The 108,515-nt window shown below is 66.9% G+C and carries 120 protein-coding genes and 1 tRNA gene (2 of these 121 cut by a window edge); 63 read left to right on the top strand and 58 right to left on the bottom strand.

Features of this window, described 5'->3' with window-relative positions; all coding sequences use genetic code 11:
* The 5 genes from O3305_RS19065 to O3305_RS19045 form a co-directional block, all read right to left on the bottom strand.
* Positions 1-538 carry the 5' portion of a hypothetical protein gene (locus O3305_RS19065; protein ID WP_269573934.1) on the bottom strand. Its footprint begins 35 nt before the window's first position, so 538 of the gene's 573 nt are visible here — the first part of the coding sequence; its start codon is at positions 536-538; its stop codon lies off the left edge, out of view.
* On the bottom strand, positions 526-726 hold the full coding sequence (locus tag O3305_RS19060) for a hypothetical protein (protein ID WP_269573933.1): 201 nt from the start codon (positions 724-726) through the stop codon (positions 526-528). Before O3305_RS19060 ends, O3305_RS19065 begins: the two co-directional genes overlap by 13 nt.
* Positions 726-2,189 (bottom strand): Fe-S cluster assembly protein SufB, encoded by a 1,464-nt coding sequence (sufB, locus tag O3305_RS19055; protein WP_269573932.1) that lies wholly within the window; start codon positions 2,187-2,189, stop codon positions 726-728. Before sufB ends, O3305_RS19060 begins: the two co-directional genes overlap by 1 nt.
* A 2-nt stretch (positions 2,190-2,191) precedes the next feature.
* Positions 2,192-2,668, bottom strand: coding sequence for an SUF system Fe-S cluster assembly regulator (locus O3305_RS19050; RefSeq protein WP_269573931.1), 477 nt, complete (start codon positions 2,666-2,668; stop codon positions 2,192-2,194).
* Between the two features lie 79 nt (positions 2,669-2,747).
* Positions 2,748-3,659 carry a helix-turn-helix domain-containing protein gene (locus O3305_RS19045; RefSeq protein WP_269573930.1) on the bottom strand — a complete coding sequence of 304 codons (912 nt, stop codon included), beginning with the start codon at positions 3,657-3,659 and terminating at the stop codon, positions 2,748-2,750.
* 270 nt (positions 3,660-3,929) lie between these two features.
* Here O3305_RS19045 and O3305_RS19040 point away from each other — a divergent pair, with 270 nt between their 5' ends.
* Positions 3,930-4,904, top strand: a complete 975-nt coding sequence (locus O3305_RS19040) for a quinone-dependent dihydroorotate dehydrogenase (protein ID WP_269573929.1) — start codon at positions 3,930-3,932, stop codon at positions 4,902-4,904.
* On the opposite strand, the gene O3305_RS19035 is transcribed toward O3305_RS19040, so the two are convergent.
* Positions 4,901-5,473 carry an HdeD family acid-resistance protein gene (locus O3305_RS19035; protein WP_269573928.1) on the bottom strand — a complete coding sequence of 191 codons (573 nt, stop codon included), beginning with the start codon at positions 5,471-5,473 and terminating at the stop codon, positions 4,901-4,903. The genes O3305_RS19040 and O3305_RS19035 overlap by 4 nt on opposite strands.
* 129 nt (positions 5,474-5,602) lie before the next feature.
* Between O3305_RS19035 and ggt the strand changes: the two genes are divergently transcribed.
* Together ggt and O3305_RS19025 are read left to right on the top strand one after the other, a co-directional pair.
* Entirely contained in the window at positions 5,603-7,321 is a 1,719-nt protein-coding gene (gene ggt, locus O3305_RS19030; protein WP_269573927.1) for a gamma-glutamyltransferase, read from the top strand.
* Between the two features lie 42 nt (positions 7,322-7,363).
* A complete protein-coding gene (locus O3305_RS19025; RefSeq protein ID WP_269573926.1) occupies positions 7,364-9,181 on the top strand; it encodes an AMP-dependent synthetase/ligase in 1,818 nt (605 codons plus the stop codon).
* A 173-nt stretch (positions 9,182-9,354) separates the two neighbouring features.
* On the opposite strand, the gene O3305_RS19020 is transcribed toward O3305_RS19025, so the two are convergent.
* Positions 9,355-12,249 (bottom strand): M16 family metallopeptidase, encoded by a 2,895-nt coding sequence (locus O3305_RS19020; protein ID WP_269573925.1) that lies wholly within the window; start codon positions 12,247-12,249, stop codon positions 9,355-9,357.
* Between the two features lie 248 nt (positions 12,250-12,497).
* On the opposite strand from O3305_RS19020, the gene O3305_RS19015 reads away from it, so the two are divergent.
* From O3305_RS19015 to miaB, 10 genes are all read left to right on the top strand, one after another.
* Positions 12,498-13,328, top strand: coding sequence for an aspartyl/asparaginyl beta-hydroxylase domain-containing protein (locus O3305_RS19015; RefSeq protein WP_269573924.1), 831 nt, complete (start codon positions 12,498-12,500; stop codon positions 13,326-13,328).
* Positions 13,329-13,377: 49 nt separating this feature from the next.
* Entirely contained in the window at positions 13,378-13,647 is a 270-nt protein-coding gene (locus tag O3305_RS19010; RefSeq protein WP_269573923.1) for a hypothetical protein, read from the top strand.
* A gap of 252 nt (positions 13,648-13,899) precedes the next feature.
* Positions 13,900-14,472 (top strand): NifU family protein, encoded by a 573-nt coding sequence (locus tag O3305_RS19005; RefSeq protein WP_269573922.1) that lies wholly within the window; start codon positions 13,900-13,902, stop codon positions 14,470-14,472.
* 30 nt (positions 14,473-14,502) lie between these two features.
* Complete coding sequence (locus O3305_RS19000) at positions 14,503-15,096, top strand: malonic semialdehyde reductase (protein WP_269573921.1); 594 nt, start codon at positions 14,503-14,505, stop codon at positions 15,094-15,096.
* Entirely contained in the window at positions 15,083-15,727 is a 645-nt protein-coding gene (gene tsaB / locus O3305_RS18995) for a tRNA (adenosine(37)-N6)-threonylcarbamoyltransferase complex dimerization subunit type 1 TsaB (RefSeq protein WP_269576565.1), read from the top strand. The genes O3305_RS19000 and tsaB overlap by 14 nt, the downstream gene beginning before the upstream one ends.
* A complete protein-coding gene (locus tag O3305_RS18990) occupies positions 15,724-16,209 on the top strand; it encodes a GNAT family N-acetyltransferase (RefSeq protein ID WP_184161219.1) in 486 nt (161 codons plus the stop codon). The genes tsaB and O3305_RS18990 overlap by 4 nt, the downstream gene beginning before the upstream one ends.
* A 108-nt stretch (positions 16,210-16,317) precedes the next feature.
* Complete coding sequence (locus tag O3305_RS18985; protein ID WP_269573920.1) at positions 16,318-16,731, top strand: Ros/MucR family transcriptional regulator; 414 nt, start codon at positions 16,318-16,320, stop codon at positions 16,729-16,731.
* Between the two features lie 126 nt (positions 16,732-16,857).
* Positions 16,858-17,280, top strand: a complete 423-nt coding sequence (locus O3305_RS18980; protein ID WP_184161227.1) for a Fur family transcriptional regulator — start codon at positions 16,858-16,860, stop codon at positions 17,278-17,280.
* 58 nt (positions 17,281-17,338) lie between these two features.
* Entirely contained in the window at positions 17,339-18,169 is an 831-nt protein-coding gene (locus tag O3305_RS18975; protein ID WP_269576564.1) for a lysophospholipid acyltransferase family protein, read from the top strand.
* Positions 18,170-18,331: 162 nt separating this feature from the next.
* Positions 18,332-19,666, top strand: coding sequence for a tRNA (N6-isopentenyl adenosine(37)-C2)-methylthiotransferase MiaB (miaB, locus tag O3305_RS18970; protein WP_269573919.1), 1,335 nt, complete (start codon positions 18,332-18,334; stop codon positions 19,664-19,666).
* A gap of 80 nt (positions 19,667-19,746) precedes the next feature.
* On the opposite strand, the gene O3305_RS18965 is transcribed toward miaB, so the two are convergent.
* Entirely contained in the window at positions 19,747-20,490 is a 744-nt protein-coding gene (locus tag O3305_RS18965; protein WP_269573918.1) for an SDR family NAD(P)-dependent oxidoreductase, read from the bottom strand.
* A gap of 277 nt (positions 20,491-20,767) precedes the next feature.
* Between O3305_RS18965 and O3305_RS18960 the strand changes: the two genes are divergently transcribed.
* Entirely contained in the window at positions 20,768-21,631 is an 864-nt protein-coding gene (locus O3305_RS18960; RefSeq protein ID WP_269573917.1) for a GGDEF domain-containing protein, read from the top strand.
* An 8-nt stretch (positions 21,632-21,639) separates the two neighbouring features.
* Here O3305_RS18960 and O3305_RS18955 read toward each other — a convergent pair whose 3' ends face one another.
* A complete protein-coding gene (locus O3305_RS18955) occupies positions 21,640-22,077 on the bottom strand; it encodes a MerR family transcriptional regulator (protein ID WP_269573916.1) in 438 nt (145 codons plus the stop codon).
* A gap of 74 nt (positions 22,078-22,151) precedes the next feature.
* On the opposite strand from O3305_RS18955, the gene O3305_RS18950 reads away from it, so the two are divergent.
* On the top strand, positions 22,152-22,985 hold the full coding sequence (locus O3305_RS18950; RefSeq protein WP_269573915.1) for an oxidoreductase: 834 nt from the start codon (positions 22,152-22,154) through the stop codon (positions 22,983-22,985).
* Here the strand turns inward: O3305_RS18950 and O3305_RS18945 are convergent.
* Positions 22,982-23,416 (bottom strand): hypothetical protein, encoded by a 435-nt coding sequence (locus O3305_RS18945; protein ID WP_269573914.1) that lies wholly within the window; start codon positions 23,414-23,416, stop codon positions 22,982-22,984. The two genes, O3305_RS18950 and O3305_RS18945, sit on opposite strands and share 4 nt — an antisense overlap.
* 225 nt (positions 23,417-23,641) lie before the next feature.
* On the opposite strand from O3305_RS18945, the gene O3305_RS18940 reads away from it, so the two are divergent.
* From O3305_RS18940 to O3305_RS18920, 5 genes are all read left to right on the top strand, one after another.
* Positions 23,642-24,643: a PhoH family protein gene (locus tag O3305_RS18940; protein WP_184161239.1), complete on the top strand. Its 1,002-nt coding sequence runs from the start codon at positions 23,642-23,644 to the stop codon at positions 24,641-24,643.
* 142 nt (positions 24,644-24,785) lie between these two features.
* Positions 24,786-25,295, top strand: coding sequence for an rRNA maturation RNase YbeY (gene ybeY, locus O3305_RS18935; protein ID WP_269573913.1), 510 nt, complete (start codon positions 24,786-24,788; stop codon positions 25,293-25,295).
* Between the two features lie 9 nt (positions 25,296-25,304).
* The gene (locus O3305_RS18930; RefSeq protein WP_269573912.1) at positions 25,305-26,216 is read left to right on the top strand and encodes a hemolysin family protein; all 912 of its coding nucleotides are present in this window, start codon (positions 25,305-25,307) and stop codon (positions 26,214-26,216) included.
* Positions 26,217-26,435: 219 nt separating this feature from the next.
* Complete coding sequence (gene katG, locus O3305_RS18925) at positions 26,436-28,634, top strand: catalase/peroxidase HPI (RefSeq protein ID WP_269573911.1); 2,199 nt, start codon at positions 26,436-26,438, stop codon at positions 28,632-28,634.
* 62 nt (positions 28,635-28,696) lie between these two features.
* The gene (locus O3305_RS18920; RefSeq protein WP_269573910.1) at positions 28,697-30,130 is read left to right on the top strand and encodes a PQQ-dependent sugar dehydrogenase; all 1,434 of its coding nucleotides are present in this window, start codon (positions 28,697-28,699) and stop codon (positions 30,128-30,130) included.
* A 38-nt stretch (positions 30,131-30,168) separates the two neighbouring features.
* On the opposite strand, the gene O3305_RS18915 is transcribed toward O3305_RS18920, so the two are convergent.
* Both O3305_RS18915 and O3305_RS18910 read right to left on the bottom strand, forming a co-directional pair.
* The gene (locus O3305_RS18915; protein WP_269573909.1) at positions 30,169-31,146 is read right to left on the bottom strand and encodes an agmatine deiminase family protein; all 978 of its coding nucleotides are present in this window, start codon (positions 31,144-31,146) and stop codon (positions 30,169-30,171) included.
* 19 nt (positions 31,147-31,165) lie between these two features.
* Complete coding sequence (locus O3305_RS18910; RefSeq protein WP_269573908.1) at positions 31,166-32,785, bottom strand: M28 family metallopeptidase; 1,620 nt, start codon at positions 32,783-32,785, stop codon at positions 31,166-31,168.
* Positions 32,786-32,884: 99 nt separating this feature from the next.
* On the opposite strand from O3305_RS18910, the gene O3305_RS18905 reads away from it, so the two are divergent.
* Positions 32,885-34,204, top strand: coding sequence for an alpha/beta hydrolase family protein (locus tag O3305_RS18905; protein WP_269573907.1), 1,320 nt, complete (start codon positions 32,885-32,887; stop codon positions 34,202-34,204).
* Between the two features lie 153 nt (positions 34,205-34,357).
* Here O3305_RS18905 and O3305_RS18900 read toward each other — a convergent pair whose 3' ends face one another.
* Together O3305_RS18900 and O3305_RS18895 are read right to left on the bottom strand one after the other, a co-directional pair.
* Positions 34,358-35,074, bottom strand: coding sequence for a hypothetical protein (locus tag O3305_RS18900; RefSeq protein ID WP_269573906.1), 717 nt, complete (start codon positions 35,072-35,074; stop codon positions 34,358-34,360).
* A gap of 137 nt (positions 35,075-35,211) precedes the next feature.
* A complete protein-coding gene (locus O3305_RS18895; protein ID WP_269573905.1) occupies positions 35,212-35,337 on the bottom strand; it encodes a hypothetical protein in 126 nt (41 codons plus the stop codon).
* 73 nt (positions 35,338-35,410) lie between these two features.
* Between O3305_RS18895 and O3305_RS18890 the strand changes: the two genes are divergently transcribed.
* Complete coding sequence (locus O3305_RS18890) at positions 35,411-37,396, top strand: alpha/beta hydrolase family protein (protein ID WP_269573904.1); 1,986 nt, start codon at positions 35,411-35,413, stop codon at positions 37,394-37,396.
* 97 nt (positions 37,397-37,493) lie between these two features.
* Here the strand turns inward: O3305_RS18890 and rpsD are convergent, their stop codons facing one another.
* Positions 37,494-38,108, bottom strand: a complete 615-nt coding sequence (gene rpsD, locus O3305_RS18885; protein WP_184161264.1) for a 30S ribosomal protein S4 — start codon at positions 38,106-38,108, stop codon at positions 37,494-37,496.
* Between the two features lie 188 nt (positions 38,109-38,296).
* Between rpsD and O3305_RS18880 the strand changes: the two genes are divergently transcribed.
* Entirely contained in the window at positions 38,297-38,599 is a 303-nt protein-coding gene (locus O3305_RS18880) for a chorismate mutase (protein WP_269573903.1), read from the top strand.
* Positions 38,600-38,605: 6 nt separating this feature from the next.
* Here O3305_RS18880 and O3305_RS18875 read toward each other — a convergent pair whose 3' ends face one another.
* The 6 genes from O3305_RS18875 to rpiB all read right to left on the bottom strand — a co-directional run bounded on the left by O3305_RS18875 (position 38,606) and on the right by rpiB (position 42,297).
* On the bottom strand, positions 38,606-38,860 hold the full coding sequence (locus tag O3305_RS18875; protein ID WP_269573902.1) for a hypothetical protein: 255 nt from the start codon (positions 38,858-38,860) through the stop codon (positions 38,606-38,608).
* Between the two features lie 37 nt (positions 38,861-38,897).
* Positions 38,898-39,158 carry a hypothetical protein gene (locus O3305_RS18870; RefSeq protein ID WP_269573901.1) on the bottom strand — a complete coding sequence of 87 codons (261 nt, stop codon included), beginning with the start codon at positions 39,156-39,158 and terminating at the stop codon, positions 38,898-38,900.
* A gap of 192 nt (positions 39,159-39,350) precedes the next feature.
* Entirely contained in the window at positions 39,351-40,004 is a 654-nt protein-coding gene (locus O3305_RS18865) for an RNA methyltransferase (protein ID WP_269576563.1), read from the bottom strand.
* 68 nt (positions 40,005-40,072) lie between these two features.
* Positions 40,073-40,534 (bottom strand): transcriptional regulator NrdR, encoded by a 462-nt coding sequence (gene nrdR / locus O3305_RS18860; RefSeq protein ID WP_269573900.1) that lies wholly within the window; start codon positions 40,532-40,534, stop codon positions 40,073-40,075.
* A gap of 3 nt (positions 40,535-40,537) precedes the next feature.
* Positions 40,538-41,848: a serine hydroxymethyltransferase gene (gene glyA, locus O3305_RS18855; RefSeq protein WP_184161281.1), complete on the bottom strand. Its 1,311-nt coding sequence runs from the start codon at positions 41,846-41,848 to the stop codon at positions 40,538-40,540.
* Positions 41,845-42,297, bottom strand: coding sequence for a ribose 5-phosphate isomerase B (gene rpiB, locus O3305_RS18850; protein WP_269573899.1), 453 nt, complete (start codon positions 42,295-42,297; stop codon positions 41,845-41,847). Before rpiB ends, glyA begins: the two co-directional genes overlap by 4 nt.
* Positions 42,298-42,355: 58 nt before the next feature.
* On the opposite strand from rpiB, the gene O3305_RS18845 reads away from it, so the two are divergent.
* On the top strand, positions 42,356-42,607 hold the full coding sequence (locus O3305_RS18845; RefSeq protein ID WP_269573898.1) for a hypothetical protein: 252 nt from the start codon (positions 42,356-42,358) through the stop codon (positions 42,605-42,607).
* On the top strand, positions 42,607-43,080 hold the full coding sequence (locus tag O3305_RS18840) for a hypothetical protein (RefSeq protein WP_269573897.1): 474 nt from the start codon (positions 42,607-42,609) through the stop codon (positions 43,078-43,080). Before O3305_RS18845 ends, O3305_RS18840 begins: the two co-directional genes overlap by 1 nt.
* 51 nt (positions 43,081-43,131) lie before the next feature.
* Here O3305_RS18840 and O3305_RS18835 read toward each other — a convergent pair whose 3' ends face one another.
* Entirely contained in the window at positions 43,132-44,124 is a 993-nt protein-coding gene (locus O3305_RS18835) for a zinc-dependent alcohol dehydrogenase family protein (protein WP_269573896.1), read from the bottom strand.
* Between the two features lie 126 nt (positions 44,125-44,250).
* Between O3305_RS18835 and O3305_RS18830 the strand changes: the two genes are divergently transcribed.
* A complete protein-coding gene (locus tag O3305_RS18830) occupies positions 44,251-44,628 on the top strand; it encodes a winged helix-turn-helix transcriptional regulator (RefSeq protein ID WP_269573895.1) in 378 nt (125 codons plus the stop codon).
* Here the strand turns inward: O3305_RS18830 and O3305_RS18825 are convergent, their stop codons facing one another.
* Positions 44,629-45,456 carry a LytTR family DNA-binding domain-containing protein gene (locus O3305_RS18825; protein WP_269573894.1) on the bottom strand — a complete coding sequence of 276 codons (828 nt, stop codon included), beginning with the start codon at positions 45,454-45,456 and terminating at the stop codon, positions 44,629-44,631.
* Positions 45,457-45,677: 221 nt separating this feature from the next.
* Between O3305_RS18825 and O3305_RS18820 the strand changes: the two genes are divergently transcribed.
* From O3305_RS18820 to O3305_RS18800, 5 genes are all read left to right on the top strand, one after another.
* Positions 45,678-46,172: a DUF1579 family protein gene (locus O3305_RS18820; protein ID WP_269573893.1), complete on the top strand. Its 495-nt coding sequence runs from the start codon at positions 45,678-45,680 to the stop codon at positions 46,170-46,172.
* A gap of 159 nt (positions 46,173-46,331) precedes the next feature.
* Complete coding sequence (locus O3305_RS18815; RefSeq protein ID WP_269573892.1) at positions 46,332-47,576, top strand: BtaA family protein; 1,245 nt, start codon at positions 46,332-46,334, stop codon at positions 47,574-47,576.
* Complete coding sequence (locus O3305_RS18810; RefSeq protein ID WP_269573891.1) at positions 47,573-48,235, top strand: class I SAM-dependent methyltransferase; 663 nt, start codon at positions 47,573-47,575, stop codon at positions 48,233-48,235. Before O3305_RS18815 ends, O3305_RS18810 begins: the two co-directional genes overlap by 4 nt.
* A 2-nt stretch (positions 48,236-48,237) precedes the next feature.
* Complete coding sequence (locus tag O3305_RS18805; RefSeq protein WP_269573890.1) at positions 48,238-48,651, top strand: response regulator transcription factor; 414 nt, start codon at positions 48,238-48,240, stop codon at positions 48,649-48,651.
* A 224-nt stretch (positions 48,652-48,875) separates the two neighbouring features.
* Complete coding sequence (locus tag O3305_RS18800; protein ID WP_269573889.1) at positions 48,876-49,421, top strand: DUF4199 domain-containing protein; 546 nt, start codon at positions 48,876-48,878, stop codon at positions 49,419-49,421.
* Between the two features lie 97 nt (positions 49,422-49,518).
* On the opposite strand, the gene hemA is transcribed toward O3305_RS18800, so the two are convergent.
* Complete coding sequence (hemA, locus tag O3305_RS18795) at positions 49,519-50,760, bottom strand: 5-aminolevulinate synthase (RefSeq protein ID WP_269573888.1); 1,242 nt, start codon at positions 50,758-50,760, stop codon at positions 49,519-49,521.
* A 232-nt stretch (positions 50,761-50,992) separates the two neighbouring features.
* On the opposite strand from hemA, the gene O3305_RS18790 reads away from it, so the two are divergent.
* Positions 50,993-51,163 carry a hypothetical protein gene (locus tag O3305_RS18790; protein ID WP_269573887.1) on the top strand — a complete coding sequence of 57 codons (171 nt, stop codon included), beginning with the start codon at positions 50,993-50,995 and terminating at the stop codon, positions 51,161-51,163.
* A gap of 219 nt (positions 51,164-51,382) precedes the next feature.
* On the opposite strand, the gene murI is transcribed toward O3305_RS18790, so the two are convergent.
* The gene (gene murI / locus O3305_RS18785) at positions 51,383-52,180 is read right to left on the bottom strand and encodes a glutamate racemase (protein ID WP_269573886.1); all 798 of its coding nucleotides are present in this window, start codon (positions 52,178-52,180) and stop codon (positions 51,383-51,385) included.
* 183 nt (positions 52,181-52,363) lie between these two features.
* Positions 52,364-53,095: an EF-hand domain-containing protein gene (locus O3305_RS18780; RefSeq protein WP_269573885.1), complete on the bottom strand. Its 732-nt coding sequence runs from the start codon at positions 53,093-53,095 to the stop codon at positions 52,364-52,366.
* Positions 53,096-53,250: 155 nt separating this feature from the next.
* Between O3305_RS18780 and plsY the strand changes: the two genes are divergently transcribed.
* From plsY to yghU, 4 genes are all read left to right on the top strand, one after another.
* The gene (gene plsY / locus O3305_RS18775) at positions 53,251-53,859 is read left to right on the top strand and encodes a glycerol-3-phosphate 1-O-acyltransferase PlsY (RefSeq protein WP_269573884.1); all 609 of its coding nucleotides are present in this window, start codon (positions 53,251-53,253) and stop codon (positions 53,857-53,859) included.
* Positions 53,852-54,937 carry a DNA-processing protein DprA gene (gene dprA, locus O3305_RS18770; protein WP_269573883.1) on the top strand — a complete coding sequence of 362 codons (1,086 nt, stop codon included), beginning with the start codon at positions 53,852-53,854 and terminating at the stop codon, positions 54,935-54,937. The genes plsY and dprA overlap by 8 nt, the downstream gene beginning before the upstream one ends.
* The gene (locus tag O3305_RS18765; protein ID WP_269573882.1) at positions 54,934-55,152 is read left to right on the top strand and encodes a hypothetical protein; all 219 of its coding nucleotides are present in this window, start codon (positions 54,934-54,936) and stop codon (positions 55,150-55,152) included. The genes dprA and O3305_RS18765 overlap by 4 nt, the downstream gene beginning before the upstream one ends.
* A 67-nt stretch (positions 55,153-55,219) precedes the next feature.
* The gene (yghU, locus tag O3305_RS18760) at positions 55,220-56,113 is read left to right on the top strand and encodes a glutathione-dependent disulfide-bond oxidoreductase (RefSeq protein ID WP_269573881.1); all 894 of its coding nucleotides are present in this window, start codon (positions 55,220-55,222) and stop codon (positions 56,111-56,113) included.
* Here the strand turns inward: yghU and O3305_RS18755 are convergent.
* Positions 56,110-57,642, bottom strand: coding sequence for a DUF4403 family protein (locus tag O3305_RS18755; RefSeq protein ID WP_269573880.1), 1,533 nt, complete (start codon positions 57,640-57,642; stop codon positions 56,110-56,112). The two genes, yghU and O3305_RS18755, sit on opposite strands and share 4 nt — an antisense overlap.
* Positions 57,643-57,772: 130 nt before the next feature.
* On the opposite strand from O3305_RS18755, the gene topA reads away from it, so the two are divergent.
* The gene (topA, locus tag O3305_RS18750; protein ID WP_269573879.1) at positions 57,773-60,337 is read left to right on the top strand and encodes a type I DNA topoisomerase; all 2,565 of its coding nucleotides are present in this window, start codon (positions 57,773-57,775) and stop codon (positions 60,335-60,337) included.
* Positions 60,338-60,543: 206 nt separating this feature from the next.
* Here the strand turns inward: topA and O3305_RS18745 are convergent, their stop codons facing one another.
* Entirely contained in the window at positions 60,544-60,840 is a 297-nt protein-coding gene (locus O3305_RS18745) for an SEL1-like repeat protein (RefSeq protein ID WP_137864493.1), read from the bottom strand.
* Positions 60,841-60,943: 103 nt separating this feature from the next.
* Positions 60,944-61,789: a pantoate--beta-alanine ligase gene (gene panC, locus O3305_RS18740; RefSeq protein ID WP_269573878.1), complete on the bottom strand. Its 846-nt coding sequence runs from the start codon at positions 61,787-61,789 to the stop codon at positions 60,944-60,946.
* A gap of 80 nt (positions 61,790-61,869) precedes the next feature.
* On the opposite strand from panC, the gene O3305_RS18735 reads away from it, so the two are divergent.
* From O3305_RS18735 to O3305_RS18720, 4 genes are all read left to right on the top strand, one after another.
* The gene (locus tag O3305_RS18735) at positions 61,870-62,664 is read left to right on the top strand and encodes a division plane positioning ATPase MipZ (RefSeq protein WP_260395857.1); all 795 of its coding nucleotides are present in this window, start codon (positions 61,870-61,872) and stop codon (positions 62,662-62,664) included.
* Complete coding sequence (locus O3305_RS18730; protein ID WP_342251189.1) at positions 62,664-62,924, top strand: J domain-containing protein; 261 nt, start codon at positions 62,664-62,666, stop codon at positions 62,922-62,924. The genes O3305_RS18735 and O3305_RS18730 overlap by 1 nt, the downstream gene beginning before the upstream one ends.
* 105 nt (positions 62,925-63,029) lie before the next feature.
* A complete protein-coding gene (pgmG, locus tag O3305_RS18725; protein WP_269573877.1) occupies positions 63,030-64,418 on the top strand; it encodes a phosphoglucomutase/phosphomannomutase PgmG in 1,389 nt (462 codons plus the stop codon).
* A gap of 81 nt (positions 64,419-64,499) precedes the next feature.
* Positions 64,500-65,264 carry an exonuclease domain-containing protein gene (locus O3305_RS18720; RefSeq protein WP_269573876.1) on the top strand — a complete coding sequence of 255 codons (765 nt, stop codon included), beginning with the start codon at positions 64,500-64,502 and terminating at the stop codon, positions 65,262-65,264.
* Between the two features lie 128 nt (positions 65,265-65,392).
* On the opposite strand, the gene O3305_RS18715 is transcribed toward O3305_RS18720, so the two are convergent.
* From O3305_RS18715 to O3305_RS18670, 10 genes are all read right to left on the bottom strand, one after another.
* Positions 65,393-65,872 carry a DUF1440 domain-containing protein gene (locus O3305_RS18715; RefSeq protein ID WP_269573875.1) on the bottom strand — a complete coding sequence of 160 codons (480 nt, stop codon included), beginning with the start codon at positions 65,870-65,872 and terminating at the stop codon, positions 65,393-65,395.
* A gap of 72 nt (positions 65,873-65,944) precedes the next feature.
* Positions 65,945-66,862, bottom strand: a complete 918-nt coding sequence (locus tag O3305_RS18710; protein WP_342251192.1) for a TraB/GumN family protein — start codon at positions 66,860-66,862, stop codon at positions 65,945-65,947.
* A 26-nt stretch (positions 66,863-66,888) separates the two neighbouring features.
* Positions 66,889-67,296, bottom strand: a complete 408-nt coding sequence (locus O3305_RS18705) for a hypothetical protein (RefSeq protein ID WP_269573874.1) — start codon at positions 67,294-67,296, stop codon at positions 66,889-66,891.
* Positions 67,289-67,495, bottom strand: coding sequence for a helix-turn-helix transcriptional regulator (locus tag O3305_RS18700; protein WP_184161352.1), 207 nt, complete (start codon positions 67,493-67,495; stop codon positions 67,289-67,291). The genes O3305_RS18705 and O3305_RS18700 overlap by 8 nt, the downstream gene beginning before the upstream one ends.
* Before the next feature lie 88 nt (positions 67,496-67,583).
* Entirely contained in the window at positions 67,584-68,810 is a 1,227-nt protein-coding gene (locus O3305_RS18695) for an NAD(P)/FAD-dependent oxidoreductase (protein ID WP_269573873.1), read from the bottom strand.
* The gene (gene fghA, locus O3305_RS18690; protein ID WP_269573872.1) at positions 68,807-69,640 is read right to left on the bottom strand and encodes an S-formylglutathione hydrolase; all 834 of its coding nucleotides are present in this window, start codon (positions 69,638-69,640) and stop codon (positions 68,807-68,809) included. Before fghA ends, O3305_RS18695 begins: the two co-directional genes overlap by 4 nt.
* On the bottom strand, positions 69,640-69,996 hold the full coding sequence (locus O3305_RS18685; RefSeq protein ID WP_269573871.1) for a cupin domain-containing protein: 357 nt from the start codon (positions 69,994-69,996) through the stop codon (positions 69,640-69,642). The genes fghA and O3305_RS18685 overlap by 1 nt, the downstream gene beginning before the upstream one ends.
* The gene (locus tag O3305_RS18680; protein ID WP_269573870.1) at positions 69,993-70,391 is read right to left on the bottom strand and encodes a VOC family protein; all 399 of its coding nucleotides are present in this window, start codon (positions 70,389-70,391) and stop codon (positions 69,993-69,995) included. The genes O3305_RS18685 and O3305_RS18680 overlap by 4 nt, the downstream gene beginning before the upstream one ends.
* 16 nt (positions 70,392-70,407) lie before the next feature.
* Positions 70,408-71,520: an S-(hydroxymethyl)glutathione dehydrogenase/class III alcohol dehydrogenase gene (locus O3305_RS18675; protein WP_269573869.1), complete on the bottom strand. Its 1,113-nt coding sequence runs from the start codon at positions 71,518-71,520 to the stop codon at positions 70,408-70,410.
* A gap of 57 nt (positions 71,521-71,577) precedes the next feature.
* Complete coding sequence (locus O3305_RS18670) at positions 71,578-72,225, bottom strand: hypothetical protein (RefSeq protein WP_269573868.1); 648 nt, start codon at positions 72,223-72,225, stop codon at positions 71,578-71,580.
* Positions 72,226-72,325: 100 nt separating this feature from the next.
* Between O3305_RS18670 and O3305_RS18665 the strand changes: the two genes are divergently transcribed.
* From O3305_RS18665 to arsC, 7 genes are all read left to right on the top strand, one after another.
* A complete protein-coding gene (locus O3305_RS18665; RefSeq protein WP_269573867.1) occupies positions 72,326-73,450 on the top strand; it encodes an 8-amino-7-oxononanoate synthase in 1,125 nt (374 codons plus the stop codon).
* Positions 73,441-74,067, top strand: a complete 627-nt coding sequence (gene bioD / locus O3305_RS18660) for a dethiobiotin synthase (RefSeq protein ID WP_269573866.1) — start codon at positions 73,441-73,443, stop codon at positions 74,065-74,067. The genes O3305_RS18665 and bioD overlap by 10 nt, the downstream gene beginning before the upstream one ends.
* Positions 74,064-75,338 (top strand): adenosylmethionine--8-amino-7-oxononanoate transaminase, encoded by a 1,275-nt coding sequence (locus tag O3305_RS18655; RefSeq protein WP_269573865.1) that lies wholly within the window; start codon positions 74,064-74,066, stop codon positions 75,336-75,338. The genes bioD and O3305_RS18655 overlap by 4 nt, the downstream gene beginning before the upstream one ends.
* Before the next feature lie 65 nt (positions 75,339-75,403).
* The gene (locus O3305_RS18650; RefSeq protein ID WP_269573864.1) at positions 75,404-75,814 is read left to right on the top strand and encodes an ArsI/CadI family heavy metal resistance metalloenzyme; all 411 of its coding nucleotides are present in this window, start codon (positions 75,404-75,406) and stop codon (positions 75,812-75,814) included.
* Positions 75,814-76,155 (top strand): ArsR/SmtB family transcription factor, encoded by a 342-nt coding sequence (locus tag O3305_RS18645; RefSeq protein WP_269573863.1) that lies wholly within the window; start codon positions 75,814-75,816, stop codon positions 76,153-76,155. The genes O3305_RS18650 and O3305_RS18645 overlap by 1 nt, the downstream gene beginning before the upstream one ends.
* Positions 76,152-76,817 (top strand): MIP/aquaporin family protein, encoded by a 666-nt coding sequence (locus O3305_RS18640; protein ID WP_269573862.1) that lies wholly within the window; start codon positions 76,152-76,154, stop codon positions 76,815-76,817. The genes O3305_RS18645 and O3305_RS18640 overlap by 4 nt, the downstream gene beginning before the upstream one ends.
* Positions 76,814-77,224, top strand: coding sequence for an arsenate reductase (glutaredoxin) (gene arsC, locus O3305_RS18635; protein WP_269573861.1), 411 nt, complete (start codon positions 76,814-76,816; stop codon positions 77,222-77,224). Before O3305_RS18640 ends, arsC begins: the two co-directional genes overlap by 4 nt.
* Before the next feature lie 51 nt (positions 77,225-77,275).
* Here arsC and O3305_RS18630 read toward each other — a convergent pair.
* A tRNA-Thr gene (locus O3305_RS18630) sits at positions 77,276-77,350 on the bottom strand.
* 104 nt (positions 77,351-77,454) lie between these two features.
* Between O3305_RS18630 and O3305_RS18625 the strand changes: the two genes are divergently transcribed.
* Entirely contained in the window at positions 77,455-77,610 is a 156-nt protein-coding gene (locus O3305_RS18625) for a hypothetical protein (RefSeq protein WP_269573860.1), read from the top strand.
* An 82-nt stretch (positions 77,611-77,692) separates the two neighbouring features.
* On the opposite strand, the gene O3305_RS18620 is transcribed toward O3305_RS18625, so the two are convergent.
* Positions 77,693-79,489 carry an aminopeptidase P family protein gene (locus tag O3305_RS18620; RefSeq protein ID WP_269573859.1) on the bottom strand — a complete coding sequence of 599 codons (1,797 nt, stop codon included), beginning with the start codon at positions 79,487-79,489 and terminating at the stop codon, positions 77,693-77,695.
* An 83-nt stretch (positions 79,490-79,572) separates the two neighbouring features.
* On the opposite strand from O3305_RS18620, the gene O3305_RS18615 reads away from it, so the two are divergent.
* Complete coding sequence (locus O3305_RS18615; RefSeq protein ID WP_269573858.1) at positions 79,573-80,637, top strand: DSD1 family PLP-dependent enzyme; 1,065 nt, start codon at positions 79,573-79,575, stop codon at positions 80,635-80,637.
* A 17-nt stretch (positions 80,638-80,654) separates the two neighbouring features.
* On the opposite strand, the gene O3305_RS18610 is transcribed toward O3305_RS18615, so the two are convergent.
* Positions 80,655-80,969, bottom strand: a complete 315-nt coding sequence (locus tag O3305_RS18610) for a hypothetical protein (protein ID WP_184161401.1) — start codon at positions 80,967-80,969, stop codon at positions 80,655-80,657.
* Positions 80,970-81,091: 122 nt separating this feature from the next.
* Between O3305_RS18610 and O3305_RS18605 the strand changes: the two genes are divergently transcribed.
* A complete protein-coding gene (locus O3305_RS18605; protein ID WP_269573857.1) occupies positions 81,092-81,832 on the top strand; it encodes an energy transducer TonB in 741 nt (246 codons plus the stop codon).
* On the opposite strand, the gene O3305_RS18600 is transcribed toward O3305_RS18605, so the two are convergent.
* Positions 81,829-82,728, bottom strand: coding sequence for a LysR family transcriptional regulator (locus O3305_RS18600; RefSeq protein WP_184161407.1), 900 nt, complete (start codon positions 82,726-82,728; stop codon positions 81,829-81,831). The two genes, O3305_RS18605 and O3305_RS18600, sit on opposite strands and share 4 nt — an antisense overlap.
* Before the next feature lie 97 nt (positions 82,729-82,825).
* Between O3305_RS18600 and O3305_RS18595 the strand changes: the two genes are divergently transcribed.
* Positions 82,826-83,989, top strand: a complete 1,164-nt coding sequence (locus O3305_RS18595; RefSeq protein ID WP_184161409.1) for an MFS transporter — start codon at positions 82,826-82,828, stop codon at positions 83,987-83,989.
* Positions 83,990-84,016: 27 nt separating this feature from the next.
* Positions 84,017-86,089, top strand: a complete 2,073-nt coding sequence (locus O3305_RS18590; RefSeq protein ID WP_269573856.1) for a S9 family peptidase — start codon at positions 84,017-84,019, stop codon at positions 86,087-86,089.
* Between the two features lie 171 nt (positions 86,090-86,260).
* On the opposite strand, the gene O3305_RS18585 is transcribed toward O3305_RS18590, so the two are convergent.
* Positions 86,261-86,464, bottom strand: coding sequence for a hypothetical protein (locus tag O3305_RS18585; RefSeq protein ID WP_269573855.1), 204 nt, complete (start codon positions 86,462-86,464; stop codon positions 86,261-86,263).
* Positions 86,465-86,595: 131 nt separating this feature from the next.
* Between O3305_RS18585 and O3305_RS18580 the strand changes: the two genes are divergently transcribed.
* Positions 86,596-87,078, top strand: a complete 483-nt coding sequence (locus tag O3305_RS18580) for a c-type cytochrome (RefSeq protein WP_269573854.1) — start codon at positions 86,596-86,598, stop codon at positions 87,076-87,078.
* A gap of 248 nt (positions 87,079-87,326) precedes the next feature.
* On the opposite strand, the gene O3305_RS18575 is transcribed toward O3305_RS18580, so the two are convergent.
* Positions 87,327-87,770 carry a globin domain-containing protein gene (locus tag O3305_RS18575; RefSeq protein WP_353739204.1) on the bottom strand — a complete coding sequence of 148 codons (444 nt, stop codon included), beginning with the start codon at positions 87,768-87,770 and terminating at the stop codon, positions 87,327-87,329.
* A gap of 142 nt (positions 87,771-87,912) precedes the next feature.
* On the opposite strand from O3305_RS18575, the gene O3305_RS18570 reads away from it, so the two are divergent.
* Positions 87,913-88,863: a lipase family protein gene (locus O3305_RS18570; RefSeq protein ID WP_269573853.1), complete on the top strand. Its 951-nt coding sequence runs from the start codon at positions 87,913-87,915 to the stop codon at positions 88,861-88,863.
* A 198-nt stretch (positions 88,864-89,061) separates the two neighbouring features.
* Here the strand turns inward: O3305_RS18570 and O3305_RS18565 are convergent, their stop codons facing one another.
* Both O3305_RS18565 and O3305_RS18560 read right to left on the bottom strand, forming a co-directional pair.
* Entirely contained in the window at positions 89,062-89,205 is a 144-nt protein-coding gene (locus tag O3305_RS18565; protein WP_184161424.1) for a hypothetical protein, read from the bottom strand.
* A gap of 140 nt (positions 89,206-89,345) precedes the next feature.
* Complete coding sequence (locus O3305_RS18560) at positions 89,346-89,966, bottom strand: opacity protein (RefSeq protein WP_269573852.1); 621 nt, start codon at positions 89,964-89,966, stop codon at positions 89,346-89,348.
* Positions 89,967-90,219: 253 nt separating this feature from the next.
* Here O3305_RS18560 and O3305_RS18555 point away from each other — a divergent pair, with 253 nt between their 5' ends.
* Positions 90,220-90,570 (top strand): GIY-YIG nuclease family protein, encoded by a 351-nt coding sequence (locus O3305_RS18555; protein ID WP_269573851.1) that lies wholly within the window; start codon positions 90,220-90,222, stop codon positions 90,568-90,570.
* A 638-nt stretch (positions 90,571-91,208) separates the two neighbouring features.
* Here O3305_RS18555 and O3305_RS18550 read toward each other — a convergent pair.
* From O3305_RS18550 to O3305_RS18540, 3 genes are read right to left on the bottom strand one after another with little or no spacing between them, the layout of a single operon-like run.
* A complete protein-coding gene (locus tag O3305_RS18550) occupies positions 91,209-92,267 on the bottom strand; it encodes a ribonucleotide-diphosphate reductase subunit beta (RefSeq protein ID WP_269573850.1) in 1,059 nt (352 codons plus the stop codon).
* Between the two features lie 58 nt (positions 92,268-92,325).
* Positions 92,326-92,547: a hypothetical protein gene (locus O3305_RS18545; RefSeq protein WP_269573849.1), complete on the bottom strand. Its 222-nt coding sequence runs from the start codon at positions 92,545-92,547 to the stop codon at positions 92,326-92,328.
* Entirely contained in the window at positions 92,544-92,876 is a 333-nt protein-coding gene (locus O3305_RS18540) for a hypothetical protein (protein ID WP_269573848.1), read from the bottom strand. The genes O3305_RS18545 and O3305_RS18540 overlap by 4 nt, the downstream gene beginning before the upstream one ends.
* Before the next feature lie 101 nt (positions 92,877-92,977).
* Between O3305_RS18540 and O3305_RS18535 the strand changes: the two genes are divergently transcribed.
* Complete coding sequence (locus tag O3305_RS18535) at positions 92,978-93,241, top strand: DUF2171 domain-containing protein (protein WP_184161445.1); 264 nt, start codon at positions 92,978-92,980, stop codon at positions 93,239-93,241.
* Positions 93,242-93,243: 2 nt separating this feature from the next.
* On the opposite strand, the gene O3305_RS18530 is transcribed toward O3305_RS18535, so the two are convergent.
* Complete coding sequence (locus tag O3305_RS18530; RefSeq protein WP_269573847.1) at positions 93,244-93,723, bottom strand: endonuclease domain-containing protein; 480 nt, start codon at positions 93,721-93,723, stop codon at positions 93,244-93,246.
* 64 nt (positions 93,724-93,787) lie between these two features.
* Positions 93,788-95,737, bottom strand: coding sequence for a ribonucleoside-diphosphate reductase subunit alpha (locus O3305_RS18525; RefSeq protein WP_184161451.1), 1,950 nt, complete (start codon positions 95,735-95,737; stop codon positions 93,788-93,790).
* 683 nt (positions 95,738-96,420) lie between these two features.
* Between O3305_RS18525 and O3305_RS18520 the strand changes: the two genes are divergently transcribed.
* From O3305_RS18520 to O3305_RS18510, 3 genes are all read left to right on the top strand, one after another.
* Complete coding sequence (locus O3305_RS18520) at positions 96,421-98,085, top strand: MFS transporter (protein WP_269573846.1); 1,665 nt, start codon at positions 96,421-96,423, stop codon at positions 98,083-98,085.
* Positions 98,085-99,209, top strand: coding sequence for an HlyD family secretion protein (locus O3305_RS18515; RefSeq protein ID WP_269573845.1), 1,125 nt, complete (start codon positions 98,085-98,087; stop codon positions 99,207-99,209). Before O3305_RS18520 ends, O3305_RS18515 begins: the two co-directional genes overlap by 1 nt.
* A 67-nt stretch (positions 99,210-99,276) precedes the next feature.
* Complete coding sequence (locus tag O3305_RS18510) at positions 99,277-100,947, top strand: amidase (RefSeq protein WP_269573844.1); 1,671 nt, start codon at positions 99,277-99,279, stop codon at positions 100,945-100,947.
* Positions 100,948-100,966: 19 nt separating this feature from the next.
* Here the strand turns inward: O3305_RS18510 and O3305_RS18505 are convergent, their stop codons facing one another.
* Entirely contained in the window at positions 100,967-101,428 is a 462-nt protein-coding gene (locus O3305_RS18505) for a DUF2721 domain-containing protein (RefSeq protein ID WP_184161462.1), read from the bottom strand.
* Between the two features lie 42 nt (positions 101,429-101,470).
* Between O3305_RS18505 and O3305_RS18500 the strand changes: the two genes are divergently transcribed.
* The 3 genes from O3305_RS18500 (at position 101,471) to O3305_RS18490 (ending at position 104,040) form a co-directional block, all read left to right on the top strand.
* Positions 101,471-101,830, top strand: a complete 360-nt coding sequence (locus O3305_RS18500) for a SpoIIAA family protein (protein WP_269573843.1) — start codon at positions 101,471-101,473, stop codon at positions 101,828-101,830.
* A 227-nt stretch (positions 101,831-102,057) separates the two neighbouring features.
* Positions 102,058-103,239: a GNAT family N-acetyltransferase gene (locus tag O3305_RS18495; RefSeq protein ID WP_269573842.1), complete on the top strand. Its 1,182-nt coding sequence runs from the start codon at positions 102,058-102,060 to the stop codon at positions 103,237-103,239.
* Positions 103,240-103,341: 102 nt separating this feature from the next.
* Positions 103,342-104,040 carry a Crp/Fnr family transcriptional regulator gene (locus O3305_RS18490; protein WP_184161470.1) on the top strand — a complete coding sequence of 233 codons (699 nt, stop codon included), beginning with the start codon at positions 103,342-103,344 and terminating at the stop codon, positions 104,038-104,040.
* Between the two features lie 119 nt (positions 104,041-104,159).
* Here O3305_RS18490 and O3305_RS18485 read toward each other — a convergent pair whose 3' ends face one another.
* The 5 genes from O3305_RS18485 to metK all read right to left on the bottom strand — a co-directional run.
* The gene (locus O3305_RS18485; protein WP_353739203.1) at positions 104,160-105,389 is read right to left on the bottom strand and encodes an aminotransferase class V-fold PLP-dependent enzyme; all 1,230 of its coding nucleotides are present in this window, start codon (positions 105,387-105,389) and stop codon (positions 104,160-104,162) included.
* A gap of 17 nt (positions 105,390-105,406) precedes the next feature.
* Positions 105,407-106,087, bottom strand: a complete 681-nt coding sequence (gene trmB, locus O3305_RS18480) for a tRNA (guanine(46)-N(7))-methyltransferase TrmB (protein ID WP_269573840.1) — start codon at positions 106,085-106,087, stop codon at positions 105,407-105,409.
* A gap of 38 nt (positions 106,088-106,125) precedes the next feature.
* Positions 106,126-106,956, bottom strand: coding sequence for an EAL domain-containing protein (locus O3305_RS18475; RefSeq protein WP_269573839.1), 831 nt, complete (start codon positions 106,954-106,956; stop codon positions 106,126-106,128).
* Positions 106,957-107,197: 241 nt separating this feature from the next.
* The gene (locus tag O3305_RS18470; protein ID WP_269573838.1) at positions 107,198-107,962 is read right to left on the bottom strand and encodes an EAL domain-containing protein; all 765 of its coding nucleotides are present in this window, start codon (positions 107,960-107,962) and stop codon (positions 107,198-107,200) included.
* A gap of 232 nt (positions 107,963-108,194) precedes the next feature.
* Positions 108,195-108,515, bottom strand: partial view of a methionine adenosyltransferase gene (gene metK / locus O3305_RS18465; RefSeq protein ID WP_184161484.1) — the 3' portion only. 891 nt of this gene lie beyond the right edge of the window; the window shows 321 of its 1,212 coding nt (coding positions 892-1,212); its start codon lies beyond the right edge, outside the window; it ends in the stop codon at positions 108,195-108,197.

Genomic DNA, 108,515 nt, shown 5'->3' with positions numbered 1-108,515 from the left:
GCTGCTGGCTGTTGCCGGTGGTAAAGCGCACCACCGGGCCGTCGGACGCGGGATTGGTCGGCGGCGAGATCGGCTTCACGCGCTGGCGTTCGGTCTCGCGGGTCTCCTCGCCATTGGCGACAGGGCCAATCCCGTTGGTCGGGAACGCGACCTTGGGCTGGACGAGCTTGGGCAGCTCGAACAGTTGCTTGCCGGGGGCGCTGGTGGTCGTCGCGGCAGCAGGCGCCGGCGCGGCGATCGCGGCCTGCTCGAGCACGCTCAGCTCGCGGCAATCGGTCACTTCGTCGGCGGTCTTCGCATAGCAGACCGGCGTCGCCTGGCACGCCGTGGTGTCGCGCCGCTGGCTGCCGCTGGAAACCATCACCCGGCAATTGCGCAACTTGCCGTCCGCCCCCTTGTCGAACAGCATCGTGGTGCGGCCGAACGTGGCGCGCACGACGATCTGCGCCTCGTCCTCCACCGGCGCGCCGACCGCCTGGGTGGCGGGCACGTCCTGGGCGAGGAGAAGAAGGGCAGCGGCGAGGATCATGAAAGCCATCCGAACAGCAGGGCTATCAGAATGATGGCGACCGGGAGCCCGGCACCCAGCAGAAACTGGTAATAGCCGAACGGGTTGTCTGCCTTGGTAATGAGCGCCCCCCAATGCCAGGCGCGTTCAGTCTTCAGCGACCAGGCCATGATGCCTGCGCCAAACAACATGAACACCAGCCACGGCATAGCGGACATCACCCGACGCTGCCCTCCAGGCTGATTCCCAGCAGCTTCTGCGCCTCGACGGCGAATTCCATCGGCAGCTGCTGGAGCACTTCCTTGGCGAAGCCGTTGACGATCAGCGCCACCGCGGCTTCTTGATCCAGCCCGCGCTGCATCGCGTAGAACATCTGGTCCTCGCTGATCTTCGAGGTGGTCGCCTCATGCTCGATCTGCGCGGTCGGGTTCTTCACTTCGATATACGGCACCGTATGCGCGCCGCACTGGTCGCCGAGCAGCAGGCTGTCGCACTGGGTGAAGTTGCGGACATTCTCGGCGCCGGCATTGACCAGCACCTTGCCGCGATAGGTGTTGTCCGAGCGGCCGGCCGAGATGCCCTTCGACACGATCGTCGAGCGGGTGTTCTTGCCGATGTGCAGCATCTTGGTGCCGGTATCGGCCTGCTGGCGGCCATTGGTGACTGCGACCGAGTAGAATTCGCCGACCGAGCCGTCACCCTTGAGCACGCAGCTCGGATATTTCCAGGTGATCGCGCTGCCGGTCTCGACCTGGGTCCAGCTCACCTTCGAGTTCTTGCCCTCGCACAGCGCGCGCTTGGTGACGAAATTGAAGATGCCGCCGACGCCGTTCTCGTCGCCCGGATACCAGTTCTGCACAGTGCTGTACTTGATCTCGGCATCGTCGAGCGCGACCAGCTCGACCACGGCGGCGTGGAGCTGGTTCTCGTCGCGCATCGGGGCGGTGCAGCCCTCGAGATACGAGACATAGGCGCCCTTGTCGGCGACGATCAGCGTGCGCTCGAACTGGCCGGTATTCTCGGCATTGATGCGGAAATAGGTGCTCAGCTCCATCGGGCAGCGCACGCCCTCCGGGATGTAGACGAAGGTGCCGTCGGAGAAGACCGCGGCGTTGAGCGCCGAGAAGAAATTGTCGCGCACCGGCACGACCTTGCCGAGCCACTTCTTCACCAGCTCGGGATATTCGCGGATCGCCTCGCTGATCGAGCGGAAGATCACGCCCGCTTCCTCGAGCTCCTTGCGGAAGGTGGTGGCGACCGAGACGCTGTCGAACACCGCGTCGACCGCGATCTTGCGCGCGCCTTCCACGCCGGCGAGCACCTTCTGCTCCTCGATCGGAATGCCGAGCTTCTCATAGGTCCGCCGGATCTCGGGATCGAGATCGTCGAGGCTGTTGATCGTCTTCTTCTGCTTCGGCTCCGCGTAATAATACGCATCCTGGTAGTCGATGTGCGGGATCTGCAGCTTCGCCCATTCCGGCAGGGTCATCTCCTGCCAGATGCGGAACGCCTTGAGCCGCCAGTCGAGCATCCACTCGGGCTCGCCCTTCTTGCCCGAGATGTAGCGGACGGTGTCCTCGCTCAGCCCCTTGGGCGCGAACTCCTGTTCGACGTCCGAGGCGAAGCCCCATTCATACTTCTTGTTGGCGGCCGCCAGTGCTTCCGCGTTCTTCGTAGCCATGCTTACACCTGCTCCCCGGCCAGCGCCGGGGTCCGGATCGAGTCTGCCGGAGTGTGCGCCACGGCCTCGGCCGGGACGCTGGAAATCTGGGCGAGGGAAATGCCCGCGAGCGCGCCCTTTACAGCACCGTTCACGACATTCCAGTGCGGCTTCACCTTGCAGCTGTCCTGCACGCAGCAATCCTGCTTGCCGGCATCAACGCAGCTGGTCAGCGCGATCGGGCCTTCGACGGCCTCGACGATGTCGGCCAGGGTGATCGCGGCGGCCGGGCGCGCCAGGCGGAAGCCGCCACCGGTGCCGCGCGCGCTCTCGATCAGGCCCGCGCCAGAGAGCTTGCTCACCAGCTTCTGCACGGTGGGAAGCGGCAGCCCGGTATCCTCGGCGAGCAGGGTCGCGTTGAGCCGGCACGTCGCGCCGCAATGGCGCGCCGCGGCGGACATCATCACGACCGCATAGTCAGCGAGGCTCGACAGGCGCACTTGAATTCCCTTGCCGCCCCTTCGCGCAACCGCGCTCCGGGTTCAATCGGACAAATATGTTCCGATTGGCCAAATGGGCTCAGCGGCGGCGAAGGTCAACCGATTCGGGGATCACATCCGGCAGGAAATGGAAGGTTTCGTTGTCGAGCGTCACCGCCAGTATCGGATCGATAGCCGCGCGCAGCGACGTCGGCGTGTGCCCCGTGAACTGCCGGATCTCGTTGATCATGTGCGACTGGTCCGAGAAGGGCTCGACCACTTCGTCCACGCTCGCGCCCTGATAGATGCGCATCGCCGCGCCGATCGCGCGAAACTTGCGCTTCAGGTGCGCCGGGCTGCCGGCGAAATAGTCCTTGCACAGCCGCTGGACCTGGCGCTCGCCGATGTTCGAGCTCTTGCGGATCCGCGCATAGAGATCGTCGATCGTCGGATCCTTGGTCGCCGCCCATTCGCGCACCGCGCGCAGGAAGACGAGATGCGCCGCCGGCACCGGCTTCACTTCATGCTGGCGCATCTTGAGCAGCGGTTCGATCGCATCGATCATCTCGTCGAGCGTCTCCATCTTGTGGAGACGGTGCCAGAGCAGCCCCGCCTGCTCGCAGAAGAGCTTCTCGCCATCGACGATATGGTCGGCGACCTTGTAGGCCGGCAGGCCGATCAGCGCCTTCCAGCCGATCGCGCGCAGCGACACGCCGAAGCAGTGGAACGGCCCCTGCATGCGATAGGAGGCGGCGGCCGTGCCCGGGCCGTTGATCATCACCTTCTTGGTGCTCTCGCTATGCCCGTCGGGGAAGTGGACCGTGCCGCTCCCCTTGATGACGAAGCGGAGCTGGCCGAGATCGACGCGTTCGATCCCTTCCAGATCCGCGCCGTCATGGCGATAGAGATAGTAGGATTCCACGTGCGGGAGCAGCGCGCCCTCCGCCTTGCGGAATTCGATCTGAGGCCGCGGATCGCGGTCATTCTCAGCGGCCGGATGGGCCGGTTTCATCCTGGTTGCGCCCCGCATGTTATGCCCTGTTCATCCGAGTTTTCCCCTCCTCGGATTCCCTCTTTTGTGGGCCAAATATACCGCGTGGTCGCCAAATAGAAAAGTGGCCCGGTTAGCCGAAGCCAACCGGGCCAAAAGGAAAGGGTTCCCCCATTGAGCGGAAACCCCTCGGGTCGCAGTTCTCCTCTAGCCCGCCCCTCGGCCAGCGTATTGGAAGGAATCGACATACGCAGCTTTACGGAGGGAAAATCCGATGCGAAGGCCATGCCCATGACCTATGGCTTCCGCTCCGCGCTGTTCGCGCTCGATGCCGAGAAGGCGCACCGCGCCGCGATCCGCGCCCTCGCGCTCTGGGGATCGCTCGGCACGCCTTTTTCATCCGAAATGGTGCAATCGCCCATCCAATTGGGAGGATTGACCTTTCCGAACCGAATCGGGCTCGCGGCCGGGCTCGACAAGGATGCCGAGGCGATTCCGGGGCTGTTCGCGCTGGGCTTCGGCGCGGTCGAAGTCGGCACCCTCACCCCCCGCCCCCAGCCGGGCAATCCCAGGCCGCGGCTGTTCCGGCTGGTCGAGGACGAAGCGGTGATCAACCGCATGGGCTTCAACAATGGCGGGATCGACGCGGCGCTCGCGCGCATTGCGAAGCTCGGCCCGCGCAAGGGGCTGCTCGGCATCAATGTCGGCGCCAACAAGGACAGCGACGACCGCGTCGCCGACTATGCGCTCGGCGTCGGCAAGGCAGCGGCGCTCGCCGATTACATCACGATCAATGTCAGCTCGCCCAACACGCCGGGCCTGCGCGACCTGCAGAGCCGCCCGGCGCTCGACGAGCTGCTCGCCGCCAGCCATGCCGCGCGCGGCAAGACGCCGATCTTCCTCAAGGTCGCGCCCGATCTCGACCGCGCCGGGCTGGAGGGTGCGATCCAGGCGGCGGTCGACAATCATATCGATGCGCTGATCGTCTCGAACACCACCATCTCGCGCCCGCCGCTTCGCTCGGCCCATGGCGGGGAAGCGGGCGGCCTGTCGGGCAAGCCGCTCACCGAGCTCTCCCGCGCCAAGCTGGTCGAGGCACGGGAGATCGCCGGCGGCGCGCTGCCGCTGATCTCGGCGGGCGGGATCGACAGCCCGGACGAGGCCAAGCGCCGCGTCGATGCGGGGGCGACGCTCGTCCAGGTCTATTCAGCGCTGGTCTACAAGGGCCCCGGCCTGGCCCGGGCGATCGCGAAGGCGCTGGCCTAGCCGGCCAGCTTCTTCAGCCGCAGCGACAGCGCGACATAGGTCGCGCCGGCGAAGATCGACACCCAGGCGATCAGCCATACCAGGCTGATCGCGCCCGCGACCGGCCAGGCCAGCAACGCGATGCCGAAGGCGATCGAGGCGAGGCCGGCGAGGATCAGGAAGATCTCGCCCTCGATCTCCTTGCGCAGCGCGATCGCGCCGGCGACTTCCATCACGCCGGTGACCAGCGCCCAGGCAGCGATGAGCAGGAGGAGGACCTGCACGGTAACCCCCGGCCAGATGAAGGTGAGCAGGCCGGCGGCAATGCCCGCCAGGCCGGTCAGCACCAGCCACCAGCGCGGCGTGTCGCCGCTGCGCATGCCCGACATCGCGGCGGCGAGCGCGAACGCGCCGTCGGTCAGCGCATAGGCGCCCCAGACGATCGCCAGGGTGAGCAGCGCCACCCCCGGCCACAGCAGCGCGAGGAAGCCGAAGGCGATGCCCGCCGCGCCGCGCAGGGTGAACAGCCACCAGCGCTTGGCGAGTGCGCGCAGGAGCGAGGGAGATGCGAATGTCGAGGCGGTGGTCATGCGAACCCTCCTGTTGACCGCGATACCCGGAGAGATTGCGCCCGGTTATACCCCCACGCAACCATCCGATCGTTTGCCCCTGGCCGTAGCGTCTTTGCGCCTCGGTCAAAGCCCGCTACGGCTAGGGCCATGAAGAAGCTGATCCTGCTGTTCGCGTTCCTTGCCGCGCCCGTCGCGGCTTCGGCCCAGGGTGTGGTGAGTGCGGCGGACCCCCGCGCGGCGGCCGCCGGCACCGAGATCCTCAACGCGGGCGGCAGCGCCACCGACGCGGCGATCGCGACGATGCTCGCGCTCAACGTGGTGGAGCCGCAGAGCGCCGGCATCGGCGGCGGCGCCTTCTTCCTCCAGTACAATGTGAAGACCGGCAAGATCCGCACGATCGACGGGCGCGAGGCAGCCCCCATGGCGGCGGACAATCGCTGGTTCTACGGCCCGGACGGCCAGCCGCTCGACCACCGCGCCGCGGTCCCCGGCGGGCGCAGCGTCGGCGTGCCCGGCACGCTGCGCGCCATGGCGCTGGCGCATGCCCGCGGCGGCAGGCTGCCCTGGGCCCGGCTGTTCCAGCCCGCGATCCGGCTCGCCCGCGACGGCTTCGACGTCTCGCCCCGCCTCAACAACGCCCTGCGCAGCTATGCCCCGCATGTCGATGTCGGCACCCGCGCCATCTATTACGGCGCCGACGGCAAGCCGATCGCCACCGGCACCCGCGTCACCAACCCGCAACAGGCCGCGCTGCTCGAGCGCGTCGCGAAGCTCGGCCCCGACAGCTTCTATGTCGGCCCCCAGGCCGAGAAGCTGGTCGCCACCGTCAACAACGCCGCGCGCAACCCGTCGAAGATGACGACCGGCGACCTCGCCGCCTATGCCGCCAAGGACCGCCCCGTGCTCTGCGGCACCTACCGCGCCTACAAGATCTGCTCGATGGGCCCGCCCTCCTCGGGCGGCGTCACCGTGCTGATGATCCTCGCCCAGCTCGAGCGCTTCGACATGGCGAAGCTCGGCAAGGACAATCCCGTCGCCTGGCACCTGTTCGCCGAGAGCTCGCGCCTCGCCTATGCCGACCGCGACATGTATGTCGGCGATCCGGACTATGTGCAGGTGCCGCTGGCCGGCCTGCTCAACCGCAAGTATCTCGCCGGCCGCTCGGCGCTGATCTCGCCCGACAAAAGCATGGCCGTGGTCGAGGCCGGCAAGCCCGTGGGCGCGCCGAAGCGGATCAAGGCGCAGAGCATGGAAGTGCACGGCACCACCTCGCTCTCCATCGTCGACAAGGCCGGCAATGTCACCCAGGTGACAACCACGATCGAGAGCCCGTTCGGCTCGGGCCTGTCGGTCGACGGCACGATGCTGAACAACGAGCTGACCGATTTCGACATCGTGCCCGAGAAGGACGGCTATCTCGTCGCCAACCGGGTCGAGGGCGGCAAGCGCCCGCGCAGCTCGATGGCGCCGACGATCGTCTATGGCCCGGATGGCAAGGTCCGCCTCGCGATCGGCGCGGCCGGCGGCTCGACGATCATCGCCCAGGTAGCGAAGGGCATCATCGGCGTGGTCGACTGGAAGCTTTCGGCCCAGGACGCGATCGGCCTCGGCCTGCTCTATGCGCCGGGCATGATGGCGACTGCCGAGAAGGGCACCCAGCTTGACGCGATGGTCCCGGCGCTGCAGGCGTTGGGCGAGAAGGTGCAATCGGGCCCGCTCGGGCTCAAGATGAATGCGGTCGAGCGGGTGAAGGGCCGCTGGACCGGCGGCGCCGATCCGCGCAGCGAGGGCGTCGTGATGGACCAACAGGGCCACACGACCGTTATCACCCGCGTGGGCGCGCAGCCGAACCGGCCGTCGGAATAAGGCGGGACGCCCCGGAAAGGGGTGCCCGTATGGGGAGAGGGAATGCGTAGGCTCGAACGGTTTGAGAACCTGGTCCAGATGTTCTTCGCGCGCGCGCGGGAAAAGGGCGACGCGCCCTTCCTCTGGCACAAGGCGGGCGGGAAATGGCAGCCGACCAGCTGGGCGGAAGCCGCGCGGCAGGTGGCAAGCCTGTCGGCGGCGCTCACCGCGCTCGGCCTGAAGCGCGGCGACCGGGTGATGCTCGTCTCGGAGAACCGCCCGGAATTCTGCATCAGCGACCTGGCGATCATGGCCGCGGGCTGCGTGACGGTGCCGACCTACACGACCAACACCGAGCGCGACCACCAGCACATCATCGAGAACTCGGGCGCCTGCGCGATCATCGTCTCGAACGGCAAGCTGGCCAAGACGCTGCTGCCGGCGGCGATCCGCGCGTCCACCGCCCGGATGATCATCGGGCTGGAAGACCTGCGCGTCGGGCAGCAGAGCAGCCTGGAATTCCATGACTGGCGCGCGTTGATCGCGAAGCACGACACCGATCCGCGCGGCGTCTCGTGCAACTGGGGGCGCGAGGACCTGGCCTGCATCATCTACACCAGCGGCACCGGCGGCTCCCCGCGCGGCGTGATGCAGCACCACGGCGCGATCCTGTGCAACGTCGAGGGCTGCTGCACGATCATCTCCGAGGATTTCGGCTGGGAGGACGAAGTGTTCCTCAGCTTCCTGCCGCTCAGCCACGCCTATGAGCATACCGGCGGCCAGTTCTTCCCGATCGGGCTCGGCGCGCAGATCTATTATTCCGAAGGGCTGGAGAAGCTCGCCTCGAACATCGAGGAAGTGCGCCCGACGCTGATGGTCGTCGTCCCCCGCCTGTTCGAGGTGCTGCGCACCCGCATCGTCAAGCAGGTCGAGAAGCAGGGCAATTTCGCCAATTTCCTGCTCGACAAGGCGGTGGCGATCGGCGGACGCAAGGCGGCGGGCAATTCGGGGCTCCGCGACCTGCCGATGAACCTGCTGCTCGGCGCCACGCTCAAGCCCAAGCTCGCCAGGAAGTTCGGCGGGCGGATCAAGGCGATGGTCTCGGGCGGCGCGCCGCTCAATCCGGAAGTCGGCATCTTCTTCCAGAGCCTCGGCATCACCTTCCTCCAGGGCTATGGCCAGACCGAGGCCGCGCCGGTGATCTCGTGCAACCGGCCCAAGGCCGGGCTCAAGATGGACACGGTCGGCCCGCCCTTGCCCGATGTCGAGGTGCGCATCGCCGATGACGGCGAGATCCTGGTGCGCGGCGAGCTCGTGATGCACGGCTATTGGCGCAACGAGGAAGAGACCAGGCGCGTCCTCAAGGACGGCTGGCTCTATACCGGCGACATCGGCCATATCGACGAGAAGGGCCGCATCAAGATCACCGATCGCAAGAAGGACATCATCGTCAACGACAAGGGCGACAATGTCGCGCCCCAGAAGGTCGAGGGCATGCTGACGCTGCAGCCCGAGATCGTCCAGGCGATGATCGCCGGCGACAAGAAGCCCTATATGTCCGCGGTGATCGTCCCCGATCCCGAATGGACCGCCGAATGGTGCGCCCACACCGCCACCAAGTGCGACTTCAAGGAGCTGTCGCACGATCCCGACTACAAGGCGGCGCTCGGCGCGGCGGTGGAGCGGGTCAACAAGGACCTGTCGGTGATCGAGCGCGTCCGCAAGTTCATCGTCGCCGACGAGCCCTTCACGATCGAGAACGAGCAGCTGACCCCCTCGCTCAAGATCCGCCGCCACATCCTGAAGGCGGTCTATGGCGACCGCCTCGACGCGCTCTACCGCACGAACACCCCGCCGATGGAAGATCCGAAGAAGGATTGATCGCCGCACGCGTCATCCCGGCGAAAGCCGGGATCTCGTGCGGCTCTTTCCCCCGCGCCTTCGCCTGAGATCCCGGCTTTCGCCGGGATGACGATAGGAAACCGGGACGGCGAAACGAAAAAGGCCGGGGCTTCCACCCCGGCCTTTCGCATTTCAGTCGGGCCGCCGAAGCCTTACTTCGTCTCCGGCACCACCTTCACCGTCCAGTCCTTGTCCGGGCGGAGATACTTCATCGCCAGGCCCTGCACATCGGCCGGGCTCACCCGCGAATAGTCCTGGGCCAGCGTCTCGACCGCGGCGATGCGCGCCGGGTCATAGGTGCCGCCCTCGACCAGGCGCATCCAGAACATGTTGCCCGACGACATGCGCAGGATCTGCTGCTTGAGCGGCGTCAGCGCGCGGTTGAGCTCGTCGGCATCGACCGGCTTCGCGACGAGATCGGCCGCGATCTTGCGCGACAGCTCGAAGAAGAAGTCGACCTTGTCCGGCGGCACCATGCCGAGCGCCATGATCTTGCCGCCGGTCGACAGGCCGAGCGGCCACTGGCTCGCCACCTGCGGCGAGTAGCTGACGCCCGCCTGGCTGCGCAGCTGGTCGAGCAGCCGGTCGCGGAAGATCGCGGCGAGCACCTCGAGCTTGCGGCTCTCGGTGATGCCGCCATTGGCGGTGCCGCCGCCGGTCGGCCAGGCGATCACCGCCGCCGCCTGGTTGGGCTGGCCGGTATGGGTCAGCGTCACCGGGGTGGCGACATGCGCGGGGAACTCGAACGGCACCGGCGGCGCCATGCTGGCGACGCGCGGCTTGAGCGCGCCGAAGGTGGCGGCCACGGCCTTCACCGTCGCCTCGGCATCCATGTCGCCGAACACCTCGACTTCGATCGGGCCGGTCGCCAGCAGCGGCTCCCAGAACTTGCGGAAGCTGGCCGGGGTGGTCGCCTCGATCACTGCCTTGGACGGCACGCCCCAGCGCGGATCGCCATTGTGGAGCAGCCGCTCGAGGTCGCGGCTCATCACCGCGTCCGGCGAAGCCGAGAGGCCGGCATAGCCCGACAGGATGCCCGCCTTGGCGCGGTTGACCGGGTTCGGATCCCAGGCCGGCGCGGACAGCTTGGTGGCGAGCAGCTTGAGCTGGTCGGACAGGTCGTCCTTGGTCGTCTGCGCGCGCAGGGTGAAGGCATCGTCGTCAATGTCGAAGTCGGCGCCGATCTGGCGGTTGCCCGTCAGATAGTCGAGCTCCTCCTGTCCGTACTTGCCGACGCCGCTGGCGACGAGCGCCGGCTCACCGGCCCAGGCCGGGGTCGCGCCCTTGTTGGGCAGGCTCGACAGGCCGCCGCCGAAGCGCACGTTCACATAGACCTTGCCGGTCTCCGACGGATCCTGGCGCATCAGCAGCGTGACGCCATTGGCAAAGGCGAGCTTCTCGATGCCGGTGCCCGGAAGGATCTGCTCGCGGCTGGCGACCTTGCCCGGCAGGCCAAGCTTGGGCAGCGCCGCGAAGCTGACATTGCCCAGCACCTTGCGCTTGCCGGCACCGGCGACATTGGCTTCCAGCGCCGAGGCCACCTTGGTGGTGATCGCCGGATCGGGCGCGTGCAGGTTCACGATCGCGCGGGTCGCGGTACCCTGGAACACCGTCTTCGAAGAGGCGAGCACGGTGGCGGGGGTGAACATCTTGCCGTCCACCGCGCCCTTGAAGATCGCATAGGAGAATTCGGGGGTCGTCACCGTCTCGTTGATGTCGACCGCCTCGGCCAGGTCGTCGGCGAGCTTGGCGCCCGCGTCGACCGGCGCGGTGTTGATCCGCTGCTGCATCGACGACGCGATCTCGGCGACTTCGCGGTCGATCTCGGCCTGGGTCGGCGCGGTCGCCTGGGCATCGGCGATCACCGCGCGCACGTCGCGCAGCGCGGCTTCCCAGTCGTCGCCGACCGGCAGCACCTGCACCGTGGTGATGTTGGCCGATCGCGCCAGGTCGCTCAGATCCGCGCCGGCGGCGATATAGGTGCCGCCCGAGCGGGCCCGGGTCTCGAGCCGGCGATTGATGATTCGGATCGCGACCAGGTCGATCATCCGCTTCTGGTTGAAGATCACCGTGTCGCCATCGACGGTCCAGGGGCGGACGATCGTGATCGTGGTGAGCACCGGCAGCGCGGGCTCGACGATGCTGGCCGAGACCGGCTTGCCAGCCACGGGCTTGCCGAAATCGGGACTCGGCACGGCCGGGCCGGTGCCCTTCCAGTCCGAGAAATGCTTGACGATCATCTGCTCGAGCAGCGCCGGATCGACATCGCCGATCGCGATGATCGTGGCGCGCTCGGGGCGGTACCAGCGGTCATGGAAGGCCTGGACGCTCGCCGGGGTGGCGCCGTTCAGCGTCTCCACCGTGCCGATCGGGTCGCGCTGGGCGAGCGGCTGGCCGGCGAACATCAGGTCCAGCATCGCGTCGCGCAGGCGCACCTGCGGGCCCGGCTGCTCGCGCTGCTCGGCCAGCACCACCGGGCGCTCCGAATTGAGGATCGGCTGGGTGATCTCCGGGCCGGACATCATGCCGGCCAGGATCTTGAAGCTCTCGTCGAGCCCGGCCGGCGTCGCCATCGGCAGGTCGAGCTTGTAGGTGGTGGCGGTGAAGGTGGTGCTCGCGTTCGAGTCCGAGCCGAAGGTCACGCCCAGCCGCTGCCAGATGCGCTTCGATTCGCCGTCAGGCACGTGCACCGAGCCGCGGAACGAGAGATGCTCGAGCAAGTGCGCGAAGCCCCGCTCGCTGTCCTGCTCCATCAGCGAGCCGACATCCATGCGGACGCGGACCGAGACCTGCCCCGGCGGCACGCCGTTCTTGCGCACCGCATAGCGCACGCCGTTGGAAAGCCGCCCGAACTTCCAGGCATCGTCATGGACCAGGTCGCTCTTTTCGTAGAGCCAGGGATCCTTGGCGGTCTGGACCGGCCGCCCCACCGTCTTGGTGTCGGGCACGCCCGGGGGGTTGGTATTCTGCTGGGCCTGGGCCGGCAGCACCGGGGCGAGCGAGGCGAGGGCGAGGAGCGCGAGAGGCGCACGCAGGAAAGAGTGCATAGCTGTCCATCTAGGAGCGAAGCGCCGGGCATGCCAGCGCGAACCTTGCTCCCAGATGTATGAAAAGCCGGCACGGCTACGTTACGAACCCGCCCCCATGCGCCGCGTCAGGGCCATGTTTTGGACCCATCGCCCGCCTAGAAAACAGCCTGTGGGCAAGTCCCGCGAGTCGAAGAGGCAGCGTAACAGCGAGTCAGTCAGCAAGGTCAGGTGCAGTGAAGGTCGAGCCGAGCGCGCGGGGCAGCGCAATGTGGCGGGACGCAGGCGAAGTGGAAGTCGGCGAAGCCCGGGAGATGATTCCCGATCTGACGGTGATGTCGGGCGCGGTCATGCCCGATTCGCCGCTTCGGGCCGAGCGCGACCGGCCCTTCCTGATCAAATATGGCAAATATCTGCGCGGCACCTTCGACCGGTTCATCGCGCGCTTCTCGCTGGTCTCGAACGATCCGGTGCTCGACGTGCGCGACTTCGCCTGGACCCAGGCGCTGCGCGCGAACTGGCAGGCGATCCGCGCCGAGGCGATCGCCGCCGCGCTCGATCCGCACCAGGCGCCGAGTTTGGCGCACATCTCCCCCGATCACCGCGCGATCGCGCCGGCGAACAAGTGGCGCAGCTTCTTTCTCTACGGATATGGATATTTCGTGGAGGAGAATCTGAATCGCTGCCCAGAAACCACCCGGCTGGTCGAATCGATCCCGGGGCTGAACAGCGCTTTCTTCTCGATCCTCGCGCCAGGCACCCATATTCCGGCGCATCGCGGCGTCACCAAGGGGCTGATCACCTGCCATCTCGGGCTGGTCGTGCCGCGCGATGGCGATGCGCGGATGCGGATCGACGACCGCGTCGTCCGCTGGTCCGAGGGCGAGACCCTGGTGTTCGACGATACCTATGACCATGAGGTCTGGAACGACACGAGCGGCACCCGCGTCGTGCTGCTCATCCAGTTCCGCCGGCCGCTGCGCCAGCCCGGCCGCTGGTTCGTCGACAGGTTCCTCGCCTGGATCCGCCATTCGGCCTTCGTCCAGGATGCGCGGGCCAACCTGATCCGCTGGAACCGGGTGGTCAATTCGACCAATTGATCCAGCGCAAATGCGTGCCCACATGCGCCTCCGAGAAGGAGTTGCCGAAATGGCTACTGACCAAACCAAGGCCTGGGCTGAATTTCGCCGGATGATCGTGTGGATCGCACTTGCCGGCGTGCTGATGGTCGCGGGTGCGCTCTGGTATCTCTCGCTCTACGACGCGCTCTATCCTTCCGCGATCGCGGCGACGGTGGGCGGCGTGTTCATCTCGACGCTGCTCGGCTGCGGACTGTTCGCCGCCGCCTTCTTCAGCGACAAGAGCGGCCACGACCAGAGCGTGAGCGACGCGACCACGCATGAGGACGAGCAGGCCTGAGGTCCGGCCCGCCACCCCCGGGATCGGCCTCCATCATAGTTCGTCATGCTGAACTTGTTTCAGCATCCAACTCACCACCAGCGATATCGCCCGTGGAGGCTTGGACGCTGAAACAAGTTCAGGGTGACGAAGGGGCTCTTCGGAAAAGCACCTCGCCAAAACCGAACCTGCGCACGACGCCTACCCCGCCGGAAACCTTTCGTTTCCCGCCTTCCGCTTGATCCGCGCCGCCCAAGCGCCCAAATGGCGATCATGCTGATCGAAACCGAAGCCACGCCCAATCCGGCGACGCTCAAGTTCCTTCCGGGTCGCACCGTGATGGAAGCGGGCACGCGCGACTTTGCGAGCCCGGAAGAGGCCGAAGCCTCGCCTCTCGCCGTGGCGCTGTTTACTCTGGGCGACGTGACCGGCGTGTTCTTCGGCCGCGACTTCATCTCGGTAACGATCGCGCCGGGCAGCGACTGGCGTGACGTGAAGCCCGATGTCCTCGGCATCCTGCTCGATCACTTCGCCGCCAACATGCCGCTGTTCCATGCCGCGTCGGCCGGCTTCAGCGTGCCGCCGGAAAGCGCCGATTTCGGCGACAATCCCGAGGACGCGGAGATCGTCGCGCAGATCAAGGAACTGATCGAGACGCGCGTGCGCCCGGCCGTCGCCAATGACGGCGGCGACATCGTCTATCGCGGCTTCGACGCCGGCAAGGTCTATCTCCAGATGCAGGGCGCCTGTTCGGGCTGCCCCAGCTCGACCGCCACGCTCAAGAACGGCATCGAGCAGCTGCTCAAATACTACGTTCCCGAAGTTACCGAAGTCCGGGCCGTCTGAGCCCCAATCTTCTCCGAAAGGACTGTTTTCATGGCCACTCCGCTCGACGATGCGGCGCTGGATACGCTCTTCCGTACCGCGCGCTCCTATAACGGCTATACCGACGCCCCGGTGACCGAGGCCGATATCCGCGCCATCTACGAGCTCACCAAGATGGGCCCGACCTCGGCCAACAACCAGGCCGCGCGCTTCGTCTGGGTGACCACTCCGGAAGCCAAGGAAAAGCTCGCTCAGCTCGCCAGCGCCGCCAATGCGGACAAGATCCGCAAGGCGCCCGCCACGGTGATCATCGGCATGGACCTCGCGTTCAACGAGCATCTCCCCTGGCTCTTCCCGCACGCGCCGACCGCCAAGGACTGGTTCCCGACCGAGGAAGCCCGCTACACCACGGCGTTCCGCAACTCGTCGCTGCAGGGCGCGTATCTGCTCCTCGCCGCCCGCGCGCTCGGCTTCGACACCGGCCCGATGTCGGGTTTCGACAACGCCAAGGTTGACGAAGCCTTCTTTGCAGACCAGCCCAATGTGAAGTCCAACTTCATCTCGACGCTGGGACATGGCGACCCCTCCACCATCTTCGATCGCCTCCCCCGCCCGGAATTCGAGAAGTTCAATCAGCTCCTCTGACCTGACTCTCGTCATCGAGACCGCGACTGCCGCCTGTTCGGTAGCGCTTCTCGACGGGACGACCCTGGTAGCCGCGGCCCATGAGGTGGTGGGCCGTGGCCATGCCGAGCGCCTGGTGCCGATGATCGCATCGCTGCCGGGCGAAGGCCGTGCCGCACGCATTTTGGTCGATGTCGGCCCGGGCAGCTTCACCGGCGTGCGCGTCGGGCTGGCCGCCGCGCTTGGCCTGTCGATCGGCTGGGGCGTCGAGGTGCAGGGCTATTCGTCGCTCGCGCTGCTCGCCGCGTCCGGCTTTGCCGTCAATGCGGGTATGCCACAGCTTGCCGTGATCCTCGAAGGGGGGCACGGTGAGGTGTTCATGCAGGCGTTCCACTCCCAGCCATTTGGGGAAGACGGGCCGTTCCGCTCGCTCGTTCCCGCCGCCGCCCGCGAAGCGCTGGGCGCGCTGCCTGCGTTCGGCAGCGGCGTGCGCCACCTTGCCGCGCTCGGCGAAGGGCTGGAGCTGCACGAGACGCTGCCCAATGCCGCTGATGCCCGGCTGCTCCCCGCCACCTTTGCCGCCCTGCCCGCGCGACCGATCTATGGCCGCGCGCCCGATGCCAAGACGCTCGCCGAGCGGGGCCTGGCATGAGCGGAACGGTGCACCTCGTCGAGCTGCGCGAAGGCGGCTCGCAGGATCTCTACAGCGTCAACAACATCATGCAGGAGGCCTTTGACCCGCGCTTCGGCGAGGCCTGGACCAGCGCGCAGTGCCTGGGCATGCTCTCGTTGCCCGGCGTCTGGCTGGTGGTGGCCAGTGTCGATGGCGAGGATGTCGGCTTCGCCCTGTCCCGCGCGACGGTCGATGAAGTCGAGCTGCTGCTGCTCGCCACCCGCCCGAGCGCGCGGCGGCGCGGCGTGGGTGGCGCGCTGCTGCGTGCCGTGATTGAAGAAGCGCGCGGCCGCAACACTGTACGCGTGCATCTTGAGGTTCGCTCAGGAAACGATGCCGTTCAGCTCTACCGTCGCGAAGGCTTCGAAAAGGTCGGCGAACGTCGCGATTATTATCGTGGGCGTGGCGGGCAATTGTTTGACGCACATACTTATGCTCGGGATATTGCCGATCTGACCTGAAACTTACGGAAACATGCAAGTTTGGTCTTGCGTTTGATCCGAAATGGTCCGATAGGGCGATCTCAGACGACAACGAATAGTCGTCTTACCCGGGTCGAAAGGAAAAAAATGGAAACGCAAGCTGAGATTGATGAAACGCTGGTCACGCTGACCGCGGATATTGTTGCAGCTCATGTCAGCAACAACAGCGTGTCGGTCTCCGACCTTCCGACTCTGATCTCGAACGTGCATGGTGCCCTTGCAGGTCTTGGCCGCGCCGCCGTCGAGCCGGAAGTCAAGCAGGAGCCGGCCGTTTCCATTCGCGCCTCGGTGAAGCCCGACTATATCGTGTGCCTCGAGGACGGCAAGAAGCTCAAGATGTTGAAGCGTCACCTGATGACGCACTATCAGATGACCCCCGAGCAGTACCGCGCCAAATGGAACCTGCCGGCCGACTATCCGATGGTCGCCCCGAATTATGCCGAACAGCGCCGCAGCCTGGCGAAGAAGATCGGCCTCGGCACCAAGCGCCGCAAGCGCTGAGCCGCAACAATCTGAAACAGGCAAAGGCCGGTCCGGATCGCTCCGGGCCGGCCTTTTCGTTTCGCGATCGCGCCTTTTCGCGGCCACAGTCTTCCAACTTCCGCCCGTGCACGCTACATCGCGAACATGGGCCGTAAGATCGATCTCGAAGCGCTTTGCCACGAAAAGGGGCTGCGCATTACCGAACAGCGCAAGGTGATTGCGCGCGTCCTCTCCGATGCGGAGGATCATCCGGACGTCGAGAAAGTCTATGAGCGCGCCTCGGCAATCGACCCGGGCATCTCGATCGCCACGGTCTATCGCACCGTGCGCCTGTTCGAAGAAGCCGGCATCCTCGATCGCCATGATTTCGGCGACGGCCGCGCCCGGTACGAACCCGCGCCCGAAGCGCATCACGATCACCTGATCAACGTCGAGACCGGCGAAGTGATCGAGTTCGTCGATCCGGAGCTCGAGCTGCTGCAGAAGCAGATCGCCGAGCGACTGGGCTTCCGCCTGGTCGATCACCGGATGGAACTCTACGGCGTCGCCCTCGACCGCAAGAACTGAGGTGGCGCCCGCGGGCGAGACCAGGGAACAGCGCGCCGCCCGTCGCCGTGAAGACGCGATGGAGGGACTCACCACGCCAATCAGCCTCGCCGGCAAGTGCCGCATGGGCCTGCGCATCGCCGGTCTGGTGCTAGCGCTGCTGGTTTTCGTGCCGCTCCATTATCTGTTCCGCCTCTTCCGCCTTCCCTCCCCCTGGCCGCGCCATTTCCTCGGCACCGCCGCGCGGATCTGCGGCGCGCGGGTCAACCGCGTCGGCACGCACCTGAAGCGCGACGTCTTCTACATCTCGAACCATTTGAGCTGGATCGACATCCTCGCGCTGGGCGGCGCCAGCGGCACCGCCTTCATCGCCAAGGCCGAGATCGAGACCGCTCCGGTGGTCGGCTGGCTCGCCGGGCTCAACCGCACCGTCTATGTGAAGCGCGAGAACCGCCTCGGCGTCGCCGAGCAGATCAACGAGCTGCGCGACGCGCTGGCCGAGACCTGGGCGATCACCGTCTTTCCCGAAGGCACGACGACCGACGGCAAGTCGTTGCTCCCGTTCAAGACGCCGATGCTGCGCGTGCTCGAACCGCCGCCGCCCGGCGTGATGGTCCAGCCGGTGATGCTGCACTATGGCGCGGCGGCCGACGACATCTGCTGGATCGGCCAGGAGACCGGCCTCAACAACGCCAGGCGCATCCTCAGCCGCAAGGGCAGCTTCCGCCTCGACGTCCATTTCCTCGAGCCCTTCCACCCGCGCGACTTCCCCGGCCGCAAGGTGATCGCCGCCGAAAGCCGCCGCCGGATCGAGGAAGCGCTGGTCAAGGTGCTCGGCCAGCCGCTTCGCACCTTCCGCTTCGCCGAGGACCCGATCGGCTACAAGCCGAAGCCGGGGGCGACGTCCTGAAACTCCCCTCCCTGGAAGGGAGGGGTCGGGGGTGGGTGGCGGCCTGGCGATACTGAAGCCATGCGCGCACCCCAGCCGCATCGCGATCATCGACCCACCCCAACCCCTCCCTTCCAGGGAGGGGCTTAATGTTGTCGATTTTCGCAGCTATATGCCCGCCCGATGAACGCTCCCAAGAATCCCAAGACCTTCCACGTCAAGTCGTTCGGCTGCCAGATGAACGTCTATGACGGCGAGCGCATGGCCGAGCTGATGGCTGCGCAGGGCATGACTTCGACTGCCGACGCCGACAGTGCCGACCTGATCGTGCTCAACACCTGCCATATCCGCGAAAAGGCGACCGAGAAGGTGTTCTCGGACATCGGCCGCCTGCGCAAGCAGGCCGCCGCCGCCGATCGCGCCGCGCCGATGATCGCGGTCGCCGGCTGCGTCGCGCAGGCCGAGGGCGAGGAGATCGTCCGCCGCGCCAAGGTCGATGTCGTGGTCGGCCCGCAGGCCTATCACAACCTGCCCGAACTGGTCGCCAAGGCCGCCGCCGGCACTTCCGCGCTCGACACGGACATGCCCGCCAACAGCAAGTTCGGCGCGCTGCCCAGGCGCCGCAAGGTCGGCCCCACCGCCTTCCTCACCGTGCAGGAAGGCTGCGACAAGTTCTGCACCTATTGCGTGGTGCCCTATACCCGCGGCGCCGAGATCAGCCGCCCCTTCGCCGAGCTGGTCGACGAGGCCAGGGCGCTGGTCGATGCCGGCGCGCGCGAGATCACCCTGCTCGGCCAGAACGTCAACGCCTGGGACGATGACGCCGGCACCGGGCTGCACGGCCTGATCCACGCGCTCGACTGGATCGAGGGGCTTGAGCGCATCCGCTACACCACCAGCCATCCCAACGACATGCGCGAGGGCCTGATCCGCGCCCATGCCGAGGTCGGCAAGCTGATGCCGTTCCTGCACCTGCCCGTGCAGGCCGGCAGCGATCGCATCCTCAAGGCGATGAACCGCAGCCACAGCCGCGATTCCTACCTGAAGATCCTCGATCGCGTCCGCGCGGCCCGCCCGGATATCGCGCTGTCGGGCGATTTCATCGTCGGCTTCCCCGGCGAGAGCGATGCCGAGTTCGAGGAGACTTTGAGCCTGGTCGACGCGGTCGGCTATGCGCAATGCTTCAGCTTCAAGTACAGCCCGCGCCCCGGCACTCCGGCAGCCGAGCTGCGCGACCAGTATATCCCCGCTGAAGTGATGGACGAGCGCCTCCAGCGCCTCCAGGCCGCGCTCAACCGCGATCAGCTCGCCTTCAACCAGGCGACCATCGGCAAGACCTGCGCCGTGCTGATCGAGCGCCAGGGCAAGCTCCCCGGCCAGATGCTCGGCAAGTCGCCCTGGCTCCAGTCGGTGTATCTGAACACCGACGCGAAGATCGGCGACATGGTCGAGGTCGAGATCACCGGCGGCTTCGGCAACTCGCTGACCGGCGTGGAAAAGGTCAAGGCCGCGGCCTGAACCTGCTTGTGCGGGATTTTAGTTCCCCGGCGAAGGCCGGGGAACAGCTTGAGCAACGGGTTCGCCGCGCGCGCCAAGGCCTAGCGGGCCAGATAGCCGCCATCGACCGGATAATAGGTGCCGGTCATGAAGCTCGCCTTGTCGGAGAGCAGGAAGCTGGTCAGCGCCGCGACTTCCTCGGGCGTGCCCAGCCGACCCAGCAGGTGCTTGCCCGCCAGGCCCGCGATCGCCTCGTCGGTCATGTTCGCCGCGATCGCCGGCGTGTGGATGAAGCCCGGGCCGACCGCGTTCACGCGCACGCCCTTGTCGGCATAGTCGATCGCGGCATTCTTGGTGAGGCCGAGCAGCGCATGCTTGGCGGTGACGTAGATGCCCGAGCCGCCCCAGCCGACCGCGCCGAGGATCGAGGCCATGTTGACGATCGAACCGCCACCAGCCGCGACGATCGCGGGGATCTGGTACTTCAGGCAGTAGAACACGCTGTTCAGGTCGACATCGATCACCCGGTGCCAATCCTCCAGCGAGATGTCCGCGATCGGCGCGGCGGGCCCACCGATGCCGGCATTGTTCACCGCCAGGTGCAGCGCACCGAACTCGGCCACCGCGAAGTCGACCATGGCACGCACCGCCTCGGGATCGGCGACATCGAGCTGGAACGACCGCGCGTTCCCGCCAAGGCTATCCGCAAAGCTCCCCGCATGCGCCCCGTCGAAATCGGCGACCACCACCTTCGCCCCGCGCTCCGCAAGGTCCTTTGCCACCGCGGCGCCGATGCCCGACGCCGCGCCCGTCACAATGGCGACCTTGCCTTCAAAATCCTGCATTATCTTCGTCCTTGCTAGTCGATCCCCAGGGTCTTCGGGGAACGCACCAAGCGGCGGCAAAGTCGCCATTACGGCTGCGAAACACAGGGTTTCCGATTGCGAGGGACCGAAGCGCGAGGCGCGGAGGGCCGCCTTTCCGAATCGTCGCCGTATCGCATCGCTCCGACGCGTTAACGATCCCCGGCAAGCACCTGGTAAGTTTCGGAAACCTAGCTCCTTATGTCCCAACGCCCGCCATTCGGCCGGACGCAAAAGACAAGAAGGGGGTCGCGCCAGAATGCGCTTCTATCTCGCCACGCGGTTCCTGTTCCCGCGCCACTTCCACCTGCGCATCTTCGCCATCTGCTTCGTGGCAGTGCACCTGCCGCTGATCACCTTCATCGCCAGCCAGGCGGTGATCGGCGAATGGGAATGGCAGATCTTCTTGCCGCTGCTGCTCGCCACGCTCGCGGGCACCCTCGCGGCCATCTATGCGCTCGGTGCCCTGCTCGCCCCGATCCGCCAGGCCTCGGCGATGCTGCGCGAAGTACAGGACGGGAAACCCGTGGTCGACGTCCCCGCCGGCGGCCGCGATCTCGCCGGCGAGCTGCTCGACAGCGTCGGCCTTGCCGCGATCGCCACCAATACGCGGATCAGCCAGCTGCGCGATGCCGCCGAGCGCGACCTGCTCACCGGCCTGCGCAACCGGCGCGGCTTCCTCGACGCAGCAGCGCATCTGCGCGCCGGCACCCGCGCCACGCTCGCGCTGGTCGACATCGATTTCTTCAAGCGGATCAACGACATCTTCGGCCATGACGAAGGCGATCTGGTGCTGCGCGAATTCGCCAGCCGCCTCACCGAGACGATGCGCCGCTCCGATCTGGTCGCGCGCTGGGGCGGCGAGGAATTCGCCATCCTGATCCCCGGCATGGGCCCGCGCGACGCCCGCGCGCTGATCGAACGGCTGCGCACCGCGCTCCATGCCGATCCGATCGGCCCCAATCCGGAAGAACCGGTCACCTTCTCCTGCGGCCTCGCCTTCCTGCGCGGGCCCGAGCAGATCGCGGTGGCGATGCAGCGCGCCGACAAGGCGCTCTACGCCGCCAAGCGCGCCGGCCGCGATCGGATCGAGCTCGACGAGGCGCGGATGCTCGACGCCTGAGGCCCCGCTCAGGCGGCCTGCTTGGCCGATGTCGTCACCGGCTCGGCCCAGCAGCCGTCGAACGCGCCGAACACCGGCTCCGAACCCTTCTGCCCGGTCTCCAGCCACTTCACCTTGGCGCGGGTATAGTCGACCATCGCATTGAGCTGCGCTGCCTTCTCCTCCAGCCGGGCAAGCTGCATCCGCATCAGCTCCAGGCTGCGCTCGGGCGTCATCCCGCCGGCATAATATTCGGCCGACAGCGTCGCGATCTCGCGCAGCGAGAAGCCTAGGCTCTGCGCCATCCGCACCATCCGCGCCGCTTCCAGATGCTCCTCGGTGAAGATCTGGTACGGGTTGGAGCCGCCCTTCACGCCCGTTTCGGGCGCAAGCAGCCCCTTGCGGATGTAGAAGCGCACCGTGTCGGTGCTCATGCCCGCCCGCCGGGCGAATTCGGAGATCAGCATGCGATTCATCCCTTGACCATGGACTATGGTCCACACTTATATGGCCAGGCTCCACCTCGCAACCGGAGCCCAGAATGCAGAAAACCGCCCTCGTCACCGGCGCCTCGGCCGGAATCGGCGAAGCCACCGTCCAGCGCCTGATCCAGGATGGCTACAAGGTCTTCGCCGCTGCCCGCCGCCTCGATCGGATGGCCCCGCTCAAGCGCCTCGGCGCCGAGCTGATCGACCTCGACCTGACCGACGACGCCTCGATCGTCGCGGCGATCGAGACGATCCGCGCCGCCGCCGGCCGGCTCGACCTGCTCGTCAACAATGCCGGCTATGGCAGCTATGGCGCGATCGAGGATGTGCCGATGGAGGAGGCCCGCCGCCAGATGGAGGTCAATGTGTTCGGCCTCGCCCGGCTCTGCCAGCTCGCCACCCCGCTGATGCGCGCGCAGAAATCGGGGACGATCGTCAACGTCACCTCGATCGGCGGCAAGTTCGGCGAGCCGTTCGGCGGCTGGTACCACGCCACCAAGTTCGCGGTGGAGGGCTTCAGCGATTGCCTGCGCCTTGAACTGCGCCCCTTCGGCATCCGCGTCGTGGTGATCGAGCCCGGCGCGATCCGCACCGAATGGAGCGGTATTGCCCATCAGAGCCTGGTCGAGCGCTCGGGCAAGAGCGCCTATGCGCCGTGGGCGCTCCGTCACGCCGCGATGCTCGGCAATGCCAATGCGATGCGCTTCGCCTCGCCGCCTGAGGTGGTGGCGAGGACGATCGCACGCGCCGCCGCCGCCCGCCGTCCGCGCATCCGCTACGGCACCGGCGGCGGCGCGCCGGTCTTCCTGTTCCTGGCGCATTGGCTGCCCGATCGCTGGCTCGATGCGATGATGTGGCGGGCGAGCCAGTCGGGCAGGATCGACTAATCCCCGGGCGGAAAGCGAACGCCGCTCCCGATCGCGATGCTGCCGTCGAAATCGGGCGCGGCGCGCTGCCGCTCCTTCTCGGCGCGGACCCGCGCATTGCTGTCGGTGCGGCGCTCCGCCCGGAGCGTCTGCTTCGCGACATGTTCGCCAAGCGGCATGTCCGCGCTCTTCGTCCAGCCGTTGACGCGTTCGATATCGTGCGCAAGCGCGCTCTCGACGGCCTCGGCCCCACTTTCGTCGAGCCGCTCGATCACCGCGAGCGCATGCACCGCCTTGCGCCGCACCTTGCGATTCTCGCCGGCCTTGCGTGCCGGGATGGCCTTGCGCGCCGCCTTGTCGTTGGCGCCATAGGCGTTGCGGCGATCCTTCGCATAGGACAGCGCCTTTTTCTGCTGCGGCGACTTCTGCTCAGGCGGGCGACCTCTGGTCATGTGGCCTCTATCGCACAGTCCCCGGCTTCCTTGAAGTCAGGCCAAAATTGGCCCTGTCCAAGTTGGAAAACCTCTGTCACTCTCCCCATATCGCATGCGACAGGGAACCGCCCGCATCGTCTTCGCTTTGACACGCAGCGCCGCTACGTGCGCCGTGCAACTGGCGACCTCGCATACGCGTGGGACACTCAAGAGATTCAACATTTTTCAGCGCGAAGGAGCCGCATGAGCCGCAAGCCTGTCCCCGCCCAGTCCGGTGAACGCTCCCGCGCCGAGGTGAATTTCGACAAGCCCCAGCTCCTGCCCCAGCTTTTCGGCGAGTTCGATAGCAATATCCTCGCGCTTGAGGAGCGGCTGGGCGTCTATATCCATGCCCGCGGCCAGCGCGTGCAGATCGAGGGGACGACCGAAGCCGTCGCCCATGCCCGCGAGGTGCTGCAGGAACTCCATGCCCGGGTCATCCGCGGCGAAGTGATCGACACCGGCCTGATCGACGCCGTGATCGCGATGTCGAGCGAGCCGATGTTCACCGGCATCGTCAAGGCGGACAACGGCAACGCCCCCGCCTCGATCATGATCCGCACCCGAAAGAAGACCATCGTACCCCGCTCGGTCGCCCAGACGCACTACATGCGCGAGCTGGTGTCGAACGACATGATCTTCGCGCTCGGGCCGGCGGGCACCGGCAAGACCTATCTCGCCGTCGCCCAGGCGGTGGCGCAGCTCATCACCGGCAGCGTCCAGCGGCTGGTGCTGTCGCGCCCCGCGGTCGAGGCCGGCGAGCGGCTCGGCTTCCTGCCCGGCGACATGAAGGAGAAGGTCGATCCCTATCTCCGCCCGATCTACGACGCGCTCTATGACTGCCTGCCCGCCGAGCAGGTCGAGCGGCGCATCGCCAGCGGCGAGATCGAGATCGCGCCGATCGCCTTCATGCGCGGCCGCACCCTGGCCGATGCCTTCGTCATCCTCGACGAGGCGCAGAACACCACGCCGGCGCAGATGAAGATGTTCCTCACCCGTTTCGGCCAGAACAGCCGGATGGTGATCTGCGGCGATCCGAACCAGGTCGACCTCCCCGGAGGCCCGCCCGCCTCGGGCCTCAACGATGCGGTCCGCCGTCTCGAGGGCGTCGAGGGCATCGCCTTTTCGCGCTTCACGGCAGCCGATGTCGTCCGTCACCCGATTGTGGGCCGGATCGTCGATGCCTATGAGGGCCCGAATGCTTAAGGGGCAAAAAGCTCCCCTCGCTGAAAGGGAGGGGCTGGGGGTGAGTCGATGCGTGCGCTACGGCAGCCGCATGACTATCCATCTTCAGTATGGCCAGGACGCCAGCCACCCCAACCCCTTCCTTGAAGGGGAGGGGCTTTAAGTGCTGGACGTTGCCGCCCTCGTTGAAGCCCCCTGGCCCGCTGCCGATTGGGAATCCCTCGCCAACCGCGCGGCGGAGACCGCGATCCGCCAGACGCCGTTCCTCGAATGGCTGGATCACCCCGCGACGATCGAAGTCGCGGTGCGCTTCACCTCCGACGAGGAGGTCCATGTCCTCAACCGGCAGTACCGCGACAAGGACAAGCCGACCAACGTGCTGTCCTTCCCGATGATCCAGCCGGATCTGATGGAAGCGGTGACCGAGAATACCGACGACGGCGAGGTGTTGCTGGGCGACATCGTCCTGGCCCACGGCGTCTGCGCGGCCGAGGCGGCGGAGCGCAAGGTCTCGGTCGAAGATCATGCCACGCACCTGATTGTCCACGGCCTGCTGCATTTGCTAGGCTATGACCATATGGACGACGCGGAAGCCGAGGCCATGGAGGAGATGGAGCGCGCCGCGCTCCGCGACCTCGGTTTGCACGACCCCTATCTGATACGCGAGGATTGAACACCGAACATGCCCGAGGGCCAAAGTAGCAGCGCTGGCGGCGACAACCACGAAGGTGGCGGGATATGGCGCGGAATCCGCACCCTCCTGTTCGGTGACGATCAAGAAGAGACGCTGCGGGATCGGCTGGAAGATGCGATCGACGAGCATGAGGAAGATGGCGGCAGGAGCCCGGTAGGCGACCTCGCCCCGATCGAGCGGCAGATGCTGCGCAACCTGCTCCATTTCGGCGAGCGCGATGCCGGCGATGTCGGCGTGCCCCGTGCGGACATCATCGCGGTCGAGGAGAAGACCAGCTTCGCCGACCTGGTGAAGCTGTTCGAGGAAGCCGGCCACAGCCGCCTGCCGGTGTATCGGGAGGAACTCGATACCATCATCGGCATGGTCCATATCAAGGACGTGTTCAACATCCTGGCCAGTGGCGCGCCGCACCCGGAGAACCTGTCCGCCCTGATCCGCCAGCCGCTCTATGTGCCCCAGTCGATGGGCGCGCTCGACCTGCTCGCCCAGATGCGCGGCCGGCGGACGCACCTAGCCATCGTGCTCGACGAATATTCGGGCACCGAGGGGCTGATCACGATCGAGGACCTGATCGAGGAGATCGTCGGCGAGATCGAGGACGAGCATGACGAGGCACCGACCGCGCTGCTCGTGCCGATCGAGGGCGGCGGCTGGGAAGCCGATGCCCGCGCCGAGCTGGAGGACGTCGCCGAGACGATCGACCCGCGACTGGGCGAAGTCGACGGCGATGTCGACACGCTGGGCGGCCTCGCCTTCATCCTCGCCGGCCATGTACCGGCGGCGGGGGAATGTCTGAAGCATGACAGCGGCTGGAAGCTCGAGATCGTCGAGGCCGACCCCAAGCGCGTGACGAAGCTGCGCCTCCATCCGCCCGCCGAGAAGGCGCTGGCGGAGGAATAATCGGCCGCCCACCACCTACCCGTCATCCCGGCGAAAGCCGGGATCTCGGTGAAGGCGCGATGCGGCACGAGATTCCAGCTTCCGACGGATGACGGTCCTGGTGACAACGGCGTGTCGTAAAAATCACCCACTCGATCACTGACGGCGATCTAATCCATTTCTTCGATTGCATCCGGAGTGGCATCCCATGGGACGCACATTCAGCAAGGAGCTTGGGAGATGGACGCTAAGACTGGATCGATCGACGGCGGTGGCTGTCCGATGCACGGCGCAGGCGGCGTGCGCGCACTGCTCGGCCGCACCAACAGGGATTGGTGGCCCGAGATGCTTGCCACCGAAATCCTCAACCCCAATGGCTCGTCCAACCCGATGGGCGCCGATTTCGACTATGCCGAAGCCTTCAAGCAGCTCGACTATGCCGCGCTCAAGGCCGATCTCACCGCGCTGATGACCGACAGCCAGCCCTGGTGGCCGGCGGATTACGGGCATTATGGCCCCTTCTTCATCCGCATGGCCTGGCACGCCGCCGGCACCTATCGCACCGCCGATGGCCGTGGTGGCGCCAACAGCGGCCAGCAGCGCTTCGCTCCGCTCGATAGCTGGCCCGACAATGGCAATCTCGACAAGGCGCGCCGCCTGCTGTGGCCGATCAAGCAGAAGTACGGCAAGCACATCAGCTGGGCCGACCTGTTCATCCTTACCGGCAATGTCGCGATCGAGAGCATGGGCGGGCCCGTTTTCGGCTTCGGCGGCGGCCGCCCCGATGTCTATGAGCCCGAGCGCGACATCTACTGGGGCTCCGAAGACAAATGGGTGAACGAGGGCGTCCAGACCCGCATCGCCCCCGAGCATGGCTTCCATGAAATCGAAGGCCCGCTCGCCGCGATCCAGATGGGCCTGATCTACGTCAATCCCGAAGGCCCGCAGGGCAATCCGCATGACGATGCCGGCATGGCGCGCGACATGAAGGAAACCTTCGCGCGCATGGCGATGAACGCCGAGGAGACCGTCGCGCTCACCGCCGGCGGCCACACTTTCGGCAAGGCGCATGGCAATGGTGACGCATCGCTGCTCGGCGCTGCGCCGGCAGGCGGCGATCTGGTCGCGCAGGGCTTCGGCTGGGTGAGCGGCCATGAGAGCGGCGGCATCGGCGAGCACACTGTCACCAGCGGCATCGAGGGCGCCTGGACCAATACCCCTCGCGAATGGACCGAGAATTATTTCCGGCTGCTGTTCGACTATGACTATGAACTGGTGAAGTCCCCCGCGGGCGCCAACCAGTGGCAGCCGATCAACCAGAAAGAGGAGGACATGGCGCCGGCGGCGTGGGATTCGAACATCAAGGTCCCGACGATGATGACCACCGCCGACATGGCCTTGAAACGCGATCCCGAGTTCCGCGCGATCAGCGAGAAGTTCCGCGCCGATCACGAAGCGTTCAAGGACGCCTTCGCCCGCGCCTGGTTCAAGCTGACCCACCGCGACATGGGCCCCAAGGTCCGCTATCTCGGGCCGGAAGTCCCCGCCGAAGACCTGATCTGGCAGGATCCGATCCCCACCGGCACCAGGCCCTCGGACGCCGATGTCGCGGCGGTGAAGGCGAAGATCGCGGGAAGCGGACTAACGGTCAGCCAGCTGGTCAAGGCGGCCTGGGCCTCGGCCAGCACCTTCCGCAAGTCGGATTTCCGCGGCGGCGCCAACGGCGCGCGCGTGGCGCTGGCTCCGCAGAAGGACTGGGAGGTCAACGAGCCGGCAACGCTCGCCAACGTCATCGACACGCTCAATGGCCTGCGCGGCAACCTGTCGCTGGCCGATGCCATCGTGCTCGGCGGCGTGGTCGGACTTGAGAAGGCGATCAAGGACGCAGGCTTCGGCGTAGCGGTGCCCTTCACCGGCGGTCGCGGCGATGCGACGGCGGCGCAGACCGACGCCGACAGCTTCGCGGTGATGGAGCCCGAGGCGGACGCGTTCCGCAACTATGTCGGCAAGAAGAAGCTGGCGGTGAAGGTCGAGGAGATGATGCTCGATCGCGCCTCGCTGCTCGGCCTCTCGGTGCCCGAGATGACCGTGCTGATCGGCGGCCTGCGCGTGCTCGGCGCCAATCACGGCGAGCGCGGCCATGGCCATTTCACCAAGCGCCCGGGCCAGCTGACCAACGACTTCTTCGTCAACCTCTACGACATGACCAATGTCTGGGCGGCTGCCGGGGAAGGCGACGACGAATATGTCGCCACCGACCGCGCGGCAGGCCATGAGAAGTGGCGGGCGACCCGCGCGGACCTGATCTTCGGCTCGAACTCGGAACTGCGCGCAGTCGGCGAGGTCTATGCCGAGAACGGCAATGAGGAGAAGTTCGTGAAGGACTTCGTCGCCGCCTGGACCAAGGTGATGAACGCGGATCGCTTCGACCTGAAGTAAGACCCGCGGCGGGCGGGTCGAAAGCCATTGGCTTAGGCCCGCCCGCCCCCTATCCTTCCGCCATGCTCAAGCGGATCCTCATCGTCCTTGCCATCGTCGTGGTGGTGCTCATCGGCCTCGTCGTCTGGGCAATCCAGCCGGACAAGGCCAAGCTCTCCGAAAGCGCCGTCACCGGCGTCGTCCCCCAGCTGAGCGAAGCGCGCTACCAGGACGTCCCGACCGTCCGCATCGCCAAGCCGGTGGGCTGGGCGAACGGCGCCAAGCCGACCGCGCCCGAGGGGCTGCAGGTCGCACCCTTCGCCGACAAGCTCGATCATCCGCGCTGGCTCTATCGCCTGCCCAATGGCGACGTGCTTGTCGCCGAGAGCAACTCGCCCCCGCGCGAGGGCGGTGGCATCACCGGCTGGATCATGGGGATCATGCTGAACCGCGCCGGTGCCGGCGTGCCCTCGGCCAACCGCATCACCTTGCTGCGCGACACCAATGGCGACGGCGTGGCCGACCAGCGCTCGGCGCTGATCGAGGGGCTGAACTCGCCGAGCGGCATGGCGCTGATCGGCGACTGGCTCTACGTCGCCAATACCGACGCACTGGTCCGCTTCCCCTACAAAGCCGGCGACACCAGGATCACCGCCAAGCCCGAGAAGATCATCGACCTGGCCGGCGGCGGCAATCACTGGGCGCGCAACATCCTCGCCTCGCCGGATGGCAAGCGCATCTATGTCGCCGTCGGCTCCTCCTCGAACATCGGCGAGAACGGGCTCGACAAGGAAGGCGACATCTATGGCGCCGACTCGCCCTTCCAGGTCGCCAGGCAGCTCGACGCCGCCAGGCGCACCCGCGCCGCGATCCTCGAGGTGGTGCCGGAAACCAAGTCCTCGCGCGTCTATGCCTGGGGCCTGCGCAACCCCAACGGCATGGCGTTCGAGCCGCATACCGGCAATCTGTGGACCGTGGTCAACGAGCGCGACATGCTCGGATCGGACATGCCGCCCGACTATCTGACCCAGGTCGATTTCGGCGCCTTCTATGGCTGGCCGTGGAATTACTGGGGCGGCTATATCGACAAGCGGGTGACGCCCGAGCGGCCGGACCTGCGCGAATACACCAAGCGCCCTGACTTCGCGCTGGGCGCCCATACCGCGCCGCTTGGGCTCGCCTTCGCCGCCGATGCCAAGCTGGGCGGCAAGTTCACCAATGGTGCGTTCATCGCGCTGCACGGCTCGTGGAACCGCGAGCCGCCCTCGGGCTACAAGCTCGTGTTCGTGCCGTTCGGCGACAATGGCTATCCGCTCAAGAACGCGAAGCCGGTCGACCTGCTCACCGGCTTCCTGGGCAAGGACGGCAAGACCGTGAACGGTCGTCCGGTCGGCCTGATCACCGATGCCGGCGGCGCGCTGCTGGTGGCGGACGATGTCGGCAACATGATCTGGCGGGTGAGCAGCACGGCGGGCGCGCCGATCGCCGGGACGCCTTCGCCCGCTCCGACCAAATAACCGTCATCCCCGCCTCCGCGGGGATGACGATCTTGTAATTACACCGGAATCTGCTGGCTGATGCAGTGGAAGCTGCCGCCGCCGGTGAGGATATGGTCGGCGCGCTGGCCGATGATCGCGCGGCCGGGGAACAGCTCGGCGAGCTTGTCCACCGCTGCCACGTCATTCTCCTGACCGTAGAGCGGCACGACCACCGCGGCATTGCCGATGTAGAAGTTCATGTAGCTCGCCGGGATGATCTCCTCATCCTCGTTGAGCACCCGACCCGGCGAGGGGAAGCGGACGACCTCGACCCCGGCGCGCTCGGCGCGGGCGGCGGCGTCCTGGTAGATGCGCCAGTTGGGGTCGTTCTCGGCCCCCTCGGGGATCAGCAGGCGGTTGGGGCCGATGAAGCGAGCGAGATTGTCGACATGGCCGTCAGTATGGTCGTTGAGCAGGCCATCACCCAGCCACAGCACCTGGGTATAGCCCAGGTCCTTGAGCAGCATCTCCTCGACCTCGGCCTTGCTGAGCTGCGGGTTGCGATTGCGGTTGAGCAGGCACTGCTCGGTAGTGACCACCAGGCCGGTGCCATCGCCGTCGATCGCACCGCCCTCCAGCACCCAGGCATGGTCCTCGACGTTCATCTGGGCGCGCTCGGCGAGGCGGTGGCCGATATCGTCATCGCCTTCGAGGTCGTACTTGCCGCCCCAGCCGTTGAACTGGAAGTCGTGCGCGGTGCCGTCGCCGCCGATGATCGCGGCGGTGTCGCGCAACCAGATGTCGCCGAAGGGCTCGACCACGACCTTGGCCGCGTTCCCCGCCAGGGTACGGGCAGCCTTGGCGGATTCCTCATTGGCGGCGACCAGGATCACCTGCTCGCCCTTGCCCTCGGCATGCACGGCCTTGGCGAAGGCGGCGACTTCGAGGCGCGCGGAGGCGAGATCGTCGAGCCAGAGTTCGGGATGGCTGGGGAAGCCGATCCACACGGCGTGATGGTGCGCCCATTCGGGCTTGGGGGGAGGCGGAATCGTCATTCCGCCCCCATAATCCCGTTCATTGTCCGGCGCGAGACCTGTCGCGAACCGCGCGGAACTCGGCGGTCTTGTACCAGTTCGGCCAGGCGCTGCCCTCGGCGAGCTGGCGGCCGAGGCCGTAATAGATGTTCAGGTCCGAGACCGAACCGCTCCAGTCCCAGGCCGGGTTATATTCGTCCTGGGGCTTGTGATAGCGGTTCTGGGTATAGTCCTTGGCGGCCTTCTCGCCGGCTTCCTTGCCGCCATTGACCAGGTCGTCGCCGCTCTCGCCATAGAGCATCGGCACGCCGAGCTTGGCGAAGCTGAAATGATCCGAGCGGTAGTAACCGCCCGCCTCGGGCCGGGCCTCTGGGACGATCACCCGGCCCTCGGCCGCGACGAAGGGCTTCACCAGATCCTCCAGCTCGGACTTGCCGGCGCCGGCGATCACGAAATCCTTCGTCTTTCCAATGACATTCAAGGAATCCATGTTCACCCCGCCGACGGTCTTGGCGAGCGGATAGACCGGGTTCTCGGCGTAGAACTTGCTGCCGAGCAGGCCCGATTCCTCGGCGGTGACGGCGAGGAAGACGAGGCTGCGGCTGGCCGGGCCGGCCTTGGCATGCGCTTCGGCAAGGGCGACGAGGCCGCCGATGCCCGAGGCATTGTCGACCGCGCCGTTGCAGATGTCGTCGCCATTCACCGCGTCGCAGCGGCCGAGATGGTCCCAATGGGCCGAGTAGAGCACGACCTCGTCGGGCTTCGCGGTGCCCGGCAGCACGCCGACGACGTTCTTCGACGCCTGGCGCTTGATCGTGTTTTCCCAGCCGACAGAAGCCTTTACGCCGAGCGGAACCGCCTTGAAGCCCTTCTGCGCCGCAGCGGCCGAGAGGGCGTCGAAGTCCTTGCCCGCGGCGGCGAACAGCGCCTTGGCCTTGTCGAGCTGCATCCAGCCGATGGCCTGGCTCTGGTCCATATGGTCGCCCGGCGTGTCCTGCTCGAGCTGGGGGCCGGTCCAGGAGGACTGGACCACGCCCCAGGGATAGGCGGCCGGATAGGTGTCGTGGACGATGATCGCGGCGGCCGCGCCCTGCCGGGCGGCCTCTTCGAACTTGTAGGTCCAGCGGCCATAGTAGGTCATCGCCTTGCCGTCGAACAACCCCTTGGTTTCCGGGGTTTTATAGTCGGGGTCGTTGACCAGGATGACCACCGTCTTCCCTTTCACGTCCAGACCGGCATAGTCGTTCCAGCCGCGCTCGGGGGCGTTGATGCCATAGCCGACGAAGACGACGTCGCTGTCCTTGATCGCGACCTTGGGCACCACCCGGTAGGTCGCGATGACCATGTCCTTGCGATAGTCGAGCGACACCGCCTGCTTGCCGCCAGTGAAGACCAGCGGCGCCACGTTGTTCGCGGTGATCTCGACCAGCGGCACGTCCTGCGTCCACTGCCCCTTGTTGCCCGGCTTGAGCCCGGCCTTTTCAAAGCGTTGGACGATATAGGCGATCGTCTTGTCCTCGGCCGGGGTGGTCGGCGCGCGGCCTTCATAGGCGTCGGAGGACAGGACCTGCGTCACCTCCTTCATCGTCTCGACCGGGATGGTCTGGGCATTGGCCGCGGTGCCGGAGAGCAACAGGGCGACGGTGAGCAGATGGCGCATGGATACCCCCAAACAGAACTTCGTCCGCCGATGTTGGCAAGGGTTGCGCGGGTTCGCAATGCGAGGCAGCCTGATAGCGATAACATAGGAGGGGATGCGATGCGCTTGTGGACGCTCTGTGCGCCGATATTGGCACTCGCCCTGCCCGCAGCCGCGCAGCAGCAGGATTACACCGCCGCCAATGCCGACCGGCAGGCGATGCTCGATCGGCTGGGAATCGCGGAAATCCGTGCGGGCGCGGATGGTTTCAACCCCAGCGCGCCCAATGCGGTGAACTATGACGAGGCGAAAGCGGGCACGCCGCAACTTCCGGATATGATGCGTCTGAACGACGGCCGGCCGGTCAGGAACAGCAAGGACTGGGACCGCCGGCGCCGCGAGATCGTCGAGCTGTTCGACCGCGAGATCTATGGCCGCGTGCCGCTAACCGCCCCGAAAATAACGTGGAATCTGGTGCGCGAGGAAAAGGCAAGCGAAGCCGGGATCCCGGTGACCAGGCGCTGGCTGGAAGGCGTGGCCGACAATCGGGACGCCCCGCAAGCATCCGCGACGATACGCGTACGGTACACGCTGCCCGACCGTCCCGAACGCGTGCCGGTGATGCTGAGCTTCGGCTTCCCCGAAGGCTTCAAATTCCCCGGGCCGCCGCGCCCCGCCGACCCCGGTCCGCCCTATACCGAACAGCTGCTCAAGCGCGGCTGGGGCTATGCCGTGGTGGTGGCGAATTCGATCCAGGCGGACAATGGCGGCGAGCTCAAGACCGGGGTGATCGGCATCTCGCTGCGCGGGCGCCCGCGCAGCCCCGAGGACTGGGGCGTGCTGCGCGCCTGGGCCTGGGGGGCGAGCCAGGCGCGCGAGGCACTCGCTTCGGACGCGAAAGTGGACAGGCGACGGATCGGGATCGAAGGGCTGTCGCGCTACGGCAAGGCGGCGCTGGTCGCCATGGCCTATGATCCGCACTTCGCGATCGGCTTTGTCGGCTCTTCCGGTGCGGGCGGCGCGGCGCTCTATCGGCGCAATTTCGGCGAGCGGATGGGCAATTTGGCGGCCGGGGGCGAGTATCACTGGTTCGCCGGCAATTTCCTGCGCTACGCCGGACCGAAGACCGAGTTCGACCTTCCGATCGACGCGCATATGCTGATCGCGCTCTCGGCGCCGCGGCCGCTGTTCCTGGGCGCGGGCACGGTGGATACCGGCGACGGCTGGGTCGACCCCAAGGGCAGCTTCCTGGCGGCGGTGGCGGCATCGCCGGCCTGGACAGTGCGCGGGGCGAAGGGGCTGAGCGCGAGCGTGTTCCCGCCGGAGCTGACGCCGGTGACCGAGGGCGACCTGGCGTTTCGCCAGCATCGCGGCGGGCATAACAATCGGGATAACTGGCCGAGCTTCATTGACTTCGCGGTGCGGGAATTGGGGCGGTAGGCCGGCTTCCCTGTTCCGCTGGCTCTTTCCGTTCCCCGGCGAAGGCCGGGGCCCAGGGTCACAAGCGAGACGGCAGAGAAACCCTGGGCCCCGGCTTTCGCCGGGGGAACTGCCGAGTAGCTGGCCCGCCTTCGCCCGAGATCCCGGCTTTCGCTACCCCCCGACCGCGCGCAGCACGTCGGCGGCGAGGTCGGCTGCGATCTCGGCATGGGCGAGGCGTTCCAGCGTTTCGTGCTGGAGCCGGGTGAGCGCCGGGATCAGCGCGTCGCGGCGGGCCTCGGCCGCGCGGATGCGAGGCAAGTAGCGGCGCTCGAGCTTCTTGAGCCGAGCGATGTCGGCCACCGTATCGACATGGATGATCAGATCCCGCTCGCCGTCGAAGCAGGTGGCCGAGGGGATCTGTCGCTCGGCATCGCGATAGCGCTGCCGCAGGGCGTGGACCTCCGCCTCGCTGGCGATGAAGCGCTCGAGCGGATCGGCGCGGAGCAGCGGCGCGAACAGCTGGGGCATGTTGGGCGGCCAATCGAGCGCATGATCCTGGACCGGATCGATCGCGAAGCTGGTGACGCCCACGCCCCACCCGCTGACCGGATGCGGCGAGATATCGGAGAGCTGGCCCGAGGGCGCGCGCCACACCGCATGATGCCAGCCGAACAGCGCGATGCCGGGTATCTCGACCAGCATCCAGCCGAAGACGCACGACCCGCCCTGCAACCGCACCTGATCGCGCACATTCCAGTAGCAGCGGCCGCGGCGGCTGCCGGGCAGCGGATAGCGCGGCACCGCGATGGCTTCGGCGGTGCCGAGCCGGGCAAGCAGCGCTGCCAGCGCCGGATGATCGAGACCGGCGTCCCGATGAAGCAATCCCAAAGCAAGTCCCCCCGGACTCTTGCGCGGGCGCGGATCCCCCCGGATTCCGCGACACGCGCAGCAAGAGCACCCCCGACGCCGATTGGCGCAACATGCGGTGCGGCCCCGTGCGACCCGAGACCCTGTTTGCGGATTTGTTACAGCGCCCGAACGACCGCGTCAGGCGAGGTGCCGCCGAAATGGGTCAATCCTGGCGCGATAAGCACGGTTTTCCGCCAGATTGAGTAGATTCCGGAAAGCCGCCGCCCGATCGGCTTCGACATCGCGCCGGTTCCATCACCCGATTGCCAATGCCCGCGCACCCGCTAGGCTGGCGGTTCGACTATCGGGGGGATCATGAAGACTATCGTTCGTGCGGCAATGCTTGCCGCATCGGCCATGCCGGCCATTGCCTATGCCCAGAGCGAGGATGCGCGCAAATTCGGCGCGCGGGAGTTCATCCAGCAGATCAGCCTGTCGCCGGACGGCACCCAGGTGGCGATGCTCCAGCCCGTTTCCGGGCGGGGGGACGCGCTGATGGTGGCGAACCTGGAGACAGGCGAATCGAAGATGGTCCTGAATTCCAGCGGCGATCCCGATCAGATCACCAGCTGCCGCTGGGCCAGCACGACGCGGCTCGTGTGCAACATCTACATGATCGGGAAGCTCGACAAGAAGCTGGCCTTCACCCGGATGGTGTCGCTCAACGCCGACGGATCGGACCTGAAGCTGCTGAGCCAGCGCGACAGCGCAACCGCGCTGGACATCATCCAGTCCGGCGGCGACATCATCGACTGGGGCCCGGACGGATCGAACGGATCGGTGCTGATGACGCGCGAGTTCGTGCCGGAATATTCGACCGGCAGCCATGTGGCGAACGCGCGCGAGGGGCTGGCGGTGGAGCTGGTCGATGCGACCACGCTGAAGCGCAAGCTGGTCGAGTCGCCGCGCGGGGGCGCGAACGAATATATCAGCGACGGCCATGGCAATGTCCGCATCATCGGCTTCGCCCAGGCGCGCAACGAAGGCATGCTGACCGGCAATTACAGCTATCAGTATCGCACCGCCGGCGATCGCGACTGGAAGAAGCTGGGCGACCTGGTGAGCGATGGCGGGGGCGGCTATTCGGGCTTCAATCCCTATGCCGTCGATCGCGATGCCAATGTCGTCTACGGCTTTGACGACAAGGACGGTCGATCCGCGCTGTACAGCATCGCGCTGGACGGCAGCCTGACCCGCAAGCTGGTGTTCGCGCATCCCCAGGTCGATGTCGACGGGCTGGTGCGGATCGGGCGGCAGCGCCGCGTGGTGGGCGTGAGCTATGCCACCGACAAGCGGACCACCGAATTCTTCGATCCCGAGCTGCAGAAGCTGCGCAACGCATTGGGCAGGGCCCTGCCCGGCAAGCCGCTGGTCACCTTCATCGATGCCAGCGCCGACGAGAAGAAGCTGCTGCTGTTCGCCGGCGGCGACACCGATCCCGGCACCTATTATCTGTACGACAAGACCAGCAAGCAGCTGGGCGAGGTCATGCCGCTGCGCCCGCCCCTGGCCGAGACGAAGCTGGCATCGGTCAAGCCGGTGACCTTCCCCGCCGCCGACGGCACCCAGATCCCGGGCTATCTGACGCTGCCGGTGGGAAGCGACGGCAAGAACCTGCCCGCGATCGTGATGCCGCATGGCGGGCCGGGTTCGCGCGACGAATGGGGCTTCGACTGGCTGGCGCAATTCTATGCCGCGCGCGGCTTTGCCGTGCTCCAGCCCAATTTCCGCGGATCGACCGGCTATGGCGATGGCTGGTTCCAGAAGAACGGCTTCCAGTCCTGGCGGACCGCGATCGGCGATGTGAACGATGGCGGGCGCTGGCTGGAGAAGCAGGGCATCGCCGCGCCGGGCAAGCTGGCGATCGTCGGCTGGTCCTATGGCGGCTATGCGGCGCTGCAGAGCCCGGCGCTCGACCCCGACCTGTTCAAGGCGATCGTGGCGATCGCACCGGTGACCGACCTGGAGACGCTGCGGAACGAGGCGCAGGGCTTCACCAGCTACAATATCGTCAGCAAGTTCATCGGCAGCGGGCCGCATGTGAAGGAAGGCTCGCCCGCGCAGAACGTCCAGAAGATCAAGGCGCCGGTGCTGATGTTCCATGGCGACCAGGACCTGAATGTCGGCATCGGCGAATCGCGGATGATGGCCAGCCGGCTGCGCGGTGCGGGCAAGCCGGTGGAACTGGTGGAGTTCAAGGGGCTCGACCACCAGCTCGACGACGACAAGGCGCGCACCCAGATGCTCGACAAGAGCGATGCCTTCCTGCGGGCGGCGCTGGGGCTGGCGGCGAAGCCCTAGGGCCGTTGAACCTCCCTTCCCTGGAAGGGAGGGGAGCAAAGAAAAAGGGCGGCCCCGAAGGACCGCCCTCTTTTCTCGTTCCCGAAGGAAGCGAACCTTAGCGCGAGTAGAACTCGACCACGAGATTCGGTTCCATCTTCACCGGGTACGGCACCTCGTCGAGGGTCGGCACGCGGGTGAAGGTGATCTTCGAGGCGCCGTCCGGCGACACGTAATCGGGGATGTCGCGCTCGGCGAGGCTCTGGGCTTCCATCACCAGCGCCATTTCCTGCGCCTTCGGACGGAGCGACACGGTCTGGCCCGGCTTGATGCGGCGCGAACCGATGTTGCACTTCTCACCATCGACCAGGACGTGGCCGTGGTTGACCAGCTGGCGGGCCGCGAAGATCGTCGGCGCGAACTTGGCGCGGTAGACGATCATGTCGAGACGCTGCTCGAGCAGGCCGATGAGGTTCTGCGACGTATCGCCCTTCATCTTCGAGGCGTCTTCATACGCCTTCTTGAACTGCTTCTCGGTGACGTCGCCGTAATAGCCCTTGAGCTTCTGCTTGGCGCGCAGCTGGATGCCGAAGTCCGACATCTTGCCCTTGCGGCGCTGGCCGTGCTGGCCCGGGCCGTATTCGCGCTTGTTCACCGGGGACTTCGGACGGCCCCAGATGTTCTCGCCCATGCGGCGGTCAAGCTTGTACTTTGCGCTGGAACGCTTCGACATTTGTAATCCTTGCAATCGCTGACAACGTGGTTCCCGGTATCCGCCTGCTGCTCTCGAGGAGAGGCAGGGCCGCCGCTTCACCGGGGTGCGGGGCCATTGCGAAGGGGCGCCGTTAGCGGCGGGGGGCAGCGGAGTCAAGTTGCGCGCGGCCGCTGGACAGCGACGCCCCGCCCGGCCAAGGAGCGGCCATGCAAGAGATACTCGACCCCGAAGCCTGCACGACGATGATCGAAGTCCGTGCCGGCGTCGACGCGGTGGACGCGGCGCTGGTGGCGCTGCTCAAGCGCCGCTTCGGCTATATGGACGCAGCCGCCCGCATCAAGCCCGAGCGCGGCCATGTCCGCGACGAGGCGCGCAAGGCCCAGGTCATCGACAATGTCCGCGCCCATGCCCGCGCGGCGGGCATTCCCGACGCGGCGATCGGCGCGATGTGGGAAACGCTGGTCGAAGCCTCGATCGCCTATGAGTTCGAGGCGTTCGACCAGCGCTGAGGCGGCCTATTCCTTGTTGAAGCTGCCGTTGCCGCCCATCCCGCGCTGATCCATCGCGCGATTGGCGCGATCGGAGGTGGCGGCGCTGAGCTTGGCCCATTCCTCGCGGGTCAGGCAGTATTTCTTGCGCAGCAGGATCGAGCCGGTCTGCGCGACCATGCGGCAGATCTTCTTGTCCGACTTGCCCTCGGCCGCGGGCGCGTCCTGGGCGATGGCGGGCGCCGCGACGACGGCGAGCGCGCATAGCATGATCAACTTCATGGATTCCCCCTCTGGAATGCCGATCGATCGCCGCGGATCAATTGCCCCCGGCGCCAGCACCCGCGCGCGGGCGATTCCCGAGCGTGCGCTCGGCGTTCTCGGCGTTGGCGGCGCTGATCTGGCGCCACTCTTCCTTGGTGTGGCACTCGCGCTTGCCCATGATCGAGCCGGTGGTGTCGACCAGGCGGCAGATCTTCTTCTCGGGCTTGGCATCGGACGCCGCCGGGGCCGGCGTCGCCTGCTGGGCGAGGGCGGGAACGGCGAAGGCAACACACGCGAACACAACTGCGAACTTCATCCAGCTTCTCCACTGCGAGGGGGAAGGCGTTCCCGCCCGTGCCGGCCGTTTCCAGTTGCCAGGCCCCACAAGCAACCAGAACCGGACCGATGTGACACGAAACGTACCGGAACCCCCTCCCGCTACGAAAGATTCGTGCAACATAACGCGCTTTCGCATATGCGAAAAGAAGAAGTGTGTTGCAGTTGTGTATCAGCCGGAACGGTGGCGTTTCTTGCCTTCGAGGGCGGAAAGCACGCCGCGCAGGGTGCGCAGTTCCTGCGACGACCAGCCCGGCTTGGTGAGCACCGTGCGCAAGGTGCGCTTCGTCGAGGGCACGCGATCGGGCGGGAAATAATAGCCCGATTCGTCGAGCATCGCGTCGAGCTGGCCGATCATCCCGTCGAGCTCGTCCTGCGGCGCGGGAGGATCGAGATCCTCCTGGGTCGGCTGGGCGAGGCTCTCACCCTTGGACCATTCGTACGCGACCAGGATCACCGCCTGGGCGAGGTTGAGCGAACCGAATTCGGGGTTGATCGGCACGGTGACGATCGTGCGCGCCACCGCGACGTCGTCGGTCTCCAGCCCCGAACGCTCGGGGCCGAACAGGATCGCCGAGCGCCCCTCCTCGCGGTGGATCTCGCGCGAAGCCTCTTCGGGAGTCATCACCGGCTTGGTGACGCCGCGCTTGCGCACCGTGGTGGCATAGACATGCGCGCAGTCGGCCACCGCATCGGCGACCGTCTCATAGACCTGCGCCTTCTCGAGCACGATGTCGGCACCCGAGGCGGCAGGCCCGGCGCTGGGGTTGGGCCAGCCGTCGCGCGGCGCGACGAGGCGCATCTCGACCAGCCCGAAATTGAGCATCGCGCGCGCGGCCTTGCCGATATTCTCGCCGAGCTGCGGGCGGACGAGGACGATGACCGGAGGCTGGCTCACTGCTTGCCGACCTCGCTGACATTGCCGGCGAATTCCTCGAAATCCTTGGCCTCGCGGAAGTCCTTATAGACCGAGGCGAAGCGGATATAGGCGACCGAATCGAGGCCCTTGAGGCCCTGCATCACCAGCTCGCCGATCTTCTGCGAGGGGATTTCGGTATCGCCCATCGTCTCCAGCTGCCGCTGGATGCCCGAGACCAGCTTCTCGATCTGCACGCCGTTGACCGGGCGCTTGCGGGTGGCGACCGAGATCGAGCGGACCAGCTTGTCGCGATCGAACGGCTCGCGCTTGTCCTCGGACTTGAGGACGGTCAGCTCGCGCAGCTGGATGCGCTCGAACGTGGTGAAGCGCGCGGCGCAGGCCTCGCACTGGCGCCGGCGACGGATCGCCGCCCCGTCTTCGGTGGGGCGGCTGTCCTTTACCTGGCTGTCTTCATGTCCGCAGAAGGGGCAGCGCAATCCTTAGAGCTCCGGATAGATGGGGAAGCGCTCGCACAGCGCGCGGACACGCTCGCGGACATTCTGCTCGACCTGGGCGTCGCCCTGCTCGCCATTCTTCTTGAGGCCGTCGAGCACGTCGGCAACCATGTTGCCGATCTCGCGGAACTCCGCCGGGCCGAAGCCGCGGGTGGTGCCCGCCGGCGAGCCGACGCGGATGCCGCTGGTCTTGACCGGCGGCAGCGGATCGTTGGGGATGCCGTTCTTGTTGCAGGTGATCGCCGCACGCTCGAGCGCCTCGTCGGCGTCCTTGCCGGTGACGCCCAGCGGCGTCAGGTCGATCAGCGCGAGGTGGGTGTCGGTGCCGCCCGAGACCACCGCCGCGCCGCGCTCCTTGAGCGTGGCCGCGAGGATCTTGGCATTCTCGACGATCGCCGCCGCGTAGCCCTTGAACTCGGGCTGGAGCGCTTCGCCGAACGCAACCGCCTTGGCGGCGATGACGTGCATCAGCGGGCCGCCCTGCAGGCCCGGGAACACCGCCGAGTTGATCTTCTTGGCGATCGCCTCGTCATTGGTGAACACCGCGCCACCGCGCGGGCCGCGCAGCGTCTTGTGGGTGGTGGTGGTGACGACATGGGCGTGGCCGAACGGCGTCGGGTGGACGCCGCCGGCGACCAGGCCGGCGAAATGGGCCATGTCGACCATGAAGATCGCGCCGACTTCGTCCGCGATCGCGCGGAACTTGGCGAAATCGATATGGCGCGGATAGGCCGAGCCGCCGGTGATGATCAGCTTGGGCTGGGTCTCGCGGGCGAGCTTGGCGACCTGATCATAGTCGATCAGGTGGGTGTCGGGCGTGACGCCGTACTGGACCGCATTGAACCACTTGCCCGACATCGCGGCGCGGGCGCCGTGGGTGAGGTGGCCGCCCGAATCGAGGCTGAGGCCCATGATCGTGTCGCCGGGCTTGACCATCGCCAGCATGACGGCGCCGTTCGCCTGCGCGCCCGAATGCGGCTGCACATTGGCGAACTCGCAGCCGAACAGCTGCTTGGCGCGATCGATCGCCAGCTGCTCGACTTCGTCCGACGGGTGGCAGCCCTGGTAATAGCGCTTGCCCGGGTAGCCCTCGGCGTACTTGTTGGTGAAGACCGAGCCCTGGGCTTCGAGCACCGCCTTGGAGACGATGTTCTCCGAGGCGATCAGCTCGATCTGATACTGCTCGCGCTTCAGCTCGTGCTGCACGCCGGCGAAGACCGCCGGATCCGCCTCGGCAAGCGAGCGGGTGAAATAGCCATCAGGCTGCGCGCCGAGGTTCACGGGGTTGGTGCTCATGCATGGGTCCCTTCAGGATGGCTGAGCTTTTCGACCCGACGCTGGTGGCGGTCGCCGAGAAACTCGGTTGCGAGGAAAGTCGTGATGCAGGCCTTGGCCATCTCGATGCCGACAAGGCGGGCGCCGAGGGCCACGACATTGGCATCGTTATGCTGGCGCGCAAGGCTGGCCGAAAGCGGCTCGGAGACGAGCGCGCAGCGGGCATGCGGGTTGCGGTTCACCGCGATCGAGATGCCGATGCCCGAGCCGCAGAGCGCAACGCCCTTGTCGGCCTGGCCATCCTCGATCGCCTTGGCGAGACGATAGCCATAGTCGGGATAATCGACGCTCTCGGGTCCGTTGGTCCCGAGATCGAGCACTTCATGCCCTTCGTTACGCAACCATTCGGCGAGTTCTGCCTTCATGGCGTAGGCGGCATGGTCCGAAGCGATAGCGATGCGGTGCGACATGCGCGCTCCCCTACGCCGCAAGGACCGTGCTGGCTAGACCGACTATTCGGAGAGAAAGATGCGCAAGACGATTTTCGCCCTGCTTCCGGCACTGGCCCTGGGTGTTGCCGCCTGTTCGCCGAGCGCGGAGAGCAATTTGAGCAATTCGCTCGACCGCACCGGCGACTCGCTGGAGAACAGCGTGAACGACATGGGCGACACGCTGAGCAATGCCGCGGACGATGCCGGCGATGCGTTCGACAACACCGCGAGCGACATCGGCAACCGCGCCGAGCATGTCGGCAATGCGATCGACGAGGCGACTCGCTGATGCGCGCGCTGCTGATCCTGGCGCCCGCGCTGGCGCTCGCCGCGTGCAACACCGCCGACAAGGCGGCGGACGCGACCGCCAATGCCACCGAGACCGCGGGCAATGCCGCGGTGGCGGTGGGCGATTCGTTCGCCAATGCGGTGAGCGAAGGCGCTTCCAGCCTGAAGAACGAAGTGAGCGCCAAGCCGGTGGACCGCGACGACTGGGTCGGCCGCTGGAAGGGCGTGGAAGGCACCTATCTGGTCGTGTCCAAGGCCAAGGACCCGGGCATGTACAAGCTGGAGATGCAGTACACGCTCGACGACAAGGGAAGCTTTGACGGCAAGGGATCGAGCGAGGGTATCTCCTTCGAGCGGCCGGACGGCGACTTCACCCTGCACCCGAGCGACGGCGACGCGACCGGGCTCAAATACCTGGCGGGCAAGAAGGACTGCCTGACGGTGAAGACCGGCGAAGGCTATTGCCGGGATTGATCTCGTGGCCCGGGCTCGACGCACCGACGCCGAACCCGGGCCAACGCCCCATCAATCCAGCGTGACGACGATCTTGCCGATCTGCGCGTTGGATTCGAGGAAACGGGTGGCATCCTGGATCCGATCGAACGGGAAGGTTCGCGAGACCAGCGGATCGAGCCTGCCGGTTTCCAGCCCTTCGACGATGAACGCCTTCGCGCGCGCCAGGGCCGCGTCGTCACCGACGATCTCGGTATAGAGATAGCCCTTCAGCGTCAGGCTCTTCCCGAGTACGGCGAACTGCGGAAACGGGCCCGCATCAGGACTGAGCGCGCCATATTCCAGCAGGATGCCGCCAACCGCCATACATTCCGCGAGCTGCGCGATGGCCGGACCTCCGATCGGATCGAAGACGACGCGCGCGCCCTTGCCGCCAGTGATCTCCCGCACGCGCGCGGCCAGGTCTTCCTCGGCCGTCGCGATCACATGATGCGCGCCCGCCTCGCGCAGCGCCTGCACCTTGGCGCCGGTCCGGGTGGTTGCGATCACCGTCGCGCCGACGCTCCGGGCGACCTGGAAGGCCGCGATGCCGACACTGCTGGATGCGGCAGAGACGATCACGAAATCGCCCGCGGCGAGCCTTGCCTGGTCGATGAGGGCGCCCCAGGCAGTGACATATTGCATCCACGCCGCAGCGGCCTTTTCGAACGGCAGGCCAACCGGATGCTTCACGACATGACGGGCGGGAATGTTGATGACTTCGCCGTAGGTGGGCCAGCGCGACATATCGAGCGTGGGGATGACGCTGACCGCATCCCCTTCCGCGAAGTCCGTCACGTCCGCGCCGACCCGCTTCACCGTACCGGCAGCCTCATAGCCGAGCTGCGAAGGAAAATTCGCTTCCTGCAGATAGGCTCCGTTGCGGAACATCACTTCGGCGCGGTTGAGCCCGATCGCGCGCACGGCGATCTGCACCTCGTCGGCCGCCGGCGCGGTCACCTCGACCGTTTCGATCCGCAGGACATCTGCGGGGCCATATTCATGAAAGCGTACGATGCGGGGCATTGGCGTCTCCAGATCACGCACCGGGACGGCGCGTTCGAACGCCCATTTGAGAGTGCAGGCTGAATTGAAAATACGGTAATCGAAAGCACATACTGCTCAAAAGTATACTGTAAGGCCGCCTTCGCCATGCCCAAGCTGCACGATTATGATCAGGTGCCCGGCTGCACCATGTACGCCACGCTGAACCTGATCAGCGGGAAGTGGAAAGGCATGATCCTGTACCACCTGATGAAGGGGACGATGCGCTTCAACGCGCTCAAGCGCGAGTTGGGCGACTGTTCGCAACGGCTGCCGATCAAGCAGCTGCGGGAGCTGGAGGCGGATGGGCTGGTGGAAAGGACCGTCTATGCCGTCGTGCCGCCAAGGGTGGACTATTCGATTACCGAGGAGGGGCGCTCCCTGGAGCCGATCCTCCTGGACCTTCGCGGCTGGGGAGAAGGCTGGCTGCGCCGGCGCGGACTGACCGCCCGGGACGATCAAACGGCGCCCACACTTCGCCCGTAACTACCCCCGGGCCCGCAACCACCCCCGCGCCCGCGCGCCCGCCGCATAGGTGGCGCTGACCGGCACGCTGCCGCCGCCGGCGAGCAGCAGGCGCCATTTGCGGCCGTCGCGCTCGGCGCTTTCGACTGCTTCCGCCGCGACCCAGGCGCCGCGATGGACCTGGAGGCCGTCGATGCCGGCGACTTCCTCGAGCGCATCGCCGAAGCGGTAGTGGAGCAGCGCGCTGGTGCCGTCGCGGCGATGCAGGCGGCAATAATGGTCTTCGGCCTCGATCGCGGCGAGATCGCAGGCGGCGATGCGGGCGCGGGCGAGCAGGCCGGTCTCGGCGCGGACCGGGCGCATCCGGCGGAGCAATATCCAGGCGACCGCCGAGCAGACGGTGAAGATCACTGCGCTGATCGCCGCCGCCCTGCCCCACACGTCGAGCGGCATCGCCTGCATGCTGACGCCGACCAGCCGGCCACAGGCCCAGATCTCGAAGGGCAAGGGCAGGTTGAGCGGGATCGTGCCGAGCAGCGAGATGCGCGGCCAGTCGGTCGGCTTGCGGACGCCCCAGGCGAAGAGCAGCTGCCATTTGAGCGCGTTCCAGCCCATCAGCAGCAGCCAGAAGGCGGCGCGGGTGTGGAGCGGCAGTCGGGCGGTGCCGAAGCCGCCGGTGACGGTCATCAGCGCGGCCGCGGCGAGGCAGGCGATCCAGAGCAGCGGGAAGCCCGGCACCGGCTTTTGGGGAAGTGCGCGTTTCGCGAAGCCGAGGACGCGCTTCGCGAAACCGCGCTTGCCGGCGGTGCGGGCGGCGGGGCCAGTGCGGAGCGACCGGGCGGCGGGCATGGCGGACAGGCTGCCATGCGACGTTCCGGACTACAACGGAGATCGGAATGCGCAGCTGGCTTCACTTGAGTTCCCCGGCGAAAGCCGGGGCCCAGGGTCACAAGCGACACGGCAGAAAAACCCTGGGCCCCGGCTTTCGCCGGGGAACTGCTTGGGTTTATGCTCTGGCCGCCCTTGCCCTGCCCGCCGCCGCGCAGGCCCAGGCCGCCGACAAGAGCGCGATGGCCGCGCAGGTGGAAGCCGCGCACAGGCTCGACTGGATGCACGGCAAGTGGCGCGGCGAGGCGCGGATGAAGATGCCGGGGGCGCCGGAGCATGTGGTCGTCCATACCGAGCGGGTCGGCACGCTGCTCGACGGCACGATCACGGTGATCGAGGGCAAGTCGTTCAACCCGGACGGCAGCGTGCCGTTCAACGCCTTTGCCGTGGTCTCCTATGATCCGCAGACCAAGGCCTATGTGATGAACAGCCATACCGGCGGGCGTTCGGGCAATTTTCCGCTCGCGGTCAGCGAAACCGGCAAGGGCTATAGCTGGGAAGTACCGGCCGGGCCCAAGGCCAGGGTGCGCTACACCGCGGTGTTCGACGGCACGACCTGGACCGAGACCGGCGATTTCGTTGCCGAGGGGCAGCCGGGGCGGCCCTTCTTCAAGATGGTGCTCAAGCGGGTCGGCGACAGCGACTGGCCGATGGCCGGAAGCATGACACGGGATTGATTTTACTGGGCTCCTGCCACTAGGGGCGCCTCGGGGGGTGGCGACGCAAGGGACGTTGCGGGTGCTGCCATGAGCCCCTAAAGTGACGCCGGTTCGTCACAAAGGGGTAATAGGGCGTGGCGGACCACCGCTCGCCCGCGGGGCGTCCAGGAGCTACTGATGGGTTCAATTACCAAGACGCCGAAGAATGTCGCCGTCCGCGGCGCCGTGCATCGCCATGAGCACATGACCAAGGAAGGCCTGCTCGAGCGCGCCTTTACCTTCGCGTTCCGCGGGCTCGTCTACCCGCAGATCTGGGAAGACCCGGTGATCGACATGGAAGCGCTGCAGCTCCAGCCGGATCATCACATGGTCACCATCGCCTCGGGCGGCTGCAACGTCTTCTCGTACCTGACGGCGAACCCGGCGAAGATCACCGCGGTGGACCTGAACCCGGCGCATATCGCGCTCAACAACCTCAAGAAGCAGGCGGCGCTGAACCTGCCCGATTACGCAGCGTTCCACCGCTTCTTCGGCCAGGCCAACAAGGCCGAGAATGTCGAGGCCTATCGCCAGCATATCGCGCCGCACCTCGATGCGCCGTATCGCGACTATTGGGAGCGCCGCGGCCTGAACGGCACCCGCCGCATCGATGCGTTCAAGCACGGCTTCTACAAATACGGCCTGCTCGGCCGGCTGATCGGCTTCGTCCACTGGCTGGCGAACCGCTACGGCATCGATCCGCGCGAGATCCTCGCCGCGAAGAACATCGAGGAGCAGCGCCAGATCTTCGAGACGCGCTTCGCGCCGTTCTTCGAGAAGAAGTTCCTGCGCTGGCTGGTCGACCAGCCCGCCGCGCTGTTCGGCTTCGGCATCCCGCCGGCGCAATATGACCTGCTCAAGGTCGACGATCAGGCCGGGATCACCGGGGCGCTGCGCAGCCGCCTGCGCAAGCTCGCCTGCGACTTCGACCTGAAGGACAATTTCTACGCCTGGCAGGCGTTCGGCCGCGGCTATGGCGAAGGGCCGGACGCGCCGCTGCCGCCGTACCTCGAGGCGAAGAACTGGGACGTGGTGCGCGAACGCGCCAACCGCGTCGAGATCCGCCACACCAACTATGCCGATTATCTCGAGACGATGCCGGCCCAGTCGCTCGACCGCTATATCCTGCTCGACGCGCAGGACTGGATGACGGACGAGCAGCTGACCCGCATCTGGGGCGAGATCACCCGCACCGCCAAGCCGGGCGCGCGCGTGCTCTATCGCACCGCGGCGATCCCCGATGTGGTGAAGGGTCATATTCCCGACGAGCTGATGAACCAGTGGGAATATGAGGACCAGGCCAAGCTCGACGACTGGACGCGCCGCGACCGCTCGTCGGTCTATGGCGCGACGCACGTCTGGACGCTGAAGCCGCACGCATGAGCGCCGCCACGGGGGACGCCGACCAGAAGGGGCTGATGGACGCGACCTATGCGCTCCATCGCCACTTCTACGACTTCACGCGGAAGTTCTACCTGCTGGGGCGCGACGCGCTGATCCACGGGCTGAACCCGCCCAAGGGCGGCACGGTGCTGGAGGTCGGCTGCGGCACGGCGCGGAACCTGATCGTGGCGGCGAAGCGCTTCCCCGAGGCGCGCTTCTATGGCTTCGACATCAGCGAGGCGATGCTGGAGACAGCGCGCGCTTCGGTCGAGAAGAACGGCTTCAGCGGCAAGATCACGCTGGCGCAGGGCGATGCCGGCGCGTTCGACGTGAACGCGCTGTTCGGGGTCGACAAGCTCGACCGGGTGTTCATGAGCTACACGCTCTCGATGATCCCGCCCTGGGTGGAAGCGATCGAGCTGGGCGCGAAGGCGCTGGCGCCGGGCGGCAGCCTGCACATCGTCGATTTCGGCCAGTATGAGAAGCTGCCCAAGTTCGCCAAGCGGCTGCACTTCAAGTCGCTCAACGACTTCCACGTCTACCCGCGCGACACGCTGCCCGCGGTGCTCAAGCGCATCGCCGAGGAGGAAGGGCTGCGGCTCGACTTCCGCTCGACCCTGCGCGGCTATGTGTGGAGCGCAACGCTGACGCGGGACTGAGCTTGGCCCGGCGCATCGTCCTGTACGGCGCGCTGCTCGCGGCGGGGACGCTGCTGCTCCAATGGCTCGACTACCAGCGGCTGGTGCGCTCGCACATCGGCGACGTCTATGTGTTCCTGATCGCGGGTGGCTTCCTGGCGCTGGGCGTCTGGCTCGGCGTGCGCGGGATCGCCCGGCCGGCCCCGCGCGGGTTCGACGGCAATCCGCAGGCGGTGGCGGCGCTGGGGCTCTCGCCGCGCGAGCTGGAAGTGCTCGAGGAACTGCTCGCCGGGCGATCGAACCAGGAAATCGCCGACGCGCTGGGCGTGTCGCTCAACACGGTGAAAACGCATGTCGCGCGGCTGCTCGAGAAGCTGGGCGCGAAGCGGCGGGGGGACGCCGTGGCACGGGCGCGCGAACTGGGAATCGTTCGGTAAAGCCCCCTCCCTGGAAGGGAGGGGTCAGGGGCGGGTCGCGTCCAGGCTTACCGAGGCGACAGGGATGCGGGCGCAGTATCGCGGTCATCCACCCACCCCCAGCCCCTCCCTTCCAGGGAGGGGAGCATGCCGGTTTCACGCAAATCATCCTTTCGGGGGATTGCCCGCCCGGCTTGCGGTGCGGCTGATCGGGGCGCAACCTGATACCCGAGGGGAGAAACGAAATGCTGCGCACCATCCTGATCTATGGCGTGATCGGCGGGCTGATCGCCGGGGGCGTGCTGTCCGTCGTCGTGCTCAACTTCGAAGGCGCCACCGGCCAGTACGGCATGGCGATCGGCTACCTGATCATGCTGATCGGCCTGAGCACCATCTTCCTGGCAATCAAGCGCCAGCGCGACGTGGCGGGCGGCGGCGTGATCCGCTTCCTGCCCGCGCTCGGCATGGGGCTGGCGATCAGCCTGGTCGCGGGCATCGTCTATGCGATCTGCTGGGACCTGGCGCTCGCCACGATCGGCATCGACGCGTTCATCGACAAGTTCGCCGGGGCGATGCTCGAGGGCAAGAGCGGCGCAGAACTGGCCAAGGCGCAGGCGGAGATGGAAGGCTTCCGCACCGCCTATCACAACCCGTTCTTCCGGCTGCCGATGACCTTCACCGAGATCTTCCCGGTGGGCGTGATCGTGTCGCTGGTATCGGCGCTACTGCTCCGCAACAGCCGCTTCCTGCCGGCGGCACGGGTGGAGGAAGAGCAAAGCTCGGAAGCGTGAACAACCTCGCTCCCCGGCGAAAGCCGGGGCCCAGGACCGCAAGCAAGTCGGATGAGAAACCCTGGGCCCCGGCTTTCGCCGGGGAACAGGAAGGAAATCACGCCGCGCGGCGGAGTTCCATGCGGCCCCAGATCTCGACCAGCGCATCGACCAGCTCGCGCATCATGCTCTCGTCATGCGCGGGGCCGGGCGTGAAACGCAGGCGCTCGGTGCCGCGCGGGACCGTCGGGTAATTGATCGGCTGGACGTAGACGCCATATTCGGCGAGCAGGATGTCGCTGATCTTCTTGGCCTTGACCGGATCACCGACCATCAGCGGCACGATGTGCGTGGTCGATGGCATCACCGGCAGCCCGGCCTCGGCCATCATCGCCTTCAGCTTGGCGGCCGCGGCCTGCTGGCCGTCGCGCTCTTCCGACGAGCCCTTGAGGTGGCGCACGCTGGCCAGCGCGCCGGCGACGAGCACCGGCGACAGCGAAGTGGTGAAGATGAAGCCCGGCGCATAGCTGCGGATCACGTCGATGATCATCTGGTCGGCCGCGATATAGCCGCCCATCACGCCGAACGCCTTGCCGAGCGTGCCCTCGATGATCGTCAGCCGATCAGCCAGGCCTTCCCGGTCCGAGATGCCGCCCCCGCGCGCGCCGTACATGCCGACGGCATGGACCTCGTCGAGATAGGTCAGCGCATTGTACTTGTCGGCCAGGTCGCAGATCTCGGCGATCGGGGCGATATCGGCGTCCATCGAATAGACCGACTCGAAGGCGATCAGCTTGGGGACGCCCGGATCGTCCGCCGCGAGCAGTTCCTCGAGATGCGCCAGGTCATTGTGGCGGAAGACGCGCTTCTCACAGCCCGAATTGCGGATGCCGGCGATCATCGAGGCGTGGTTGAGCTCGTCCGAATAGACGATGCAGCCCGGCAGTACCTTGGCGAGCGTGGAGAGCGTCGCTTCGTTCGAAACATAGCCCGAGGTGAAGAGCAGCGCGTTCTGCTTGCCGTGGAGATCGGCGAGCTCATGCTCGAGATCGACATGGTAGTGCGTGTTGCCGCCGATGTTGCGCGTGCCGCCCGAGCCCGCGCCGACGTCGTGGAGGGCTTCCTCCATCGCCGCGATCACCTTCGGGTGCTGGCCCATCGCCAGATAGTCGTTCGAGCACCAGACGGTGATCGGCTTCGGGCCGTTATGGCCGGCGAAGCAGCGCGCATTGGGGAACATGCCCTTGTTGCGCAAAATATCGATGAAGACGCGGTAGCGGCCCTCGGCATGCAGCCGGTCGATCGCGGACGTGAAAACCCGGGAATAGTCGACGGGCGCTGTGCTGTCTGCGCTGTGCATAACGTGTTCCTACCGCCAAAGTCCGGCGATTTCCAGTTGGACATAATGCCTAATCGGACCGGAATTTAGCGCCTTTGATCCAAAGCAAAATCCGGTTTGGACGGAATTGATATGCGTTGGTTCGGAAGTCGATCCCGCTGTGGTACATTGATCCCATCGCGGGCGAGTCGGCACCCAAGCATAGCCCGCGGCTGAGAGACTAGGGCTCCCGCTTGCGTATGGAGCATCCGCAATGAGCGCGAGAGACATAGAATATTACCGGAAACGCGAGCGCGAGGAGCGCGAGCATGCGGCGCGCGCCGACGACACCACGGCGCGGCGCGTGCACCAGGAAATGGCTGAACGCTATTCGGCGCGGCTGCGCGACATGGTCGCGACGGTGCCGGTGGCGCAGCAGGCCTGAGGGCGGATTCCCGGAGGCCTGGCAGCTAGCGCCGGCCCGGATGTGTCCCTTATCCTATTCCGTCATCCCCGCGAAGGCGGGGATCCAGAGTCGCAAGCAAATGGTGCGCGGCACGCTTTGGTGTATCCGTTCAGCACAGGTCCGATTGCTTCCTTCGCCCGAACTACCCTGGATCCCCGCCTTCGCGGGGATGACGGTGTGATGGGTGTGCGGCCCAGCCTATAGCGACTCGACCACGCCCAGCCCGTAGCGCGCCAGCGCGGGGGCGAGCGCTTCGGTGCGGACACTGCGGGCAGTGAAGACCGCCTTGCCTGGAATCGGCGCGGCCGGCCATTCCTGCCCTTCCGTAAGATAGGCGACGCGGCGAGCGATGCCGGGACCGCCATCGACGAACCGGACCGGATGCGGCGCAGCGGCGGCGAGTTCGGCCTCGACCAGCGGGAAATGGGTGCAGGCGTTGACGATCACGTCGATGCGGTCGCCCTCCGGTTGGTCGAACAGCCCGTCCAGCACCGCGCGCATCCGCTCGGGCACCGGCGCCACCCCTTCCAGCGCTGCCTCGGCAATCTCGACCAGTTCGGCCGAGCCGTGGCGCAGCACGGTGCAATCGCCGGCGAAGCGCGCGGCGAGATCGTCGACATAGGGCTGACGGACGGTCGCCTCGGTGCCGAGCACACCGATCACGCGGCTCTGGCTGATTTCGGCGGCGGGCTTGATCGCGGGGACGGTGCCGACGATCGGCACGTCGAGCGCGGCGCGGACATGCTGGAGCGCGATCGTCGAAGCGGTGTTACAGGCGATGACGATCAGGCGCGGATCATAGCGCTCCGCCAGTCGCCCGAGCAGCGCCGGCACGCGTGCGGCGATCTCGCCTTCGCTGCGGGTGCCATAAGGGAAGCCCGCCGAATCCGCGACATAGACCAGCGGCGCGTGCGGCAGCAGCGCGGCGGTGGGCGCCAGCACCGAAAGCCCGCCCATGCCGGAATCGAAGAACAAGATGGGGCGATTGTCGATCATCGCCGCGGGGCATGGCTCCGCAGCCGGTGAGCGTCAACCGCCCCGAGTTTCGGAAACACCCCCGAGGGGGATCTCATCTGGCCTCGATTCCCCAGACGCTGCGCGTGGCGCCTGGCCTTGAGGCAACTCAATCCTCCCCCGGAGGGGGAGGATTGCAGCACTACCGCGGTCGACGGGCTCAAATCAGTTGCGCGGCTTCCAGTTCGCCGGGATGCCCATGGCGAGGACCATCGGGCGGCGCGTGGCGATATATTCGTCCTTGCTCACCTTGCCGTCGCCATTGGTGTCGAAGCGGGCGAGGAACATGCGGCCGCCCTGCTCCGCCCCGACATCCTTGCGCGGGCCGTTGTTGACGCTGACCGAAGCGCGCGGCGCTTCGTTTGCCTCGAGATAGCCCGACTTGTCCTTGTCCATCGTCGCGAAGCTCTGCGCGAGATAGGCCGTGGCCTGCTCCGGCGTGGCGGGCACGAACGGCCCGTCATACATCTTCATCTTCTGCTGGGGCGCCTGCGCGCTCTGCTGCGGTGCCGGGGCGCCGGGCAGCGTGAGGGCCAGGACAGCCGCCGCGATCGTGATGCTCATTGCAATTCCTCCAATCCACCACCGGCGCCTTCCGCCGGAGACGGGACCGGCATGCAGCGGCCGGGACGGCGCGGCGAGGTCCGGCGCATGGGGTACCAGCGCCTGGGACCCGGACTGGGACTCGGCCTGGACGAGCAGCCGCGCCGCCTGGAGCGAGGAGGAGAGGCCGAGCTTGGTGCGGGCCATCTTGAGCCGCTTCTCCACCGCGTGCGGCGAGACGCCGAGCTCGATCGCCATTTCCTTGGCGGTCTGGGGAAGCAGGCGGCGGCGCAGGCATTCCTTTTCGTTTTCGGTCAGCCGGCTGATCGCCGCCTGCATTCGCTCATCCAGCACCAAACGCTCCCCGACACCCGCAGCACCCACGCACTTCGTCGCGCCACGCTAGGGCAAAGTCGAGTTTCGCCCAAGTCGGAGCGATTGGTACCCCATCCACATTGCGCGGCCGTGGCCAGCCACTATGTTGGCACCGGATTGGGGGAGCGGATTTCTTGACCTTCGAAACTGCCATCGGCCCGGCCGGCGTATTGCTGCTCGGTTATCTGCTCGGCTCGATTCCATTCGGCCTGTTGCTGACGCGCTTCTTCGGCGCGGGCGACCTGCGCCAGATCGGCTCGGGCAATATCGGCGCGACCAATGTGCTGCGTACCGGCCGCAAGGGACTGGCGGCGGCGACGCTGCTGCTCGACCTGGCCAAGGGCGCGGCGGCGGTGCTGATCGCAGGCGCGCTGATCCCCGGTGGCGGCGTGCTGGGCGGCCTGGCCGCGTTCATCGGCCATTGCTACCCCGTCTGGCTCAAGTTCAACGGCGGCAAGGGCGTGGCGACGATGATGGGCGTGGTGCTCGCGCTCCACTGGCCCTCGGGCATCGTCTTCGCGGCGGTGTGGCTCGGGCTGCTGGCGGCGCTGCGCATCTCCTCGCTCGCCGGCATGAGCGCGGCGATCAGCGCGCCGGTGAGCGCGGCGTTCTTCGGGCGGATCGACCTGGTGCTGATGCTGCTCGCGCTGGCGATGATCGTGCTGTGGAAGCACCGCGCCAATATCGACCGGCTGCTCAACGGCACCGAACCGCGCGTCGGCGGCAGCAAGAAAAGTGCCTGACAGGCGCGAGGCACAGCTCAGGCTGCTGCGCTCCGCCAATATCGGCCCGGTTACCTATCGCCAGCTGATCGCCCGCTTCGGCAATGCCGAGGCGGCGCTCGATGCCTTGCCGACGCTTGCCGCCCGGGGCGGTGGGCGCGCGCCGGTGATCGCCGATGCGGGCGCGGTGCGGCGCGAGATCGCGACGGTCGAGAAGCTGGGCGCCCGCTACCTGTTCCTGGGCGAGGACGACTATCCGCCGCTGCTCGCCGAGCTCGACAGCGCCCCGCCGGCGCTGATCCTGCGCGGGCGGCTGGCGCTGCTCGATCGGCCGGCGGTGGCGATCGTCGGTGCGCGCAATGCCTCCGCTGCCGCCTGCCGCTTCGCCCGGCAGATCGCGCTGGGACTGGCCGAGGCAGGGGTGACGGTGGTCTCCGGGCTGGCGCGCGGGATCGACACGGCCGCGCATATCGGATCGCTGGGCGGTGGCACCGTCGGCGTGATCGCCAGCGGGATCGACATCGCCTTTCCGCCCGAAAATGCCGAGCTGCAGGAACGGGTGGCGCGCGACGGGCTGCTGCTGGCCGAGCAGCCGCCGGGCACCGAGCCGCTGGCCCGCTTCTTCCCCTCGCGCAACCGGATCATCGCCGGGCTGGCGCTGGGCACGGTGGTGGTGGAGGCGGCACCGCGATCGGGCTCGCTGATCACCGCGCGGATCGCGGCCGAGGCGGGGCGCGACGTGATGGCCGTCCCCGGCTCGCCGCTCGACCCGCGGGCGCAAGGCTGCAACCTGCTGATCCGCGAGGGCGCGACTCTGGTGCAGGGCGTGGACGACATCCTCGAGATGGTCCGCCCGATCGATCCGCGCGCGGTGCGGGCTCCGGCCAGCGGCTGGCAGGGTCCGCCGCCCGAGGACGCAAGCGATGCGGACCGGCGCGTGGTGGCAGGGCTGCTCGGGCCGGTGGCGGTGAGCGTGGACGAGCTGATCCGGCAATCGGGGTTGGCCCCGGCGGTGGTGCAGACCGTCCTGCTCGAACTGGAGCTGGGCGGGCGGCTGGAGCGGCACGGCGGCGGGCGCGTCAGCCTGATTTCCGCATGATCTATGTGGCTTTCGCCTTGCTGCTCGTGTTCACGGGCTTTTTCGTACGCGAGACCATGGTCTCCCTGCGTCGCGGCGCAGTTCACAACCGTGGGCAGCGCTATGGCCGGCGGGAGCGGCCGATCCTGTTCTGGTCCGGCATTTTCGCATGGGTCCTGAACGCATCCGTGGGCGCCTTGTTCTTCGTAATGCTCGCCCTGTCGGAACCGCGCTGATTTCGCCCTAGCAAGTTTCGGGACCGTTCCTACATCGCCGCGGCAACCTCTCCCCAAGGAGCCCGACATGGCCGACGCACCCGATCCCGCCAACAACCAGCCCGCCGGCTATGTCCCGCCCAAGGTCTGGGTTTGGGAAGCCGGCAATGGCGGCGCCTTTGCCAGCATAAACCGGCCGGTCTCGGGCGCGACCCATGAGAAGGTGCTGCCGGTCGGCGAACATCCGATCCAGCTCTATTCGCTCGGCACGCCCAACGGCCAGAAGGTGACGATCATGCTCGAGGAGCTGCTCGCCGCCGGCCATGCGGGCGCCGAATATGACGCCTGGAAGATCAATATCGGCGAGGGCGACCAGTTCGGCAGCGGGTTTGTCGGGATCAATCCGAACTCGAAGATCCCCGCGATGGTCGATCATTCGGTGGACCCGACGATCAGCGTGTTCGAGAGCGGTGCGATCCTGGTCTATCTGGCCGAGAAGTTCGGTGCGTTCCTGCCAACCGACCCGGCCAGGCGCGCGGCGACGATGAGCTGGCTGATGTGGCAGATGGGCTCGGCGCCGTTCCTGGGCGGCGGCTTCGGCCATTTCTTCGCCTATGCCCCGTTCAAGATCCAGTACGCGATCGATCGCTATGCGATGGAAGTGAAGCGCCAGCTGCACGTGCTCGACACACACCTGGCGAAGAACAAGTTCATGGTCGGCGACGAATATACGATCGCCGACATCGCGGTCTGGCCCTGGTATGGCGGCGTGGCGCGCGGCGATGCCTATGCCGGCGCGGCCGAGTTCCTAAACATCGGCGAATACGAACATTTCAACCGCTGGGCCGCCGAAGTGGGCGAGCGCGAGGCGGTGCAGCGCGGGCGGCTGGTCAATCGCGGCAGTGGGCCCGAGGACCAGCGGGTGCCCGAGCGCCACTCGGCGGCGGATATCGATGCGGTTCGGGCGAAGATGCTGGCCTAACGGCCGACATACTCCACCCGCGCGGTCCCTGAGGCCCAGACGGGCAGGTACAGCCCCTGCCCGCTGGCCTTGATCGCGCCGGTGCGGACATCGGCGATGTCGGCGCGAATCAGAAAGTCGCCGGCGCGCTTGCGGACGATCGCGCGGCGGACCTTGCCGAGCAGCTTCTCGAAGTCACGGGTGAAGTTCTGGGTGAGCTCGCCGGCCAGAACCTCGGACACCGCCGGCGCCTGGACAAGGCGGACGAGCAGGTCGCCGCCGATGCCGTCGGTATCGCCGTTCACCGCCAGCTGCTCGAAATGGACACGCTGCGAGCCCGGCGTGTTGACCGGCACCGCGGTGAGCCAGACCAGGCCGTGCGTCTCGGTGGTGCTGTTCTGCGGGCGCGCGGCGATGGTCAGGCCGACCGCGATGCGGCCGCCGGTGGTGCCATAGCCGGTGACCTTGTCGAACCGCGCCACCACCGGACCGATGCCTGGCAGCTCGAACGGGCGAACGGCGCGCTTGGCCAGCGCCTTTTTCAGCACGGGCTCGAGCTGGGCGTAATCGGCGATCACCGGAATGAAGAATTCGAGCTTCGATCCGGCGGCGTCGTGGCCAAGCGGGGGCAAGGGGGAGGGATTCGGATCCTCGGGGCGCGGGCCGACAAATGTCTCGGTAAGCGCCGACAAACCGAGGCTGAGGCGCAGGCGATTGCCGGAAAGGCTGTAACCGCCATAACTCAGCTTCTGCGGCGTGATCCGCATCCAGACGGGCGGGTTCTGCTCGTTCAGTTCGAGCGAGGTGAAGCTCTGCCGCCAGGCATCGGCGACGCGGGCGCGGATGTTCACCTTCGCGATCTCCTGCGGCAGCTTGCGCTCGAGATCGCGGACAATGGGGCCGAGCTTCTCGTCGGCCTTGTCGGTGAAGGTGATGCGGCGCCCGAGGAAATCGATGCCGGGCGGCGTGGTCCAGCTATAGGCGAGGCGGACGGTGGCGCGCGGCTGCCAATTGTCGGTGACAGACAAGCGGATGCGCGCGCGGACCATTGCCGATCCGGTCGCGGTCTCGCCCTTGAGGAAGCCGCCGACATGGCGCGCGGCGATATTGGCGCGGATCGGCACATCGGCGACGATGTCCCTGCCCTCGCCGCGCAGGCGGATCGCGGAGCGAGTGACGGTGCCGACCACGGTGCAGCCGAGATCGGGGCTGACCTTGATCTTCGCCTTGAACAGCTTGACCCGCTGGGCGGGCACGCATTTGTCGATCTGCTGGTTGATCGACCAGAGCGTGCGCGGCACCGCCTGCTCGATCGCGCGGCTGATCACCGAGACATGGACGTCGAGCGGCACATCGATCGCGGAGACCTGCTTCGGTACCTCGACCTGATCGGAAGCGCGCGGCGGCGGCTCTACCTTCCCTTCGAGCCTGGCACGCAGCCAGAGATACCCGCCACCGACGCTGGCCAGCAGGAGCACGAGGATGCTTCCGAATATCCACCAGCCGCGATGCCCGCTGCGCGGCGGCGGCGAAACAGTCTCGTCGAGCAATCTTTGGCTCCCCCTGGACGTGCCGAAGTGATACCCGCGAAGCGTTACCAAGTTCCAGATCAACCGGGTTGACGGCCCCCGCCGCCGCTCCCCACCTTACACGCGTACACGTGAGGACCGCTTACCCCCCATGCAGCTCGTCATCGTAGAATCGCCCGCCAAGGCGAAGACCATCGAGAAATATCTCGGCAAGGACTATCGCGTCCTCGCCTCCTATGGCCATGTCCGCGACTTGCCCGCGCGCGACGGCTCCGTCGATCCCGAGGAGGGGTTCTCGATGGAATGGGAGACCTATGCCGACAAGTCGAAGCAGCTGAAGGCAATTGCCGACGAGGCGAAGAAGGCCGATCGCCTGATCCTCGCGACCGACCCTGATCGCGAAGGCGAGGCGATCAGCTGGCACGTCCAGGAAGTGCTCCGGAACAAGAAGGCGCTGCCCAAGGAAGTGGAGCGCGTCACCTTCAACGCGATCACCAAGCCGGCGATCCTGACCGCGATGGCGCATCCGCGCGAGCTGGATACCGACCTGATCGACGCCTATCGCGCCCGCCGCGCGCTGGATTATCTGGTGGGCTTCACCCTGTCGCCGGTGCTGTGGCGCAAGCTGCCGGGCGCCAAGTCGGCCGGCCGCGTCCAGTCGGTGGCGCTGCGCATCATCGTCGATCGCGAGCGCGAGATCGAAGGGTTCAAGCCGCAGGAATATTGGTCGGTCACCGCCGACATGGAGCAGGACGGCACGCCGTTCCAGGCCCGCCTGGTCAAGTACAAGGGCGACAAGCTCGACCGGCTTTCGATCGGCGACGGCAAGACTGCCGAGGCGGCGAAGAAGGCCGTCGAGGAAGGCCGCTTCACCGTGGTCTCGGTCGAGACCAAGCCGGCGATGCGCAACCCGGCCGCACCGTTCACCACGTCAACGCTGCAGCAGGAGGCCGCGCGCAAGCTGGGCTTCTCGGCCAGCCACACCATGCGGATCGCCCAGGGCCTCTACGAGGACGGCGCGATCACCTATATGCGTACCGACGGCGTCCAGATGGACCCGAGCGCGATCCAGGACGCCCGCAAGGCTGTGGCGACGCGCTATGACGGCAGCTATGTGCCCGACAAGCCGCGCATCTACACCGCCAAGGCGAAGAACGCCCAGGAAGCGCACGAAGCGATCCGGCCGACCGATTTCAGCAAGGACCGCACGGGCTCGGGCGACCACGCCAAGCTGTATGACCTGATCTGGAAGCGCGCGCTCGCCAGCCAGATGGCCTCGGCCCGGATGGAGCGCACGACGATCGACCTGGAGGACGCGACCAGCCAGCACGGGCTGCGCGCCACCGGCCAGGTGGTGATCTTCCCCGGCTATCTCGCGCTGTACGAGGAAGGCCGCGACGACGAAGGCGACGAGGATTCGCGCCGCCTGCCGCGGATGAGCGAAGGCGCGACGCCAGCCAAGAAGGCGGTCAACGCCGAGCAGCACTTCACCCAGCCGCCGCCCCGCTTCTCCGAAGCCTCGCTGGTCAAGCGAATGGAAGAGCTCGGCATCGGCCGCCCTTCGACCTACGCCTCGGTCATCCAGGTGCTCAAGGATCGCGCCTATGTCCGCCTCGAGAAGAACCGCTTCTTCGCCGAGGAGAGCGGGCGGCTGCTGACGGCGTTCCTCGAGCGCTTCTTCCAGAAATACGTCAACTATGACTTCACCGCCGAGCTGGAGGAGGAGCTGGACGACGTGTCGGGCGGCCGCGCCCAGTGGCAGGCGGTGCTTGAGGCGTTCTGGAAGGACTTCAAGCCGCGCACGGCCGATGTGATGGAGCAGAAGCCGTCGGACATCACGGCTGCTCTGGACGAATTCCTCGCGCCCTATCTGTTCCCGGAAAAGGCGGACGGCAGCGATCCGCGCCTGTGCCCGAACTGCGGCAATGGGCGACTGGCGCTGCGCGGCGGCAAGTTCGGCGCGTTCATCGCCTGCTCCAACTATCCCGAGTGCAAATACACGCGGCGCTTTGCCCAGCCGGGCGGGGAGAGCGGCGAGGACAGCGGGCCGGAAGTGCTGGGCCAGGATCCGGACACGGGCCTGAACGTCGAGCGCAAGTCGGGCCGGTTCGGGCCGTACATCCAGCTGGGCGAAGGCAAGGAAGCGGCGCGCGCATCGATCCCCAAGGACGTCGAGCTCGACCTGGAGCTGGCGCTGAAGCTGCTCAAGCTGCCGCGCGTGATCGGCGACCATCCGGAGACGGGCAAGCCGATCACCGCGTCGATCGGCCGCTATGGGCCGTATCTGGCGCATGACGGGAAATACGCCCGCCTGCAGGGCACGATGGAAGTGTTCGAGACCGGCATGAACGCCGCGGTGGTCAAGCTGGCCGAAGCGGCAAACAATGCCGGGCGGCCGGCACGCGGTGCGAGCCGCGAGCCGCTCAAGGTGCTCGGCAAGCATCCGCGTACCGAGGCCGAGATCAAGCTGATGGACGGCCGCTACGGCGCCTACGTCACCGACGGCGAGACCAATGCCACGCTGCCCAAGTCGATCGACAAGGACCAGCTGACGCTCGAGGAAGCCGCCCAGCTGATCGACGCCCGCGCCGCGGCGGGTCCGGCCAAGGGCAAGGGCAAGAAGAAGGCGCCCGCCAAGAAGGCTCCGGCGAAGAAGGCGGCGGCACCGAAAAAGGCAGCGGCGAAGAAGCCGGCTGCAAAGAAGACCGCAGAATAATGGCCGTCATCCCGGCGAAAGCCGGGATCTCGTGCGGCTCTATTCCCGCCATCGCCTGATCCCCCGCTTTCGCCGGGATGACGGTGGTGGGACAAGGAGCTGATCCCCGGCGAAGGCCGGGGCCCAGGGCCACAGGCCGATCGAAAGAGAAACCCTGGGCCCCGGCTTTCGCCGGGGAGCCGCAGGTTGTCGTGTGCCGACTTAAATCAGGCCGCGCGTACCTCGAAGCCGCGGAGCCAGGCGCGGGCGGCCTTCTGCGCTTCGATGATCTCGCGGGCCGTCATGTCCTCGGCGATCTCCGCGCGGCATTCCTGCGCGCGGCTGTCACCGGTGACGGCTGCGATGTTGAACCATTTATGGGCCTCGATCAGATCGACGCCGACGCCGTCGGCGCCGCTCGAATAGACCATACCCAGATCATAACACGCGTTGGCATCGCCGCGGGCCGCGTCGCGCAGCCGGCTCTCGATAAGGAAACGCGCACTCTTCAGGCTGCTGCCCATGTCGCTTACCCCTGTTCCACACCCATTCGTGGTGGCTTGGGGTTTGGCAGCCAAATCCGAAACAAATGGTTAACAGCGTTAACCGTAATTGTTCAGGTCCGTACTATTCGGGTAGCGCGATATTATCGATGAGCCGGGTGCTGCCGATCCGGGCCGCCGCGAGCAGGCGCAGCGGACGCCCCGCCTCATAGGCGCCGACCGTCTCCAGGGTCCCCGCATCGGCGAGCGCGACATAGTCGACATCGAAGCCGGCGGCGGCGAGCGTGTCGCGCGCCTGGGCCAGCGCCGCCTCGACCTCGCCGCCATCGACGATGGTCTTGGCAGCGGCACCGAGCGCGCGCGGCAGGGCAACCGCCTTGGTGCGATCCTCGGGCATCAGGAAGGCATTGCGCGACGACAGCGCCAGGCCGTCGTCGTCACGCTGGGTGACGACCGACTGGATCTCGATTGGCAGGTTGAGGTCGGCGGTCATGCGGCGGATCACCGCGAGCTGCTGCCAGTCCTTCTCGCCGAACAGCGCGACATCGGGCTGGACCTGGTTGAACAGCTTGGAGACCACCGTGGCGACGCCGTCGAAATGGCCGGGGCGGTGCGCGCCCTCCAGCACTTCGCTGACGCCCGAGACCGAGACATTGGTGGCGAAGCCCTCGGGATAGACGACCTCGACCGGCGGCATCCACAGCACGTCGACGCCGGCATTGGTGAGCATGCGCGAGTCCGCGGCTTCCTTGCGCGGGTATTTCGCCAGGTCCTCGTTCGGGCCGAACTGCTTCGGATTGACGAAGATCGAGACGATCACGCGGTGCGCGGTGCGCTTGGCCGCCTCGACCAGCGCCATATGCCCGTCATGCAGCGCGCCCATGGTGGGCACGAGGGCGATGCGCTCGCCGGCCTGGCGATAGGCGGAGACCGCTTCGCGAAGGGCTTCGAGCTGACGGACTGTTTGCACGCGTTAACACTTTCGATAAGACGGAAGCGCGGCCTTCTATGGGGGGCAGGCCGATCGATCAATACAAGGATGTTGAGACGTTGAGCGAAGGGTCGAAGCGGCTGCACGTTCTGGTGTTCGCAAATGAGAAGGGCGGCACCGGAAAGTCCACCACGGCGGTGCACACCGCAATCGCGCTTGCGTCCAAGGGCGCGCGCGTCGCCTGTTTCGATCTGGACCATCGCCAGCGGACCATGGGCCGCTATCTCGATAATCGCGGGGCGACGGCCAAGCGGATGGGCAAGCCGCTGCCGATGCCGGTCTACGATACGCATGACGGCGAGAGCATGGCCTATTTCTCCGAGGCGCTCGACAAGCTCGGCGAGAATGCCGACTTCCTGGTGATCGACACGCCGGGCCGCGACGACAAGTTCGCGCGCATCGCCGTCACCAACGCCGACACGCTGGTCACGCCGATGAACGACAGCTTCGTCGATTTCGACCTGATCGGCCAGGTCGACCCCGACACGTTCAAGGTGGTGCGCCCCAGCTTCTATTCCGAGCTGATCTGGGAATCGCGCAAGCGCCGCGCCAAGGCCGACGGCGAGACGATCGACTGGGTCGTCCTCAGGAACCGCATGCAGCATATCGAGGCGCGCAACATGAAGCGCGTGTCGGAGGCGATCGACCAGCTTTCCAAGCGCGTCGGCTTCCGGGTGATCTCGGGCCTGTCCGAGCGCGTGATCTATCGCGAGCTGTTCCCCCAGGGACTGACCATGCTCGACAGCCGCGATTTCGGCGAGATGGGCCTGGCGCATGTCGCCGCGCGGCAGGAGCTGCGCGAGATGATGGCCGGCCTCGCGCTGCCCGAAGTCACCATGCCGCTGTTCGCCTGATGATCTTCAAGCTCCTTATCGCTGCGGCGATCCTCTACGCGCTCTACTCGCTCGTGCTGAAGCCGCGCTCCAAGGGCCCGCGCATGCCCGAGGACGAGGCACGCGCGATCCTGGGCGTGGGCGCGGATGCCGACGAGGACGCGATCCGCTCGGCCCATCGCCGGCTGGTCAGCGCGGTGCACCCGGACAAGGGCGGCTCGGCCGAGCTGACCCGCCGGATCAACTCGGCCCGTGACACGCTGCTGCGGCGCCAGGGCTGAGCTTTCGCCGGGACGAAGGCTTTGGAAGTCCACTTGTTGCACTGCCGCATTGAACTTTCCCGCGTCCTCGCGGATTAGGCGGGCAGCATTTCCCCGGGAGGCATCATGACGCACCGTTTCGACCCCACTTCGCTGCGCGAGTACGACATTCGCGGGATCGTGGGAGAGACCCTCGGCCCCGACGACGCGCGCGCGATCGGCCGCGGCTTCGCGACGCTGCTGCGCCGCGCGGGCGGCACCCGCGTCGCGGTGGGCCGCGACGGCCGGCTTTCCTCCCCCGCCCTGGAAGCGGCGCTGATCGAGGGCCTGACCGCCTCGGGCTGCTCGGTGGTGCGCACCGGCATGGGGCCGACCCCGATGCTATATTATGCCGAAGCCACGCTGGAAGTGGATGGCGGCATCCAGATAACCGGCAGCCACAATCCCGGCCATTACAATGGCTTCAAGATGGTGTTTCAGCATTCGAGCTTCTTCGGCGAGAAGATCCAGCTGCTCGGCAAGATGGCGGCGGAAGGCGATTGGGACGAGGGCGACGGCACCGAGACGGTGACCGATGCCGATGTCGAGGACCTCTATGTCAGCCGGCTGATCGCGGGCTATGCCGGCGGCGCCTATCGCGTCGGATGGGATACGGGCAATGGCGCCGCCGGCCCGGTGATCGAGAAACTGGTGAAGCTGCTGCCCGGTGAGCACCACACGTTGTTCACCGATGTGGATGGTCACTTCCCCAATCATCATCCCGATCCCACCGAGGAGAAGAACCTCGCCGATCTGAAGAAGCTCGTCGCCGAGAAGCAGCTCGATTTCGGACTGGCTTTCGACGGCGATGGCGACCGGCTGGGCGCGATCGACGGGCAAGGCCGTGTGATCTGGGGCGATCAGCTTCTGTCCATTCTGGCTGAACCTGTGCTCCGCGTGGAGCCGGGCGCGACGATCATCGCCGACGTGAAGGCCAGCCAGATGCTGTTCGACCGAGTCGCGGAGCTCGGCGGCAAGCCACTGATGTGGAAGACCGGGCACAGCCTGGTGAAGACCAAGATGAAGGAAACCCATGCGCCGCTCGCCGGCGAGATGAGCGGCCACATCTTCTTCGCCCAGGACTATTACGGCTTCGACGACGCCCAGTACGCCGCGATCCGGCTGATCCAGGCGGTGCATGTGATCGGCAAGTCGCTGACTCAGCTCAAGGACGAGATGCCGAAGCTGGTCAACACGCCCGAAATGCGCTTCCAGGTCGATGAGAGCCGCAAGTTCGCGGTGGTCGACGAAGTGCTCGACCGGCTCGAGGCCGAGGGTGCCGACGTCAACCGCACCGACGGCGCCCGGGTGAACACCGCCGATGGCTGGTGGCTGCTGCGCGCCTCGAACACCCAGGACGTGCTCGTCGCCCGCGCAGAAGCCAAGGACCAGGCCGGGCTCGACCGCTTGCTCGCCCAGATCGACGACCAGCTCGGCAAGAGCGGCGTCGTGCGCGGCGAGACCGTGGGGCACTGATCCTTCGAAAGCCCCTCCCCACCGGGAGGGGCTTATCGTTTTGACTCGCAATTCGGCGCGCCTGCCCCCACATGCGCCCTCATGGCGTCATCCTACCCGCCCATCATCCGCGTCATCGATCTCGAGACCACCGGCGACAAGCCGCCCGCGCACGCCGTGATCGAGATCGGCTGGCAGGACGTCGCACTGGGCAAGGATGGGCGCTGGGAGCTGTACGGCGAGGGCGGCAACCGGATGGTCAATCCGGGCCGGCCGATCCCGCCGCTGACCATGGCGATCCACCATATCCGCGACGAGGACGTCGCCGACGCGCCGTGGTGGCACGACGTCGCCCGGCCTATCCTCGATCCCTGGCCGCGCCGCCTCGCCCTTGCGGCACATCGCGCGACCTTCGAGGAGCAGTTCTGCACCCCCGCGCTCACCCGCGGCGCCGACTGGATCTGCACCTGGAAGTGCGCGATGCGCCTCTGGCCCGACAGCGGCGGCTTCTCGAACCAGTTCCTGCGCTACTGGCGCAATCCCGAGGGGCTGGAGCATGCGCGCGGCCTGCCCGCGCACCGCGCCTTTCCCGACGCCTATGTGACCGCGCACCATCTGCGCGACATGCTCAACCAGACGAGCGTCGAGCAGCTGATCGAATGGTCCAAGGCGCCGGGGCTGCTGCCACGCGTGCGCTACGGCCCCGATCGCGGCAAGGAATGGACCGAGATCGACGACGACTCGCTTGCCACCTTCCTGACCGACCGCGACGAGGACATACGCTTCACCGCGCAGACCGAGCTGGCGCGACGCCATAGCGGCGGCCAGATCCGCCAGTCGCTGCCGGCGCAGGACACGTTGTTCTAAGCTAGCGGCTAATACTGGATGCTTCCCCGGCGAAGCCCGGGGCCCGGGGCCCAGGGCAACAGGCGAGACAGCAGAGAAACCCTGGGCCCCGGCTTTCGCCGGGGAACTGGGTCGCTTCGAACCAGCCCCTACCGCTTGCCCGCGATCAGCCAGCGCACGCCTTCGAGCACGATGCCATAGACCAGGTGCGAAGCCGCGCCATAGGCGTGCTGGACCAGCGGCGTATCGTCCGGACCCGGCGCCAGGCCGGCGGCGGGGACCACGCCTTCATCGAGCAGCGCGCTGGTCGCGATGCCATAGGCGCCGCCGAAGCCCGCGCTCGCCTCGGGCTTGTATTCGGTGATCACGCCGTAGATGCCGCCCAGCACCGCGCCGGTTATGTAGTGGACCGCCAGGCCCGCCTGCTCGCGATATTGCTCGGGCACCGGAGCATCGAGGATCGCCTCGCTCGCCTTGTCGGCGGCCTTCACCGTGGCGGGGTCCTCGCCCTTTCCATCCTCCGGCAGCAGCTTCTCCGCCTGATGCTGGAAAGCCGCCATCGCCGCCGAAGCGACGAGGCCGGCTGCGACGCCGGCGAGCAGGCCGAGGAAAGGACGGGGCTTTGCCATGACGAACTCCGGGCAGGGATGCGCTTCGCACTCCCCTGCCCGGCCCATGGCGTCACATCAATATAGGGGCAATCAATATTGGATGCGCTCGGCCTTGAGATTGTGCTTGGCGAGATAGGCCTGGACGCTGTCCGGCCCCGCGAGATGCCCGGCGCCAACTGCGATGAACACGGTGCCCGGCTTGGCCATGCGCGCGCTGATCCAGTCGGCCCAGCGGGCGTTGCGATCGCTGAGCAGGACCTTGCCGACCTCCGGCGTCTTGCGCATTTCCTCGTTCATCGTTGCGCCGAGCGCATCGGGATTGCCGGCGCTCCACTGTGCGACCATCTTGTCGAGCAGCGGACCGACATTGTCGAATTCCTTGACCGTGTTGGCCAGAAACTTGACCTGGGTGTCCTGGGGCAGCGTATCGAAGAAGCCGATCTGTTGCTCGAACGTCTCGAGGCCGATCAGTTCCTTGTTGGCGGTCTTGGCAGCGGCGGTAAGTGTCATCTCGACACCGCTATTGGGATCATAACCAAGCTTCGGAAGCGAAGCCGTGGACAGCGTCATCGCGGCGAACCACGGCTCGAAGCGATCCAGCGCAGTGGCGGGCATACCGAGGCTGGTGAGAGCGGCGGCATAGGGTGCGCGGCTTGCCTCGGGCAGCTTGACGGTGAGTGCAGGATCGCCAGCCGGCGCCATTGCCTTGCTCAGAACAGCGGCCTGCGCCGCCGCCGGCTCTGGCATGATCATCTCAAGCGCGATCGTATCGCTCTTGTCGAATGCCGCCTTCACGGCTTCGTCGAACCAGCTCAGGCCCGGCTTAAGGACATGGACGGTGCCGAACAGATAGATGGTGGTATCGGCATCCTTGACTACCCAGAGCGCCGGATCGGCATCCTTGGTGGCGGCAGCGGCCGGGGCAGGCGCGGTCTGGGCATAAGCGGCCGCGGGAAGCGCGAGCAGCGCCATGGGAGCCGCAAAACTCTTGAGCAGCTTCTTCATCATCTCGAATACTCCAATTGTACGGCCCGTCAGGGCCGGAGCCTCTTCCAGAAATAGACGGCAGCCACGACGGCCATGGTGCCGATGAAAAGGAGCTGGTGATCGGGTTCGGGGACGAGCCCGCCCTTCCAGAGAAAATACCAGCCCGGATACAGCATTGTGTAGAAATAGATGCCGGCGGTGCAGCCGATCAGGTTGTCGCGGAGATCGACTTCATCGGTCTGGCGCAGGAACAGCCAGCTGCCGAGCGGCAGGCAGATCGCATAGAGCAGCGTGACACCCACTGCCCAGCTTGCCGACAGGCTGCGTGCGTCATTGTCTCCGAGATAGGCAAGCGTCGCGCCCACCCCGGCACCCATCAGCCCGAAGACAAGGCTGACGGCCCAGTAGCGGCGTGCGCGCAACCGCTCGGCGCGTTCCCCCGGACCTTCAGTCATCCCCCGACTCGTCATCGAAAAATATCTCCTCGATGGGCATGGCGAACAGGCGTGCGACCTTGAAGGCAAGCGGCAACGATGGATCGTGCTTGCCCGTCTCGATCGCGTTCACCGCCTGTCGCGACACGCCAAGCCGACCGCCAAGCTCCGCCTGGCTCCAGTCGCGTTCGGCGCGCAGCACTTTCAGGCGATTTCGCATCCTGTTGCTGTCCCCATGTCCTGACTTTCTGTCAGGCAAACCTTACATAGCGAGTCGAATGACGTTGTCAACAAGACCTGACATTTTGTCAGGATATGCTGGCGGCGAGTTCCTTGAGCGGAACGCTGGTGTCGGCGAGCGCGGCGGAATCGAGGGCAAGCCCCTCCACCACCAGCTTGCGGCCCTGGACATAGTCCTTGACCGCATTGACGCAGTCGAGCGCGATCACCCGGCCATCACGGAGGTAGATCAGCGAGAAGCCGCGCGTGGCGGGATCGCCGCGCACCACGATCGAATCATGCCCGGCCGAGATGCCGACGGTCTGGAGCTTGAGGTCGTACTGGTTCGACCAGAACCAGGGGACGGCGTCATAGCCCGCCTCGACTCCGCAGATCGTCTTGGCGGCAACAGTCGCCTGGTCATTGGCGTTCTGTACCGACTCGAGCCGGATCGCGCTGTCCGCGGCATAGCGGTTCACATGCAGCGCGCAGTCGCCGATCGCGAAAATGTCGGCCAGGCTGGTGCGCGACTGGTCATCGACCAGCACGCCGTTGCCGCCTGCTGCGCCGGCGGCGAGCAAGGGCTCAACCGCTGGGACGATGCCGATGCCGATAATCGCCATGTCGGCCGGGATGACCTCGCCGCCCGCCAAGCGGACGCCGCTGACCTTGGCGTCACCCTCGATCGCATCGACCTGGACACCGAGGCGGATATCGACGCCATGCGCGCGATGCTCGGCCTCGAAGAAGCGCGACAGCGGTTCGCCGGCAACGCGGGCGAGAACGCGGTCCTGCGCTTCCAGCACGGTCACCTGCTTGCCGAGCTTGGCGAGCACGGCCGCCGCCTCCAGCCCGATATAGCCGCCACCGACCACGGCGACGCGGGTGACGCCGTCCAGCTCGGCCATCATCTGGTCGACATCGGCGCGGTTGCGGACGGTGTGGATGCCCGAAAGGTCATGGCCATCGCAGGACAGCCGGCGCGGCTTGCCGCCGGTCGCCCAGACCAGTTGGCCATATTCGATCGTCTCGCCGTTCGCGGTGACATTGTGCGCGACGGGATCGACCGCGGTGACGGTGCGGTTCGGCAGCATCGTCACCTGGCGCTCTTCCCAAAAGGCGGCGTTGCGGATCAGCAGCCGCTCGAACGCCTTCTCGCCCGACAAATATTCCTTGGAGAGCGGCGGGCGCTCATAGGGCAGTTCGGGCTCGTCGCCGAGCAGCGCGATGCTACCCTCGAACTTGTTCTGGCGGAGCGCGATCGCGGCCTGGGCGCCGCCATGGCCGGCGCCGACGATCAGGACGTCGAACTTCATGCCTTCAGCCTCTCCGCATGCCAGGCGACATGATCGCCGAGGAAGGTGGAGACGAAATAATAGCTATGGTCATAGCCCGGCTGGAGCCGCTGGGTGAGCGCGATGCCGGCATCACGGCAGGCGGCCTCGAGCAGCTCTGGCTTGAGCTGGACCTCCAGGAACTGGTCGGCGGTGCCGGTATCGACGAGCAGCTCGGGAACGCGCGCGCCATCCTCGATCAGCGCGACGGCGTCATGCTGGCGCCATGCCGGACGATCGGCGCCGAGATAACCGGCAAGCGCCTTTTCGCCCCAGGGCACCTGGCTCGGCGCCACGATCGGCGAGAAGGCCGAGACCGAGCGGAAGCGCGCCGGATTGCGCAGCGCGATGGTCAGCGCGCCATGGCCGCCCATCGAATGGCCGGTGATGCCCTGGCGATCCATGTCCGCCGGGAATTCGGCTTCGATCAGCGCGGGCAGTTCCTGCTCGATGTACGACCGCATCTGGAAGTGCGTCGCCCAGGGCGCCTCGGTCGCATCGACATAGAAGCCGGCGCCCTGGCCGAAATCATAGGCCTCGTCATTGGGCACGCCCTCGCCGCGCGGGCTCGTGTCGGGCGCGACCAGGATCACGCCGTGCTCGGCACAGGCAGCGCGATACTCGCCCTTTTCGGTGACATTGGCGTGGGTGCAGGTGAGGCCCGAGAGGAACCACAGTACCGGCAACCTGGCACCCGGCGCGGACTCGGGGACGAAGACCGAGAAGGTCATGTCGGTGCCGGTGGCGGCGGAGGCATGGCGGTACACCCCTTGGGTGCCGCCATGCGACCGGTTGGCGGAAAGCTGTTCCATCAAAGCGCCTCGACCTGGGTAGCGGTGGCGGTGTCGCCGGTATTGGGGGTGCCCGTCGGCTCGATCACGATCATCTTCACTTCGCCGTGACGCGCGACCGGGCGATGCTCGACCCCGCTCGGCACGACGAAGAGCTCGCCGGGATTGAGCGTGACGGTGCGGTCACGCAGCTCGATGTCGAGCACGCCCTCGAGCACCAGGAAGAAGTCGTCGGTCTCGGGATGGCTGTGCCACACGAATTCGCCGTCCACCTTCACGATGCGCACGTCATTGTCGTTGTAGCGCGCGACGATGCGCGGCGCCCAATGCTCGGTGAAGGTGGCGAACTTCGCCTCGAGATTGACGACGTCGCTCACGCCGGAACGCGCCACATGGCGCAGAGCTTGTTGCCGTCGGGGTCGCGCAGATAGGCGAGGTACATCGAGCCGAGCGATCCACCCTCGCGCACGCCGGGCGGATCCTCGATCGCGGTGCCGCCGTGCGCGAGGCCGGCGGCATGGAACGCCGCCGCCTGCTCGGCCGAAGCGCATTTGAAGCCGATCGTCGCGCCGTTTGCGCAGGTCGCCGGCTCGCCGTCGATCGGCTCGCTGACGCAGAAACTGCCGCCGTCATGCCGGTAGAACAACCGGGTCTGGCCGGTGGCGTTGACGTGCCGGAACGGCTCGCCGACGCCGAGCGTGCCGAGCAGCGCATCGTAGAACGCCTTGGACCGCTCTATATCGTTGCTGCCGACCATCACATGGCTGAACATGTCCCGCTCCCTTCGCTTAGAAGACCACCACGCTGCGGATGCTCTCGCCCGCATGCATCAGGTCGAAGCCCTTGTTGATGTCCTCCAGGCCCATGACGTGGGTGATCATCGGGTCGATCTCGATCTTGCCCGTCATGTACATGTCAACGATCTTGGGCACGTCGGTGCGGCCCTTGGCGCCGCCGAACGCGGTGCCGCGCCAGTTGCGGCCCGTCACCAGCTGGAACGGGCGGGTGCTGATTTCCTTGCCCGCCTCGGCCACGCCGATGATGATGCTGGTGCCCCAGCCGCGATGGCAGGCTTCCAGCGCGATACGCATCACTTCGGTGTTGCCGGTGGCGTCGAAAGTATAGTCGGCGCCGCCATCGGTCATCGCGACGATCATGGCGACTACATCCTCGCGGCTCATGCCCTTGGAGTTGAGGAAATCGGTCATGCCGAAGCGGCGGCCCCATTCCTCGCGATCGGGGTTGATGTCGACGCCGATGATCTTGTTCGCGCCGGCGAGCCGCGCGCCCTGGATCACGTTCAGGCCGATGCCGCCCAGGCCGAAGACCACGACATTGTCGCCGACCTGGACCTTGGCGGTGTTGATCACCGCGCCGACGCCGGTGGTGACGCCGCAGCCGATATAGCAGCTGCTCTGGAAGGGCGCGTCCTCGCGGATCTTCGCCACGGCGATCTCGGGCAGCACGGTGAAGTTCGAGAAGGTAGAGCAGCCCATATAATGGTAGATCGGCTGGCCCTTGTACGAGAAGCGCGTGGTGCCGTCCGGCATCAGGCCCTTGCCCTGGGTGGCGCGGATCGCGGTGCACAGGTTGGTCTTGCCCGAGAGGCACGACTTACACTGGCGGCATTCCGGCGTGTAGAGCGGGATCACATGGTCGCCCGGCTTCACGCTGGTGACGCCCGCGCCGACTTCGCGGACCACACCGGCGCCTTCATGGCCCAGCACCGAGGGGAAGATGCCTTCCGAGTCGAAGCCGTCCAGCGTGTAGGCGTCGGTATGGCAGATGCCGGTCGCCATGATCTCGACCAGCACTTCGCCGGCCTTGGGGCCTTCGAGGTCGAGCTCGACGATTTCGAGGGGCTTCTTCGCTTCGAAGGCGACGGCGGCGCGGGTCTTCATGGGGCTTACTCCTTGCTTGGCGGCGTGATCGGGGAAACGCCGCGCGGTTGCAAGGCGTCAGCGCAGGGTTCTGTCCTCCGGGCGATAGAGCGTGAGGAAGACGCCGGCCCACCAGAGAATGCCGGCGAACGCCGCGAATTCGAGGAAGGGGCGCGAAAAGCCGGAGATGAAGGCAAGGCCCGCGAAGAGCAGCCCGGCAAGCTGTACCCAGGCGGGCAGGCTGCGCGCGGCCCGCGCCTCGCGCACGGTGAGCGTCGCCCAGAGCGCTACACCGGCATGGCCGAGCAGGGTGAGCGCGGCGACCAGATCGCCGCGGGGCGATACGCGCCCCTGGCCGAGCAGGGCAGCCGCCTCGATCGAGAAATGCGCGGTGACGACAAGGCAAAAGACGCCGGCGATCCCGGCGAGCAACGCCGCATCGCGCCCGATCGTGCGCGGGCCGATCGGCCCCGCCAGGGTGAGCATCGCCAGCAGCAACGCACCGGCCAGCACGCAGCGCACGATCTCCACAGCGAGGAGCAATCCCCAATAGTCACGGGCAGGTTCGAGGTTGCCGCGTGCGATCGCCGAGAAGGGCTGCGCCCCACCCGCGAGATCATGCGCGACATCGCCGAGGACGATCAGCGCGACCGTCAGCAACAGGCAGAACAGCGCGGCGACCGTTCCGAAGGGCCGACCACTCGCGCCGATGAAGGAGCGCTGCATAATATCTTTCCCATGTGTATTAATTACATAATACACCAATATCCTGCAGGGACAAGCCGGACATTGGCCGATCGCCCCGGTTGCGCCTATGGGGCCCGGAATGGCGTTCTTCGAAGACCAGCGACGCGACCTTTCCGAACTGGCGGCGCGCAGCCGCGCCCGGCAGCTTGCCGTGCGGGCCGGGCGGGATTTCTCCTCCAACGACTATCTCGGCCTGGCCGCCGATCCCGCACTTACGGATGCGGTGCGCGCGGCGATGGATGCCGGCGTGCCGATCGGATCTGGCGGATCGCGGCTGCTGCGCGGCAACCATGCGGCGCACGAGCAGCTTGAAGCGGACGCCGCCGCCTTCTTCGGGGCGGAGAGCGCGCTCTATTTCTCGACCGGCTATGCGGCCAATGCGGCCCTGCTCTCCACGCTGCCCCAGCGCGGCGACCTGATCCTGCACGACGCGCTGATCCATGCCAGCGCGCATGAAGGCATGCGGCTGAGCCGGGCCGAGGCACGCAGCGCGGCGCATAACGACGTCGGCGACTTCGAAGACGCGATCCTGGACTGGCGGCACGACGGTGGCACCGGCCGCGTATGGATCACCGTCGAGAGCCTTTATTCGATGGACGGCGACCAGGCGCCACTCGCCGATCTCACCGCGCTTGCCGACCGGCATGGCGCCATCCTGGTGGTCGACGAAGCGCACGCGACCGGCGTGTTCGGGGACCGGGGGCGCGGGCTGGCCGCCGGGCTGGCCGGGCGCGAGAACCTGATCACGCTGCACACCTGCGGCAAGGCTCTGGGCTGTGAGGGGGCGCTGCTCTGCGGGCCCCAAATAGTGCGCGATTTCCTGGTCAATCGCGGACGGGCCTTCATCTTCTCGACCGCGCCCTCCCCGCTGATGGCGGCGGCGGTGAGTGCAGCCCTGAAGCTGATCGCCGAACCGGCGCGCCGGGATCGGCTGCATGCGCTGGTCGCACGCGCCGAAGCACTGCTCGCGCCGGCGGGCGTGCAGGCAACGGGATCGCAGATCCTGCCGCTGGTGATCGGCGAGGATGCACGGACCATGGCGATGGCGGCGGAGCTGCAGCGCCTGGGCTTCGATGTGCGCGGCATCAGGCCGCCGACTGTCCCAGCGGGCACGTCCCGCCTGCGCATTTCCTTGACGCTCAATGTCGACGAGAACGATATCGCCGCGCTCGCCCGGGCACTTGGAGAGCTCACTTGCGAATAGTCGTCACCGGTACCGATACCGATATCGGCAAGACCATCTTCGCCGCTGGCCTGGCCGGGGCGCTGGGCGCGAGCTACTGGAAGCCGATCCAGAGCGGGCTCGACGGCGGCAGCGACGGCGAGCGGATCGCCGCACTGACCGCAGCGGTGGTGCTTCCTGAAGCCTATCGCCTGACCACGCCCTGCTCGCCGCATCTCGCCGCCGAGATCGACGGCGTAGTGATCGATCCGGACAAGCTGACCCCGCCACCACGCGATCCCCTGGTCGTCGATCCGCTGGTGATCGAGGGCGCCGGCGGCGTGTTGGTGCCGGTGACGCGCGAGCTGCTCTATGCGGACCTGTTCGCGCGCTGGCAGCTGCCGACCGTGCTGGTCGCGCGGACCAGCCTGGGGACGATCAACCACAGCCTGCTGTCGATCGAGGCGCTGCGGTCGCGCGACGTGCCGATCCTGGGCGTGGCCTTTGTCGGAGAGGCGAACGAAGACAGCGAGGCGACGATCGCGGCGATCGGCAAGGTCCGCCGGCTTGGCCGCCTGCCGATCCTCGATCCGCTCGACGCAGCCACCCTCAAGGCCGCCTTTGCCGAGGCATTCGACCTTTCGGACTTCACTGCATGACGTCGCCCGTCTGGCACCCCTTCACCCAGCACGGGCTGGGCGAGCCGATCCCGCAGGTGGTGCGCACCGAAGGCGCGGTGCTGCACACGGCGGACGGCGGCCGCTACGTCGATGCGATCTCGTCCTGGTGGGTGACGACGCATCGGCATTGCCATCCACGCATCATGGCGGCGATCGCCGAAGAGGCGGGGCGGATGGACCAGATCATCTTCGCCGGCTGGACCCACGAGCCCGCCGAAACGCTGGCCGCCGAGCTGGTGCGGATCACGCCCGAGCCGCTGCAGCATGTGTTCTATTCGGACAGCGGCTCGACCAGCGTCGAAGTCGCGCTGAAGATGGCGCTCGGCTTCTGGGACAATCGCGGCGAGCCCCGCCACCGCATCGTCGTGATGGAGCATGGCTATCACGGCGACACGATCGGCGGCATGTCGGTCGGCGCGCGCGGCGTGTTCAACCGTCCCTATCAGCCCTTGCTGTTCGACGTGGCGACCATCCCCTTTCCCGAGCCGGGCCAGAGCCAGGCCGTGCTCGACGCGCTCGAAGCACAGTGCCGCGAGAAGCCGGCCGCGCTGCTGGTCGAGCCGCTGGTGCTTGGCGCGGGCGGCATGAAATTCTATTCGGCCAGCCTGCTCGCCGAGATGCGCAAGATCTGCGCGGCGCATAACGTCCTCTTCATCGCCGACGAGGTGATGACCGGTTGGGGGCGCACCGGCACGCTGCTCGCCTGCGAGAGGGCGGGTGTGGTGCCCGACATCCTCTGCCTGTCCAAGGGGCTGACCGGCGGCGCGATCCCGCTGGCAGTGACGATGGCAACGGCACCGATCTTCGAAGCGCACCTGTCCGACGATCGCGCGCGGATGTTCTTCCACTCGTCGAGCTACACCGCCAATCCGATCGCCTGCGCCGCCGCCAACGCCAATCTGGCGATCTGGCGCGAGGAGCCGGTGCTCGAGCGCATCGCCGATCTGGGCGACCGCCAGCAGGACCGGCTCGACCGGCTCGCCACCCACGCGCTGATCCGCAATCCGCGCCGGCTGGGTACGATCGTCGCCGCCGAGATCGGGGGCAGCGAATCGGCCTATCTCAATTCGGTCGGCACCCGGCTAAAGGCGTTCGCGATGGAGCGCGGCGTGTTGCTGCGGCCGCTGGGCAACACCGTCTATGTGATGCCGCCCTATTGCATTGAGGATGCCGATCTCGATGCGGTCTATGGCACGATCACGGAATTCCTGGAGCGCGAACCGCGAATGGGAGACCTGTTCGCCTTCTGATGCGGCTCTTGTCGAATCGATATTTCTGGAATAGTCGAAATATCGAACCATTGGAGACCGCAGCCATGAAGCGCCTGCACCTGCACATCAGCGTTCCCGACCTCGATCAGGCAATTGCCTTTTACGGCACCCTGTTCGATGCGCCGCCCACGGTGGTGAAGGCCGACTATGCCAAGTGGATGCTCGAGGATCCGCGGGTCAACCTCGCGATCTCGGCGCGCAGCCGCGCCACCGGCGTCGATCATGTGGGCATCCAGGTCGATAGCGCCGATGCGCTGGGCGAGCTCGCGGGACGGCTGAAAGCGGCCGGCGCCACGACCTTCGACCAGGAAGCGACCACCTGCTGCTACGCGAAATCCGACAAGTCCTGGGTGACGGACACGGCTGGGGTGCGCTGGGAGACGTTCTTCACCCATGGCGATGCGACCGCCTATGGCGAGGATGAGATGATCCCGACCGCCAGGGCGTGTTGCTGATGCAGTTGCCCGTCGCCGTTGAGGCACTGTCCGCCCTCGCCCATGCCAATCGGCTCGCCGTATTCCGCCTGCTGGTGCGGGCGGGTGCGGATGGCATGGCCGCGGGCGACATCGCGCGCGAGATCGGCGCACTTCCCAATACGCTTTCGACGCATCTGACGATCCTGAGCAATGCCGGGCTGATCGGATCGCGCCGGGACGGCCGATCGGTGATCTATTCCGCCGATTATGATGGCATGCGGCAGCTTCTTGGCTTCCTGGTTGCCGACTGCTGCGCGGGGCGTCCGGAGATATGCGGCACGCTGAGCGATCTCGCCGCGAGCACCGATTGCTGCACATGAAGCTGCGCCGTCGCCTGCTTGCCGAGGGCATGGGCACGGCCATGCTGCTCGCGATCGTCATCGGCTCCGGCATCATGGGCGAGCGGCTCGCGGGCGGGAACCAGGCCGTGGCGCTGCTCGGGAACACCCTTGCGACCGGTGCCGGGCTGATTGTTCTCATCCATATTTTCGGCCCCATATCGGGCGCTCATTTCAATCCGGTCGTCACCCTGGCGGCTCTGCTGTTGCGCGAGACCAGCGCGGGCATCGCGATGCTCTACGTCGTTGCCCAGCTCGCGGGCGCGATCCTCGGCGCATGGGCGGCCCATGCGATGTTCGCCGAGCCGATCCTGCAGCTGTCCGGAAAGGCGCGTGACGGCTTTCCCCAGGGCCTTTCCGAATGCATCGCCACCTTCGGCCTGATCGGCACGATATTGGCGACCCGGCGCACCCGGCCGGAGTTCACGCCAATGGCCGTCGGGCTCTACATCGTCTCCGCCTATTGGTTCACCGCGTCGACCTCCTTCGCGAATCCAGCCGTGACGATCGCCCGCAGCCTGTCCGACACCTTTGCCGGCATCGCCCCGCATTCGGTGCCGCTGTTCATCGCGGCGCAGCTTGCCGGCGCGCTCGCGGCGATGGCGACATTCCCATGGCTTTACGAAGAGGAGTGCGTGCGATGACCGGCAGTTTCCCGATCACCATCTATCACAACCCCGATTGCGGCACCTCGCGCAACGCGCTCGCGATGATCGAGGCGGCGGGATATGCGCCGCAGGTCGTCGAATATCGCACCGCCGGCTGGGAACGCGCGCAACTGCTCGGCCTGCTGGCGGCGATGGGCGCGACGCCACGCGACGTGCTGCGCGAGAAGGGCACGCCGGCCGCCGAGCTGGGGCTGCTCGATCCCGCGACTTCGGAAGAGACCCTCCTTGAGGCGATGGTCGCCCATCCGATTCTCGTGAACCGGCCGATCGTGGCAACGCCGAAGGGCACCAGACTGTGCCGACCTTCCGAAGTGGTGCTGGAGCTGCTCGACCGCGCGCCGGCGGAATTCGTCAAGGAAGACGGCGAGATCGTCCGCCGCTGACCGGCTCTCCCCCCAAGGGGGTGGGATCTTCCATTTCGATTTTCGGGAAAATGGTGCTGCCGGTGAGGATTGAACTCACGACCTCAGCCTTACCAAGGATGCGCTCTACCACTGAGCTACGGCAGCACTCGCCCGAACGATCCGGCAGCGCCGGGTCCCAAGCGGGAGGCGCCTATGTGCTTGGGTGCGGGCGATTGTCAACCTGCTAATGGCCGGTTTATCGCAGGAAAATGAGCAATGCGGAAAAACAGGCCCGTTTGGCGGAGGCGCTGCGGGCCAATCTGCGCAGGCGCAAGGCGCAGGCGCGCGAGCAGGCCCCTACCAGCGACCTACCCGGCGATCCGGCCACCCCTCAGAGCGAGCCGAACCAGAGCGACAAGCCCTGAGCCGTATCATAGGCGTTGCGCATAATGGCGTGCGGCCCGACGAGATACATCGCCATCGTGACCGCACCTGCCAGGAACCACATCACCCGATGGGCGCGCACTTCGCTTCCAACCATACCAACTCGTCCCCGCCCAGCTGCGGGCCCAAAATCCGCAGCACTTCAGCATGATAACTATCAAGCCAGCTGCGTTCCTGCTCGGTTAGCAAAGATGGTTTAATCAGCGTTCGCTCTATCGGCGCGAACGTCAGCGTCTCGAACCCCAGCATTTGTTGTTCCGCACCCGAAATCAACTGCTTGGTGACCAGCACCAGGTTCTCGATCCGGATGCCGAATTCCTGCGCTTTATAGTAACCGGGCTCGTTCGACAGGAACATGCCCTCGCGCAGCGGCTCGAGGCTCTGGCCACCCGGATAATAGGGCTGGGCGATGCGCTGCGGCCCCTCATGGACCGAGAGGTACGAGCCGACGCCGTGGCCGGTGCCGTGCCCGTAATCGAGCCCGACTTCCCACAACGGGCGGCGTGCGAAGCTGTCGAGCTGGGCGCCAGTGGTGCCGTCGGGGAAGATCGCGGTGGCGATGGCGATATGGCCCTTGAGCACGCGGGTGAAGCGGTCCTTCATCTCGTCGCTCGCCTCGCCCACCGGCATCACGCGCGTCACATCGGTGGTGCCGTCGGCATACTGCCCGCCCGAATCGACGAGATAGAGCTGGCCGAGCTCGATCGGCAGGCTCGATTCGTCGGTGACCTTGTAGTGCGGGATCGCCCCGTTCGGGCCGGTGGCGGAGATGGTGTCGAAGCTCAGGTCCTTGAGCACGCCGGTCTGCTCGCGGAACCACTGGAGCTTGTCGGCAGCCGACATTTCGGTGAGGCCACCCTGCGGTGCGGTTTCCTCGAACCATTTCAGGAAGCGGCTGAGCGCGGCGCCGTCGCGAGCCTGGGCTGCCTTCTGCCCGGCGATCTCGGCCGGGTTCTTGATCGCCTTGGCAAGGATCACCGGGTCGCGCAGCGCCAGCACCTTGGCACCGCCGGCGTCGAGCGCATCGAACACCGCGGCGACGGCGCTGCCCGGATCGGCGGCGACACGCTTGCCAGCAAAGCCCTGGAGCGCTGGGGCGAAGGCGGTGCGGTCATGGATTCGAATCGCGTTGCCGAGATGCTGGCGGACTTCGTCGGTCACCTTTTCCGGCGCGACGAAGAAATCGGCGGTGCCGTCGGCGTTGACGATCGCATAGGCGAGCGCGACCGGCGTGTGGCTCACGTCCGTACCGCGGATGTTGAATGCCCAGGCGATCGAATCGAGTGCGGAGAGCACGACGGCATCCGCCTTCCGCTCGGCCAGCCAGTCGGCGATCTCGGCGCGCTTGGCGGGAGAAGACTTGCCGGCGAGGTCGTCGGACTGGACAGCGAGCGTCGCATCCGACGGAGCGGGCTTGTCCGGCCACACCGCATCGATCGGATTGGTGTTGACCGCGACCAGCTCGGCGCCCTTCTCGGCCAGCGCCCTGCGGGCTTCCTCGACCCAGGCGCGCGTGTGCAGCCAGGGATCATAGCCGATGCGGCCGCCATCGGGTGAATGGGCACCGAGCCAGGACGAAACACTGGTGGCCGGCACGCCGACATATTCCCAGTGATCGGCCGAGACCTGCTGGCGGACCTGGATCGTGTAGCGCCCGTCGGTGAAGATCGCCGCTTCCTCCGGCAGCACCACCGCGGTGCCGGCCGACCCCTGGAAGCCGGTCAGCCAGGCGAGGCGCTGGGCATAGGCTCCGACATATTCGGACATATGCTCATCGGTGAGCGGCACGACGAAGCCGTCGAGACGGTCGCGCTTCAGCTGCTCGCGAAGAGCCTTGAGGCGATCGGCATAGCTGGACATGGGATATACTCTATTGCTGGACTCTATGGGGCTGCTTTGCGCCGATATTCGGCAAAAGTCACATCCTGCGCTAGTCGAAGGCGATGAGCGATTTCCCCCTGCCCCGCGCCGACCTGGCCACCCCCGCCCTGCTGCTCGACGTGGCGGCGATGGACCGCAACATCGCGGCGATGGCCGAATTCGCCCGCGCGAGGGGCCTCGCGCTCCGGCCGCATGCCAAGACGCACAAGAGCAGCGAGATCGCGAAGCGGCAGATCGCCGCGGGCGCGGTCGGCATCTGCTGCGCCAAGCTGGGCGAGGCCGAAGCGCTGGCGGCCGAGGGCGTGGGCGACATCCACCTGACCTCACCCGTGGTGACCAGGGACGGGATCGCGCGCCTGATGGCACTGGCGGGGAAGATCAGGCTGTCGGTGGTGGCGGATCATCCGGACGCGGTGCGAGCGCTTGCCGGATGCGGAGCGACGCTGTTCGTGGATGTCGATCCAGGCAAGCATCGCACCGGCGTGACGTCCCCCGAAGCGGCGGTGACGCTGGCGGCCGCCGTCGTCGAGTCCGGGCTCGCGCTCGGTGGGGTGCAATATTATTGCGGCTCCGAGCAGCACATCGCGGTCTTTGCCGATCGCCAAGCGGCGATCGTCGAGAAGACCGACTATTTGCGCACCGTGCTGGCGGCGCTGGCAGGAGCGGGTTTCGATATCCCAATAGTGACTGGTGCCGGCACCGGCACCTTCGCGATCGATGCTGAACTGGGGGTGCTGACCGAACTGCAGGTGGGCAGCTATATCTTCCTCGACCGCGAATATCGAGATTGCGAGCTGGCGGGGCCGAGCTTCGAACAGGCGCTATGGGTGGATTCCACCGTAGTCAGCGCGAACACGCCCGGCATGGTGACGATCGATGCGGGATTGAAGTCTTTCGCCACCGATGCCGGGGTGCCCGTGCCCTTGTCAGGCTCCGCGCGCTACGCCTTCATGGGCGACGAGCAGGGAGCACTGTTCGGGGAAGCACTGCCGGGCCTGGCGGAACGCGTTACGCTCGTTCCGCCGCACTGCGACCCGACGGTGAATCTCTATGACCGCTATTGGCTGGTGGCGGGCGAGACGGTCACCGGCGCGTGGCCGGTGACCGCCAGGGGCCGTTCCACCTAGGCTTGGCCGATCGGGCCCTAGCGGCGGACGTAATAGCAGCGATGCTTGGCGCTGATCGTGCGATCGATCGCGCGGCCGCCAAAGGCGCCGCCGACACCGCCGACCGCCGCACCGAGCAGGCCGTGGCCGATGATCGCGGGGCCGGCGAGCACGCCGACCGCGGCACCACCGATCAGACCGGCATGGCCCGGGGAGCGGCGGCACTTCTTGTAATAGGTCCGGCTCTTCGAGCTCTTGCCCTTGTAGTGACTCTGGGCCTGCGCCGCCTCGATCGGCATTGCGACGGGCATGGCCAGCGCGAGAGCGGCAGTGGCCGCAATGAGCTTACGCATGATTTCCATCCCTTCCTTGATTCGATGCAGCAACAACTTGCCTGGGTGCCGCGCGGTTGCATGAACTGAAAACAACAAGGTGTTCATGGGATCGTTCGATGGATGCGGCGCATTGGACGGGCATGACAGGCGCCGGAATCCCGACTCCACGCGAGCGGCTGGGCAGCGCAGCGGGCGCGCTCGCTTTCGTGGCACTGCTGCTGTGGCTGCTGGTCAGCGGGCTGGGCGTGCGCCTGCATATCGTGCCGAACCCATCCATGCAGCTGGTCGACTTCACCCTGCCCCCGCCACCGCCGCCAGAGCCTGAAAAGCCCCCCGCCCCCAAACCCCGCCCCCCCGAGGAGGAAGGCAAGGCCTCCCCGCCCAACAAGACCTCCCGCGCCACCGAGGTGGCGACGCCGGTGAAGACGCCCCTCCCCCAGCCGATTCCCGCCGCGACGATCCCAGCGCAGGGCAGCGAAGCGAGTTCGGGTAATGCGCCGATCGCCGGCCCGGGCACGGGATCGGGCGGGATCGGCGATGGCACCGGCAGCGGCGGGCGCGGCGATGGCGCGGGCGGTGGCGGCGGCACCGTGCTGCGGCTGCTCGAGGGCGACATCACCGGACGCGACTATCCCAAGGCGGCGGCACGTGCGGGCGCGCAAGGCACTGTCGGCCTGCGTTTCACCGTGGGGGTCAATGGCCGGGTGACCGACTGCCGGGTAATGCGATCGAGCGGCAATGCCGATCTCGACGAGACGACCTGCAAGCTTATCCAGAAGCGCTTCCGCTACGCACCAAGCCGCGATGCCAGCGGGCGGCCCTATGCCGATGTGGTCACCGGCGAGCAGGTCTGGGAGCTGTACGACCGGCCGGATCGCTAGCGCCCGAGTTTCTCCACCAGGAAATCGACAAACGCCCGCACCCGGGCCGGCCGGGTGGCGCCGCCGACATAGACCGCGTGGATGTCCTCGCGGTCGCCCGGGTTGAACGGCTCCAGCAGGGAGACAAGCCGCCCAGCGGCGATATCCTGCGCCACGCTGAAGGTGCCGACCCTGGCGATGCCGACCGCCGCCAGCGCCAGCTCGGCAAGCGTCTCGCCATTGTTCGCCTCGATATTGCCGCCCACGGGCAGCGCATAGTCGCGCCCGTCGCGGCGAAACGGCCAGACCGGCTCGGCGCGACGGAAGTTGAAGTTGAGGCAATTATGCTCGTGGAGGTCCTCGGGAAGCTGCGGCGTGCCCATCCGCGCGAGATAGGCCGGGGCGGCGACGATCGAGCGCCCGGTCTCACCGATCTTGCGGGCAGTGAGCGCGCTGTCCGCCAGCGGGCCGAAGCGGATCGCGACATCGGCCCGGCCGCCGGCGACATCCTCCAGCGTGTCGCTCAGGCTGATATCGACGAGAATCCCGGGATGGCGCGTCACGAATTCGCCGAGCAGCGGCACGATCACCAGCCTGCCATGGGCCAGCGCCGCGCTTACCCGGAGACGCCCGCGCGGCGAAGCCTGGTCGGCGAGTTCCTCCTCCACCTCGGCGATATCGGCAAGGATGCGCTGGGCGGCATGGAGATAGGCATCGCCCTCCGGTGTGAGCGCCAGCCGGCGGGTGGTGCGGGTGATCAGCCGCACGCCCAGCCGCGCCTCGATCCGCCCGAGCGCACGGCTGACCGCCGAAGGGGTCAGGTCGAGCCGGCGCGCGGCAGCGGAGAGGCTCCCTTCGCGGACGGCGGTGACGAAGATCTCCATTTCGCCCGAGCGATCGGTCATGGCGCGCGTCATTCATGAATCCAATGCACAGATGTTTCGCCTTTCAGGCGTCTACCGGAAGCATGAGCGCCAGTCCATTTGCGTTGCCGCACAAATCGGAGCTGCATCCATGAGTCCCCGCCTCGCGCTCACTGCGCTTTCCATCGGTGCCTTCGGCATCGGCGTCACCGAATTCACCCCCATGGGCCTGCTGCCCGTGATCGCAGGCGACCTGGGTGTGTCGATCCCCACCGCCGGCCTGCTGGTCAGCGCCTATGCGATCGGCGTGCTGATCGGCGCGCCGCTGATGACGCTGACCACCGGGCGGGTGCCCCGCCGGACGCTGCTGATCGCGCTGACCGCGATCTTCACGCTGGGCAATCTGATGGCCGCCTTCTCCGACAGCTACGCGATGCTGCTGGCTGCCCGGATCGTCACCTCGCTCAATCACGGCGCCTTTTTCGGCGTCGGATCGGTGGTCGCCGCCGGCCTGGTCGCGCCCGAGAAGCGCGCGGGTGCCATCGCGACCATGTTCATGGGCCTGACGATCGCGACGATCGGTGGCGTACCGCTCGCCACCTGGGCGGGCGAGGCGATCGGCTGGCGTGCGGTATTCGGCGCGATCGCGGCGATCGGCGTGGTGACGATGATCGCGCTGCGCCTGTTCGTCCCCGCCCTCCCGGCCGAGAAGGACGCCGACATGATGGCCGAGCTGCGCGTGCTCGGCCGCGGCCCGGTGCTGTTCGCGCTCGCGCTCACCATGGTCGGGTTCAGCGCGATGTTCACCGTGTTCACCTATATCGCACCGATCCTGCGCGAGGCGGCGCATGCCTCGACCTTCTGGGTCACGGTGGCACTGGTGATCTTCGGCATCGGCCTGACCGCGGGCAACTGGCTGGGCGGGCGCTATGCCGACAAGTCGGTGGAAGGCGCGCTGATCACGATGACGGCGGCGCTGGCGGTGCTGCTGGTCGCCTTCGCCTTCGGCATGTTCTCGCTGCCGGTCGCGATCGTGCTGATGCCGCTCTGGGGCGCTGCCAGTTTTGCCCTGGTGCCGCCGCTGCAGATGCGGGTGATGGACGCCGCGCATGAAGCCCCCAACCTCGCCTCGGCCATGAACATCGGCGCATTCAACCTGGGCAATGCGATCGGCGCGGCGCTGGGCGGCGAAGTGATCCGCGAGGGGATGGGCTATCCGGCAGTGTCGCTCGCCGCCGCGGCGATGGCGCTGGTCAGTCTCGCGATGGTGCTCAGCCCCAAGCTGGTGCGCCGGCGCGCGGCGGCGCTGGCCTGACGACGGGGCGGGCGCTAGGAAGACGCGATGACCGATCTTCCCAAGCCGCCCGTAGCCGCTACCCGCCCGCATAGCTTCACCGCGCACGGAGTCACGATCGAGGACCCCTGGGCCTGGCTCAAGGACCCCGCCTATCCCACCGTCACCGACAAGGACGTGCTTTCCTATCTCGAGGAGGAGAACACGTTCTTCCAAGCGGTGATGGATCCCTTGAAGCCGCTTTCCGATACGCTGTTCACGGAAATGCGCGGGCGGATCAAGGAAGACGAATCGACCGTGCCGCAGAAGGACGGCGACTGGTTCTACTGGACCGATTACGAGACCGGCGGCGAATATCCGCGCTGGTGGCGCCGGCATGTGAATGGCGGCGAGGATGTGATGATCCTCGACGAACCGGCACTGGCCGCGGGCAAGGAGTATTTCCGGCTCGGCGCCTTTTCGGTGAGCCCCGACGGCAAGCTGCTTGCCTATGCCGTGGACGACAATGGCTCCGAGCGGTTCGAGGTCCGGGTGAAGGATCTGGAGAGCGGCCACCTGCTTCCCGACGTGATCCCGGGCATGCTCTCCGAGATCGTCTGGACCGCGGACTCCAAGGGCTTTCTCTACGGGCTGGCCAATGAGAACTGGCGGACCGACAATGCCCGCTGGCACGTGCTCGGCGAGCCGGTGGACAGCGATGTCGAGCTCTACAAGGAAGCGGACGAGGGCTATCGCGTCGGCGTGGGCGAGACCCAGTCGCGCAAGTACCTGCTGATCTCGACCGGCGACCATGTGACGAGCGAAGTCTATCTGCTCGACCCCGCCGACCCCTCGAAGCCAATGGTCTGCGTCTCCCCGCGCAAGCCGGGCCGCGAATATGACGTGGACGAGCATGACGGCACGCTGTTCATCCACACCAACGATATCGACCCGCAGTTCCGGCTGATGACCGCTTCGGTCGACAGCCCCGGCGAATGGATCGAGCGGATCGCACCGTCCGCCCATTTCTACATGACCGGCGTCACCTGCTTCGCCGACTATTTCATCGTCGAGGGCCGCGAGGACGGGCTCGATCAGATCGAGCTGCACCGCTACGACCCCGCCATCGCCCCGGCCCGCCTCGAATTCCCCGAGGCGAGCTATGTCGCGGGGCTGGGCGACAATCCCGAATATGCCATGGACAAGCTGCGCATCGGTTATGAGTCGATGGTCACGCCCGGCACCGTCTATGACTATAGCGTCGCCACCGGCGAGCTCGAGACGCTCAAGGTGCAGGAGATCCCGTCGGGCTATGACGGGAGCAAGTACCGCACCGAGCGGCTGAAGATCACCGCCCGTGACGGCACCCAGGTTCCGGTCTCGATCGTCTACCCCAGGGACTTCCCCAGGGACGGCAGCGGCAAGCTCTATCTCTATGCCTATGGCGCCTATGGCTATGCCATCCCGCCCGGCTTCTCGACCAGCCGCATCTCGTTCCTCGACCGCGGCGTCGCATTCGCCATCGCGCATATCCGGGGCGGCGATGACCTGGGGCAGCAATGGTATCTCGACGGCAAGCTCGAGAAGCGGACGAACACGTTCAACGATTTCGTGGATTCCGCCCGGGGCTTGATAGGGGAGGGATTCACACATCCGGGCGGGATCGCGATTGCAGGGCGGTCCGCGGGGGGTGAACTGATGGGCGCGGTGGTCAATTCCGACCCCGAGCTCTGGGCCGCCGTCGTCGCCGACGTGCCGTTCGTCGACGTGCTCAACACCATGCTCGACGAGAGCCTGCCGCTCACCCCCGGCGAATGGCCCGAATGGGGCAACCCGGTGGAGGACGCCGCGGCCTTCGCGCTGATCCGCTCGTACAGCCCGTACGACAACGTCACCGCCCAGGCCTATCCGCCGCTGTTCATCTCGGGCGGCCTCAACGACCCGCGCGTCACCTATTGGGAGCCCGCGAAATGGGCGGCGAAGCTGCGCGCCACCAAGACCGACGACAATGTGCTGGTCCTCAAGACCAACATGGGCGCCGGCCATGGCGGCAAGTCGGGCCGCTGGGAGAGCCTGAAGGAAGCCGCCGACGAAATGGCGTTCGTCCTCTGGCAGCTCGACGCGACCGAGCCGAAGGGCTGAGCCCGGCCTTCCCGACGATATCAAGGAGCGGCCGGCCGCCAGGCCGGCCGCTTCAGCCAGCCAGATCAAATCCTACATTGCAAGCGGGCGGATTCCGTCGCGAGCCGATTTCGAGAGGCTTGCCCTTCCCAACCAGCTGCGCCGAAACTGGGCCCGGCCTTCGCCGGGGAACTAGGAAGAGCCCTCTCCCCGCGTGATCCGCGCCAGCAGCCGGGTCTCGCGGTGGCATTGGTGGCAGAAGGCGAAATCGAACGTCTCGCTGAGCACCCAGGCCTGGGAACTGGCGTCCCATTCGGCCCAGGCGTCGCGGGTGACGGCAACACCGCCGCAACGCTCGCATGCATATTCGACCCGAGGAGCATCGCCTTCTGCCACGCCCGGCACGATATGCGATTCCCGGTCCGTTTCGGCGGCAACCCTCTCCATAATGGAGGAGGTTTGCGCGGCCGTTGCGCGGGCTTCCGGGCGGGCCTAGCCTGTGCGCCTCCGACCAAGGGAGCCATCCAATGCGCACGTCCATGCTCACACTCGGCGCCGCCGCCGCTTTGTTCACCAGCCTCGCCGCCACCGCCCCCGCCAGCCGCGCGCGGCCTGCCGCCGCCGATCCGAACGCGGAGGTGATCGCCGGGCGCAGGGCGGCCTTCCTGATGTCCGGCGCGCTGTTCGGCCAGATCAAGGCGGGCGTCGACCGGGGCGACGATCCGAAGACCCTGGGCTTCGCCGCCCGCGCGCTGTCGCGCTGGGCGAGCGCGCTGCCCGGCATGTTCCCCGCCGGCAGCGGCGGCGCGCCGTCCGAGGCGCTGCCCGCCGTGTGGAGCGACCGGGCCGGGTTCGAGGCCAAGGCAGCGGACTATGCGGCGGCGACGACCAAGCTCGCCGACCTGGCGCGCGCCGGCGACAAGCCGGGCTTCGCGGCGCAGTTCGCGGTGGTTGGGGGCACGTGCAAGGCGTGCCATGATGCGTATCGCAAGGCCGAGGACAAGCATTGAGGGGGTAGGTCCTCCCCCTCCCACCAAGGGAGAGGAGTTTCTCTTGTTCCCCGGCGAAGGCCGGGGCCCAGGGTCACGAGCGATCCGGCAGAGAAACCCTGGGCCCCGGCTTTCGCCGGGGAACGGATGGGTGCGGCTCTCCCTTTTCATCGTCATCCCCGCGCAGGCGGGGATCCATTCTGGCTAGCCGTGATGGGGCCTCACTCCCCTCAGTGCCAATGGATCCCCGCCTGCGCGGGGATGACGGATCAAACCTCCACTCGCGGCGCCGCCATCGCCTGCGCCATGCGGGTGAGCGCGTCGCCGATCTGGGCAGCCAGCGCCGCGTCGAGCGACGGATCCCCGGCCAGCGCCTCGCGCATCGCCGTCGCCCATTGCGCCGCCAGCTCCGGCCCGAAATCCAGCTGGCGATGCATGCGCATGATGCACAGGCCCGGGCGCTCGGCGGACCAGTCGCGCGGGCCGCCGAGCCAGGCGGTGAGGAAGCCGGCCAGCGAGGCGGCGATCGGGGCGAGATCGGGGCCGTGCGCGGCGCGCAGATCGGCATAGACGGGGTCGCGGTCGATCAGCGCATAGAAGCGCTCGGCCAGCGCCCGCACCGGCGCCGCGCCGCCGATCCGCGCAAAGGGCGTGGCTTCGCTCATCCTGACGCGGTGCCGCGCCGGCGCCCCGCCCGCCTTGATCGGCGTCAAGCCGGACCTCAGGGAAAACCCCGTTCACGCCGCCGACAGCGCAGCCATCCTATAATGATTTGGTCATTAACCTTAATTGTGCGTTCACCATGAAGCGGAGCGTGGTCATATGGCACCGGGAGTATTGCCGATGCACGATTGCATGAAACGCCGCCTGCTATACGCGTCCAGCCAGGCCTATCAGCCGGGCATGCAGGTCCAGGGCCGCGGAGTCGGCTGGATCGAAGCGCCCTTCGTGGTGCGCCGCGAGACGGCATTGGGCGGGCGCGAGATCGACCAGGCGATCGTCGGCCGCACGCCCGAAGGCGTGGTGGTGGCGTTCCGCGGATCGCTCCCGCCCTATTTCGGCAGCAGCTATGACGGCTGGGACGTGGTGCTCGACTGGCTGAACGACGCCTTCTCGCTGTGCCTGGAAGATTCGCATTATGGCGGCGGCGTGCATTTCGGCTTTTCGGAATCGATGCGCCGGCTGTGGAGCGACGCGGGCTCGGGCCCGGGCGTGCGCACCGCGATCCAGGCGATGCTCGACCAGAGCCTGCTCGACCGCAAGGCGCGGCGGCATCTGTTCGTGACCGGCCATTCGAAGGGCGGCGCGCTCGCCAACCTCGCCGCGATGCGCGCGGCACAGGCGAGCGAATGGGCCGATGTGCCGGTGAGCGTGGCGACGATCGCCGCGGCGCGCGCGGGCAATGCCGACTTCGCCGCGAGCTATGCGCGCACCCGCATCGCCTGCCTGCGCTACGAGATGCCGGGCGACCTGGTGCCGCACCTGCCGCTGAGCCCCGCGACGCCGGGCTGGGCGCGCAAGATCGCCAAGGGCGTGTTCCCCAAGCTGGCCGCCGCCGATTACCGGCCGGTGGGCCTGCTTGTCTCGCCGCCGCCGGCGCTGAAGACCGGGCACCAGGCCTGGAGCGGCTCGCGCCGCCCGGTCCGCCGCCTGCTCGACCGGCGCGGCTCGGGCCTCGACGCGCTCGCCCCGGCGATCCTGAGCGCGCATGCGATCTGCCCGGGCAGCGGCTATGACCGGCTGATCTGCGAAGGCGAGGGTATGGTGTGCGATCACGGCGAGGCGCCGGCGCGCAAGCGGGCCTGAGGGCGGCGTACTTGCTCTGACGGTTCCCGGGCGGCCTAACTGCTCCCCGGCGAAAGCCGGGGCCCAGGGCCACGAGCGATCCGGCAGAGAAACCCTGGGCCCCGGCTTTCGCCGGGGAGCAGAAGGGGGTGAATACCGAAAAGGGCGCGACGGCCGGATAGTGGCGGGCGAACCGGGTGGCCCGCCCGCCGGCGCGGATCAGCCCAGCGGCATGTCGACGCAGATCAGCTTGCCCAGGACGTAGAAGCAGCCCGGCGGGAGCGGATCGTCGAACGCCAGGGCGACCGAGGGCGCGAGGGCCGACAGGGCGAACAGCGCGGCAACTGCGATCTTCTTCTTCATCGATGCACTCCTCCGATTGGTGGAGCGACCAGGCTATCGGTTGCGGGGTTCGGCTCAAGCGGCCGGGACCGATACCGACAGGTTTATTGGCACCGAAACGGGGGCGGCGCGGGCCGGAGCCTGCGCCGCCTTTCCGGGACTTAGAAGTGCGCGATCACGCCGGCCATCGGGCGGAAGCTCTTGGCGTCGCCGAAGGTGTTGATCTCCATGCGCAGGCGCAGGCCGCTGTTACCGGTGATGCCGCCAAGGCCGATGTCCTTGGGGCCGACCTCGACGCCGGCGCCATAGGTCATCGCGTGGAAATCGCGGCTGTTGTCACCGAGCGCGGCGAAATTGACCCATTGATAGCCGACCTTGCCATAGATCATGCCGCTCTCGCCCGCGCGCAGGCCGAAGCGGCCGGCGGCGCCATATTCCCAGTCGATATCGCCCTTGAAGCCCTTCACGACATTGCCCTCGGCGCCGATGAAGACCGGGCCGAGCGGCACGTTGATGCCGGCGACGCCCTGGACGAGGCCGCCGTCATAGGCCTTGCCATCGGCCGGGAGCGGGATGCCGGCATTGGCCTGCTCGTCGAACCGCTCATAGCCGCCAAGGATGCCGACATAGGGCTCGATCCCGAAGGCGCGGGTGCCGTCGGGCGCAGTCTCGGCTGCCGGGGCGGCAGTGGTGGTGGCGCTGCTGTCCGTATCCTGCGCCTGGGCGGCGGGGACGGCGAAGGGCAGCGCGGCGAATGCCGCGGCGGCGAGGATGGTACGCATGTTGGGGAAACCTCGTGATTACTTCAGACACACGCCCCGCCAATGCCGCCCTGGATACGCGGGCGCGGGCGGCGGGGCTGTATGGGAAATGCGCGAGGAGTCAGTAGGTTGCGGGGTGGGTTTGATTGCGGTGGGGGTGTTGCTTGGGGGACACGGTGCGCGTGGGGCGGCGTCGACAAACTTCGTCCGTTACCGACCCACTTCCGTCACCCCGGCCTTGTGCCGGGGGCCACCGCGCAGCACGCTGCCCCACGTGATCGAGCGCACGCCCTGTGTCTACATCCTCGCGAACCGCTATAACGGTGCGCTCTATGTCGGCGTGACCTCCAACCTGCTCGGCCGGATGATGCAGCATCGTGACGGAACCTTCGACGGCCACACTAAGAAATACGGCATCCGCCGGCTGGTCTATTTCGAGGTTGCCGAGACCATGGACGCGGCGATCGCGCGCGAGAAGCAGCTCAAGCGCTACCGGCGCGAATGGAAGCGCAACCTGATCGAGCGGCAGAATCCGGAATGGAACGACTTGGCGGTGGGGCTAGGACTGGAGCCGCTGGCGGCGTCACCCGGTGGCGCGGTGGACCCCGGCACAAGGCCGGGGTGACGGGTACCAGACGGCTGCGGCACAGGCAAAGCCCGTGCCGCGTTCAGCCCACCCAAACAACTCTTAAGCACCAGTAATCTTTAGCACAGCTCGAATGGCGTACAGCCAATGCACTACAGCATAAAATGCATAGGTTATGGTAATCGCACCAATCAACATCAAGATTGACGCGATGGTATTGAACCACCTCGGAAATATACGCTGATGAGTAACCGGTACCGCTTTCGCCGGTCCTTCCAATGATCGAACGCTGTCAATGATGGGCCCATTCAGAATTTGTACGGCTACCAGCTCCCCGGGCCTAGGGCCGACATCTCCAAAATCCACTCTCCGCGGGGCCCGCTACGAACAGTATGATCCATACTCGGAACAATATTATACCCCCATGGAGCCGGCCCCAACTGAGCAGTCAGTTGCACATTAGTCGCGCTCTTACGACCTGCATTCTGCACCATGACTTGGCCAGCGCGGATGGCGAGTGGCGGAGCGCCTTGCTGCGCCGGCTTTAGATCAAAGGTTGTAGAATTTGGACTGAAAACAATAAGCCGTGGCTTACCAGTGAGCCAATATGCAAGATACGTGGCTCCAAGGGTAATTAGCGCCGTTGTCAGCACAGTCCAAAAGTCGGGCACCCCATCTTACTCCGCCGCAACCCCGGACCCAGAGAACATGTCCGGCCCGCCTTCGGCCGCGTCCTCATTGGCCACCGGGGTGGCCTTGGCCTTCTGGCGCTTGTCGAACGAGTCCCACACCTCGCCCCAGTTGCCGCGGGTCGCTGCCTTCGAATATTCGGTCGCGCGGGTCTCGAAGAAGTTGGCGTGCTCGACGCCGTTGAGCAGCGGGGCGAGCCAGGGGAGCGGGTGCTCCTCGACCATGTAGATCGGCTTGAGGCCGAGCTGGCCCAGGCGCCAGTCCGCGATGTAGCGGACGTACTTCTTGATCTCCTTGGGCGTCATGCCGTTGACCGGGCCCATCTCGAAGACGAGGTCGATGAACGCGTCCTCGATGCGCACCGTCTTCTGGCACATGTCGAGGATGTCGTCGCGGACAGACGGGGTGAGGCAGTTGCGCTCCTTGCAGAAGGCGTGGAACAGCTTGATGATGCCTTCGCAGTGCAGGCTCTCGTCGCGGACCGACCAGCTGACGATCTGGCCCATGCCCTTCATCTTGTTGAAGCGCGGGAAGTTCATCAGCATCGCGAAGCTGGCGAAGAGCTGCAGCCCCTCGGTGAAGCCGCCGAACATGGCGAGCGTCTTGGCGATGTCCTCGTCGCTGTCGACGCCGAAGGTGCTGAGATAGTCATGCTTGTCCTTCATCTCCTTGTACTGGAGGAAGGCGGCATATTCGGTCTCGGGCATGCCGATCGTGTCGAGCAGGTGCGAATAGGCGGCGATGTGGACCGTCTCCATGTTGCTGAACGCGGTCAGCATCATCTTGATCTCGGTCGGCTTGAACACGCGGCCGTATTTCTCGTGGTAGCAGTCCTGCACCTCGACGTCCGCCTGGGTGAAGAAGCGGAAGATCTGGGTGAGCAGGTTGCGCTCGTGATCGGTGAGCTTCTGCGCCCAGTCGCGGCAATCCTCGCCCAGCGGCACTTCCTCCGGCAGCCAGTGGATCTGCTGCTGGCGCTTCCAGAAATCGAACGCCCAGGGATATTCGAAGGGCTTGTAGGTCTTGCGGGCTTCGAGAAGCGGCATGGGAGTTACTCCGGGATGAACTTGGGAAAGGAAGGAAGGGCGGGCGCGAGCGGGGCGGTCATGCCGCGCCTCCCGCCAGGGTGAAGACGGCGACGAAACCGCCGAGGAACAGGCCGAGCGCGAGCAGCATCATGCCGGCGATGCGCAGGGCGTAGGTGGCGGCCTCGCCCCCGGGCAGGCCGAGCGCGCGGCGGGCCAGGCCGGGCTTCACCAGCGCGGCGAGGCCGGCGGCGCCCGCGGCTCCGGCGATGCCGGCCATCAAGGCGAGGCTGCGGGTCATTCGTGGTCGATCACCGTGGTGTCGCCGCGGCGGACGGTGCGGTCGCGGTAGACGACCTTGGTCACCCGGGTGCCGCGATTGGCGCCGACGCCGAACACGCAGATGCCGAGGAAATAGCCGAAATCATACCAGCCGCCATTGTTGGGCACGGCATAAACCGCGACGTCGGGCACGATCAGCGAGAGGAACCACGCCACCGGGAAGATGAAGCCGTGCCAGAGGCCGAGCAGGAAGCCCGGCGCCTCGGGCTGGACGGCCGTGGGTATCTGCTTCGCGCAGGCGGCTAGCAGCAGGAAGGCGGCGACGGACAGAGTGCGGAACGGCTTCATGCAATCCCCCGAACGGGTGAGTGACAGGCTGCACGCGCGGCTGCATCGTTTCCCCGCCGCGCGCGTTGAGCGTGCGAAACCGTCCCCCAAGGAGAATGGCGATGACCGACGTGAGTGCAATCAAGGAGCATATGGAAGTGATCGGCGCCGACGGCGTCCATGTCGGTACCGTCGACCATGTCGAAGGCGAGCGCATCAAGCTCACCAAGAAGGATAGCGGCGCCGAGATCGAGGGCGCCGAGGGCTCGCATGCCGGGCACCACCACTACATCTCGCTCGGCCTGGTCGCCGGCGTGGAAGGCGATCAGGTCCGCCTGAGCGCGAACGCCGATGTGGCGGTCGAGATCTTCGAGGAAGAAGCCTGAGCTCAAAACCCCTCTCCCTTTGGGAGAGGGGCAAGCCGCGAAGCGGCGCGGGGTGAGGGTGAGCGCGATGCAGCTTGCGATTGGCGACCCTCACCCTTCCCACTCGGCTTCGCCGAGCGGGCCCCTTCCCTCTCCCAAAGGGAGAGGGAAATTTGGGCGATCACGCCGTCGGCGTTTTCCAGCACATCGTTGTTCCAGAACCGCAGCACGCGATAACCCTCGGACTCGATAAAGCGCGTGCGGCGCGCATCATATTCGACGGCCTCCGCATGCTGGCCGCCATCCACCTCGATCACCAGACGCTCGGCGAAGCAGAGGAAATCGACGCGATATGGCCCGACCGGGGCCTGAAACCGCCACTTCCTGTCGGGAAAGGCAGTGCGCAGCGCGCGAAGCAACCTCTTCTCAGCTTCCGTGGCACCCCGCCGCAACTCTCGAAGCTGCGGCACCGTGCCTGACGGTTGATCCTGATAGAGGCGCACTCGCCCTCACCCTTCCGCCGCTTCGCGGCTCCCTCCCTCTCCCAGAGGGAGAGGGATTATTGCCTCACTGGCACGCCAGGCATTCGTCGTAATCGGTCGACTCGCCCAGGTTGAACTGCGGCTTGTCGATCGTGTTGTCGGCTTCCACGCCGCCCGCGAAGCCGGCGCGCTGCACCGACTTGGAACGCAGATAATAGAGCGACTTGATGCCGAGCTCCCAGGCGCGGAAGTGGAGCATCAGCAGGTCCCACTTCTCGACATCGGCCGGGATGAACAGGTTCAGCGACTGCGCCTGGTCGATATAGGGCGTGCGGTCGCCGGCGAGTTCGAGCAGCCAGCGCTGATCGATCTCGAAGCTCGTCTTGTAGACGTCCTTCTCTTCCGGCGTGAGAAAGTCGAGGTGCTGGACCGAGCCGCCCTGCTCGAGGATCGAGTTCCACACCGCATCCGAGTTCTTGCTCTTCTCCGAGAGCAGCTTCTCCAGATACGGGTTCTTGACCGAGAAGGAGCCCGACAGCGTCTTGTGCGTGTAGATGTTGGCCGGGATCGGCTCGATGCAGGCCGAGGTGCCGCCGCAGATGATCGAGATCGACGCGGTCGGCGCGATCGCCATCTTGCACGAGAAACGCTCCATCACGCCCATGTCGGCCGCGTCCGGGCACGGGCCGCGCTCGACGGCGAGCGCCATCGAGGCCTGATCGACCTGCGCCTTGATGTGCTTGAACATCCGCAGGTTCCAGCTCTTGGCCATCGCGCCTTCGAACGGGATGCCGCGTGCCTGGAGGAAGGAGTGGAAGCCCATCACGCCGAGGCCGACGCTACGCTCGCGGCTGGCCGAATAGGCGGCCTTCTCCATGCCGGGCTCGGCGCGGTCGATATAATCCTGCAGGACGTTGTCGAGGAAGCGCATCACGTCCTCGATCAGGTTCTTGTCGTCCTTCCACTGATCCCAGGTTTCCATGTTGAGCGACGAGAGGCAGCACACGGCGGTGCGCTCATTGCCCAGATGGTCCTTGCCCGTCGGCAGCGTGATTTCCGAACAGAGGTTCGAGGTCGAGACCTTGAGGCCCAGATCACGGTGATGCTTGGGCATGTTCGAGTTCACGTGATCGCTGAACACGATGTACGGCTCGCCGGTGGCGAGACGGGTCTCGACCAGCTTCTGGAACAGAGCGCGCGCATCGACCTTGCCGCGCTCGGACTGGTCCTTGGGCGAACGCAGCACCCACTCCTCGCCGTTGCGCACCGCTTCCATGAACGCGTCGGGGATCAGCACGCCGTGGTGCAGGTTCAGCGCCTTGCGGTTGAAGTCGCCCGACGGCTTGCGGATCTCGAGGAACTCCTCGATCTCCGGGTGCGAGATGTCGAGATAGCAGGCGGCCGAACCGCGGCGCAGCGAGCCCTGCGAGATCGCCAGCGTCAGCGAATCCATCACGCGGACGAACGGGATGATGCCCGAGGTCTTGCCGTTGAGGCCGACCGGCTCGCCGATGCCACGCACCGAACCCCAATAGGTGCCGATGCCGCCGCCGCGCGAGGCCAGCCAGACATTCTCGTTCCAGGTGTCGACGATGCCGTTCAGGCTGTCCGGCACCGAATTGAGGAAGCAGGAGATCGGCAGGCCGCGGCCGGTGCCGCCGTTCGACAGAACGGGGGTGGCGGGCATGAACCACAGCTTCGAGATATAGTCGTAGATGCGCTGGGCGTGCGCCTGATTGTCGGCATAGGCCGAGGCGACGCGCACGAACAGGTCCTGGAAATTCTCGCCAGGCAGCAGATAGCGGTCGCGCAGCGTTTCCTTGCCGAACTCGGTGAGCAGCGCGTCGCGCGAATGATCGACCTCGACATCATACGCACGCGGCGCGACGGTCTTGGAATCGGTCTTCTTGCGCAGCTTGGGCGCGGCCTTCTCGGCAGCGGCCTTGGCTGCCGCATCCGTGGCGGCCTTGACGGCAGCGGTGGGGGCTTCGGCGACGGTATCGTTCACGCTGTTTTCCGTGTCCCTGAATTCCATGACAACACCCCTGATAAAGCTTCACGCGCCTCTCGCATTGGAGAGACATCAAATCCCGACTCAAGGGGCGCCGATACTATCACCGGCTCGGTCGATCGCGAAGAACAAAACATGTCCATCACACCTCGTCCCAGGCACGAGTCGACCCCTTCCGCATATGGGTATGCGGCGGAGAGTCCACCAGTGCTTGAGCTTGCCCCTCAGTGCAACCACAACAGATTGTGCCAAACCGAGTCCGGGCACAAGAGCCGAAATGGTTAATATCCACAACGCTTCGTCGCTAAAATGACTCGCTTCACAGCAGCTGCGCAACTGCTGCAATGCCGCGACGCGCGGACTTTCCTAGGGTTTCCGAAAGGCAAGGGAACGAACGCGGAACGTAAATTTTTTTAACGTGGAGGACTCATGGCGACCACAAGGGCTTGTGGTTGACCGTTCGGAAGCACCGCAGATGGTGGCTGTCCGATTGTTCCCGGCGAAAGCCGAAGCCCGGGGTCACACGCAGCATGGCAAAGAAACCCTGGGCCCCGGCTTTCGCCGGGGAACCGGGTGCCCGGATGCCCGCTCACCCCAATGAGCGACGGCGTACTACACCGCGCGGCAATTGCTGATTGCGCCGCAGCCATGCGACTATACCAAGGTGCGCTTGCGGATCGTTCCGCCGCATGCGGAATTATATCGGGATGGCAACGAACGGGGCAGAAGCGGAGGATCGGGACGCCTGGCAACCGGCGCCGCATGAACGCTCGCCCATCCCCGGATCGCCGCCCACCCCCTGGCATCCGCTGTCGCGGCGCATCGCCTATTTCTCGGTCGCGGTGCTGGTGGTGCTGTCCGGATCGCTCGGCAATGCGATCGTCACCGCCAACCTGACCACGCTGCAGGGATCGCTGGGGCTCTATTCGGCCGAGATCCAGTGGCTGCCGACCGCCTATGTGATGACCAATGTCTGCGCCAACATGGTGCTCATCAAGTTCCGCCAGCAATTCGGCATAAGGCTGTTCACCCAGATCTTCCTGATCGCCTTCGCGCTGACCACCGCCTCGCACCTGCTGGTCCACAGCTTCGCCAGCGCCGTCGCGGTGCGCGCGATCAGCGGGATCGCGGCGGCGGCATGCAGCACCGTGGGGCTGCTCTACATGGTGCAGGCCTGGACGCCCGAGCACCGGCTGAAGGGCATCGTGCTCGCCGTATCGCTGCCGCAGATCGCCGTGCCGCTGGCCCGGCTGTTCCCCAGCGAGGCCTTCGAGCCCGATCGCTGGCAGACCATGTATCTGTTCGAGCTGGGGCTGGCGCTGTTCTGCCTGGCCGGGGTGCGGCTGCTGGTGCTGCCGCCGGTCGAGCGGATGAAGGCGTTCGAGCCGCTCGACTTCGTGACCTTCCCGATCTTCGCGGTGGGCATCGCATTGCTCTGCGCGGTGCTCGGGCTGGGCCGGTCGGTCTGGTGGTTCGAGGCGCCCTGGGTAGCGCCGGCGCTGATCGGGGCGATCGTGCTGATCCCGATCGCGGTGGTGATCGAGCATAACCGCAGCAATCCGCTGCTCAACACCCGCTGGCTGGGCAGTGGCGACATCGTGCGCTTCGCGCTGGTATCGATCCTGACCCGGGTGGTGCTTTCCGAACAATCGATCGGGGCATCGGGCCTGCTGACCGTGCTCGGCATGGGCAATGACCAGATGCGGATGCTCTATCTGGTGGTGCTGCTCGCCACGTTGGCCGGCATCGTGATCGGCGCGCTGACCATCGATCCCAATTTCCTGGGTGGGCCGATCCTGGTGGCGCTGGCGCTGATCTGCGTCGGTGCGCTGATCGATTCGGGATCGACCAGCCTGACCCGGCCGCACGACTTCTATTTCAGCCAGGCGCTGATGGGTTTCGCCAGCGCGCTGTTCATCGGCCCCGCGCTGCTGATCGGGCTGACCCGGGCGCTCAAGGAAGGGCCGACCCATTTCGTCAGCTTCTCGGCGCTGTTCGGCATCACCCAGAACCTGGGCGGGCTGTTCGGCAGCGCGATGCTCGGCACCTTCCAGGTGATCCGCGAACATGCCCATAACAATGCGATCGTCGCGCAGCTGGCGGATGGCGACCCGCTGGTGGCGCAGCGGCTGCAGCAATATGCCGCCGCTTATGGCCGGGTGCTGATCGACCCGGCACTGCGCCAGGCCGAGAGCGCGGCGATCCTGACCCAGACAGTGACGCGCGAAGCCAATGTGCTCGCGTACAACGACACCTTCCTGCTGGTCGCGGCGATCGCGGCGGCGACGATCGTCTGGGCGAGTTTTCACATATTCCGGATCCGGCGCGAGAATCTGCGCCGGGCAGCGGAACAACAGGCGGGAGCATCCTGATGGCAGACGGGCAAGAACCGGCCCCTCCGGCAACCAGCGAAGGCGCCGATCCGCCACCGGCGCCAGCGGCGGCCGCGCGGCGCTGGAAGCCGCCGAGGCTCTCCTGGCTCTCGATCGCGATCGCGGCGGCGCTGATCCTGATCGGCGTGACCGCGGTGCTGATGGCGTGGCAGGCATGGCCGTTCGGCGGGCGCAGCCAGTCGACCGAGAATGCCTATGTCCGCGGGCAGGTGACGATCATCAGCCCGCAGGTGAGCGGCTATCTGACCAGCGTGCCGGTACAGGATTTCGCGCGGGTGAAGGCCGGCGACGTGCTGGCGACGATCGACGACCGGATCTACGCCCAGCGGGTCGACCAGGCGAAGGCGAATGTCGCCAGCGCCGATGCGGCGCTCGCCAACAATCCGCAGCAGGTGGCGTCGAAGACCGCGACCCTGGGATCGCAGCAGGCAGCGGTCGCCTCGGCCCAGGCGCAACTCGCCAAGGCGCAGGCCGATTATGCCCGGATCGACGCGCTGGCGAAGGACGGCTTCGTCACGCGCAAGGACCGCGATGCGGCGCTCGCCACGCTGCGCACCGCCCAGTCGGCGGTGGCGCAGGCCCAGGCGGCGCGGACGGTGGCGACGCAGGACATCCGCAGCGTCGATGTGAGCAAGGGCGGGCTGGTCGCCTCGGTCGACGCCGCCAAGGCCGCGCTGCGCCTGGCCGAGATCGACCTGGCCAATACGGTGATCCGCGCCCCGGTGGCCGGGCAGCTGGGCGAGATCGGCGGACGGCAGGGACAATATGTCACCGCCGGCACTCAGCTGATGGCGCTGGTGCCGCAGACGCTCTGGGTGACCGCGAACTTCAAGGAAGCGCAGACCGCGAAGATCCGGCCGGGCGCGAAGGCGAGCTTCAAGGTGGACGCGCTGGGCGGGGCGCGGCTGACCGGGGTGGTCGAGCAGCTGGCGCCGGCGGCGGGGTCGGAGTTCGCGGTGATCCGCAGCGACAATGCCACGGGCAATTTCGTGAAGATCCCGCAGCGGATCGCGGTGCGGATCCGGATCGACCCGGACCAGCCGCTGGCCGGCCGGCTGCGGCCGGGCATGTCGGTGGAGGCGAAGGTGGAGCTTGGGCGCTAGCGGCTACCCTTCCAGCGCGAGGAGTGGGGCGCTAGGCTGGTCGCGAAACGAGATTCGGGGACGGCATATGCGCACGGGACTGACGGCTTTGGCGGTGGCACTTGCCTGGGCATCGCCCGCTTGGGCACAGGAAGCGCCCGCTCCGGCGCCCGGGGCCGCGCCGGTGATTACCCCGACGCCGCTGCCCGCCGACGCGGTGGTGGTCAGCACCGACGACAATCCGGCCAACCTTGTCGTCGAGAAGTCGATCGACGAGCTGCAGGCGATGCTCGCCGCCGGCAAGGTCGAGGCGTGGAAGCTCGCCGACCTCTATGTCGAGCGGATCGGCAAGGTGGACCGCGACGGGCCGACGCTGCGCTCGGTGATCGTCACCGCCCCGGCTAAGGACCTGCGCTATGACGGCCGCGCCAGCGACGACCGGCGCAAGGCGGGCAAGACGCTGGGGCCGCTCGACGGCATCCCGGTGCTGATCAAGGACAATATCGAGACGCAGAACATGCCCACCACCGCGGGCAGCCTGGCGCTTGCCAACAACGATACCGGCCGCGACGCGCCGCTGGTGGCGAAGCTGCGGGCGAAAGGCGCGGTGATCCTCGGCAAGACCAACCTCAGCGAATGGGCGAACATCCGCTCGAACCATTCGATGAGCGGGTGGAGCGCGGTCGGCGGGCTGGTCAGGAACCCCTATGCGCTCGATCGCTCGGCCTGCGGCTCGTCGAGCGGTTCGGGCGCGGCGGTGGCGGCAAGCCTCGCGGCGGCGGCGGTGGGCACCGAGACCGACGGATCGGTGGTGTGCCCTGCGGCGATGAACGGGCTGGTGGGCCTCAAGCCCACGCTCGGCCTGATCAGCCGCACCGGGGTGGTGCCGATCAGCCATAGCCAGGATACGCCCGGGCCGATGGCGCGGACGGTCAAGGACGCGGCGATCCTGTTCGGCGCGATGATCGGCAGCGACCCCGGCGATCCGGCGACCAAGGATGCCGACAAGCACAAGGCGGACTATGCCGCCGGCCTCAGCCCCGATGCGCTGAAGGGCATGAAGATCGGCTATTGGAAGCCCGAGATGGCCGCCGACCTCGCCGCGCGCTTCGACAAGGCGCTCGAGGAGCTTACCGCGGCGGGCGCGGTGCTGGTCGAAGTGAAGATGCCCGAATTGAAGGGGCTGGGCGAGGCCGAGGGGCTGGTGCTCTACACCGAGCTCAAGGCCGACATGGCGGCCTATCTCGCCACCACGCCGGCCAGCGTGGGCCCGAAGACGCTCGCCGACCTGATCGCGTTCAACGAAGCGAACAAGGCGAGCGAGATGCCGTTTTTCGGGCAGGAGACCTTCCTCAAGGCCGAGAAGACCAAGGGGCTCGACGATCCCGACTACAAGGCGGCGCGCGAGAAATCGGCACGGATGGCGGGACCGGAGGGGATCGACGCGATGCTGGCCGCCGGTGGCGTGCAGATCCTCGTCACCCCGACCTATGGCACGCCCTGGCTGAGCGACCCGGCCCATGGCGACCAGTTCCAGGGTCCCTCGGCGAGCGAATTGCCGGCGGTGTCGGGCTATCCGCACCTCACCGTGCCGATGGGGCTGGTGAACGGGTTGCCGGCCGGGCTTTCGTTCATCGGCACGGCCTATTCGGACGGGCTGCTGCTCATGGCCGGCTATGCCTATGAGCAGGCCACGCACGCCCGGGTGGTGCCGCAATATCTGCCGACGATCCCGGCGGACCTGGGGCCGCGCAAGTAACCCGTCGCCCCGGCGACGGTTACCGCTTCTTCTCGAGCTCGAGCAGTTCCTCGCGCACATGGATCGCCTCGAGCGACATGCGCACCTCGACCAGGAAATAGATCAGCCCGGCCATCAGGAGGAGCATCGAGATGATGAAGCTCGACGCCACCCAGATGCCGACATGGAGATTGGTCAGCCGCGCGACGAACATCATCGCGACGACGAGACAGATCGCCAGCGCGCTGGCGGTGCACAGGAAGATCGCGTTGTTGATGACCGAGATGCGGCGATCGATGATGCGCAGTTCCCAGACATGGCGGTCATGCTCGGGCCCGGTCGAGCGCGGGTGAAGCTGCTCGATGTTGCGCGCGCGATCGACGATCCGGGCAAGCCGCCCGACCATCACGTTGAGGAACGCCCCGATGCCCGCGAGCAGGAACACCGGTGCGATCGCGGCCTGGATGGTCTCGGAGACCGTGGAGAGATAGGGGCCTTCCATCGTTATCCTTATGCCGGGTGCGAAACGAGGAGTGAAGACGCGATGATGACCTTCGAGACCGATACGCAGGCAGGCGTCGTCGAGTTCCTTGTCGATGGCGGTGTGACCCGCGCGGACTATGATGCGGGCGTAGCCGCGATGGAAGCGGTGATCGCGGACAAGGGCAGCCTTTCGGCGCTTGCGGTGATCCGCAATTTCTCCGGCATGGAGCTGGGCGCCTGGTGGAAGGACATAAGCTGGGGCGCCACGCACATGGGCAAGATCCGCCGCGCCGCGATCGTCACCGACAGCGGCTGGATCGAAATGGCGACCCGGGCAGGCAGCATGATGGTCTCGGCCGAGGTGAAGCTGTTCAAGCCCGATGCGGTGGAGGAGGCGCGGGGCTGGGTGCGGGAGGGCTGAGGGGCATCCAGGTGCAACCTAATCCTCCCCCGGAGGGGGAGGGGGACCGCCGCGAAGCGGTGGTGGAGGGGTAGCGCGCCTCAAGCTTCAAAGCCCGTGGAGAATACCCCTCCACCAGCTTCGCTGGTCCCCCTCCCCCTCCGGGGGAGGATAGCAGTGGGATCCGGAACCACACGCCAAAACCCGTCATCACCGCTTGGTAACGGGTAGCGTAGTACAAGCACCGCATGTCGAAGCCGATGCTGCTCGAGGAATTCACGCGCCTGCCGCCGGCGCTCACCGTCGATTGCGTGGACGGCCTGTCCGGCGCGATCGACGCAGTAGCGACGCGCGCGGCGCCGTCGCACCGATTCCTGCGCTATGGCTGGTTCGCCGCGGGGCTGCGCGCCTATGGTGGCCATGCCCGCACGATCACCGTGTCGCGCGAGGGCGAACCCGTCGCCGCGCTGCCGATCGTCCCCGCCGGCCCGGCCTGGGCGAAGCTCGTCGCCATTCCAGGCTGCTACTGGCCGTTCCGCAGCTTTCCCGTGCGCGAGGATGCCGGAGTGGAAGCCGTCGAGGCCCTGCTCCCCCGCCTGGCCCGCGAGGCCCGGGCGCTGCGCGTCGGCCCGGTCTATGACGGCGATCCGGGACTGGAGTTGTTCAAGGAAGCCGCGCGCAACCAGGGCTGGGCGCTGCTCGACCGCTTCGTGGCGGACAGCTTCGCGCTCGATATTGCCGCCGAACGCGCCGAAGGCACCTGGCCGCGCAACTCGACGCTGAAGAAGAACCGCTTCCACGAGAAGCATCTCGGCAGCCATGGCGCACTCGACTGGAGCTTCGTCAGCGGTGGCGACTGGAACGCCGCCGCGTTCGATGCGCTTGCCGAGATCGAGGAGAAGAGCTGGATCGCGGCGCGGACCGACGGATCGGACGCCAAGTTCACCACGACCGGCCACGGCGCCTTCTGGCGCGCGGCGGCGGAGGACCCGGTGCTGGCCGGCATGATGTGGGCGGCGATGCTGCGCGTCGACGGCGCACCTTCCGCCTTCTCGTTCGACATGAACGCCGGCGCGCTCAAATACGCGATCGCCAACAGCTATGACCCAGCCTTCGCCAAGCATTCGCCGGGCAAGCTGCTCTATTATCGCAACCTGGTCCGCGCGATCGAGGACGGGATCAGCGATGTCGACTGGGGTGCGGGCGACAGCGGCTACAAGCAGGTGATCGGCGCGGCCAAGGGCCCGGCGATCCGCGACTGGCTGTTCGTGCGCCCGGGCATCGACGCGCTGGCCGGCAAGCTGCTGCGCGGCGCGTGGAAGCGCACCGGCAGAAGCGAGACAGGCTCAGCGCCGGCTGAAGCGGAGCGCGTCCTCGATGCTGAGAAAGGCGACGACGCCCGTGAAAAGCGCGAAGGCGCCGACGACTAGGTAGAGGAACATCGCATTGCTCCATGCTGGCAATGTGTTCGCCATGCCCCCTGGGACAATCCGCCGCTTTGACGATTCTCAAATGGCGGCCATAGTAGGGGCATGACCGCTGCCCATATCTGCTCCGACTGCGCCGTGCGCGACCGGGCGCTATGCGCCAGTCTCGACGACGCGGAATTGAATGCGCTCAACACGCTCGGCCAGCGCCGGACGCTGCAGCGTGGCCAGGCATTGATCTGGGCGGGCGAGGAAAGCCCGGTCTGCGCCAATCTGATCTCCGGTGTGCTCAAGCTGAGCGCGACCACCCCCGACGGGCGCGAACAGGTGGTGGGTCTGCTCTATCCCGCCGATTTCGTCGGCCGTCCCTGGGCCAACACCGCCGATTTCACAGTGACCGCACTGGGCGAGGCCGAGCTCTGCGTGTTCCCGCGCGGCCCGTTCGAGCGCGTCCTCGAGGATCATGTCCGCATGGAGCGGCTGCTGCTCCAGCGCACCCTCGCCTCGCTCGACGAGGCACGCGCCCGCATGCTGACGCTCGCCCGGCTCTCGGCACGCGAGAAGCTGGCGGGCTTCCTGCTCGACCTGGCCGATCGCTCGCATGGCTGCCGCGCCACCGCCTTCGGTCCGGTGACCTTCGACCTGCCGCTCACCCGCGGCGAGATGGCCGACGTGCTGGGGCTGACGATCGAAACGGTGAGCCGCCAGCTGAGCAAGCTCAAGGCGGAAGGCGCGATCAACCTGATGGGCGCGCGCGGGATCACGATCCGGGATCGCGCCAAGCTGGAGGCGAGCAGCCAATAGGCTGCCGCACCGGCGCCAATATCGTCATCCCGGCGCACGCCGGGACCTCAGGCGAAGGCGCCGGGAAGGAGCCACACGAGATCCCTGCTTCGCCGGGATGATGGATGACGCGGCGCAGGCTAGCCCGCGATCTTCCGCAGCGCTTCCACGAAGCGATCGACCTCATCGATCGTCGTCGCCAGCGCCGGCGTCACCCGCACGCAGCTGCCCGAGGCCAGGCCGTCGCGATGGACGGTGAAGATGCCATGTTCGTCGAGCAGCCGCTTCGCCAGCGCGACATTGGCCGCATGGCTGGTCTGCCCCTTCAGCCGGAACGCCGTGATCGCGCCGAAGAAGAGAGGATCGTCGGGGGTGAGCACTTCGATCCCCTTCATCTCGCGCGCCAGCAGCGCCCAGCGACAGCGCAGCATCTGGAGACGCGCCGCCTTGGCCTTGATCCCGATGCTCTCATGAAAATCGAGCGCGGCCGGCACGGTGAGTTGCGCCGCGAAATCGAGCGTGCCGGTATGCACGCGGCTGCGGATGTCGGCCGGGTCCGCGCCGAGTTCGGCAGGGTCGACATCGATGTCCGCCAGCCGTCCGCCGCGGATCACGATCGCCCCGACGCCCAGCGGTGCGCCGAACCATTTGTGCAGGTTGATGCCGATGAAGTCGGCGCCGAGCTCCGGCAGCCTGAAATCGAGCTGGCCGACGCTGTGCGCGGCATCGACGATCACATCGATCCCGTGCAGCTCCGCCATCGCCGCGATGTCTGCGACCGGCAGGACCAGCCCGGTCCGGTGGCTGACATGGGTGAGCAGCACCATGCGCAGGTTCGGATGGGCGATGAACGCCTTGGCATAGGCATCGATCACCGACTGATAGGTGGCGGGCTCGGGCAGCGCGATCTTCACCACCTCCACTCCGCGCCGGGCGTGCAGGCTCTCCATGCAGGCCTGCATCGAATCATAATCGAGATCGGCATGGAGCACCGCGTCGCCGGGGCGCAGCTTGTTGTAGCCGAGGATCAGCGCGCGCATCGCTTCGGTGGCGTTGCGGGTGAAGGCGATCTCTCCCGTCGCCACGCCGAGCGTCGCGGCTACCCGGGCGCGGATCGCCTCGATCTCGCCGGGCATCTCGCGCCGGGCATAGAAGCTGGTGTCGCGGTTCACCCGCTCGACATTGGCACGATAGGCGGCAAGCACCGGCCGGGCCATCATGCCCCAATTGCCATGCTCGAGCTGCACGACCTTGCGGGTGATATCGTACTGGGCGGCGATCTTCAGCCAGCGCTCGTCATCGGCGGCGAAGGCGGGCACGGGAGCGACGGAAGCGGCGGCGGCGGCGCCGAGCAGGGTCCTGCGGTCCATCATCTCCCCTCCCCTGTTCAGACCCGGATGTAGCGGAAGTACCAGACTTCGTGGCCGAGCCGCCGCGCCTTGCGCTCATAGCGCGTCTCAGGCCAGTCGTCAGGGCGGGTGAGGAAGTCCCGCGCGGTCTTCGCCTGCCACTCGAAATCGCGGCGCTGGTTCATGATCATCATCGCCCAGCGGACATAGACCGGATGATCGGTGCCGAGGCGGAACTCGCAGCCCGGCTTCAGCTTGGCGGCGATGATGTCCATCGGGCCGTGATTGACCATGCGGCGCTTGGCGTGGCGGGCCTTCCGCCAGGGATCGGGGTGGAGGAGATAGAGCCGGTCGAGGCTGGCATCGGGCAGCCGCTCGAGCACTTCGAGCGCATCGCCCATGTGCAGGCGGACATTCTGCAGCGCGCCGTCTCGGATATGGCCGAGCGCGCCGACGACGCCGTTGAGGAAGGGCTCGCAGCCGATAAAGCCGTGATCGGGCCGCGCGGTCGCCTGGCCGGCGAGATGCTCGCCCGCGCCGAAGCCGATCTCGAATTCGAGCGGCCGGCTGTCGCCGAAGAGGATCTGGGAATCGAGCGGGCCGGATTCGGGCACGCTCAGCTGGGGCAGCAGCGCCTCGACGAGCTCGGACTGGCCCTGGCGGAGCTTGTGGCCCTGGCGGCGGCCATAGAGGCGGCGGATGGAAACGGGATCGGACACGGGCCGCCTGTTAGCGTGCCGCGCGGAGAGAACAAGCTTTAGAGCGCCTGGGCGATCGACGCGGCGGCAACGGGACGGGTGGCCCCGCTGCGCTGGTGCGCGGCAAGGCGGCGATGCTGGGGCACGGTGACACGCGGTTCGCGGCGGGCGATGTGCGGGCGCGGCAGCGGGTGCGCCATCGCCGGCGCGATCCAGTCGCCCTGCATGTGGCGGATGCCCATGGTGCCGAGCATCGCGAGATCCTCGCGGCGGACGATGCCGTTGGCGATCAGCGTCACGTCCATGTTGCGAGCGAGCCGGAGCACGCCCTCGACGATCACGCGGCGCGAGCTGCTGTCGGAGATGTTGCGGACCAGCCCCGAGTCGAGCTTGACGAAGCGCGGGGTGAAGCGGCCGAGCAGGCGGACGGCGAGCGGGCCGACGGCGAAGCTGTCGAACGCGATGGCGATGCCGCGATCGACGCATGCCTGGGCGAGGCCGGCGACATGGTTGAGATCCCCGCGCTCGTCGGCATTGATCTCGACGACGATGCGGTCGACCGGCACGCGGTGCTCGATCGCGGTGCGGAAGAGATGGGCGAGCAGCGCGTCGGGCGCGCCATGCGCGGCGCCGACCGGGATGGCGAGCAGCGCCTCGCCCTCGAGCAGACCGGCATCGACCGCGCCGGCGATGGCGGCGCTGATTCGCGCCATCTCGAGGCGGGGGCGGTCCGCGGGGGCAAGCGCGGCGGCGATCTGCGGGAAGCTGCGGCCCTGGGCGGTGGCGATGACGGCCCAGGCGAAGGGCAGGCCGGTGGCGGTGGCGACCATCGGCTGGAAGGCGATGGCGAGACCGGGCTGACTGGCGTGCGAAACAGGATCGGCGTGCATGGAGCTTCCTTTCTGAGCCCCTTTAAATATGGTTAACGATACCAACTCCATTCCGTGCGGTTGCGAAGGGGGATTCCCCCCATGGGGATTCTACCAAGCGCGACTCGCGTGATTCCGCTTGAACCGCGGATTCCCGCGAGTCGCGGGCCGGCGAAGCGCACAGGCCATAGCGCACGGATGCGGGCCAGGAGCCGCAAGCCCTTGGGTTTTATTGCAGATTTTTGTCCGGAGCGCCCGCGAATCAGGCGGCGTTGCGCGTCGCCGTCTGGGGCAGGATGCCGGCAACCGGTGCGCCGACATAGCTGCCCTGGACCAGCGGCACGCCGAAGCTGCGCAGCCGCTCATAGGCCGATTCGCTGTCCACGCCCGCCGCGACGATGCGCAGGCCGAGGCTCTGCATGCGACGGACAAGGTCTTCCATCGCGATCCGGCGCGACCAGCTGGAACCGACATTGCTGACCAGGTCCGGCTCGATCGTCACCATGTGTGGGGCGAACTTGCCGCAGGCGGCGAGGCCCGACTCGTTCGGGCCGATGCCGTGGAACGCGACGACCGGGCCGAGCTTGTTGAAGACATGCATGATGTCGGCAAGCTGCGAGTTGGTGATCGACTGATAGTGATGCAGCGAGAACACCAGCCGCTCGGCGACGATGCCGTACTGGCGGGCGGTGAGCAGCGCGGGCTGGATATGCTCGGCGGGATCGCCGATCGCGGGCGCGCTCAACGGAATGGCGAGGCGGCCGCCCGAAGTGGCGAAGCCGGCCGTGGCGGCCCAGCGGATCGCGGCGACGGCGCAGCGGCGATCGACATCGCCGCGCTGCTCGGCCGAGAGCTGGTCGAAATCCTGCGCGGCCGGCGCGCCGTTGCGCAGCACCTGCGCCTCATAGGCGTGGATGCGGCTGCCGGCGATCTCCGCGATGGGCTGGAAGGCGATCGCGAGGCCCGCGCTGGCACCGGCGGATGCTGCCCCGGCTTCCGGACCCATCATCGAATTCTCCGTCTCCACCGACTCGCTCCTTTCCATTCCTTCCTGATGAAGAATTGCGGTTGCTCAGTGCTTTATAGGCGCCTCGGGACGAATACGGAGCCGCGCGCAGCGGATTTTGTCGCGGCGTCGAGCAGATATGCGCCGATCTCAGTCGCTTCCCGCATGCTTCTCAGCAACGCGCCCGGACAAAGAAAAAGCCCCGCGCCGGTGGTCCGGCGCGGGGCTCCTCATGACTTGCCGAAGCGAAGGATCAGGCCAGGGCGGCCTTGAGGTCCTCGACCAGGTCGGTCTTCTCCCAAGGGAAGAAGTCGCCTTCCGGCTTGCGGCCGAAGTGACCATAAGCCGCGGTCTTGCTGTAGATCGGCTTGTTGAGCTGCAGATGCGTGCGGATGCCGCGCGGGGTGAGGCCGCCCAGCTTCTCGATGCCCGCGATCGCGGCTTCGATCTTGTCGTCGGCGACGGTGCCGGTGCCGTGGGTGTCGACATAGAGCGACAGCGGCTTCGACACGCCGATGGCATAGGCCAGCTGGATCGTCACGCGCTTGGCGAGGCCGGCGGCGACGATGTTCTT

This window comes from Sphingomonas sp. NIBR02145 (assembly GCF_027359115.1).
Taxonomy (GTDB): Bacteria; Pseudomonadota; Alphaproteobacteria; order Sphingomonadales; family Sphingomonadaceae; genus Sphingomonas; species Sphingomonas kyeonggiensis_A.
This window is presented reverse-complemented; position numbering and strand designations above follow the sequence as displayed.

Coding starts and splice junctions, on each gene's coding strand:
- O3305_RS19015 (WP_269573924.1), top strand. CDS start 12,498: ATGTGGCGGGACGCAGGCGAAGTGGAAGTCGGCGAAGCCCGGGAGATG.
- O3305_RS18495 (WP_269573842.1), top strand. CDS start 102,058: ATGTCGAAGCCGATGCTGCTCGAGGAATTCACGCGCCTGCCGCCGGCG.
- O3305_RS18655 (WP_269573865.1), top strand. CDS start 74,064: ATGACGTCGCCCGTCTGGCACCCCTTCACCCAGCACGGGCTGGGCGAG.
- O3305_RS18515 (WP_269573845.1), top strand. CDS start 98,085: ATGGCAGACGGGCAAGAACCGGCCCCTCCGGCAACCAGCGAAGGCGCC.
- O3305_RS19005 (WP_269573922.1), top strand. CDS start 13,900: ATGCTGATCGAAACCGAAGCCACGCCCAATCCGGCGACGCTCAAGTTC.
- O3305_RS18890 (WP_269573904.1), top strand. CDS start 35,411: ATGAAGACTATCGTTCGTGCGGCAATGCTTGCCGCATCGGCCATGCCG.
- O3305_RS18620 (WP_269573859.1), bottom strand. CDS start 79,489: ATGTCCAGCTATGCCGATCGCCTCAAGGCTCTTCGCGAGCAGCTGAAG.
- O3305_RS18650 (WP_269573864.1), top strand. CDS start 75,404: ATGAAGCGCCTGCACCTGCACATCAGCGTTCCCGACCTCGATCAGGCA.
- O3305_RS18610 (WP_184161401.1), bottom strand. CDS start 80,969: ATGCGTAAGCTCATTGCGGCCACTGCCGCTCTCGCGCTGGCCATGCCC.
- O3305_RS19060 (WP_269573933.1), bottom strand. CDS start 726: ATGTCCGCTATGCCGTGGCTGGTGTTCATGTTGTTTGGCGCAGGCATC.
- O3305_RS18840 (WP_269573897.1), top strand. CDS start 42,607: ATGCGCGCGCTGCTGATCCTGGCGCCCGCGCTGGCGCTCGCCGCGTGC.
- O3305_RS18535 (WP_184161445.1), top strand. CDS start 92,978: ATGACCGACGTGAGTGCAATCAAGGAGCATATGGAAGTGATCGGCGCC.
- fghA (WP_269573872.1), bottom strand. CDS start 69,640: ATGGAACAGCTTTCCGCCAACCGGTCGCATGGCGGCACCCAAGGGGTG.
- O3305_RS18895 (WP_269573905.1), bottom strand. CDS start 35,337: ATGTCGAAGCCGATCGGGCGGCGGCTTTCCGGAATCTACTCAATCTGG.
- O3305_RS18640 (WP_269573862.1), top strand. CDS start 76,152: ATGAAGCTGCGCCGTCGCCTGCTTGCCGAGGGCATGGGCACGGCCATG.
- O3305_RS19045 (WP_269573930.1), bottom strand. CDS start 3,659: ATGAAACCGGCCCATCCGGCCGCTGAGAATGACCGCGATCCGCGGCCT.
- sufB (WP_269573932.1), bottom strand. CDS start 2,189: ATGGCTACGAAGAACGCGGAAGCACTGGCGGCCGCCAACAAGAAGTAT.
- O3305_RS18600 (WP_184161407.1), bottom strand. CDS start 82,728: ATGACGCGCGCCATGACCGATCGCTCGGGCGAAATGGAGATCTTCGTC.
- O3305_RS18820 (WP_269573893.1), top strand. CDS start 45,678: ATGGCCGCGCAGGTGGAAGCCGCGCACAGGCTCGACTGGATGCACGGC.
- O3305_RS18550 (WP_269573850.1), bottom strand. CDS start 92,267: ATGCCGCTTCTCGAAGCCCGCAAGACCTACAAGCCCTTCGAATATCCC.
- O3305_RS18695 (WP_269573873.1), bottom strand. CDS start 68,810: ATGAAGTTCGACGTCCTGATCGTCGGCGCCGGCCATGGCGGCGCCCAG.
- O3305_RS18915 (WP_269573909.1), bottom strand. CDS start 31,146: ATGACGATTCCGCCTCCCCCCAAGCCCGAATGGGCGCACCATCACGCC.
- O3305_RS18815 (WP_269573892.1), top strand. CDS start 46,332: ATGGGTTCAATTACCAAGACGCCGAAGAATGTCGCCGTCCGCGGCGCC.
- O3305_RS18700 (WP_184161352.1), bottom strand. CDS start 67,495: ATGCGAAATCGCCTGAAAGTGCTGCGCGCCGAACGCGACTGGAGCCAG.
- O3305_RS18920 (WP_269573910.1), top strand. CDS start 28,697: ATGCTCAAGCGGATCCTCATCGTCCTTGCCATCGTCGTGGTGGTGCTC.
- O3305_RS18665 (WP_269573867.1), top strand. CDS start 72,326: ATGGCGTTCTTCGAAGACCAGCGACGCGACCTTTCCGAACTGGCGGCG.
- O3305_RS18540 (WP_269573848.1), bottom strand. CDS start 92,876: ATGAAGCCGTTCCGCACTCTGTCCGTCGCCGCCTTCCTGCTGCTAGCC.
- O3305_RS18980 (WP_184161227.1), top strand. CDS start 16,858: ATGGGCCGTAAGATCGATCTCGAAGCGCTTTGCCACGAAAAGGGGCTG.
- O3305_RS18975 (WP_269576564.1), top strand. CDS start 17,339: ATGGAGGGACTCACCACGCCAATCAGCCTCGCCGGCAAGTGCCGCATG.
- O3305_RS18930 (WP_269573912.1), top strand. CDS start 25,305: ATGCCCGAGGGCCAAAGTAGCAGCGCTGGCGGCGACAACCACGAAGGT.
- O3305_RS18990 (WP_184161219.1), top strand. CDS start 15,724: ATGAGCGGAACGGTGCACCTCGTCGAGCTGCGCGAAGGCGGCTCGCAG.
- O3305_RS18985 (WP_269573920.1), top strand. CDS start 16,318: ATGGAAACGCAAGCTGAGATTGATGAAACGCTGGTCACGCTGACCGCG.
- O3305_RS18545 (WP_269573849.1), bottom strand. CDS start 92,547: ATGACCCGCAGCCTCGCCTTGATGGCCGGCATCGCCGGAGCCGCGGGC.
- O3305_RS18945 (WP_269573914.1), bottom strand. CDS start 23,416: ATGACCAGAGGTCGCCCGCCTGAGCAGAAGTCGCCGCAGCAGAAAAAG.
- O3305_RS18625 (WP_269573860.1), top strand. CDS start 77,455: ATGAGCAATGCGGAAAAACAGGCCCGTTTGGCGGAGGCGCTGCGGGCC.
- O3305_RS18825 (WP_269573894.1), bottom strand. CDS start 45,456: ATGCCCGCCGCCCGGTCGCTCCGCACTGGCCCCGCCGCCCGCACCGCC.
- O3305_RS18500 (WP_269573843.1), top strand. CDS start 101,471: ATGATGACCTTCGAGACCGATACGCAGGCAGGCGTCGTCGAGTTCCTT.
- O3305_RS18580 (WP_269573854.1), top strand. CDS start 86,596: ATGCGCACGTCCATGCTCACACTCGGCGCCGCCGCCGCTTTGTTCACC.
- arsC (WP_269573861.1), top strand. CDS start 76,814: ATGACCGGCAGTTTCCCGATCACCATCTATCACAACCCCGATTGCGGC.
- O3305_RS18870 (WP_269573901.1), bottom strand. CDS start 39,158: ATGAAGTTCGCAGTTGTGTTCGCGTGTGTTGCCTTCGCCGTTCCCGCC.
- O3305_RS18475 (WP_269573839.1), bottom strand. CDS start 106,956: ATGCACGCCGATCCTGTTTCGCACGCCAGTCAGCCCGGTCTCGCCATC.
- O3305_RS18800 (WP_269573889.1), top strand. CDS start 48,876: ATGCTGCGCACCATCCTGATCTATGGCGTGATCGGCGGGCTGATCGCC.
- pgmG (WP_269573877.1), top strand. CDS start 63,030: ATGACGCACCGTTTCGACCCCACTTCGCTGCGCGAGTACGACATTCGC.
- O3305_RS18835 (WP_269573896.1), bottom strand. CDS start 44,124: ATGCCCCGCATCGTACGCTTTCATGAATATGGCCCCGCAGATGTCCTG.
- O3305_RS18615 (WP_269573858.1), top strand. CDS start 79,573: ATGAGCGATTTCCCCCTGCCCCGCGCCGACCTGGCCACCCCCGCCCTG.
- O3305_RS18875 (WP_269573902.1), bottom strand. CDS start 38,860: ATGAAGTTGATCATGCTATGCGCGCTCGCCGTCGTCGCGGCGCCCGCC.
- O3305_RS19040 (WP_269573929.1), top strand. CDS start 3,930: ATGACCTATGGCTTCCGCTCCGCGCTGTTCGCGCTCGATGCCGAGAAG.
- O3305_RS18910 (WP_269573908.1), bottom strand. CDS start 32,785: ATGCGCCATCTGCTCACCGTCGCCCTGTTGCTCTCCGGCACCGCGGCC.
- O3305_RS18960 (WP_269573917.1), top strand. CDS start 20,768: ATGCGCTTCTATCTCGCCACGCGGTTCCTGTTCCCGCGCCACTTCCAC.
- O3305_RS18830 (WP_269573895.1), top strand. CDS start 44,251: ATGCCCAAGCTGCACGATTATGATCAGGTGCCCGGCTGCACCATGTAC.
- O3305_RS18490 (WP_184161470.1), top strand. CDS start 103,342: ATGACCGCTGCCCATATCTGCTCCGACTGCGCCGTGCGCGACCGGGCG.
- O3305_RS18940 (WP_184161239.1), top strand. CDS start 23,642: ATGAGCCGCAAGCCTGTCCCCGCCCAGTCCGGTGAACGCTCCCGCGCC.
- O3305_RS18905 (WP_269573907.1), top strand. CDS start 32,885: ATGCGCTTGTGGACGCTCTGTGCGCCGATATTGGCACTCGCCCTGCCC.
- hemA (WP_269573888.1), bottom strand. CDS start 50,760: ATGCACAGCGCAGACAGCACAGCGCCCGTCGACTATTCCCGGGTTTTC.
- ggt (WP_269573927.1), top strand. CDS start 5,603: ATGAAGAAGCTGATCCTGCTGTTCGCGTTCCTTGCCGCGCCCGTCGCG.
- O3305_RS18705 (WP_269573874.1), bottom strand. CDS start 67,296: ATGACTGAAGGTCCGGGGGAACGCGCCGAGCGGTTGCGCGCACGCCGC.
- rpiB (WP_269573899.1), bottom strand. CDS start 42,297: ATGTCGCACCGCATCGCTATCGCTTCGGACCATGCCGCCTACGCCATG.
- O3305_RS18965 (WP_269573918.1), bottom strand. CDS start 20,490: ATGCAGGATTTTGAAGGCAAGGTCGCCATTGTGACGGGCGCGGCGTCG.
- murI (WP_269573886.1), bottom strand. CDS start 52,180: ATGATCGACAATCGCCCCATCTTGTTCTTCGATTCCGGCATGGGCGGG.
- O3305_RS18710 (WP_342251192.1), bottom strand. CDS start 66,862: ATGATGAAGAAGCTGCTCAAGAGTTTTGCGGCTCCCATGGCGCTGCTC.
- O3305_RS18645 (WP_269573863.1), top strand. CDS start 75,814: ATGCAGTTGCCCGTCGCCGTTGAGGCACTGTCCGCCCTCGCCCATGCC.
- O3305_RS18810 (WP_269573891.1), top strand. CDS start 47,573: ATGAGCGCCGCCACGGGGGACGCCGACCAGAAGGGGCTGATGGACGCG.
- O3305_RS18730 (WP_342251189.1), top strand. CDS start 62,664: ATGATCTTCAAGCTCCTTATCGCTGCGGCGATCCTCTACGCGCTCTAC.
- O3305_RS18865 (WP_269576563.1), bottom strand. CDS start 40,004: ATGCTCAATTTCGGGCTGGTCGAGATGCGCCTCGTCGCGCCGCGCGAC.
- O3305_RS18845 (WP_269573898.1), top strand. CDS start 42,356: ATGCGCAAGACGATTTTCGCCCTGCTTCCGGCACTGGCCCTGGGTGTT.
- O3305_RS19035 (WP_269573928.1), bottom strand. CDS start 5,473: ATGACCACCGCCTCGACATTCGCATCTCCCTCGCTCCTGCGCGCACTC.
- rpsD (WP_184161264.1), bottom strand. CDS start 38,108: ATGTCGAAGCGTTCCAGCGCAAAGTACAAGCTTGACCGCCGCATGGGC.
- O3305_RS18510 (WP_269573844.1), top strand. CDS start 99,277: ATGCGCACGGGACTGACGGCTTTGGCGGTGGCACTTGCCTGGGCATCG.
- O3305_RS18765 (WP_269573882.1), top strand. CDS start 54,934: ATGATCTATGTGGCTTTCGCCTTGCTGCTCGTGTTCACGGGCTTTTTC.
- O3305_RS18950 (WP_269573915.1), top strand. CDS start 22,152: ATGCAGAAAACCGCCCTCGTCACCGGCGCCTCGGCCGGAATCGGCGAA.
- topA (WP_269573879.1), top strand. CDS start 57,773: ATGCAGCTCGTCATCGTAGAATCGCCCGCCAAGGCGAAGACCATCGAG.
- O3305_RS18520 (WP_269573846.1), top strand. CDS start 96,421: ATGGCAACGAACGGGGCAGAAGCGGAGGATCGGGACGCCTGGCAACCG.
- katG (WP_269573911.1), top strand. CDS start 26,436: ATGGACGCTAAGACTGGATCGATCGACGGCGGTGGCTGTCCGATGCAC.
- O3305_RS18790 (WP_269573887.1), top strand. CDS start 50,993: ATGAGCGCGAGAGACATAGAATATTACCGGAAACGCGAGCGCGAGGAG.
- O3305_RS18560 (WP_269573852.1), bottom strand. CDS start 89,966: ATGCGTACCATCCTCGCCGCCGCGGCATTCGCCGCGCTGCCCTTCGCC.
- O3305_RS18590 (WP_269573856.1), top strand. CDS start 84,017: ATGACCGATCTTCCCAAGCCGCCCGTAGCCGCTACCCGCCCGCATAGC.
- O3305_RS19020 (WP_269573925.1), bottom strand. CDS start 12,249: ATGCACTCTTTCCTGCGTGCGCCTCTCGCGCTCCTCGCCCTCGCCTCG.
- yghU (WP_269573881.1), top strand. CDS start 55,220: ATGGCCGACGCACCCGATCCCGCCAACAACCAGCCCGCCGGCTATGTC.
- O3305_RS18715 (WP_269573875.1), bottom strand. CDS start 65,872: ATGGCAAAGCCCCGTCCTTTCCTCGGCCTGCTCGCCGGCGTCGCAGCC.
- O3305_RS18955 (WP_269573916.1), bottom strand. CDS start 22,077: ATGCTGATCTCCGAATTCGCCCGGCGGGCGGGCATGAGCACCGACACG.
- O3305_RS18605 (WP_269573857.1), top strand. CDS start 81,092: ATGACAGGCGCCGGAATCCCGACTCCACGCGAGCGGCTGGGCAGCGCA.
- O3305_RS18720 (WP_269573876.1), top strand. CDS start 64,500: ATGGCGTCATCCTACCCGCCCATCATCCGCGTCATCGATCTCGAGACC.
- O3305_RS18525 (WP_184161451.1), bottom strand. CDS start 95,737: ATGGAATTCAGGGACACGGAAAACAGCGTGAACGATACCGTCGCCGAA.
- miaB (WP_269573919.1), top strand. CDS start 18,332: ATGAACGCTCCCAAGAATCCCAAGACCTTCCACGTCAAGTCGTTCGGC.
- O3305_RS18565 (WP_184161424.1), bottom strand. CDS start 89,205: ATGAAGAAGAAGATCGCAGTTGCCGCGCTGTTCGCCCTGTCGGCCCTC.
- O3305_RS18880 (WP_269573903.1), top strand. CDS start 38,297: ATGCAAGAGATACTCGACCCCGAAGCCTGCACGACGATGATCGAAGTC.
- O3305_RS18505 (WP_184161462.1), bottom strand. CDS start 101,428: ATGGAAGGCCCCTATCTCTCCACGGTCTCCGAGACCATCCAGGCCGCG.
- O3305_RS19010 (WP_269573923.1), top strand. CDS start 13,378: ATGGCTACTGACCAAACCAAGGCCTGGGCTGAATTTCGCCGGATGATC.
- O3305_RS19025 (WP_269573926.1), top strand. CDS start 7,364: ATGCGTAGGCTCGAACGGTTTGAGAACCTGGTCCAGATGTTCTTCGCG.
- O3305_RS18670 (WP_269573868.1), bottom strand. CDS start 72,225: ATGCAGCGCTCCTTCATCGGCGCGAGTGGTCGGCCCTTCGGAACGGTC.
- O3305_RS18745 (WP_137864493.1), bottom strand. CDS start 60,840: ATGGGCAGCAGCCTGAAGAGTGCGCGTTTCCTTATCGAGAGCCGGCTG.
- O3305_RS18485 (WP_353739203.1), bottom strand. CDS start 105,389: ATGGACCGCAGGACCCTGCTCGGCGCCGCCGCCGCCGCTTCCGTCGCT.
- O3305_RS18570 (WP_269573853.1), top strand. CDS start 87,913: ATGAAACGCCGCCTGCTATACGCGTCCAGCCAGGCCTATCAGCCGGGC.
- O3305_RS18675 (WP_269573869.1), bottom strand. CDS start 71,520: ATGAAGACCCGCGCCGCCGTCGCCTTCGAAGCGAAGAAGCCCCTCGAA.
- O3305_RS19000 (WP_269573921.1), top strand. CDS start 14,503: ATGGCCACTCCGCTCGACGATGCGGCGCTGGATACGCTCTTCCGTACC.
- O3305_RS18595 (WP_184161409.1), top strand. CDS start 82,826: ATGAGTCCCCGCCTCGCGCTCACTGCGCTTTCCATCGGTGCCTTCGGC.
- glyA (WP_184161281.1), bottom strand. CDS start 41,848: ATGAGCACCAACCCCGTGAACCTCGGCGCGCAGCCTGATGGCTATTTC.
- O3305_RS18680 (WP_269573870.1), bottom strand. CDS start 70,391: ATGTTCAGCCATGTGATGGTCGGCAGCAACGATATAGAGCGGTCCAAG.